The following is a 96,000-nucleotide window of genomic DNA, read 5'->3' as shown; positions in this document are numbered from 1 at the left end:
CACGGGCCTTCTCCGATGGTGCAAACGAACTAACGAAGGGTACGACAGTGGCCACGCCTCCTATGCCACCTGCTACGGACGTCGCTATCAGCCACGTACGGCGGCTGCTGTCGACGCGGTCATCTTCTTTGTCTCGCATCACATCGCCCCACTTCTGAGTTGGATTTTTTCCGTCACGCCGTTCTACCGCCGCTAGTGTGCTCGAATGGAGTCGCCATTTACAAGGCCCGGCCTCCAAAAAGCGTGCGAAGTGCTTGAAAAATCAGGGTTTTCCCGCACGCACAGCAAACTTTTTCTATCGTGCTTTTAAGCGCGTTCTGCGTTCCGGTAAATTTTTGCCAATCAGACGGGATTATGGATATCGATAAAGACATGCTCGATGTCGAAAGCCTCGGACAAATGCGCACCGAGCGCCTGTACGCCGAAGCGTTCGGTGGCGTGGTGCCCTGCGGCAACGAACGCGACGCCGCTTTCGGCCGAGGTATGGGTGGTCTGCTCCGAGATTTCGCCTGTCAGGTAGACGTCCGCGCCGGCCTCGATGGCGTCGTCGAAGTAGCCCTGCGCGCCGCCCGTGCACCACGCGATGCGCCGCAGTTCCCAGTCTGGGTCGCCCAGCACGAGTGGCGCCCGGCCCAGCGTGTGCTCGACCTGCGCCACGAAGTGAGCGAGGGTGACGGGCATGGGCAGAGTCGTCATCCAGCCGATACCGTTCTCGCCGAAACGCGTCTCGCCGATCAGGCCGAGCCGCGCGCCCAGTTGCGCGTTGTTGCCGTACTCGGGATGGTCGTCGAGCGGCAGGTGATAGGCGAACAGATTGAGGTCGTTGGCGAGTAGCGCGCGCAGGCGCCGGTATTTGCGGCCCGTGATTTGCGGCTGCTCATTGCGCCAGAAGTAGCCGTGATGGACGAGTAGCGCGTCAGCGCCCCACTCCAGCGCGGCTTCGACGAACGCGAGCGACGCGGTGACACCGGTGGCGATTTTCTCGATGCGGCGCCGGCCTTCCACCTGGAGCCCATTCGGGCAATAGTCCTTGAACCGCGCAATATCGAGAAGATTGTTCAGATACAATTCCAGTTCGATGCGATCCATATAATTCCTCTATCTTCAGATGCTTAGACGCTTTTGGCTGTTCTTCGCCCAGGCGGTGACGGTATTGCTCGCGCTGATGTTCATTATCGCGACGCTGAAACCGCAGTGGCTGCAGCGTCAGGGACAATTCGGCAAGCAACTCGCCGCGCCTATTGTCGCGTTGCGGGAAGTGGCGCCAGGCATCGGCAACGGCCCGGCACAGGGCTCTTATGCCGACGCGGCCCAGAAAGCGATGCCCGCGGTCGTCAACGTGTTTTCCAGCAAGGACGGCTCCCTGCCGCCGGACCCGCGCGCCAAAGACCCGCTGTTCCGCTACTTCTTCGGCGACCGCAACAACAGCCGCAAGCAACAGGACCAGCCGGCGGCGAATCTCGGTTCGGGCGTCATCGTGAGCCCGGAAGGTTACATTCTAACGAACCAGCACGTGGTGGACGGCGCCGACCAGATCGAGATCGCGCTCTCCGACGGACGCACCACTACCGCAAAAGTGATCGGCGTGGACCCCGAAACGGACCTCGCCGTGCTGAAGATCGATCTGCCGAATCTGCCGGTCATCACGCTTGGTCGCATGAACCAGACGCGTGTGGGCGACGTGGTGCTCGCCATCGGCAACCCGTTCGGCGTCGGCCAGACGGTGACGATGGGCATCATCAGCGCGCTCGGTCGCAATCACCTCGGCATCAACACATTCGAAAACTTTATCCAGACCGACGCGCCCATTAATCCGGGTAACTCGGGCGGCGCGCTTGTCGACGTGAACGGCAACCTGCTCGGCATCAACACGGCCATTTACTCGCGCTCGGGCGGCTCGCTCGGCATCGGCTTCGCCATTCCGGTTTCCACGGCGCGCAGCGTGCTGGAAAGCATCATCACGACGGGTACGGTGACGCGCGGCTGGATTGGCGTGGAGCCGCAGGACGTGACGCCGGAGATTGCGGAGTCGTTCGGTCTCGACCAGAAGTCCGGCGCGATTGTGGCCGGCGTGCTGCGCGACGGCCCCGCGGACAAGGCCGGCATCAAGCCCGGCGACATCCTGCTGAGCGTGAACGGGGAAGAGATCACGGACACCACGCGCCTGCTCAACGTGATCGCGCAGATCAAGCCGGGCACGGACGCGAAGGTGCACCTCGTGCGCAAGAACCGGCCGCTGGACCTCGACGTGATGATCGGCAAGCGGCCGCCGCCGCCGAAGCAGCAATCCGATCAGGACGACGGCTCGGACGACGGGGGCTGAGGAATTCGGATGAAAGGGCGGCCCGGGCGGGAGAACTAAGTGGGCGCCCTCCGCTTCAGTTGGCCGCTTCGCTGCTGTCGGCAGCCGGCGCGGGCTTCGAGACGAAGAGCCGCGCGGCAATAATCCCCGCCTCGTACAAAACGATGAGGGGCACCGCGAGAATCAGTTGGGAAAAGACGTCGGGCGGCGTCACGACCGCGGACACGACGAACGCGCCCACAATCACGTAAGGCCGGATCTCCTTCAGCTTCTTCACCGAAAGCACACCCATGCGCACCAGCAGCACCACGACGATGGGCACCTCGAACGTCACCCCGAACGCGAGGAACATGGTGAGCACGAAGCTCAGGTAGTTATCGATGTCGGTGGTCATCTCCGCGCCCAGCGGCGCGTTGTAGTGCGCCATCACGCGGAAGATGGTGGGAAACACCACGAAATACGCGAACGCCATGCCGCACAGGAAGAGCGAATAGCTGCTTACCACCAACGGTGCCACGAGCCGCTTTTCGTGCTGGTAGAGCCCGGGCGCGATGAACGCCCAGATCTGGTACAGCACCACAGGCAGCGCGATGACGAACGCGACCATCATCGTCACCTTCATGGGCACGAAGAACGAGCCGGTGACGTCGGTGACGATCATCTTTCCGTCTTTCGGCAGGTTCTGCATGAGCGGCCGCGCGAGCAGCTTGAAGATGTCCGGTGCCCAGTAGACAAGCCCCACGAACACGACAATGACGGCAATACCGGCCCGGATGATGCGGTCGCGCAGTTCGACGAGATGGGAGATGAAGGTCTCTTCAGTGCCTTCGTGCTGGTTATGCTGGGGGTCGCTCACACCGGCCCTCGGTTGGAGATGGTCGCTCGGGACATCAGAAGAAGAAGCGCGTAGGGCGGCGCAGGCTTTCGGGCGTGTGCCGTGCGACGCGCGCGGCACCCGACTGCACGCGCGTGCGGCGCAGCGTGGCGCGTTTGTACCATACCGGCGTGGCAGTCGTTTTGACGCGCCAACTCTTGCCGCCCCGGCTGCGCCTCGATCCGCCGGTGGATACCAGGCTGTTGTTCCAGAAGCTGCCGGTGCTGCCGCCCGTGGTACCGGAGGTGTCGCCACCCAGCGCGGCCGGATCTGCACCGCCCGCCACACTCGGCGAAACCGACGTCCCTGCGTTCCATGCCTCGTTCAACTCGGTTTCGTGCTTGCGCAGGTTGTCGTGGATGGTGGTCTCCACGTTCTGCGCCGCGTTTTCGAACTCAGTCTTCATGCGACGCAGTTCGTCGAGTTCGATTTCGCGCGTGACTTCCGCCTTCACGTCGTTGATGTAACGCTGCGCGCGACCGAACAGCGCACCTGCCGTGCGTGCGACACGCGGCAGCCGCTCTGGCCCGAGAACAACGAGCGCGACGACGCCGATCAGCGCCATCTTGGTGAGACCGAGGTCCAGCATGAATGGAAGCTTCCGTCAGTCCGGAACAGGAAAGGGAAAAGGCGTACGCCGTTAAGGCGGGCGCCGTGCGAAACCTTAGCGCGAGTCGCCCGAACGCGCTTTTTCCTTCGCGTCGACGTCCACCGTGTTCGATTCCGGCAGCTCGCGCTTTTGCGCATCCGACGGCGCGTCGGCGTCGCGCATGCCTTCCTTGAAGCCCTTCACCGCACCGCCCAGATCGCTGCCGATATTGCGCAGTTTCTTCGTGCCGAACACGAGCGCCACGATCAGCAGAACAATCAGCCAGTGCCAGATACTCAACGAACCCATGATCAAAACTCTCCTTAACCCCGCTGCCGCGCTTTGGCGCGGCGATTGACGATCCGGACGGTTGCCGGACCTGGAGCCTCAAAAGCTCCTTCAATGCTCTTCGTACTGAACGCAGCCATCATGCCTCGCGCACGTGTACCAACCGTGTCGTGCCGCGACCTTCAGCCCATGCGCTGCCACGGACGCGGCCCCGCCAGGATATGCGCGTGCAGATGGTATACCTCTTGCCCGCCACCGGGACCCACGTTGACCACCGTCCGGAAACCGGTTTCGCCGCCGGTGTAGGACACACCCAGCTCCTTTGCGATGCGCGCGACCAGCACAAACATTCTACCAAGCAGAGGGGCGTCGCTTTCGGTGCAATCGGAGAGCGTGGCGATGTGCTGGCGCGGGATCACGAGCACGTGCGTTTCGGCCGCCGGACGGATATCGCGAAAGGCGAGGAATTCGTCGTCCTCATAGACGCGGTTGCTGGGAATCGCGCCATCGGCGATCTTGCAGAAAAGACAGCTGCTGCGGTCGTGACTCATGGGTATTCCTGATGCGCTTTGGGGCACGCTGTGTGCAAATAGGGACGCAAGGTGGCTGGCAACGACCGGTCAGAACCACCCGCGCGGGTTCAGCAGGGGTTTGTTGTCGTACAGAAACAGCCAGCCCTTGATAATACGGTACAACGTCCAGATGGCAACAGCCCACAAAATCGGAATGCCGATCACGACGATGATGAGCGCGAGGCCGATCAAATGAGCGATCAGTCCCATCCAGAAGGTGCGGATCTGCCACTCGAAGTGCTGTTCGTACGGCGTGCCGGCCACGTCGCCGCGCTTCAGGTAATTGATGATGATCGCGACCAGCACCGAGATGCCGCCGGTGAGCCAATACACGGCGTAGAGCGCGTAGAGCACGTGCGTGAGCGTACGCAGGCCGCGCAGGCGATCCGCGTCCAGCGCGTTGTGGTACGAGGGAGGCGGATATCCGCCGGGCGATTGCTCCATCTTTGTCTCCCTGTTGCGATGGCAAGCTGGTATTGAAGATGGTAGCAGCCGCGCACCCGGCTGCATCCCGGCAGCGTCAAAACCGCGTGCGCTTGTGGTCCGCTAGCGGCGTGCTCGTGCAGAAGCCGGCTTCAGTCGCCGTTCTGCTCGCGCTCGCGGCTCTTGCGCAACGCCTTTTCCTCGAGCCCGGACAGCCCTTCCCGGCGCTCCAGCTCAGCCAGCACGTCGGCCGGACTCAGGTCGAAATGCGAAAGCATGACGAGGCAGTGGAACCACAAGTCCGCGACTTCACCCACGAGGCTTGTGGGCGCGCCGCCCTGACGCACGTCCTTGGCGGCGAGCACCACTTCGGTGGCCTCCTCGCCGATCTTCTTGAGCACTGCATCGTCGCCCTTGTGGAAAAGGCGCGACACGTACGAAACGTCGGGGTCGCCGCCCTTGCGGCTATCGATCACGGCCGCGAGGCGCAGCAGCGTGTCGGTGGTGGATTGCGTCATTTGTAGATGTGTTCGGGATCTTTCAGCACGGGATCGACCGCGACCCACTCGCCGTCGTCTGCCGTGCCTTCGAATTTCTGGAAAAAGCAGGAGTGGCGGCCGGTGTGGCAAGCGATGCCGGAGACCTGCTCGACCTTGAGCAGCACCACGTCCTCGTCGCAGTCGAGCCGTACTTCGTGCACGTGCTGTACGTGCCCCGACTCTTCGCCCTTGAACCACAGCCGCTGCCGCGAGCGCGAGAAGTACACCGCCCGGCCCGTTTCGACCGTCTTCGCGAGCGCCTCGCGGTTCATCCACGCGAACATCAACACGTCGCCCGTGGCAGCTTCCTGGGCGATCACGGGCACGAGTCCGTTCGCGTCCCAGTGAACCTTGTCGAGCCAGCTTGCCTCGCTCGCCTGCGTTGCCGGTGCGTTCGTCACGTCACAACCTCACCGAAATGCCGCGCTCGGCCATGAAGCGCTTGGCCTCGCCCACGGTGTGCTCGCCGTAGTGGAAGATGCTCGCGGCCAGCACGGCGTCCGCGTGACCTTCGGTGATGCCGTCGGCGAGGTCCTTGAGCGAACCGACCCCGCCCGACGCGATCACCGGCACCGGCACGGCGTCCGACACGGCGCGCGTGAGCGCGAGGTCGAAACCGCTCTTCGTGCCGTCGCGGTCCATGCTGGTGAGAAGAATTTCGCCCGCGCCGTGCTCGGCCATCTGCTGCGCCCACTGCACGGCGTCGAGGCCGGTCGGCTTGCGCCCACCGTGCGTGAACACCTCCCAGCGCGGCGTTTCGCCCTCGGCCGAGACACGTTTCGCGTCGATCGCCACGACGATGCACTGCGAGCCGTACTTGCCGGTGGCATCGCGCACGAGCTGCGGATTCGCAACCGCCGACGAGTTCATGCTGATCTTGTCCGCGCCCGCGTTCAGGAGGCGCCGCACGTCTTCCACGGTGCGCACGCCGCCGCCCACGGTGAGCGGAATGAACACCTGCGAGGCGACCGCTTCGATGATCGGCAGGATCAGATCGCGCTGGTCGGAGGTGGCGGTGATGTCGAGAAAGGTGAGCTCGTCGGCGCCCTGCTCGTCGTAGCGGCGGGCGATTTCGACCGGGTCGCCGGCGTCGCGCAGTTCGACAAAGTTGACGCCCTTGACCACGCGTCCAGCCGTGACGTCGAGACAGGGGATGATGCGTTTAGCCAGAGCCATGATCGATCGTGCCAGTGGTGAGCCGTGCGGCGCTGTGCCGCGTGATAAGGCGTTGTTTGAGACGGTTTTCGGTGCCTGTGCCGGGGCGCTTATCGCGTCGTTTCGCACCGTTTCGTGCCGTTTTCTCGCCGCCTGTAGACGACGTATCGAGCGTATCGTGTGCCGCTCGTGGGCAGCCTATGTGCAGCCCGCCGAATACCGCCGCCGCGGCGCGAGCCGCGCCTCAGGCGTCGTCTGATTCGCGCAGGCTGTCCGCGCGGGCCTGAGCTGCCGCGAAGTCCAGATCGCCGGAGTAAATCGCGCGGCCGCAGATCACGCCTTCAATGCCTTCGTCCTCGACTTCGCACAGCGCGTCGATGTCGCCCAGATTCGAAAGGCCGCCGCTCGCGATCACCGGAATCTTCACGGCGCGCGCGAGGCGCACGGTTGCTTCGATGTTGATGCCCTGGAGCATGCCGTCCCGGCCAATGTCCGTATAGACAATCGACTCGCAGCCGTAGTCTTCGAACTTGCGTGCGAGGTCGATCACTTCGTGGCCCGTGAGCTTGCTCCAGCCGTCCGTGGCAACCTTGCCGTCGCGCGCATCGAGCCCGACGATGATGTGGCCGCCAAACGCCGTGCACGCTTCCTGCAGGAAGCCCGGGTTCTTCACTGCGGCCGTACCGATGATCACGTACGAAAGGCCGTCGTCGAGATACCGCTCGATCGTGTCCAGATCGCGGATGCCGCCGCCCAGCTGCACCGGAATTTCGTCGCCCACTTCCGCGATGATCGCGCGGATGGCCTCCTCGTTCTTCGGCTTGCCGGCAAACGCGCCGTTCAGGTCCACGAGGTGGAGCCGCCGTGCGCCGCGGGAGACCCAATGCCGCGCCATGGCTGCCGGTTCCTCGGAAAAAATGGTCGCCTGGTCCATATCGCCCTGTTTGAGGCGCACACATTGACCGTCTTTGAGATCGATGGCCGGAATCAGCAGCATAGCAATCGGTGTTGTCTGGGAAGAATTTGGGTACCGCCGCCCTTGACGGGCACATACAGCCCGTCGGGACGACGTTTCGCTAGTTTAGTACAAGTCTTTCGGCGCCCTTGCAGGCGTCACGCCGGTTTGGACACGCGGCATTCCGGCAGAAACCGGTTGCCGCCACGGGTGGCCGAACGCGCTTATGGATTCCATTGCACGAAGTTGCGATACAGCCGCAATCCGGCCTCGGCGCTCTTTTCGGGGTGAAATTGGGTCGCAAAAATGTTATCCCGCGCCACCGCCGAGGTAAAGGTCACGCCGTACACCGTCTCGCCTACCGTGTGCGCCTCGTTGTCGGGCACCACGTAGTAGCTATGCACGAAGTAGAAGAAGCTGCCGTCGGGCACGCCGTCCCACATGGCATGCGGTTGCGTCTGACGCACGCGGTTCCAGCCCATCTGCGGCACCTTGAAGCGAGACCCGTCGTCCTGCAACTGGCCCTCCAGCTCGAAGCGCACCACCTTGCCGGGCAGCAGGCCGAGGCCAGGCGTGTCGCCCTCGGCGCTCCAGTCGAACAGCATCTGCTCGCCCACGCAAACGCCCATCAACGGCTTTTCACGCGACGCTGCGATCACGGCTTCCTGCAGCCCCGATTCGCCGAGGCAGCGCATGCAGTCAGGCATCGCACCCTGGCCGGGCAGCACGACGCGGTCTGCGGCGCGAATCGCCTCGGGCCGGTCGACGATAGCCACGTCGGCTTCCGGCGCCGCTTTCTTCAGCGCCTGGGCAACCGAGCGCAGGTTGCCCATTCCGTAATCCACAATCGCAATCGAAGTCTTCATGTCGAATCAGGCCGCGGCCTTGTCTGGCGACAGCATAGCTGGAAGCTGTGCCGGGAATGTCAATGTTTGCTGCTGACGGCGGATGGTGCAGCGCGCGTCTTGCTGGTCCAGGGCCACCTGCCGTCTGTACTGCTTTACGGTTATCCGGCCGGACGTCCAATCACAGCGCGCACGCAACGCCGAGTAAGTCCCAGCGCTACGGCGCCCCATTTCGGCGCACGCGCCTGGGACGCCGGCTCGCGCAATCCTAGAGGCTGCCCTTGGTGGACGGAATCTGCCCCGCTGCACGTTCGTCGATTTCGACGGCCATGCGCAGCGCGCGGCCAAACGCCTTGAACACGGTTTCCATCTGATGGTGGGCATTGAGCCCGCGCAGATTGTCGATATGAAGCGTCACGCCGGCATGATTCACGAAGCCGCGAAAGAATTCGATCGACAGGTCCACGTCGAACGTGCCGATGCGTGCGCGCGTGAACGGAACGTGAAATTCGAGGCCCGGACGGCCGGAAAAGTCGATCACCACACGCGAGAGCGCCTCGTCGAGCGGCACGTAGGCGTGGCCGTAACGGCGAATGCCCTTCCTGTCGCCCACGGCTTTCGCCACCGCCTGGCCCAGCGTGATGCCGACGTCTTCGACAGTATGGTGGTCGTCGATATGCAGGTCGCCATGCGCCTCGATGTCCAGATCAACCAGACCATGCCGCGCGATCTGGTCGAGCATGTGGTCGAGAAACGGCACGCCGGTGGCCAGCTTCTGCTGGCCCGTGCCGTCGAGGTCGATCTTCACACGGATCTGCGTTTCGCTGGTGTTGCGAACGACTTCCGCCACGCGCATGGTCATTTCTTCAGTCGAGCCAAATAGGGAGATGAGAGGCAAAACGGCGACCACTCGCTTCACGAGCGGTCAGCCAGTCAGTGCAATATGAGTTTCAGGGCTGCGAGAAGCTGCGCGTTTTCGTCGGGGGACCCCACCGTCAGGCGCACGCAATTTGCCAGCAATGGGTGCATTTTACTCACGTTTTTGATCAGCACCCGCGCGGTGAGGAGCGTCTCGAAGGTTGCCGCCGCATCGGGCACGCGCACCAGCAGGAAATTGCCCGCGCTCGGAAACACCTCCGCGCCGGGCAGCTGCGCGACGGCTGCCGCCAGCTTCGTGCGTTCGTCGCGCAATTGGGCCGCTTGAGCGTCGAGCACGTCCACGTGATCGAGCAGGAAGTCGGCCGCCGCCTGGGTCAGCACGTTCACGTTGTACGGGGGACGTACCTTGTCGAACTCGTTGAGCCACGCGGGCAGGCCCGCCAGATAGCCGAGCCGGATGCCGGCGAGGCCAAGCTTCGAAACCGTGCGCATCACGACGACGTTGTCGAACGCTGCGGCGCGCGGCATCCAGCTGTGCTGCGCAAACGGCTGGTAAGCCTCGTCGATCACGACGAGGCTCTTCGTCGCCGCCGCGATGATGCGTTCCATCTCGCCGTCGTTGAACAACGTGCCCGTGGGATTGTTCGGATAGGCGAGCCAGACCACGGCGGGTTGATGCTCCGCGATCGCGGCCAGCATCGCATCGACGTCGAGCGTGAAGTCGGCCTTGAGCGGCACGCCCACGAATTCCACGTTCGCGAGCTTCGCACTCACCTGATACATCACGAAGCCGGGCACCGGCGCGAGAATCTTCGCACCAGGCTTCGCGCACGCCGTGCTGATGATGCTGATGATCTCGTCCGACCCATTGCCGAGCAGCACGTCGCACTCGGCCGGAATGTTCATCGTGCGCTTGATCTTCGCGATCAGCGCTTCCGGGCGCGGCGCCGGATAGCGATTGAGCGCGACAGCGGCCAGGTGCTCGCCGAGCTTCGCCGCGAGCGCCTCGGGCAGCGCGAACGGGTTCTCCATCGCGTCTAGCTTCACGAAGCCGCTCGCGTCCGGTACCGGGTAGCTCGTCATGGCGAGCACGTCGCGGCGAATGATGTCTTGTGGTGTAGTCATGGTGGGGGACCGGTCCGTGGGAGGAAGCCGGTCTCACAGGGCGGCCGCACACGCTGCGCGCCGCCGGGGTTGCTGTCTCTGTCTGCGCGTCAGTTGTGCTTCATGCGGTATTCGGCACTGCGCGCGTGGGCCTGCAGCCCTTCGCCGTACGCGAGTTCCGCAGCGATCTCGCCGAGCGTCTGCGCGCCTTCGGCGCTCACCTCGATCAGGCTCGAACGCTTGATGAAATCATAGACGCCGAGCGGCGACGAAAAGCGCGCGGTGCGCGACGTAGGCAGCACGTGGTTCGGGCCGGCGCAGTAGTCGCCCAGGCTTTCGCTCGTGTAACGGCCAAGGAAAATGGCGCCCGCGTGACGGATCTCGTTGGCCCACTGCTGCGGTTCCAGCGCGGAGATTTCGAGGTGCTCCGGCGCGATCTCGTTGGCAATCGCGCACGCTTCTTCCATGTCGCGCACCTTGACGAGCGCGCCCCGCCCTTCGAGCGAGGCGCGGATCACGTCGGCCCGCGGCATGATGGGCAGCAGCTCCGTGATCGCATCTTCCACGCGACCGATGAACGCCTCGTCGGGACACAGCAGGATCGACTGCGCCAGCTCGTCGTGTTCGGCCTGCGAGAACAGGTCCATCGCGACCCAGCGCGGGTCCGTGGTGCCGTCGCAGAGCACGAGGATTTCGGAGGGGCCGGCGATCATGTCGATGCCCACCGTGCCGAACACGCGGCGCTTGGCCGAGGCCACATACGCATTGCCCGGCCCGCAAATCTTGTCCACCGCGGGCACCGACGCCGTGCCGTAGGCAAGCGCACCCACCGCCTGCGCGCCGCCGATCGTGAACACACGATCCACGCCGCCCAGCAGCGCCGCTGCCAGCACGAGCGGGTTCTTCACGCCGTCGGGCGTGGGCACGACCATCACGATTTCGCGCACGCCGGCCACGCGCGCCGGAATCGCGTTCATCAGCACCGACGACGGATACGCCGCCTTGCCGCCCGGCACATAAATGCCGACGCGATCGAGCGGCGTCACCTTCTGGCCGAGCACCGTGCCGTCGGCTTCGGTGTATTGCCAGCTATGGCTGCCGCATTCGATACGCTGCTTCTCGTGGTAAGCCCGCACGCGCGCCGCCGCGGCTTCGAGCGCCGCGCGCTGCTTGGGCTCCAGCCCTTCGAGCGCCGCCTCGAGCTCCACGAACGGCAGTTCGAGCGCAGCCACGCTCGACGCCGCGAGGCGGTCGAAGCGGTTGGTGTATTCGAGCACCGCCGCATCACCGCGCGACTTCACGTCCGCGAGAATCTGCGCAACGGAGCGCTCGATCGCTTCGTCTTCGCTCGCCTCGAACGCGAGCACCGCGTGCAGCGCGTCGCGAAACCCGTTGGCGCTGGAATCGAGTTTGCGAATGCTGATAGCCATGTTGATATCCGTCCGTTTCGGCCGCGTTCAGGCGGCGTCCGCTGCGCGCCGCGACGCGCGTTCGAACGCGTCGATGAACGGGCGCAGCGCCGCGCGCTTGAGCTTCAGCGCGGCCTGGTTCACCACGAGGCGCGAGGAGATATTCATGATCTCCTCGACCTCGACAAGATTGTTCGCGCGCAGCGTGCCGCCCGAGCTCACCAGATCGACGATCGCATCGGCAAGACCGACGAGCGGTGCCAGTTCCATCGAGCCGTAGAGCTTGATCAGATCGACGTGCACGCCCTTGGCCGCGAAGTGCTCGCGCGCGGTGTTCACGTATTTTGTCGCCACGCGCAGGCGTGCGCCCTGGCGAACCGCGCTCGCGTAGTCGAAGCCGGCCTTCACCGCCACCGACATGCGGCAGCGCGCAATGTCGAGGTCGATGGGCTGATACAGACCACTGCCGCCGTGTTCGAGCAGCACGTCCTTGCCGGCTACGCCGAAGTCGGCTGCGCCGTATTCGACGTAGGTCGGCACATCGGTTGCGCGCACGATGATGACGCGCACGTTGGCATCGCTCGTGGGCAGGATCAGCTTGCGCGAGGTTTCCGGGTCTTCCGTCACGTGTACACCGGCCGCGGCGAGGAGCGGCATCGTCTCTTCGAAGATGCGGCCCTTGGAAAGCGCGAGCGTCAGCGGCGCGCTCGCCGCACTCGACGACGACGTTTGCGGCACCGAACTCATGCCGCGCTCCCTTTGATACGTCTCACTTCGGCGCCCACCGCCGTGAGCTTCGCTTCCATACGGTCGTAGCCGCGGTCCAGATGGTAGATGCGATCGATCAGCGTCTCGCCTTCGGCCACGAGGCCCGCGATCACGAGGCTTGCCGATGCGCGCAGGTCGGTGGCCATCACCTTGGCGCCCGAAAGCTTGCCCACGCCGTTCACGAGCGCCGTATTGCCGTCGATGGTCACGTTCGCGCCCAGCCGGTTCAGTTCTTGAACGTGCATGAAGCGATTTTCGAAGATCGTCTCGACGACCTGCGACGTGCCGTCCGCAATCGCGTTGAGCGCCATGAACTGCGCCTGCATGTCGGTCGGGAACGCCGGATATTCGGAAGTGCGCACGTTGACGGCACGCGGACGCGCCTCCATGCGCACGCGCATCCAGTCGTCGCCTTCCTCGATGCTCACGCCCGCTTCGCGCAGCTTGTCGATCACGGCGTCCAGAATCCGCGGACGCACGCGGCGCAGCACGACGTCGCCGCCCGCGGCCGCGACCGCGCACAGGAACGTGCCGGCCTCGATGCGGTCCGGAATCACCTTGTGGTACGCGCCCGAGAGGCGTTCGACGCCCTGGATCACGAGGCGGTCCGTACCGATGCCCTCGATCTTCGCGCCCATCTGGACGAGCAGCGTGGCGAGGTCGCCCACTTCGGGCTCGCGCGCGGCGTTTTCGATCACCGTTTCGCCATCGGCCAGCACCGCGGCCATGAGCAGGTTTTCGGTGCCCGTCACGGTAATCATGTCCGTGATGATGCGCGCGCCCTTCAGACGCTTCGCGCGGGCTTCGATGAAGCCGTGCTCGATGTTGATCTCGGCACCCATCGCCTGCAGGCCCTTGATGTGCTGGTCCACCGGACGCGCACCGATCGCGCAGCCGCCCGGCAGCGACACCTTGGCCTCGCCGAAGCGCGCCACGAGCGGACCGAGCACGAGAATCGACGCGCGCATGGTCTTCACCAGCTCGTACGGCGCGACGAGGTTGTCGACCTTCGATGCATCCAGATGCACGCGGCCGTCCGCGTATTCGGTGCGCACGCCCATCTGGCCGAGCAGCTTGAGCGTGGTGCGCACGTCCTGCAGATTCGGCACGTTGTCGAGATCCACCGGATCCGCCGTGAGCAGGCTCGAGCACAGGATGGGCAGCGCCGCGTTCTTCGCGCCCGAAACGGTGATCTCACCTGCGAGCCTGCGGCCCCCGACTATCGCGAGTTTGTCCATACCTCTGGTTTCCTCTTCTGCCCGGCCCGCGGCCGGCGTCGAACGTTGTTCGTTCGCGGCGCCGCTCGCGGCGTCGCCTTGTTCCTGTGTGATTCGCACTGATGTTCCAGATTATGCGTTCTGCCATTCGGCAGGCGTCAGGGTTTTCATGCTGAGCGCGTGGATTTCCTCGCGCATGCGGTCGCCGAGGGCGGCATACACGAGTTGATGTCGCTGAATGAGGCGCTTGCCCTCGAAATTCGCCGAAACGATGGTCGCGAAGAAATGCTGACCGTCGCCCTCGACTTCGAGGTGCTGGCAGGCGAGGCCAGCCGCGATGTACTGCTTGATCTGCTCGGGAGTCGGCAACATGGAAGAGGCTCCTCGTCAGTGACGCAGCTTGTAGCCGGATGCGAGCATGCGCATCGCGAGCACGGCAAGCGCCACGAAGAAACCGGCGACGATCGCAAGGCTTGCGAGCGGGTCGATGTCCGACACGCCGAAAAAGCCATAGCGAAAGCCGTCGATCATGTAGAAAAACGGATTGAGCCGCGACACCTCGCGCCACACGGGCGGCAGCGTGTGCGTGGAGTAGAACACGCCCGAAAGGAACGTGAGCGGCATGATGAGAAAGTTCTGGAATGCGGCGAGCTGATCGAACTTCTCGGCCCAGATGCCCGCGATAAGCCCGAGCGTGCCGAGAATCGCCGAACCGAGCAGCGCGAACAGCACGATGTAGAGCGGCGCCGCGAAGCTCACCGGAATGAACCAGATCGTCACCACGAATACGCCTGCGCCCACCGCGAGGCCGCGCACGACGGAAGCCAGCACGTAAGCACCGAACATCTCCCAGTGCGACAGCGGCGGCAGCAGCACGAACACGAGGTTGCCCGTGATCTTCGACTGGATCAGCGACGACGAGCTATTGGCGAACGCATTCTGCAGCACGCTCATCATCACGAGGCCGGGTATCAGGAAGCTCGTGTACTCGACGCCCGCATACACCTGGACGTGGTCGCGCAGTGCGTGGCCGAAGATGGTGAGATAAAGCAGCGCGGTGATGACGGGTGCCAGCACGGTCTGGAACGACACCTTCCAGAAGCGCAGCACTTCCTTGTAGAAGAGGGTGCGAAATCCGCTCATGCCAGCCCCTCGACCACTTCGGGACCGTTCATGATCTGCACGAACACGTCTTCGAGATCGGCCTTGCGGACTTCGATTTCGTCGAACGTGCAGCCCGCCGCGCGGCACTGTGCGAGGATGCGTTCCACGTCGTCGTAGCTCGACAGACGCAGCAGATGCTGGTGTCCCTGTACGTTGGTGGGGTCCACTTCGAGCGCGCGCAGTTCGGCGGGTAGCACGCCGGTCGCAAAACGCACGAAGAGCTGCATGCCCGCGAAGCGCTGCAGCAAGGCGCTCGTACGGTCCAGGGCGACCACTTCACCGCGCCGCAGCATCGCAATGCGATCGCACAGCGCCTCGGCTTCTTCCAGATAGTGCGTCGTGAGCACGATGGTGTGTCCCTCGCGATTCAGGCGCGATACGAATTTCCAGAGTGTCTGACGCAGCTCGACGTCCACGCCCGCCGTGGGTTCGTCGAGCACGATGACGGGCGGCCGGTGCACCAGCGCCTGCGCTACGAGCACGCGGCGCTTCATGCCGCCCGAGAGAGCGCGCATGTTGACGTCCGCCTTCTCGGTGAGGTCGAGGTTAGCCATCACCTCGTCGATCCAGGCGTCGTTGTTGCGCAGGCCGTAGTAGCCAGACTGGATGCGCAGCGTTTCGCGAACCGTGAAGAACGGATCGAAGACGAGTTCCTGCGGAACGACCCCGAGCGCGCGCCGCGCGGCGCGAAAGTCGCTCACCACGTCGTGGCCCAGTACCTTCACCGTGCCTTCGTCGGCGCGCGAGAGCCCCGCGAGAATGCTGATGAGCGTGGTCTTGCCCGCGCCGTTCGGGCCGAGCAGCCCGAAGAATTCGCCTTCTTCTACCGTGAGACTGACGCCCTTGAGCGCCTGCAACTCCTTGAAGCGCTTCCTGACGTTGCGGATTTCTATGGCTGGCATGACTGGTGCGCCGCTTCGCAGGGCGGCGGCGCCTGATAGGTGCGATAGGTGTGGTGCAAAGGTCTGCTGTAACCGCATGCTTTTGGGGCCAGCTCACGCGGCCTGAAGCCCCAAAAAAACGCTTGATTATAGGGCAAAGTGGCATGCCCTCGCCCGCATGGGGAATCTGGAGAAGCAGCAGAGGAAGGAGGCGGCCCGGCCCGGCGTGCGCCGGTGCCGGGCATCAATGTCGGGCGGGTTGCGACGTGAGTAGCGTGTCGACGCCGTAGACCTGCGCGAGGCTGGCGAGCCCCGTGGGGAGATTGACGATTTCGAGCGCCGCGCCGCGCTTCGTCGCGGCGCGCTGCCATGCGAGCAACACGGCAAGCGCCGACGAATCGAACTGGGTAAGCGGCGTGCAGTCCACCACCGTGGCGCCGGCGGCAATGCGTTGGAGGCCAGCCGCAAGCGCGGCGTTCGCACTCGCGTGGATCAGCGCGCCGCCGGTTTCGAAGCGACTCACGACGAGACCTTGCCCGATGCCAGCTGCTGGTTACGCTGCGTGAGAAACTGGATCAGACCGTCCACGCCACCTTGCTGGATCTTCTCGTTGAACTGCTGCTGGTAGGCCTGGATCAGCCATGCGCCCAGCACGTTGATGTCATACACGCGCCAGCCTTGCGGCGTCTTGTACAGACGATAGTCGAGCTCGACCGGCGAGCCGTTGTTCATAACCACCGAGCGCACGACGACGTCCGTATCGTCAGGATTCGCACGGAACGGCTTGTACTGGATCTGCTGGTCGCGAACCTGGGCAAGCGCGCCGGCATAGGTGCGAATCAGCAGCATCTTGAACTGGTCGACGAGCTGGGCCTGCTGTTCCGGCGTGGCCGTGCGCCACGCGCGGCCCATGGCGAGCTGCGTGGTGCGGCGGAAATCCGTGTAGGGCAGGATCTTTTCGTTGACGAGCTTCGTGATCTCGCTGATATCGCCCTTCTGGATGGACTTGTCGCCGCGGATCGTATCCATGACCTGCGTGGTGACCGTCTTGATCAGGCCGTCAGGCGAGGTGGTGTCCGAACTCTGCGCGGACGCGACGCCAGTGAAAGAAAAGAACGCGAGAAGCAGCGGAATGAGGAAGAACTTTTTCATGTGGGTTCCTGCTGTTGGAAAAACGCAGTTATTGGAGCCGACGATAGCACGCAAGTTCTGGCCGGCTCCATACGCAAACTGCGACAGTCGTTTCCAGGTGTTACGGTGCCCGCTCAGTGCAGTTTGAGCGACGGATAGCCGAAACGGGCGGGCGGCACGATCTGGCCGGCCGGCACCGTCGTTTCGGTTCCGGGCACAAGACCCGGTACGGCCGTATCCGATGCGGGCGAAGCATTGGCCGCCGTACCGGAAGCGCCCGCAGGCGCAGCAGCACCGCTGGCGGCCGCCGCTGCGGCAGCACTGGATGCGCCTGCGGCCGGTGCGGCGCCGTCCTCGACGTTTTCGTACTTCGGCAGCGGTGCACCTTCGTCGTAGTTCGGCAACGCGGCGGAGGACCCGTCGGACAGCAGCGACTGGCGCCGCTGCAGATACGTGTTACGCACGAACGAATACTTGTCGATGGCGGCCGCTTCCAGCACGTCGCCCGCGCCCAGCAGGTTCGCGCGCGTATTCACGATGTTGAGACCGTAAAGACCCCAGCTGAGGCCGGGCGGATCGATGTAGCTGAGCGGGTTCACATAATAGTTGCCGATGGAACCCACGGCGTCGCGCACCGTGCTCGGCCCGAACAACGGCAGCACGAGGTACGGGCCCGCGGGCACGCCGTAATGGCCGAGCGTCAAGCCCAGATCCTGGTTGTGCTTGGGCAGCTTCGCGAGCGTGGCCACGTCGAACAGGCCGCCCACGCCGAACACCGTGTTGATCACGATGCGCATGATGTCTTCCACGCCGTCCGTGATCTTCAACTGCAGCAGGTTGTTGGCAGCGATATAGACGTCGCCGATGTTCGAAAAGAAATTCGTGACGCTGTCGCGCACGGGCTGCGGCGTGACTTTGACATAGCCGCGCGCCACGGGCTTGAGCGCGTACTGGTCTACCTTGTCGTTGAAGGTGAAGATCGTGCGGTTCAGGCCTTCGAGCGGGTCTTCCTTCGTCGGCGTCTGCACCGTCGAGCAGCCTGCCAGTGCGACCACCCCAAGAGCCAGCGCAGTGCGACGAATGGGTGCGTTTTTCATCGTTCTTGTTCTCCGTGTTCTTATTGGGTGCCGGAGGCAGGCGCCGCCACAGCGGGCGCCGCCGGGGCGGGTGGTGCTGCGCCTGCGGCGGGCTTCGCGGCCCCCGAGTCCGCCGCCTTGCTGTACAGGAACTGCCCGATCAGGTTCTCGAGCACGATGGCCGACTGCGTCATGGCGATCGTGTCGCCGGCCTTCAGCATTTCGCTGTCGCCGCCCGGCTCGAGCCCGATGTACTGCTCGCCCAGCAGACCCGAGGTGAGGATCTTGGCCGAGGTGTCCTTCGGGAACTGGTACTGCTTGTCCAGATCGATCGTGACGAGCGCCTGGTACGTATTCGTGTCGAAGTTGATCGACGCCACGCGGCCCACTGTCACGCCCGCGCTCTTCACCGGCGCACGCGGTTTCAGCCCGCCGATGTTGTCGAACTTGAGCTTGACCGGATAGGTCGCCTGAAACGACAGCGAGCTCATGTTGCCGACTTTCAGCGCAAGGAACAGCAGCGCAATGAAGCCCGCCACCACGAACAGGCCGACCCAGAAGTCGAGAGCAGTCTTTTTCATCGTCATCCCAATGAGAAACCGTTGCTGCGGCACAGCGCCGGGCGGCGGGGCGCGCTCAGGCGCTCCACAGGCCGCGCGGCGCATGCCGCGCTAGCTGAACATCAATGCGGTCAGCAGGAAATCGAGGCCGAGCACCGCGAGCGAGGCATACACCACTGTCTTCGTCGTGGCCCGCGATACGCCTTCAGGCGTCGGCTTTGCCTCGTAGCCCTGGAACAGCGCCACGAACGTGACGGCGAAACCGAACACGACACTCTTGATCACGCCGTTGCCCACGTCGCTCCAGACGTCTACGCCGCCCTGCATCTGCGACCAGAACGCACCGGAATCGACGCCGATCAGCAGCACGCCCACCACGTAGCCGCCCAGCACGCCAATGGCGCTGAAAATGGCCGCGAGGACGGGCATCGCAATGACGCCAGCCCACATGCGCGGCGCGATCACCACGCGAACCGGGTCGACGGCCATCATTTCCATCGCGGTAAGTTGCTCGCCTGCCTTCATCAGACCGATCTCGGCCGTGAGCGACGTGCCCGCGCGGCCCGCGAAGAGCAGCGCCGTGACCACCGGCCCGAGTTCACGCACGAGCGAAAGCGCGACGAGCAGACCGAGCGCCTGCTCGGAGCCGTAGCGATTCAACGTGTAGTAGCCCTGCAGACCGAGCACGAAGCCGACGAACAGGCCCGATACCGCAATGATCACGATCGAGTAGTTGCCGACGAAATGAATCTGCTTCGTCACGAGGCGCGGACGCCGCAGCAACGGGAAGAACTCGAGCAGCAGGCGCAGGAAGAGCCTCGTGCCGTAACCGGCGCGCACGAGCCCCGCGATGACGCGGCTTCCGATCAGACTGATCATGCGCTCCCCCCGCCCATGCCGAAATCCGCACCGAGGCTGGCGGCGGGGTAATGAAAGCGGAACGGGCCGTCCGGCGCGCCGTCGATGAACTGGCGAACGGTGGGGTCGCTCGATGCGCGCAGTTGATCAGGCGTGCCTTCCGCATGTACCCGGCCGTTCGCGAGAAAGTAGACGTAGTCGGCAATCGCGAACGATTCCGGCACGTCGTGCGTGACGAGAATCGAGGTCGCGCCGAGCGCGTGGTTGAGCGTGCGGATCAGATTCGCCGTGATGCCGAGCGAAATCGGGTCGAGGCCGGCGAACGGTTCGTCGTACATCATGAGTTCAGGGTCGAGCGCGATGGCGCGGGCAAGCGCCACGCGCCGCGCCATGCCGCCCGACACCTCGGACGGTGCGAGGTCGCGCGCGCCGCGCAGGCCCACTGCGTTCAGCTTCATCAGCACGAGGTCGCGGATCAGTTCTTCGGGCAGGTCGGTGTGCTCACGCAGCGCGAACGCGACGTTCTCGAACACCGACATATCGGTGAACAGCGCGCCGAACTGGAACAGCATGCCCATCTTGCGCCGCAAGGCGTAGAGGCCTTCGCGCGTCTGCGCGCCGACGTCCTCCCCGTGAAACAGCACCTGGCCGCGCTGGGCGCGCACGAGGCCGCCGATGAGCCGCAGCACCGTGGTCTTGCCGCCGCCCGAGCCGCCCATGACCGCTACCACCTGGCCACGCGCGAAGCGCATGTTCAGTCCGGAGAGGACGAGCCGGTCGCCGTAACCGAAATCGACGTCGCGAAGCTCGAGAAGGGTCTCAGAAGAAGAAGGCACGTGGGCTGACAATCCTTTTACACGAAGGCCGAATTATAGGGCCATCATGAAGTTGCTGCCGCGACGTGCCCCGCCCGCTTAACCAAATCTAAACATCGAGAGGTTAAGGCCAGATGTCTGGTCGGACGATTATTGCGTAAACTCCCGCTGCAATGCAGCAACAGCGGCCACAGGGTCGGCGGCCTCCGTCACGGCACGCACGACCGCCGCCGAGCCCACGCCCGTCGCAAGAACCTCAGGCAGCAAATCGCCGCTGATGCCGCCAATCGCCACGAGCGGCACCACTCCACCCAGCAACTGGACATAGCGCCCAAGCCGCACGAGCCCTTGCGGCGCCGTGGGCATGACCTTCGTGGTGGTGGGAAACACCGCACCGAGCGCGATGTAGCTGGGCCGGAAGTGCAGCGCCGTGAGCATCTCGTAATAGCTGTGCGTCGAGAGCCCAAGCCGCAGTCCAGCCGCGGCAATCGCATCGAAGTCGGCCACGCGCAGGTCTTCCTGGCCGAGATGCACGCCGTACGCGCCCGCCTCGATCGCTTCGCGCCAGTGATCGTTGATGAATACCTGCGCGTCGTGCCGGCGACCGGCCGCCACGCAGCGCGCAATCTCCGCCTTCAGCACGTCTGGCTCGGCCTGCTTGAGCCTCAGTTGCACGGTCTTCACACCGTAGTCGAGCACGCGCTCCACCCAGTCGGCCGTGGGCAGCACGGGATAGAGCCCCAGGCGCGCGGGACACGCGGGGAACGGTTGCGCCGGCGTAGCGGGCAACCCGGTCACGCGTGGAAAGCGCGCGAGGTCCTTCGGCCAGGCGTCGGCTGCGGTCCGTTCGTCGCCGTCGCGCCAGGCCATTGCAAGCGTCAGCGCATCGTGGGGATCGAAGCCGCAATCGAGGAACGCTGCGAGCGCGGGTATCCAGTCTTCGGCGAGGTGGCCTTCGAGCGCATAGCGTTCGCCGCCCAGATGCAACGTGGCGCGTCCTTCGGCTGCTTCGATCACGCCGGCGCCGCGCACGAGCCAGCTCGCGAGGTGTTCGCCCGCGTGCGATGCATTCGACACGACGATCAGGTCGCCGCCGTTCGGCTCGTCTGGAGCCGTCAGGCAGACGCGCCAGGGCGCATGCGTGGGCGGCCAGTCGCCAAGACGGGCGCGGATGCGCTCGACGGCCTCGGTCAATTCATCGGCGGGCGGCCAGAACAGCTCGCGCGCCGGCAAGGGCAATCTTTCGGTCATGCTGCACTCCCATCCTGATGCCAAAACGGCATGCCCACCACGGGCGTGCTCGCCTGCGCCGTCTGCCGTTCGGCCATCGGCCCGGCAAGGTAGGCCTCGCGCCCGGCTTCCACGCCGAGCGCGAAGGCGCGCGCCATCGCCTCCGGATGCGTCGCCTGCGACACGGCCGTGTTCAGCAGCACGCCGTCGAAGCCCCACTCCATCACCTGGCACGCGTGCGACGGCACGCCGAGCCCCGCATCGACGATGAGCGGTACATCGGGCAGCCGCTCGCGCAGCACGTGCATCGCGTACGGATTCATCACGCCTTTGCCGGTGCCGATGGGCGCGCCCCACGGCATCAGCGCCTCACAGCCCGCGTCGAGCAGACGCCGGCCGATCACGAGATCTTCGGTGCAGTACGGCAGCACCTTGAAGCCGTCCTTCACGAGCCGGGCGGCCGCTTCGATCAGCCCGACCGGGTCCGGCTGCAGCGTGTAGTCGTCGCCGATCAGTTCGAGCTTGATCCAGTCGGTATCGAACACCTCGCGCGCCATGTGCGCGGTCGTCACCGCCTCGGCCACCGTCTGGCAACCGGCCGTGTTCGGCAGAAGCGGCACGGCATGGCGCTTGAGCAAATCGAAGAAGCCGGCTTCCGCGCCGCCTTCGGTCATTTGCCGGCGCAGCGCGACGGTCACCATGCCGGGGCGCGCGGCCTCGATGGAGCGCGACAGCGATTGCAGCGACGGGTAACGCGACGTGCCGAGCAACACGCGGCTCGCGAGGGTTTCGCCGTAGAGCGTGAGCGCGTCGGCGGGAATGGAGGTGGTCATGGCAGACAATCCTTTGCAGATGACGGCGAAGGTGCGGCGCCGCTCAGCCGCCCGCGACAGGGGTAACGACATCCAGCCGGTCGCCGGGCTGGAGCACTCGCGCCGCATGCTGCGCGCGCGCGACGAAATCGCCGTTCAGCGCCACCGCAAACGGCGGATGCGCGCCGAACGCGGCGAGCGCGTCGGCGACGGTCGCGCCGTCGGGCAACGAAAACGGCTTCTGGTTCACGTGTATATCCATGGTTCGCTTTCTGTCGGTTCGCTCACGCGGGCTCGATCGCGTTCAGACCGGCTCCTCGGCGTGCTCGAGATGAAAAAGGCTGGACCAGCGGGCGTCGCTGCGCCACTGCGCGAACGCATCGGCATCCGCGATGCTGCCGTCAAGCAGCGTCTGTGCGAAGCGCGCTGCTGCGTTGGCCACTTCCGGCGCGATCATGTAGCCGTGCCGATACAGGCCGTTGACGCGCAAAGTGCGTGCGCCATCCCAAACGAGCGCGGGCCGGTGATCGGGCAAGGTCGGACGGCATTGCGAGTTCAGTTCCAGGATGCGCGCCTCGCCGAAGGCCGGATGCACCGAAAACGCCGCGCTCAGCAGTTCCAGCGCCGAGCGCACGCTGACGGGCGACATGTCTTCGCCTTCGATCTCCGTCGCGCCGATCACGTACACGTCGTCCTGCTTGGGAGCGATATAGATCGGATAGCGCGGATGCAGCAGCCGCACGGGGCGCATAAGCGAAATGCCCGGTGCGTGCACGCGCGCCACCTCGCCGCGAATGCCGCGCAGCGTGGGCCAGACCGGCTTGCCGCCCAACCCGCGGCAGTCGATCACGACACGCGCGTCGGGATACGCCGTGCCCTCGACCGCACTGTTCCAATGCGTATCGACCCCGCGCTGCGCAAGCCCGGCCGCGAGCGCGCGCAAGGCCTGGCGGTTGTCGAGCTGACCTTCGTTGGGCAGCAGCCATCCTTTCGCGAAACGACCAGCGAGCGCCGGTTCCGCGTCGCCTATCTCGGCGCCCGCCAGCGGGACGAACCCACCTTCGACGAGCCCCACCGGCGCATTGGCGCGAACGCGCCGCTCGAACAGCGGCGCCTCGGCGCGGTCGGCATGGTGCCAGACGACGAGCGTCCCGTTGCGCTGCAAGAAAACGGGTTCGGGCAATTCGGCCAGGATGCGCGGCCAGCTTTCCAGCGAAGCCACGCCGAGTTCGGTAATGAGCACTTCGGCGACGGCGGCCTCCGCAAGCGGCGCGAGCATGGCGGCAGCCACCCACGCGGCCGAGCTGCTGCCGTCGGCGTCACCGCGATCGTAAAGCGCCACGCGATGTCCCGCGCCGGCAAGCTGCCACGCGACGAGGCGGCCACAGAGCCCGCCGCCGACCACGGCGAAATCCGGTCGGACAGCGGCGCTCATGAGCCCGCTCCAAACGACCCGCGTTGCGTGACCATACGCGCGACAGCGCGACAAACGCGCCGGTGAAAGCAAAGAACTGGAGAATGAGCGGTCATCGTATCCTTTCCGTACGGCAGGCTGCACACGTACACAAGGACGAAACCGGCTGGCGAGGCCGGCCGGACGTACTCCGATATGTGATGAAGGAGCGCCGCCCGGCGGGAGACTGGACGCATGGGCATCCAGCGGGACTTTCCCGAAACTTCCCGCGCCGGTATTACCCGGATCGGGTGCGAAGGGTCTCTCTCAGCCTCGTCGCTGACCGCCGCGTGCTGCCGGCCGACGCGAAGCACCCCTGTTTCGTCAGCGGCCATTAGACCATAAAAGACAGAACCGCCGCAAACGAGGCAGGACGCCGCAGGGCGCGCGGCAGGGCCGCCGAATATGGAGCGGGGGGCGGGCTCTGGCACAATGGCACGCGCTGTTGCTGTTAGATGCCATACGCGATGCAGCCCTCGCCGCACCGGCAGCGTCTTAAGTTGCGTTTAACGCAAGCTGCGCACAATCCCGCACTCGAGGTGCGTGCGCGCAGGCAGCATTCGTTACACGCCCGCGACGCATACGCTCGCAGAGCCATTCCGTTTCAAAGGGACGCGTATGACTGCAAAACCGGCAGAATCCGCCGATATCACCGCCTGGCAGCTCATCAAACCATACTGGGTCTCGGAAGACCGATGGCGAGCCCGAGGTCTGCTCGTGCTCGTGATCGCAATGAACATGACCATGGTGGCCGCCAACGTGTGGTTCAACAGTTGGCAGCGCACGTTCTTCGACGCCATCCAGCAGTACAACTACCCAGTCTTCATCAAGGCGCTACTGCAGTTTACGGTGATCGCGCTCGCCCTGATCCTGCTTGGCTCATATCGGACGTATTTTCAGCAAATGCTCGAGTTTCGCTGGCGGGCGTGGCTCACGACGAAGTATCAGCGGGAATGGCTTGGCGAGCGCACGTACTACCGGATCGAGCGCGACAATCTCGCCGACAACCCGGACCAACGCGTTTCGGTCGACTTGCAGGACCTCGCGAGCACAACGCTGCAATTGTCCCTCGGATTGCTCTCGACGACGGTGACCCTGTTCTCGTTCGTCGTCATCCTGTGGAATATCTCGGGCCCTCTCTCCTTCGCCGTCTTCGGCGCCACCATATCGATTCCAGGCTACATGGTCTGGGCGGCACTGATTTACGCGATGGTGGGATCGTATGTCACCCACAAGGTGAACCACCCACTCGTCTCGATCAACTACCAGCGACAACGCGTAGAAGCCGACTACCGCTTCACGCTCATCAGAATCCGGGAAAATGCAGAACCGATCGCGCTATACCAAGGCGAAGAATCGGAAGAGAAGGCGTTGAAGGGCGTGTTCGACCATATCCGCGACAACTGGCGTCTCATCATGCGATACACGAGGCGCCTGAACATCGTGACCATCACCTATGGGCAATTGGCAGTGGTGTTTCCTTATATCGCCGCCGCACCCAAGTATTTTTCGCACGCCATTTCGTTCGGCGTCTATCAGCAGGTGACCGGCGCGTTCGGTACCGTCAGCGATTCGTTCTCGTGGTTCATCAACAACTACGATTCGCTCGCTGCGTGGCGCGCAACCGTAAATCGTCTCCGGGAATTCCGGCGCGTCATGATCGAACAGCATCTGCGCGAGTCGGTGGTCGGCGGCACTGAGCATGGCGGCATTAACATCCGCATGACCGACGAGAAGTGCATCGACGTTCGGGACCTACGCCTGCTGTATCCCAATGGCGCTCCCCTCGCAAACATCGGCTCGTTCTCTATCGCGCCGAAATCGCGCTGGCTGGTGCGAGGGCCCTCCGGCTCGGGCAAGAGTACGTTGATGCGTGCACTTTCAGGGCTGTGGCCGTTTGGAGAGGGTGTAATCGAGACACCGGTGGGTGCGAAGCTGATGTTCCTCCCGCAACGTAGTTACATTCCGATCGGCACGTTGAAGGCAGCGCTGGCCTATCCGTCGAACGCTGATACTTTCACGGATGAGGCCTGCCGCGAAGCGCTCACGGCGTGCAATCTCGCCGCCCTCGCGCATCGGCTCGAAGAATCAGCGCATTGGGAACGCACGCTCTCACCCGGAGAACAGCAACGCCTCGCCGCAGTGCGTGCACTGCTGCATCGGCCAGACTTCCTGTTCCTCGATGAGGCAACGAGCTCGCTCGATCCCGACAACGAGGCGTCGATTTACACGTTGCTCAACCAGCGGCTACCTGACGTAGCGATCGTCAGCGTTGCTCACAGGAAGTCGCTGGAAGCGTTCCACGACCAGACGCTGTTCGTGGAACCCGCCATCGAGAGAGCGGCGGCCTGAAACTGCGGATATGCGCGCGCCGCGGCGACCGTACACCGGGACCGGCACGCGCAGCGAGGTTGACCAACCGCATCGAGCAAAAAAACTCACCCCACCGCCACGCTCGCCAGCGCCTGATACCGCGCCCCTTGCCGCGCGAGCGTGCTCGAATACAGCACTAGCGATTCGAAGCGCGCGAACGGCGGCAGGCGAGCGTCGGCGGGAATCGTCGCGGCAGTCGCACCCCGGGCGAAGCGCGCGAGCGTGATGTGCGGCCGAAAGGCCCGTGCATCCACGGGCAAGCCTAGTTCGATCATCAGCGAGCGCACGCGCCAGTCGAGCGCCACGAAGTCATCGGACATTGCCAGCGTAGCCACCAGCAATCGCGGATGCGCTGTGCCCGGCCAGCACTCGACGCGTTCGAACGCAGCCGGCGCAAGCGGCGCGGTGCTCGCGTGCAAGGCGGCGGCGAGCGCGTCGGCCGTGTCTGCCCGAAGCGCACCGATGAAGGTCACCGTGAGATGAAGCTGCCCGTCGGGCACGCGTCGCGAGTCCGGCGGTACGGACACCGCAGCCAGCGCCTCGCGCGTGGCCGCATCGGGCGAGAGCGCGATGAAGCAGCGTTGCCACCCTTCGGCGGCGCGGGTGTCGTGATCGAGCATTGTCGGCGACCGGCTGTCGTACACAGCGTGATCTTATCCGCAACGCCGTGTGCGAGGCTGGCGCGGAAAGAAGGCAATAAGCGGAAGGCAACAAACGAAAAAAAACCGGGTCGCCCTTTCGGGGCGCCCGGCTTTTCGTTACTGCATCGTCGTCTCCACCTGGTCCTGCGAATCTCCTCTCGCAGTCTGTTCGCAGGGCGCCTGCGCGAAGCGGGCGCCCTTGGCTCAGAGGCTTATCGCGGCAGGCTGGAGCTGCCCATCAGGTAGGCGTCCACCGAGCGCGCACACTGCCGGCCTTCGCGAATCGCCCACACGACGAGCGATTGTCCGCGCCGCATGTCGCCAGCGGTGAACACCTTGTCCACCGACGTGTAGTACGACTTGTCGCCTTCGGTCGCCGCGCGCACGTTGCCGCGCGGGTCCTTGTCCACGCCGAACGCTTCGAGCACCGGCGACACCGGCTGCGTGAAGCCCATCGCGAGCAGCACGAGGTCGGCCTTCATCTCGAACTCGGAACCCGGCACTTCCTGCATCTTGCCGTCCTTCCACTCCACGCGCGCGGCGATCAGCTTCTCCACCTTGCCGTTCTTGCCTTCGAAGCGCTTCGTGGCCACCGACCAGTCGCGCTCGCAGCCCTCTTCGTGCGACGACGACGTGCGCAGCTTGACCGGCCAGTACGGCCACACGAGCGGCTTGTTCTCTTCCTCGGGCGGCTGCGGCAGCAGTTCGAACTGCGCGACGCTCTTGGCCCCGTGACGGTTCGAGGTACCGACGCAGTCCGAGCCCGTATCGCCGCCACCGATCACCACGACGTGCTTGCCCTTCGCGAGCAGCTGGTCGGCCACCTTGTCGCCGGCATTGACCTTGTTTTGCTGCGGCAGGAATTCCATCGCGAAGTGAATGCCCGCGAGTTCGCGGCCCGGCACCGGCAGGTCGCGCGGCGTTTCGGAACCGCCGGCCAGCACGACGGCGTCGAACTGCTCCTTGAGGTCCTCGGGCGAAAGCGTTTCTTTCGCCGTGTTGCCGATGTGGGCCGGCAGCGCGTCTTTGCCGATGAACACGTTGGTGCGGAACGTCACGCCTTCGGCTTCCATCTGGCGCATGCGGCGGTCGATCAGCCACTTCTCCAGCTTGAAGTCGGGAATGCCGTAACGCAGCAGGCCGCCAACGCGGTCGTTCTTCTCGAACACGGTCACGTCGTGGCCCGCGCGCGCCAGTTGCTGTGCAGCGGCGAGACCCGCGGGGCCGGAGCCCACCACGGCCACCTTCTTGCCGGTCTTGTGCTTCGGCGGCTGCGGCGCCACCCAGCCTTCGGCCCATGCTTTGTCGATGATCGCGTGCTCGATCGACTTGATGCCGACCGGGTCGTTATTGATTCCGAGCGTGCACGCCGCTTCGCACGGCGCCGGGCAGATGCGGCCCGTGAACTCCGGGAAATTGTTCGTGGAATGGAGCACTTCGATCGCGCTCTTCCAGTCCTGGCGGAACACCAGGTCGTTGAAGTCCGGAATGATGTTGTTGACCGGGCAGCCGTTGTTGCAGAACGGAATGCCGCAGTCCATGCAGCGCGCACCCTGGACCTTCGCGTCCTCGTCGGTGAGGGCCGCGACAAATTCCTTGTAGTGCTTCACCCGCGTGAGCGGTGCTTCGTACGCCTCGTGACGGCGTTCGAATTCGAGAAAACCGGTTGCCTTACCCATGTGGCTCTCGTCTATCCATGTATTCGGTGGGGGATCGGCGTGTGCCGCGCACGCTCTCGCGTACGAGGCACACGCCTCGTCGATCGTGTCGGGCTAACGCTGCGAAGTTATGCGGCCAGAACTTCCTTGCTCGCCTTCTTCGCGCCGATCTCGCCCAGCGCGCGCCGGTATTCGGTCGGGAATACCTTCACGAACTGGCGCCGCGCCGCGTCCCAGTTTTCCAGCAGCGCCTTCGCACGCGGCGAGCCGGTGAACTGGAAGTGACGCTCGATCAGCCCCTTGAGCAGCGCCTCGTCCGTCTGGCCCGCGTGCCACAGCGCACGGTCCACGGTGTGCTCCTGCTCGGCTTGCTGCAGCACCGGTTCGAGCGCGACCATCGACTTGTTGCACTTCGGGCCGAAGGTGCCTTCGGGGTCGTAGACGTAGGCCACGCCGCCCGACATGCCGGCCGCGAAGTTACGGCCCGTCTCGCCGAGCACGACCACCGTGCCGCCCGTCATGTACTCGCAGCCGTGGTCGCCCGTGCCTTCCACCACCGCCGTGGCGCCGGAGTTACGCACGCAGAAGCGCTCGCCGGCCACGCCGCGGAAGAACGCTTCGCCTTCCAGTGCGCCGTACATCACCGTGTTGCCGCAGATGATGTTTTCTTCCGACTTGCCGCGGAAGTCGTTGGTCGGACGGATGATGATGCGTCCGCCGGAAAGCCCCTTGCCGACGTAGTCGTTGCCGTCGCCGACGAGGTCGAGCGTGACGCCCTTCGCGAGGAACGCGCCGAAGCTCTGGCCCGCCGTGCCCTTCAACTGGATGTGAATGGCGTCGTCGGGCAGGCCGTCGTGTCCGTACTTCTTCGCCACCACGCCCGAGAGCATGGCGCCCACCGTCCGGTTCACGTTACGCACCGGCTGGATGAACGAGACGTGCTCGCCGCGCTCGACAGCGGCCTTTGCCTTCTCGATCAACGTGTGGTCGAGCGCGCGGTCGAGGCCGTGATCCTGCGACTCCAGATGGCGACGTGCCACGTCTTCCGGCACGACTGGCTGATAGAACACGTTCGTGAAGTCGAGACCCTTCGCCTTCCAGTGCTCGATGCCCTTCTTCATGTCGAGCAGATCCGCGCGGCCGATCAGGTCGTCGAACTTGCGGATGCCGAGTTGCGCCATGATTTCGCGCACTTCCTCGGCCACGAAGAAGAAGTAGTTCACCACGTGTTCCGGCTGGCCCTGGAACTTCGCGCGCAGCACCGGGTCCTGCGTCGCCACGCCCACCGGGCAGGTGTTCAGGTGGCACTTGCGCATCATGATGCAGCCTTCCACGACGAGCGGCGCCGTGGCAAAGCCGAACTCGTCGGCACCCAGCAGCGCGCCGATCACCACGTCGCGGCCCGTCTTCATCTGGCCGTCGGCCTGCACGCGGATGCGGCCGCGCAGACGGTTGAGCACGAGCGTCTGTTGCGTTTCGGCAAGGCCCAGTTCCCACGGCGTGCCGGCGTGCTTGATCGACGAGAGCGGCGATGCGCCCGTGCCGCCGTCATGGCCCGCGATCACGACGTGATCGGACTTCGCCTTGGCGACGCCCGCGGCCACCGTGCCGACACCGCTTTCCGACACCAGCTTGACCGAAATGCTGGCCGACGGATTCACGTTCTTGAGGTCGTGAATCAGTTGCGCCAGGTCTTCGATTGAGTAGATGTCGTGGTGCGGCGGCGGCGAAATGAGACCGACGCCCGGCACCGAGTAACGCAGCTTGCCGATGTACTCGGAGACCTTGTGGCCCGGCAACTGACCGCCTTCGCCGGGCTTTGCGCCCTGCGCCATCTTGATCTGGATCTGGTCCGCCGAGACGAGGTACTCGGCCGTCACGCCGAAGCGGCCCGAGGCCACCTGCTTGATCTTCGAGCGCAGCGAGTCGCCGTCCTTGAGCGCAATGTCGCGCACGATTTCCTTGCCGATCACCGAAGCCAGCGTGTCGCCGTTCTTGATCGGAATGCCGCGCAGTTCGTTGCGATAGCGGTTTTCGTCCTCGCCGCCCTCGCCCGTGTTCGATTTGCCGCCAATGCGGTTCATCGCGACGGCGAGCGTGGCGTGCGCTTCGGTGCTGATCGAACCGAGCGACATCGCGCCCGTCGCAAAGCGCTTCACGATTTCCTTAGCGGACTCCACTTCGTCGAGCGAAATGGCGCGCGCCGGATGCACCTTGAACTCGAACAGGCCGCGGAACGTCATGTGACGGCGGGTCTGATCGTTGATCAGGTTCGCGTACTCCTTGTACGTCTGGTAGGAGTTGCTGCGCGTGGAATGCTGGAGCTTCGCGATGGCGTCCGGCGTCCACATGTGGTCTTCGCCGCGCACGCGATACGCGTACTCGCCGCCCGCGTCGAGCATGGTGGCGAGCACCTGGTTTTCACCGAAGGCGTCGCGATGCAGGCGAATGGCTTCTTCGGCCACTTCGAAGAGGCCGATGCCGTTCACCTTCGACGCCGTGCCCTTGAAGTACTTCTGCACGAGTTCTTCAGCGAGGCCCACGGCTTCGAAAATCTGCGCACCCGTGTACGACATGTACGTCGAGATGCCCATCTTCGACATGACCTTCTGCAGGCCCTTGCCGATCGCCTTCGTGAAGTTGTAGACCGCCTTTTCCGGCGACAGGTCGCCCTTGAAGCCCGAAGCGAGCTGCGCGAGCGTTTCCATCGCGAGGTACGGATGCACGGCTTCCGCGCCGTAGCCCGCGAGCAGCGCGAAGTGGTGCACCTCACGCGCAGAGCCCGTTTCGACCACGAGGCCCGTGCTCGTGCGCAGACCTTGCTGCACGAGGTGCGTGTGGATGGCCGACGTGGCGAGCAGCGCCGGAATGGCGACGTTGTCGCGGTCCGTCTTGCGGTCGGAGACGATCAGGATGTTGTAGCCCGAGCGCACCGCGTCCACGGCTTCGGCGCACAGCGACGCGAGCCGCGCCTCGATGCCTTCTTTGCCCCACGAAACCGGATAGCAGATGTTCAGTTCGTACGAGCTGAACTTGCCGCCCGTGTACTGATCGATGGCGCGGATCTTCGCGATGTCCTTGAAGTCGAGTACGGGCTGCGAGACTTCGAGACGCATCGGCGGGTTGATGTTGTTCGTGTCGAGCAGGTTCGGCTTCGGGCCGATGAACGAGACGAGCGACATCACCAGGTTTTCGCGGATCGGGTCGATCGGCGGGTTCGTCACCTGGGCGAACAACTGCTTGAAGTAGTGGTAGAGCGTCTTGTTCTTGTTCGACATCACCGCGAGCGGCGAGTCGTTGCCCATCGAGCCGATGGCTTCCTCGCCGGCCTGGGCCATGGGCGCCATCAGGAACTTGAGGTCTTCCTGCGTGTAGCCGAACGCCTGCTGGCGGTCCAGCAGCGCGGCGGCTTCGCGGCGTTCCGTGGCGACTTCCTCGGCCTTCGGCTCGATCTCGTCGAGCTTGATGCGCACGGCGTCGATCCAGCTCTTGTACGGCTTGGCGTTGGCGAGGTTGTCCTTGAGTTCCTTGTCGTCGATGATGCGGCCGTGTTCCATGTCGATCAGGAACATCTTGCCCGGCTGCAGGCGCCACTTCTTGACGATCTTCGATTCGGGAATGGGCAGCACGCCCGATTCGGACGCCATGATGACGAGGTCGTCGTCCGTGATGATGTAGCGGGCCGGACGCAGGCCGTTACGGTCGAGCGTCGCGCCGATCTGGCGGCCATCCGTGAACGCGATGGCGGCGGGGCCGTCCCACGGCTCCATCATGGCGGCGTGGTACTCGTAGAACGCGCGGCGGTTGTCGTCCATGAGCGTGTGCTGTTCCCACGCCTCCGGAATCATCATCATGACCGCGTGCACGAGCGGGTAGCCCGCCATCACGAGCAGCTCGAGGCAGTTGTCGAACGACGCCGTATCCGACTGACCGGGATAGATCAGCGGCCAGAGCTTCGGCAGGTCGTCGCCCAGCACGTGGCTGGCAATGGCGCCCGTGCGGGCGTTGAGCCAGTTGACGTTGCCCTTCACCGTGTTGATTTCGCCGTTGTGGGCAATCATGCGGTACGGGTGGGCGAGTTCCCAGGCGGGGAACGTGTTGGTCGAGAAGCGCTGGTGCACCAGTGCGAGCGCCGACACGACACGCTCGTCCTGCAGGTCGCGGTAGTACACGCCCACCTGGCCCGCGAGCAGCAGCCCCTTGTAGACCACCGTGCGCGCCGAGCACGACGGCACGAAATATTCCTTGCCGTGCTTGAGCTTGAGCGCCTGGATGCGGTGGCTCGCGGTCTTGCGGATGATGTACAGCTTCCGCTCGAGCGCGTCGGTGACCATGATGTCCTTGCCGCGGCCGATGAAGATCTGGCGGATCACCGGCTCGGTCGCCTTGACGTTCGGCGAGATGGGCATGGCGTGGTCGACCGGCACGTCGCGCCAGCCCAGCACCACCTGGCCTTCGGCCTTCACCGTGCGCTCCAGTTCCTGTTCGCAGGCGAGACGCGAAGCGTGCTCCTTCGGCAGGAAGATCATGCCGACGCCATACTCGCCGGCGGGCGGCAGCGTCACGCCCTGCTTCGCCATCTCTTCGCGATAGAAGCCATCCGGAATCTGGATCAGGATGCCGGCGCCGTCGCCCATCAGCGGGTCCGCGCCCACGGCGCCCCGGTGATCGAGGTTCTCGAGAATCTTCAGACCTTGCTGAATGATCTCGTGGCTTTTCTTGCCCTTGATGTGCGCAACAAAACCGACGCCGCACGCGTCGTGCTCGTTCTGCGGGTCGTACAGACCCTGGGCGGCGGGGCGCAGGGCACCCGGGTGCTCGTGGTGGTCGTTCATGGGGACACCGTCTGAAAGAGGGCCGGTACGCAGACGTACCAGCCGTTGAAACCATGTTCTTGTTCCCGCTGAACGCTGACGCCCGAGTGAGGGCCGCGCTGGGGAGCGGATTTCCCGCGTCGTGCGCCCAGGAATCGCCGGAATTCGGAATATACGCGACGAATCAATGAAATAGCAAACAAAATGTGATGATATGGAACCAATTATCGTATTGGTGCATTTTCCGTCGTTTTAATTGGTTCCATATCAAAACAGGGCAAAAGAAACGGCATCCTCCGATGCCGTCTTCCGGATGCGCGCCGGCCCGCCGCTATTGCGTCTGCGGCGTCTCCCGAACCTTGCGCGGACGCCCGCGCGGTAGCGGCGACACGCGCCGGTTCGCCGTACGCGACGCCCATTCGCGATACGACTCGCCGCCCAGCACCCAACCCTTCAGCGTGGCCTGAAGCAGTTGATTTGCTTCGCGTTCGTCGAGCGGCTGCTCGCACAGTTCGCGGTAGGCCCGCTGCCGTTCGAACGGCGTATTGCCAAGCGACCAGTAGAGCGGATGGTCGGTGATGAGGCTGTCGACCGTCAGCCCGATGTGATGGCGATAGCTCGACCAGCGGTAATCCTCGGGCGCTGCCACGAGCTTGTTACGCACCGGCGAGAGTTCCACCACGCGGCTCGCGAGCAGGAAGTACCGCTCGCCCTCGATCACCGTTGCGCGATAGCGGCCCTCCCACAACGTGCCACGCCGCGAGTAGCGGCGATTGAAGTGAGCCACGTAGCGGCGGCCCACGGCCTGCATCGCTTTGGGCAGGCTCGCTTCGTCGGACGGTGTCACAAGCAGTTGCACCGCACCCGGCATGAGCGCCCAGGCGTGCACGGCGAGATGATGATCGCGCGCCGCCGCCTTCAGGCAATCGATGAACAGCTCGTAGTCCTGGTCGTCGACGAAAGCGGGCTGCTGGTCGAGTCCGCGCAGGATCACGTGCTGAGGCTGGTCTGGGACATAAAGACGTGCAAGCCGTGCCATGCTGGATTTTCCAATAGTGGCGTTAGTAAATACCCGCGGGTCCGCGCAACGGCCGCCGCGCGGCCTTCGGCGTGGCGCGGCTCGCGCGGAAACCCCGCAGCGCTTAGGGAGAAAGCTCTAACCGTGCCATATGGTCTGTTTGAAACGTTCTGGTCATAATGAGCACGCCTTTTATGGAGGAGCACAAATGAAATTAAAACAGGCCTTGACGGGGATGGCGGCGCTCGCCTGCATGACCGCAGCGCACGCGCAGACGGCCAATACGTTTTACGTTACGACGGGGTGGTTTCATTTCATGCCCCAAGACAGCAGCGATCCACTCAAAGTCACCAACGTCGGCGGGTCACCCGTCAACATCACGATTCCGAACACCGGTGCCGGCATTGACGATTCCGACACGATCGGTTTGAGCTTCGGTTACTACATCACCGACCACATCTCGACGGAGTTAGAGCTCGGCATTCCGCCCAAATTCGACCTGAACGGCAAAGGCACCTTCGAACAGTTCGGCAAGCTCGGTTCGGCAAAACTGTGGAGCCCCGCCCTTCTCTTCAAATACAACTTCAACGACGCCCAGGCGAAGTTCCGGCCATATGTGGGTCTTGGCGTGACGCGCGTCTGGTTCACCGACGCCAAGATCACCAACGGCCAGTTCGAGCAGGGCGTACTGAACGGTCCGACCAGCGTGTCGACGGATCGTTCCTGGTCGCCGGTATTTAATCTCGGCTTCAACTACGCGTTCACCAAACACTGGTTCGCCGGCCTCTCCATCTCGTACATTCCGGTCAGCGTAAAGGCTACCCTCAACACGGCTCGCTCGACACCGGTGGGTACGCTCAACGCGACGTCCGAAACGAAGATCAAGCTGAACCCGATCGTTACTTACGTCAAGGTGGGCTACGCGTTCTAAAGTATCGGCACCGACGAAGGGACGCAATTCAGCGGCCCGCCCGGACCTTCGCACATTCTTCGCTTTTCACCTGAACGCCGCCACGGAACCTCGCCGGTTCCGTGGCGGCGTTTTTCGATTCTATGCCTGCCTGATCAAATGTGCTGACCCCGTAACGGGTTGTAATTCCGACAGTGCCCGCAATCGTCTCCACCCGCCCCGCAACGCCCTGATGGCAGGCGCGACGCGGCGTGTTGCGCTGCAGCGGTATCGCGGGCACCCAAGTTGCGTGATACTGGGCTTCCCGCGAATATTCCACGCAAGGCGCGCGGGACACCCCCTTCATTCTTCATCGACGGAGCGATCATGACTGCATTTCCCAACACTCGGGACGCCATCGGAGAATCCTGGAACACCACCGGCCGCCACGCGCGCCGTATCGCGCGGCACACGCGCCACGCGGCCGAAGACGTGGCCGGCGAACTGCGCGCGTTGCTCGCCGAACTGGAAACCACACTCGCCGACGGCACGCAGGCCGACGCCGTGACGCTGCGCGCCGACATGCGCAAGCGGCTGGACGCCGCGCGCTCCCGGCTCGACGAAACACGCGCCGCGGTGCGCGACCGCGCCGGCGACGCGCTTGAGCAGGCGCAGGACTACGTCCGCGAGAATCCGTGGCAGTCGATTGCGATCGTGGGCGGCGTGGCGCTGATCCTGGGCGCGGTCCTCGCCCGGTCGCGATAAGGCGGGACATGCCCGCCGGCGTGCGGGCCGAGGGGCGACCACACCTGGAGCGGCCGCGGTTCAGCCGCCCAGCGAGTCCGGCGCGATCAGGTCGATGCGGTCGGTACAGACCGTGTCCACGCCCCACACGACGAGTTCTCTCGCGCGCTGCAGGTCGTTGACCGTATAGGCCAACACGAAGAGGCCCGCCGCCTTGATTTGCGCGACGCGTTGCGCGTCGAGTTGCTCGTGGTCCACGTGCAGGGAGACGCAGCCGAGTGCGTCTGTCTGCGCGCGCCAGTCCGCGGGCAGCTGTTCAACGAGCAGGCCGCGCGGCAACGTGGGCGCGGCATCGCGAGCGGCGGCGAGCGCATCGAACGAGAAGGACGACAGGAGCGGCGCCGGTTCCGCGCCCGCCCAAAGCCGGGCCGTTTCGAACGCGACGAGGCGACCTGTGTCCTCGTCGCGGGTGGGACACGGCTTGATCTCGACATTCGCGGCGAGCCCCAACGCCTTGCAGCGCGCGGCCACCTGCTCGAGCGTCGGCATGCGTTCACCCACGAAAGCTGCGTCGTACCAGGCGCCGGCGTCCAGCGCCGCGAGCGCGTCGTAGCGCATGCGCGCGGCCGCGCCGCTGCCGTTCGACGTGCGATCGACCGTATCGTCATGCAGCAGGAAAACGACGTTATCGACGGAAAGCTTCGCGTCGAACTCGACCATTCGGTGTCCGAAGCGCGCCCCTGTCTCCAGCGCGACAAGCGTGTTCTCGGGAGCCAGCGTGCCGCCGCCGCGATGGGCAGCCACGTGCGGATACGGCCATGTTTTCATCGGATGAGCTTGCATGGGCAGACGTCCATGGGTGGATGCGGTATTGGAAAGACTGCGAATGCGAAACGGGCGCGAGGCGCTGGCGAGCTGGCGTGCAACCGCGCCCCTCGCTTAGTTGTCGGCGATCACGAAGAGCCGCTGATACTCCTTGAGCGCATAGCGGTCAGTCATCCCCGCGATGTAGTGCGCGACGAGGCGCGGCTGGACCGCCGGATCCTTCGACTGATACGCAGGCGGCAACAGCCGCGAGTCCTCGATGAACGCGTCGAAGAGCCCGACCACCACGCGCCGCGCCTTGTTCGCCATGCGCATCACGCGATAGTGACGGTAGAGATTCACGAACAGGAAGCGCTTCAATTGCGTGGCTTGTGCCGCGACGGTCTCGCTGTGCGCGACGAGCGGCGGCGCAGCGCGCACGTCGTCGAGCGACGCGGGTGCATGCTGGGCGAGATTGCGGCGCGTCGTGTCGATCAGATCGACGATCAGCGTATTGATGATCCGGCGCACGGTTTCATGAATCAGGCGACGTCCTTCGATCTGCGGGTAGTCGCGGCGCGCGGCCTCGTAATGCGTTTGCCAGAGTTCGACCTCGGCAAGCTGGTCGATGGAGAGCAGGCCGGAGCGCAGGCCATCGTCGACGTCGTGATTGTTGTAGGCGATCTCGTCCGCGACGTTGGCGATTTGCGCTTCGATGGAAGGCTGGCGACCCAGCAGGAAACGCTCGCCGAGCGCGCCGAGGCGCCGGGCGTTTTCACGCGAGCAATGCTTGAGAATGCCTTCGCGCGTTTCGAAGCACAGGTTCAGGCCATTGAATGCGCCGTAGTGCTCCTCGAGTTCGTCGACCACGATGAGGCTTTGCAGATTGTGTTCGAAGCCCCCATGCTCGCGCATGCATTCGTTGAGCGCGTCCTGGCCGGCGTGGCCAAACGGCGTGTGGCCGAGGTCGTGCGCGAGCGAGATGGCTTCGACGAGGTCTTCGTTGACGCGCAGATTGCGCGCCACGGACCGCGCAATCTGCGCGACTTCCAGGCTGTGCGTGAGCCGTGTACGAAACAGGTCGCCCTCGTGATTGACGAACACCTGCGTCTTGTATTCGAGGCGCCGAAACGCGGTGGAGTGAACGATGCGGTCCCGGTCGCGCTGAAACTCGGTGCGCGCGGAAGGGGGCGGCTCATCGAAATGACGTCCACGAGACTGCGATGAACGGGCAGCGTACGGCGCAAGATGCGCTTCGAGCGCGGCAACCGTGGGAGAGGCCACCGCAGCAGCCGTTGCGTGGCCGTGTTGTTCGCCCGGGATGTCGCTGCGCCTTTCGTTCACCGGCTCCTCCAGTTGTTGCGCCGTCGCGAACCTTGCGGTCCCGCCTTCGGCAGACCGCGCCCGTATCAGGCGGCTACCGTTGCGGCGAGCGTAGCGTGAACGGCCTCATCGGGCGCGCGGGTGATCAGCGTCTCACCGAAACGCTTCAACAGGATGAATTTGATCGCGCCGGCTTCGGCCTTCTTGTCGACCTGCATCAGTTGCATGTAGCGCGCTTCGCCGAGCGCGGGCGCCTGCGTGGGCAAATGCGCAGCCTCCACCACGCGAACGATGCGCTGACGCGACGCCTCGTCGAGATAGCCGAGACGTACCGAGAGATCAGCCGCCATCACCATGCCGCAACCCACGGCCTCGCCGTGCAGCCATTCGCCGTAGCCCAGACCTGCCTCGATCGCATGGCCGAACGTATGCCCGAAATTGAGGATGGCGCGCAGGCCACCTTCGCGCTCGTCCGCGGCGACCACGGACGCCTTGATTTCGCACGACCGCTTCACCGCATACGCAAGCGCTTCGGGCTCGCAACGATTGAGCGCTTCGACGTTGCTTTCGATCCACTCGAAGAACGCGGCATCTGCAATGGCACCAGTCTTGATGACCTCGGCCACGCCGGCGGCCAGTTCGCGTTGCGGCAGCGTGCGCAGCGTCCCGATATCCGCGATCACGGCCTGCGGCTGGTAGAACGCGCCGATCATGTTCTTGCCGAGCGGATGGTTGATGCCCGTCTTGCCGCCCACCGACGAATCCACCTGCGAAAGCAGGGTGGTCGGCACCTGGATGAACGGCACGCCACGCATGTAGCACGCGGCCGCGAAGCCGGTCATGTCGCCGGTCACGCCGCCGCCCAGCGCGATGAGCGTGGTCTTGCGGTCGGCCCGTGCGCCGAGCAGCGCGTCGAAGATCTGGTTCAGCGTTTCCCAGTTCTTGTGCGCCTCGCCGTCGGGCAGCACCACGGTGGAAACCTGCTTGCCGAGCGGGGCAAGTGCGCGCCGCAACGTCTCGCCGTAGAGCGGATCGACCGTCGTGTTGGTGACGATGGTGACGGCTGCGCCGGCGATGTGCGGAGCGAACAACTCGGTACGTCCGAGCAGATTGGCCCCGATATGGATGGGATAGGCGCGCTCGCCCAGGTCGACGTTAACTGTAATCATGCTGGCCATTATGGATGACGAGGGCTCATGACGCAGTGCTGCGGGCCACGCCCGCCATCTCCAGCTGCATCAGCACCATGTTGACGAGCCCGTTGACGGAAGGCCGCCCTGTCTCGATGACGAAATTGGCGCATTCGCGATAGAGCGGGTCGCGCACTTCGTACAGCGCTTCGAGACGTGCTTTCGGGTCTTCGGTCTGCAGCAGCGGACGGTTCTTGTCGCGGCGGGTACGCAACCACAGGTCGTGCGGATTCGCGCGCAGATAGACAACAATGCCGCGGCTCTTGAGCAATTCGCGATTCTCGGGACGCAACACGGCGCCACCGCCGGTGGCCAGCACGATGTTTTCGCGACTGGTGAGGTCTGCGATCACTTGCGCTTCGCGGTCGCGGAAGCCCGCTTCGCCTTCCAGTTCGAAGATCAGGGGAATGCGGGCGCCGGTGCGTGCCTCGATTTCATGATCCGAATCGAAGAAAGGCCGCTCCAGACGGCGCGCCACCGCCCGGCCCACGGTGGTCTTCCCCGCCCCCATGAGCCCTACGAAAAATACATTGGCGTGTGCGTCCCGCGGTTGCAACGGTTTCCTCTGGTCAATCCGGTATGGTTCGTGCCGCAGCTTACTGGCAAAGCGACTGCCTTGTCGAGCCTGCGGGCAAGGCCGGCAGGGCCGTCCCGCCCGTGCCGCAGGCGGCAGCCGGGTATGGGGTTTCGGCCGCAAATGCACGTCGCGCCGCCGCTCAATTCGTCTGCACAACATGCGGCGTAATGAAGACAACGAGTTCGCTGCGCTGATTGCGCTGCGCGCGGTGACGAAAAAGTGCGCCCAAAACCGGTATTTTGCCCAGGAGCGGCACGCGAGTCACATCGAGGCGCTCGTCGGTGGCGTCGATACCCCCAATGGTAACCGTGCCGCCGTCCTCCACTTCGACACGCGTCTGCACGTGCTTCGTGTTGATAGCGGGGCCCGATGTGGTCTGCTCGCCGACACTGTCCTTCGCCACGTCGAGGTCGAGAATCACCCGGCCGTCGGGCGTGATACGCGGTTCGACCTCCAGTTTCAGGCTCGCACGACGAAACTGGACGCCGGACACGCCCTGCCCCACCTTGGCCTGATAAGGCAGTTCCGTACCCTGCTCCACGATGGCCTTCATCCGGTCCGCGGTCACCACGCGCGGGCTGGACACCACGTGTCCGCGGCCCTCGGCCTCGAGCGCGCTCAACTCCACATCGAGCAGCCGCGTTGCACGCGCCGCGAGCAGCGTCATGCCGATATTCGCGGCGTCGAAGCCCGAAAGCGCCGAGGCGCCGAGATTCAGCAGCGTGCCCTCCGTGCCGCCATGCAGTCCCGTGGACGGCGCATCGTTTCTCGCCGACATCGCGAGCTTCACTCCGAGATTGCGCGACAGACCTTGTTCGCCTTCCACGATGCGCGCTTCGATCAGCACTTGCCGCGACGGCTGGTCAAGGCGCCGGACGAGTTCGGCAAGCTGATCGAGTCGCCCCTGCAGGTCCGTTACGAAGAGCAGGTTCGTGCGGGCGTCGGCCATGACGGTGCCGCGCTTCGAGAGCACGCGTTGGGCGCCTGAGCCGGTGAACAGGCGGCGAAGCTCGTCGGCGCGGGCGTAGTGCAATTCGAAGGTGCGGCTCACGAGCGGTTCGAGTTCCGCGGCGCGGGCATGGGCTTCGAAGCGCCGCCGCTCGCGCGCGGCGAGGTCCGCGGCCGGGACCACCCAGACGATGTTGCCGTGGCGCTCCATGGCGAGCCCCTGAAGGTCGAGCAGGGTATCGAACGCGGCCCGCCACGGGACATTGTCGAAGCGCAACGTCACTTCGCCGCGCACGCGGTCGGACGCCACGATGTTGAGTCCGGTGAACTTCGCGAACGCGTGTAGCACGGCGCCGAGTTCGGCATGACGGAAATCCAGCGTGATGGGGCGATCCGGCGGAAGGCCGGCGTCGCTGGAGGTCGGGCCGCCGGTCGATAGCCGCTGTTCGGCGGCCAGCGGAATCGGCGGTCCTTCCAGCATGCTGGTTTGCAGGCTTTCGCGGTCCGCAGGGCGTGATGCCGTGCCGGACCGTTGAGCACGTGCGTTGTCCCGGTCTGCGTCTGCGTCGAAGGGCGCTCCGTCTTCCGGCAGTTGCGGATCCGGAGAGGCGGAGAAGGCATAGGTCGCGTCGTCTTGTGTATCGGCACTGCCGGGCAAGCTGCCGGAGCCTTCGGAAACGAACGGATTCTTGAGCATGCGCGTCGCGGTGCGAGCCTCCCTGCCTCGCGCGCCGTAGACGTCATCCGCGAAGCTGGCAGGTAGCGGTGGGACGTCGTCGTACGTTGCGACGGGCCCGTCGCTTCGCGCCCATTGCGGTAGAGGTGGCAGCGCGGCGTGTGCAGCGCCTGCTGCAAGCCACGCACAGCAGACGCCAACGGTAATGCGATCGCGTAGCCTCATCGCGCCACCTCCTGCAATAAGAGTTCGCGCGTACCGCTGTCGCTCGCAAGCGTGAGGCCGGTGTCGCCCACGCCGACCACCTGCTCGCCGAGAAGACTTTCGCCCGCAGTCACGTCCAATGCGCCATTCGACGTTTCCACGAGTGCCAGTGCGCGCCTGCGATCGCGCAGCAGCCCGGTGAGACGCACCGCGTCGTCGGCAGCATCGGAACGATCCACGGCGAACGGGTCGGCGAGATAGCGCTGGAACGTTTCGTCGGGGTCGAGCGAAAGCAGGTCGGCGGCTCGGTCGCGAGTTGCCTCGCGCATCGCCTCCGGCGCACGCAAGCCATCGTAGACACGCAGCAGCGCCTCGATATGCAGTGAGTCGGCATTGCGCTTCACCGTCAATTCGATGGGCACGACGAGGGTTGGCAAGGTCTGGAGTGCTTGCAGGAAATCCATCAGCTGCGAAAAATCCGCCTGCGCGGAGAGCTTGATGGAACGCATTGCATCCGTCGCCGATCCGCTCTCCGCCCCCGGTTCGAGACCGAAGAGCACCATGCCCGCTGCCGCCGCGAGCGCCGAGACCGTGCGTGCGTCCGCCGCAAACGACCCACGCTTGCCGCCTTCATTCAAGTCGGGCAGGCCGTGCGCGAGGCTCCGCAGTTCGGTCAGATGCGCGACGCCGTCGCGGGCGTCGTCAAAGCGCGATTGCGCGTCGGCAAGCGCAGCGCGCGCCGCGTCGATGCCGGTCATGTCTTCGCTCGTCCACGCTCTCGCGCCGGCTACGAACGTCAATGCGGCAACCAGCACGGCCACGCCGAAGCGCTGCCATGCGCTCCAGGTCTCCAGCCGGGCCCACGCTCCCGTCCATGACGCATGGCCTGCGCGTGCTTCACCCAGACCGTACGGAAACCGCGTGCCGACGCCGCTCATATCCGCCCCCGCAATTCGTTCTCGTGGGAAGCGACTGGTCGCTGCGAACGTTGTGCCTCGCCCGGCGTGCCGGGCGCATCGTCCCATCGCACCGTGGCGGTGAACTGCACGGTCTCGCGCGGTTGCGTGCCGGCACGAGGCGTCGGCCCAGGCTCCGCGCGCTTCAACTCGCTCACCGATACCGAGCGCACGCCTTCCAGATCGCGTAGCCGCTCCAGCCATTCGGCTGATGCAGCGTGATCGCGCGCCTCACCGGTCACCACGATTTCGCCGTCGTGCTGCACGAGCCGCTGCACCGCGACTTCCGCTGAAGCTTCGCGGCTCAATGCGGCAAGAAAGTCCAACAGATGCGCGAGCGATGCGCCCATTGCGACTGCGCGTTCGTCGCGTTCGCGCTGCCCGGCAATACGCCGCGCCAGACGATCGTGCTCGGCAAGCGGTCCCGCCATCGCCGCAAGCGAGCGTTCCATTTCGGCCCGTTGCGCGTCCACACGCATCCGCTCGAAGACCTGCCAGCCGCCCAGCGCAATTACCCCTGCGCCGCCCAATGCCGCCGCGCATGCCCAGCCGAGCAGACAACGCCGGCGCGCACGACGCATCTGAGCTCGCCGCCAAGGCAGCAAATTGAAGCCGCCCATCCATGCGGTCCCGCGCTCGGCGCGCAGTTGGGCGCGCGTGATTGCATTCACGTTCATGGCGTCACTCCATGACGCCGCGCAAGGCAAGGCCGACTGCCACCGCGCATGCCGGCTCGTGCAGCAGTTCGGGAACAAGCGGCCGCGTGCCATCGGCCAAGGCCGAGCACTCGAACGGCAATACCGGGCAGCCCAGCACGTCGCCCACGTCGGCGAGTGAAAATCCCGCGCTCACAAGCAGTTGCAGATCGCCGGACAGCAGCGCGCATCGCACTGCCGCGCCCTTTGAAAGCTCGCGCAGAGCATCGACGAAGTCCGGGTATTCGAGCGCGGGATAGCGGATTTCGCAGGCCACGAGACCATCGACCACGCGCCATCCATAGACGCCGTCGCCGCCCACCCAGAGGGCCGCGTAGGGTTCATACGGCTGCAACTCGACTTTCGCGGCGTGCCGCATGGCGCGCAATGCCGCGTGCGGTTCGCCGTCCAGCGCGTGAAGCGTGAAACCCGCCGCGGCGGCACATTCCAGGCGCGCCTCGAGATGGTGGCGCGATGCCGCGGCAAGGGTCACGTAATGCCCGCCCGGCCCGCCGTCCGCAACGTGATGCAGCGATTCGTCGACGAACCAGTCCACCGCCAGTGCGTCGCGCTCGAGGCCGGCCACGCGCTCGGCCTCGGCCAGCACGGCGGGCTCGAACGCCGTCCACGCCGGCCCCATGGGAAGAAGGCCCGCCTCCTGCTCGCCATTTGCCGCGAGTTGCCCCATCGGCATGGACGCCGAGAACGTAGCCGAGGCCGGTATGGCCATCGCGCATCGCATGGCCTGGGCGGCGCACCAGGCCGGCATCTGGGCAAACGCCGCGCGCAGCACGGTGCTCACCGCGGTGCGATCAAAAATCTCGGCGCCCGCCACTGCGCCGGAGACCAACGGCCACGCGGCCAGCCATTCGATCCGCACCGGACCCGTGCTGCGCAGACGCCGGCTCAACACGGCGCACCTTACGCCCTGGGCATTGAGATCGATACCGGCGCCGAACCGGCGAACCGACAGTTGCCACGCATTCCTCAGCGACATTGCGCCTCCTCCTCGCCTGCACGTCGCCGCGAACCATTCGCGTGCGATCGTTGGAGGAGATTGTGCGAATCGCGAGCATGACCCGACATTCGGCCGGATGGCCAACGCGGCGTGCAACGCCTATCCGGGCACGCACAGGGACGCTACAGTGGTGCCGTTGTCCCGCGAAGAGCCGAACGGACGTAAGCGAGCCGAAAGGCGCCCTACCCCGGCGGCTATAATCGCGGGACTGTTTTTCTGGTGTCCCCATGCAATCCCCATCCCCTACGCCCGACAACGCCGCCCCACCGCCCACACAGAAAGCCCCTAAGCGCCCTCTTTGGGCAAGGTTGCTGCTCGGCTTCGTAGGGCTCGTCGCGGCCGGCATTGTGGGCGTGGCGCTCGTGATCGGCTACGGGCTCGTCGTGGCGGCACCCAACCTGCCCTCGCTCGAAGCGCTCACCGACTACCGGCCGAAGGTGCCGCTGCGCATCTACACCGCAGACCACGTGCTGATCGGCGAATTTGGTGAAGAACGGCGCGACATCGTGCGGATCCAGGACGTGCCCGACCACCTGAAGAAAGCGATTCTCGCCATCGAAGACGCGCGCTTCTACGAGCACGGCGGCGTGGACCTCACCGGCATTGCGCGGGCGGGCATCGTCGCCCTCACGAACGGTCATGCCACGCAGGGCGCGAGCACCATCACCATGCAGGTGGCGCGCAATTTCTTCCTCTCCAGCGAGAAGACCTACACGCGCAAGATCTACGAGATGATGCTTGCGTACAAGATCGAAACGAAGCTGACCAAGGACCAGATTCTGGAGGTCTACATGAACCAGATCTATCTGGGTCAGCGCGCTTACGGTTTTGCGAGTGCGGCGCACGTCTATTTCGGCAAGGACATGAAGGATCTCACGCTTGCCGAAGCGGCCATGCTGGCGGGCCTGCCGAAAGCGCCGTCTGCCTACAACCCGGTCGTGAATCCCAAGCGGGCGAAGGTGCGCCAGGAATACATCCTGCAGCGCATGCTCGAACTCAACTACATCACGCGGCAGCAGTACGACGACGCCGTGAAGCAACCGCTCGTGGTGAAGGGCGTGGCTCGCGAATTCAGCGTGCATGCCGAGTACGTCGCGGAAATGGTGCGGCAGATGATGTACGCGCAGTACCACGAAGAGGCCTATACGCGCGGCCTGAACGTCGTGACCACGATCGATTCCGCTGCACAGGACGCCGCGTATCGCGCCGTCCGTAAGGGATTGATGGACTACGAACGGCGTCACGGCTATCGCGGCCCCGAGGCGTTCGTCGATCTGCCTCAGGAGGCGAGCGAACGCGAACAGGAAATCGACGACGCGCTGCTCGAACATCCCGACAACGGCGAGATCATTGCCGCGGTGGTCACGTCGGCCAGCCCGAAGCAGGTGCAGGCAACGTTCATCGACGGCAACACGGCCACCATCGAAGGAGACGGCCTGCGCTTCGCGCAGTACGCACTCGGCCCGCGGGCACAACCCAATTCGCGCATCCGGCCGGGCGCCATCATCCGGCTCGTGCGTGACGACGGCGGCAAGTGGTCGATCACGCAGTTGCCGCAAGTGGAAGGCGCGCTCGTTTCTGTTGTGCCGCAGGACGGCGCGATTCGCGCGCTCGTGGGCGGGTTCGACTTCAACAAGAACAAGTTCAACCACGTGACGCAGGCCTGGCGCCAGCCCGGCTCCAGCTTCAAGCCGTTCATCTACTCGGCGTCGCTGGAAAAGGGATTGGGACCGGCCACCATCATCAACGACGCGCCGCTCTTCTTTCCCGCCACCACGCCGGGTGGCGAAGCGTGGGAGCCGAAGAACTACGGCGGCGGCTTCGACGGTCCCATGACGATGCGCACGGCGCTGCAGAAGTCGAAGAACCTCGTGTCCATCCGCATCCTCAACTACATCGGCACGAAGTACGCGCAGCAGTACATCACGCGCTTCGGCTTCGATGCCGAGCGCCATCCCGCGTACCTGCCCATGGCGCTGGGCGCGGGTCTCGTCACGCCGCTCCAGATGGCGAGCGGCATCTCGGTGTTCGCCAACGGCGGCTACCGCATCAATCCGTATCTGATCGCCGAGGTGACAGATCAACGCGGCGTGGTGGTCGCGCACGCACAACCGCTCATCGCCGAACAAAACGCGCCGCGCGCCATCGACGCGCGCAACGCATACGTGATGAACAGCCTCTTGCAGAGCGTGGCGCAGCACGGTACAGGCGCGAGATCGAACGTGTTGGGCCGCACGGACCTCGCCGGCAAGACAGGCACGACGAACGATTCGCGCGACGCCTGGTTCACGGGCTACCAGCACACGCTGGCGGCCGTGGCGTGGATCGGCTACGACAATCCACGCAGCCTGGGTGACCGCGAAACGGGTGGCGGCCTCGCGCTACCGGTCTGGATCGATTACATGAGCCGCATGCTGAAGGGCGTGCCGCCCTACAAGATGCCGATGCCGGACGGCGTCGTGACGCTGGGCGACGAACTGTATTTTGACGGATTCACGCCGGGACACGGCTTCATTTCCACGGTAGGCGTGAGCCAGGAAGCGCTCGACGCGCAAGCCAGCGCGGCGGCCGGCGCCGAGCCGCAACCCGCGCCCGAACACATCGACGAGAAAGAGAAACAGGACATCATGAACCTGTTCCGGGGGCATTGAACGCGCGAGGGCTCGCGCGTTCAGCGTAAAACCGCGACGTAAAGCTACGGCGTAAAAGTCACCGGCTCGCCGGCCTGCTGCGTCGCGTACCCCGAGAGCGCTTCGAAAAACTCCGTGTCGTTGCGCGTGTCGCGCCACGCGTCGTCGACGTAGCGGAAATGGAAACCGCCGGCCTTTGCGGCAATCCAGATCTCTTGCATGGGCGGCTGAAGATTGACGATGATCTTCGACCGGTTGGCGAATTCGAGCGTCAAAACATTGCCGCTGCGCTCCAGTTCGATGTCGGCGTCGATGTCGTCGATCGCCCGCTCCACCGCGTCCAGCACGGCTTCGGCACGGGTCAGGTAGTCACTGTCGGTCATGCTAAACTCCGTTGATTAAATTCTCTGGGACAGTCATGCGAGTCGTTTTCAGGATGAGCGCGATTGTAGCGGCTCTGGCCATTCTCGCAGGCGGCGCGCTCGCCGGTTGCGGCCAACGCGGCGCGCTCTATCTGCCCACGGTACCGCCCCTGCCGGCGAAGCCCAACGAACGAACCGAACCGCCTGGCGAAGACGTCAAGCCGGGCGCCGAAACCGCGTCTTCGGGCGCGTCGGGGGTATCGGCAGGCGAAGTGCCGGACACCTCGGGCACCGCACTGACGCTCTCGCCGGACACCCAACTCAACACCGCACCCGCAGCGCCCTCGCGTGCCGCATCGGATGCGGCGCAAACCCAATAAGACTTCACATGGTTCAACCCGCGTTCACACGCGTCGACGGCGTGCTGCATGTCGAAGGCGTTTCCGCCGTTTCGCTGGCCGAGCAGTTCGGCACGCCGCTTTACGTCTACTCGCGCGCCGCGCTTACTGCGGCGTGGTACGCCTATGCGGACGCATGCGCGGGCCGCCGCGCGTCGATCCACTACGCCGTGAAGGCGAACAGCAACCTCGCCGTGCTCAACCTCTTTGCGCGCATGGGCGCGGGGTTCGACATCGTCTCCGGCGGTGAACTCGCGCGCGTGCTCGCTGCGGGCGGCAAAGCGGAAAACAGCGTGTTCTCGGGCGTGGGCAAGAGTGCGGCTGAAATGCGGGAAGCGCTCGTGGCCGGCGTGAAATGCTTCAACGTGGAGTCGATACCGGAACTCGACCGGCTCAATGCCGTCGCCGGTGAGCTCGGCAAGAAGGCGCCGGTGTCGCTGCGCGTGAATCCGGACGTCGATGCGAAGACGCACCCGTATATCTCCACGGGTCTCAAGTCGAACAAGTTCGGCGTGGCGTTCGACGACGCCCGCGCCACCTATCGCGCGGCGGCGGCGATGCCGAATCTCGTGGTCGTTGGCATCGACTGCCATATCGGGTCGCAGATCACCGAAGTCGAACCGTACCTGGATGCCGTGGACAAGCTGCTGGAACTCGTCGAGCAGATCGAAGCCGACGGCATCGCGATTCGCCACATCGACGTGGGCGGCGGCCTCGGCATCCGCTACGACGACGAAACGCCGCCCGACATCGGCGCGTTCGTGCGCATGGTGCTCGACCGCATCGAAGCGCGCGGCCACGGCCATCGCGAGGTGTACTTCGAGCCGGGCCGCTCGCTCGTGGGCAACGCGGGCGTGCTGCTCACGCGCGTCGAATTCCTGAAGCCGGGCGCCGAAAAGAATTTCGCGATCGTGGACGCAGCGATGAACGATCTGGCCCGCCCGGCGATGTACGAAGCCTTTCACGCGATCGAACCGGTCGTCGAGCGAAAGACGCCGGCACAGGTCTATGACGTGGTGGGCCCGGTCTGCGAAAGCGGCGACTGGCTCGGCCGCGAGCGGTCGCTTGCGATCGAACCGGGCGATCTGCTCGCCATTCGCTCGGCCGGCGCCTATGGTTTTGTGATGAGCTCGAACTACAACACGCGTGGCCGCGCCGCCGAAGTCATGGTGGACGGCGAACACGCTCACGTCGTGCGCGAACGCGAAAGCGTGACGCAGCTGTTCGCGGGTGAAAGCGTCCTGCCAGCGTAACGCGCGGCCTGAAGCGGGCCCAGGATCCGCGCCAAACGTCAGGGCCCGACACTCGGCCCGGCTCGCAGCGGGCCGGGCTAACTCGAAAGCGGCACCCGCCGCCGACACGCCTCTCCGCCTGCTAACTCACCTCGCGCCGCCCGCCGTTCGAAAACGCTCACGCAGCCACACGGCGAGCCGCCATCCAAGCAGCACCACCACAATCGCGCCGTAGATCTTCGGCAACACCAGGTCGTGCTTGCCCGCCTTCAACCACCAGAAGTGAAGGATCGCGAGCGCGCCGATCGCGTAGATGGCACGATGCAGCGTCTGCCAGTGGCGGCCCAGCCGCCGCACCATCGCGCGTGGCGACGTTGCCGCAAGCGGAATCAGCAGCACGAACGCCGCAAACCCCACCGTGATGAACGGCCGCTTGGCAATGTCCTTGAACATATCGGCGACGTTGAACCATTTGTCGAGCCAGATGTAGGTCGTGAAATGCAGCGTCGCGTAAAAGAACGCAAAGAGACCAAGCATGCGGCGAAAACGCACGAGTGCGTTGAGTCCCGTGAGCCGGCGCAGCGGCGTGACTGCCAGCGTGATGCACAGGAATACAAGCGTCCATAGTCCCGTGGACCACGTGATGACCTCAATTGGGTTCGCGCCCAGGCCACCCGTGAATCCCAACAGCACGAGGCGCCCCAGCGGGTAAAGCGCCGCGAGGAACACGGCGACCTTCGCCGGCGCAACCCAGCGCGTGCCCGCAGCGGCACGCGGCCGGGCTCGGGAAGCACTCGCGGACGCAGCAGCCGCTTGTCCCTTCCCAGCCGTGCCCATCGTTTCAGAAACGCGTTGCATTGCTTGCTCCACCGCCCCAGCCGTTCGCGCGGGCGACTCAGAAGTTCTTTTTCAGATCCATGCCCTGATACATCGACGCGACCAGATCGCCGTAGCCGTTGAACATCAGGGTCTTGCGCTTCGGCGTGAAGAAGCCGTCTTCGCCGATGCGCCGCTCCGTTGCCTGGCTCCAGCGCGGATGGTCGACGTTCGGATTCACGTTCGAGTAGAAGCCGTATTCGTTCGCGGCATACGTGTTCCAGCTCGTCTTCGGCTGCTTTTCGACGAAGCGGATCTTCACGAGCGACTTCGCGCTTTTGAACCCGTACTTCCACGGCACGATGATGCGGATCGGCGCACCGTTCTGGTTCGGCAGCACCTGGCCATACAGCCCGACGGTGACAAGCGTGAGCGGATTCATCGCCTCGTCCATGCGCAGGCCCTCGGAATAGGGCCAGTCCAGAATCGGCTGCGCGAGGCCGGGCATCTGCGACGGGTCGGCCAGCGTAATGAACTGGACGTACTTTGCGTTCCCGGTGGGCTGAGCCCGACGAATCAACTCCGCGAGCGGAAAGCCGATCCACGGCATCACCATCGACCAGCCTTCCACGCAACGGTGCCGGTACACGCGCTCCTCGAGCGGCGCGAGCTTGAGCAACTCGTCGATGTCGTAGACCTTCGCGTTTTTCACCTCGCCCTCGACGCTCACGCGCCACGGACGCGGCCGCAACGTGCCCGCGTTGGCTGCGGGATCGCTCTTGTCGGTGCCGAATTCGTAGAAATTGTTGTACGTGGTGATGTCCTTGAAGGACGTGACCTTATCCAGGGCGACGAATTTAGGGTTCGTTTTCGCCGCCAGTTTCTGCGCCTTCGGGTCCGGCGATGCATATTCGGCCAACGCTGGCGCGCTGAGCCCGAACGGGCCCGCCAACGAGCCGATGGCCGCGGCGCCCGCCGCCTGCAGCACGCGCCGGCGGTTCCGGTACACCGATTCGGGCGTGATCTCGCTTCCCGCAATGTCGTCGCCGTTCAGCAGAATCCTGCTGGCTCGCTTGATCCACATGACTTCACTCCTCGCGGCGCAGCGGGTGTATCCCGTGCGAACCGCATCCACGTTCGTCCGACCCGCCCCGCGCAGGCCACACTCTGGCAAACACGCGCCGGGCAAAAAACTTCCACTGGAAACAAAAAACCGCCGGGGAAAACCATCCGGCGGTTGTTTGTCGTTCGAGCGCGGCGGATCTTACAGCTTGCCGTAGCTATGCAGTCCCGACAGGAACATGTTGACGCCCAGGAACGCGAAGGTGGTGACGAGCAGGCCGGTCAGCGCCCACCAGGCCGCCACCGAGCCGCGCAGGCCCTTCATGAGCCGCATGTGGAGCCACGCCGCGTAATTGAGCCAGACGATCAGCGCCCAGGTTTCCTTCGGATCCCAGCTCCAGTAGCCGCCCCACGCCTCGGCGGCCCACAGCGCACCGAGAATCGTGGCGATGGTGAAGAACGCAAAACCCACGGCAATCGACTTGTACATGACGTCGTCGAGCACCTCGAGCTCCGGCAGGCGGTCCGCCAGCACGCCGCGCTCCTTCATCAGGTAGGCCACACCCACCATGGCCGACAGCGCGAAGCTGCCGTAGCCGATGAAGTTCGCCGGCACGTGGATCTTCATCCACCAGCTTTGCAGCGCGGGCACGAGCGGCTGGATCTGCTGGGCGTCGCGGGCAATGGAGTACCACATCAGGAAGCCAACCGCCGCGCTGATCACCAGCAACACGAAAGCGCCCAGCGACCGCGTGTTGTAGTGCTTCTCGTAGAAGAGGTAGAAGAGCGCCGTGATCAGGCTGAACAGCACGAACACTTCGTAGAGGTTCGAGATGGGAATATGGCCGACGTCCGCGCCGATCAGGTACGACTCGTACCAGCGCACCATCAGTCCGACGAAGCCCATCAGCACCGCTGCCCAGGTCAGCTTCGAACCGATCGCACCGCCCACGGGCGAGCGCGAGAGCGTGCCGATCCAGTAGAACAAGGTGGCAAGCACGAACAGCGCGCTCATCCAGAGGATGGCCGACTGGCTGGAGAGGAAGTACTTCAGGAAGAAGGCGGTGTCGGCCCGCGCCAGATCGCCGTGGTAGAACTGGATGCCGGCCAGCGAGAGCACCGCGATGCCCGCCATGAGCAGACGCGCCGGCTTCCATCGCCAGCCCAGCACGACGAGCGCAGGCACGGTGCAGACCAGCACGAGCTTGTCGTAGTAGTTCATGTGCGCGTGGTAACGCGAGAGCGCGAAACCCGCGCCGGCCACGAGCGCAAGCGCGAACAGCCAGTCGAAGGCGCCGAGGCGCCGCAAGAAGGAACGCTCGTCGCCAAGCGCGCTGATCTCCGAAGCGGCGGGCGGCGTGGCGGGCACGCGCGGCGCGCCGGGGCGGGATGAGGAAACCTGAGTCAAATCCATGTTCTTACCGGGTCGAATCTGCAGCGTTCTCTGACGGCACAGCAGGGGCTGTGCCAGGAGCGTCGGGAGTCAGCGGTTTGACGCCCAGCGCCTGGCCGACGGCATCGCGGGTGCGGGCAAACTCTTTTTCGAAATCGAAGGTCCTGCGCGCCGTCGACATGGCCATGACGACGTTCACGCCCGAGCCGCTATCTTTGAGCCAGAACCACAGCCGGCGTTCGCGCACGTAGAACATCGAGAAGATGCCGAGCACGAGAAGGAGGCTGCCAAGATACACGACTTTCTTGCCAGGCGCCCGCGTGAGCTGGAACACCGATGCCTGCACCTGCTTGAACGAATCGAGCTGCAGGTAAACGGGCGCTCCATACAGAAAACTGTCGGACACCGCGTTGATCGAATCTTGCACAAAGCGCGTTGTCTGGGTATCGGGCTTTACATCAGGCTCGCCGGCCTGCTCGCGGGCAAGCTGCCATAAGTCCCACGTCGAGCCTTCCAGCATGCGCAGCAGGAGACCTGCGGCCTTTTCCTGCTCGCCCTTCGGCACCGACTTGTCGATGAACGCCGCAATGGCCTGGAAGCCGCCGATGGATTGCCCCGGCACCGGCTTGCCGGAGACGTCGTCGGCGCCGGCAAAGAGGGTCAGGACGCGCACCGCGCTTTCCTCGAGATGCTGCTGCAATTCGCGATTGGCTTCGGGCACGGACCGCATCGCAAACCGGTGCGCCGCCTGGGCGCGCAGCGCCGGATCTTCGAAGGCGGCGCGCAGGCGCATCCATTCGTTCACGGTGCCGCCGCTGTCAGCCGGGATGCGCAGGTAGCGGAACGGATCGTCCGGGTTCGTGCGCATGCCGGCGAGGAACATCCGCGCGCCACCCACGTCGACGGGCACCATGTAGTTGTTGTACTCGCGCGCCTGGCCGTCCTTGTCGCGCACCTTGTACTGCACCGAGGGGCCGACGTTGTGCAGATCGAGCGGCTTCGACGTTTTCGCGCCCGAACCGAGCCGCTCGTCGAACACCTCCTTGAGCGAGCGATGCGCCACGCCGCGCACGTCCGTCGAGCCGCTGCCGTTCGAGATGTTCTCGACGTTGATGGCCCGGAAATCCGTGAACTCGACGGTCTGACCGTCGGCACCCGGCGTGGACGCGGGCAGCGGCGCGGAATTGCCGATCGTGCCGCCAAACGGGAAGGTCTTCGTGCCGCCGCCCGTCATTGGCCAGGCGGTCATCTGCATCTGCGAGCCGCCGTCCTGGAAGCTCGATTGATAGATCGACACGCCGTCGTATTCGAACGGCTTGTTCACCTCGACGCGCGCCGGAACGCGTTGGCCGGTTTTGTGATCGATCACGACGATGTCGCTCGCGAAGAGCTTCGGCATGCCGGTCGAGTAGTAATCGACGATGAACTTGTTCAGCTGGATGGAAAACGGCAGGTCCTGGATCAGCGAGCCGTTCGGCTGATTGAGAATCGCCGTGGAAACGAACTGGCCTTCCGGCACCCACGCATAGCCGCGGAACGTCGGATTCGAGACCGAGAGACGGTGCTCGGGTGCGATCTGGCTGATGACGGTATTGCTACGGATCGGCGTCTTGTCGAAGAGCCACATCTGCAGCTTGATGGGCAGGTTGCTGTCGAGCAGCCCGCCGATACAGATCACGACAATGGCCAGATGGGCAAAGATGTAGCCGATGCGCGTGAGCGCGCCGCGCTTGGCCGCGATGAGCGTGGCGCCGTCGCTTTCGCGCGTCACGAACTTGTAGCCGAGCCGGCCGGTAAGATTCGTGAGCACCTGGGCCGTCTGCGCACGCGAGCCCAGCACCGCATACTCGCCCTTGTGGTGAAACGCGCGCAGGCTGCCTTCGCGGACTTTGTCCTTCCAGCTCTTCATGTCGGCGATCATCTTCGGCGCGTTGCGGATCACGCACAGCGAAATCGACACGACCAGAAAGCCGAGAATCAGCATGAACCACCACGCGCTGTACACGCTATAGAGGCCCAGCGAGCGGAAGATGTCGGCCCAGAACGGACCGAACTGATTGACGTAATTCGGATAAGGATCGTCCTGTGTCAGGACGGTGCCGATAATGCTCGCGATCGAAAGAACCACAAGCAGCGCGATGGCGAAACGCATCGAGCTGAGCAATTCGATCGCATTGCGCCATGCCCGCTTACGCGTATTCAACTGCAAACCCGACGTGGTGACGCTCATTCAAACTCCGACTCAACAGCAAAAAAGGGTGAAGGGCTGTCGTGCCATGACGACGCCCCCACCCTTTTCTTGTTTTCTTGCCGTCCCTGGCTGGGCCGGCTGGTTCTTACCCGACGCGAATCGCGCGGACTGTCAATGCAGCCCGGCGATGTAATCGGCGACGGCCTTGATCTCGCTATCGGACAGTCGCTGCGACACCGCATGCATCGGTTCGTTGTTATTGCGCGTGCCCTGCTGGAAAGCGGTGAGCTGCGCAACGATGTACTCGGACCACTGACCCGAGAGCCGCGGGTACTGGGTCGGAATACCCTGCCCCGTCGGCCCGTGACAGGCCGCACACGCCGGCACGCCCCGTTCTGCGTCGCCGCCGCGATAAATCTTCTGGCCTAGCGCGATGGTGCTCGCATTATGCGCGTAGCCGGGCTTTGGCGCTTGCGCTGCGAAGTAGGCCGCCACGTTCTGCATGTCCTGATCGGACAGCGCGCCCGCGAAACCGGCCATGATCGGATTGCTGCGCGCTGCCGGCTTGCCTTCCGCCGGCTTGAAGTCGTGAAGCTGCTTGACGAGATACTCGGGATGCTGGCCGGCGAGCTTTGGATACGCGCCGCCGGCGCTGTTGCCGTCCGCTCCGTGGCAGGCGGCGCAGACCTGTGTCGCGATTGTCTGCCCCCGGTTGAGATCGGGCTTTGTCTGATCCGCTGCCACTGCTTTTTGCACCGCTACTGCCGAAAGACCTGCCGCTACCGCAAATTCAAGCACCATCAAGGACTTGCACAGTCGATTCATTCGCACACCCTGTTTCGTCTTGTGGGATTAGGCTCTGCAAAATACGACGGCGACCGATCTACCGCGAAGGCCCGCACGCTCGTCCCCAAATTGTCTCCGTATCGAGGACTTCAGTAAGGTCTTCAGTAAACCGTCGTATTGTACAATAACGCGCTATACGCAATGGCGCCAGTCGGACCTCTCCCGGTGCCATCTCCGCCGCGTGGCGCCCTCCATCCCGGTGCCCGGCAATCGCCACGGCGTCTCACATTCTGGTTTTCCCCTCATGGCCTTCCTGCTCCATCAAGCCCGCTTCTTTACGACGGTCAATCATCTGCGCGACCTGCCGGCCACGACGCAGCCCGAGATCGCGTTCGCGGGACGCTCGAATGCCGGGAAGTCGACGGCCATCAACGTGCTGTGCAACCAGAAGCGGCTCGCCTTCGCCTCGAAGACGCCAGGGCGCACGCAGCACATCAACTACTTCTCGGTGGGGCCCGCCGCGGAGCCGGTGGCGCACATCGTGGACCTGCCCGGCTATGGATACGCCGATGTGCCGGAGGCCTCGAAGGCGCACTGGGAGGAACTGCTGTCGCGCTATCTGCAGACTCGCGCCCAGCTGCGCGGCCTGATTCTCATGATGGACGCCCGCCGTCCGCTCACCGAACTCGACCGCCGGATGATCGAATGGTTCGAGCCCACCGGGAAGCCGATCCATGCTCTGCTAACGAAGTGCGACAAATTGACACGCCAAGAGAGCATCAATGCACTGCGCATGACGAAGAAGGGTTTCGACGAATACCGGGCGGCCGGCCACGCGGGTGAGCTCAGCGCGCAGCTTTTCTCTTCGCTCAAGCGCGCCGGGCTGGACGAAGCGCACGAACTGATCGAAAGCTGGATTGCACCTGCGGAGCACGCCGGCGAGGCTGAGGCGGCGTCAGAATAATCGGCGGGCCAGCGTGGCATGGGAGCGGCGGCGCGTGAAGAAATCGACGCGGCGGCCAGCGTTGCCGCGGTCAATGGCGTGCGAGGCACAGAATTTTGAAGCGGCCTTCACGACCTGCACATGTGCGACATGTCGTCGCGGCGGCTGCGCCGGAAGTGCCTGCTTGTTGTGCAAAGCGAGGGGCGCTTCATCCCGGGCGCCCATAAAAAAACCCGCCGGTTCGCGGCGGGTTAACAGCCTAATCGAAAAACGACAGGCACCCGCTCAGGGAGGAGAAGCGGGGAGTCCGGCGCAGGGCGCCTCGCTCGATCGGTATGATATACCATTGGCCTGAAAAGTTTCTGCCACGCGGGAGCCGCTGCATCCCGCCCTTCTGTCGTCCTCTCCCACGATATCCGACATGAGCTTCTATCCCCATCTCCGTCCGCGCCGTATGCGACGCGACGACTTTTCGCGCCGCCTCATGCGCGAAACCATTCTCACCACCAACGACCTGATTTACCCCGTCTTCGTCGTAGAAGGCCAAAATGTGCGGCAAGCCGTGCCGTCGATGCCGGGCGTCGAACGCGTTTCCGTCGACCTGCTGATGGGCGTGGCCGAGCAATGCGTCGAGCTCGGCGTGCCCGTCATTTCGCTCTTTCCGGCCATCGAGCCGTCCATCAAGACGCCCGACGGCCGCGAAGCCGCCAATGAAGCCGGGCTGATTCCGCGCGCCGTACGCGAACTGAAAAAGCACTTCCCGGAGCTGGGCGTGCTGACCGACGTCGCGCTCGATCCGTACACCAGCCACGGGCAGGACGGCGTACTGGACGAGGCCGGGTATGTCATGAATGACGAGACAGTCGAAATCCTCGTTCAGCAGGCGCAGGCGCAGGCCGAAGCGGGCGTCGATATCGTCGCGCCCTCAGACATGATGGACGGGCGCATCGGCGCGATCCGCGAGATGCTCGAAAGCGAAGGCCATATCCATACACGCATCATGGCGTATTCGGCAAAATACGCGTCGGCGTTCTACGGTCCGTTCCGCGATGCAGTGGGTTCCGCTTCGAACCTGGGCAAGAGCAACAAGATGACCTACCAGATGGACCCGGCAAATAGCGACGAAGCGCTGCGCGAAGTGCGCCTCGACATCGAGGAAGGCGCCGACATGGTGATGGTGAAGCCGGGCATGCCGTATCTGGACATCGTGCGCCGCGTGAAGGACGAGTTCCGCTACCCGACCTACGTGTATCAAGTGAGCGGCGAATACGCGATGCTCAAGGCGGCCGCGCAGAACGGCTGGCTCGATCACGACAAAGTGATGATGGAATCGCTGCTGGCGTTCAAGCGCGCTGGCGCGGACGGCGTGCTCACCTATTTCGCGCTCGACGCGGCGAGGATCCTGCGTACCCAGCGATAACGCAGACAACGTGGCGGTGCGGCTGCCACCTCAGACGCAAACGCAAAAGAGGCACATCGGATAAGAACCGATGTGCCTCTTTTTTTGTGCTGCCCCGCGCCGGCGTTCCTTCGCAGTAACGAGCGTCGATGCAAAGGCCACGTGCGTTGCTACGACTGCGGTGGCGCCGCGCGGTCCAGACTGCGCAGAAAGCGGTCCGCGGATTCGTAGCCGACTACGCGCAGGACCTCTCTGCCAGTCTGGTCGAAGAAAATGATGCCCGGCGGCCCGAACAGGTCGAAGCGCTTGAGCAGAACCTGGTCGTCGGTGTTGTTCGCAGTCACATCGGCGCGCAGGAGGTTGAGCTGTTTGAGACGGAGCTGCACGCGCGGGTCGCTGAAGGTGAACTTCTCCATCTCCTTACAGCTGACGCACCAGTCCGCATAGAAGTCCAGCATGGCCGGCTTCAGTGCGGTCTTCACCGCATCATCGAGTTGCGTCGACGAGCGCACCGGCGCAAACGCGAGTTGGTTCGGCGACAGGCCATTGCCCGCGCCACCTTCGCTGCCCCTGGCGGCCAAAACAGCGAGCGGGCGAAGTGGGTCTGACGACCCCGCAGCCAGTCCCACAAGCAACGTCGCGCCCCAGATAGCCAGTGCTGCCCCAATACCACGGCCAAGGCGCCGCCACGGCGTCGGACCACCGGAGTTCGGCGTGAAAAGGCCAAGCGCCGCAGCGGCAATCAGCAGCCAGACGGCCGCAAGCAGCATCCTCACCCCGCCACCCAACACTGGCCAGACGATCCACAAGGCGGCTGCGAGCAGGATCACGCCGAAGAATACCTTCACGCCATCCATCCAGGCGCCCGCACGCGGCAAGAGCACGCCAGCGCCCAGACCCAGAATCAGCAACGGCACACCGAGACCCAATCCCATCGCAAACAGCGCCGCGCCGCCGAGCAAGGCGTTGCCGGTATGCGCGATAAACGCCAACACCGCAAAGAGCGGCGCCGTCATGCACGCGCCGACCACGAGCGCCGACAGCGCCCCAAGCGACGCAACGGCCGCGTACTTGCCCGTGGGACGGCCTTGCGTCGCGCGCGACACCCCGTCCTGCCAGCGACGCGGCAGCGCGATGTCCATACCGCCGATTAGCGCGAATGCGAACACCGCCAACAGAACCGCGAAGGCACCCAGCACCCACGGGTTCTGCAACCATCCGCCCAGGCTTTGCCCAACGAAACCGGCCACGATGCCGAGCACTGTATAGACCAGTGCCATGCCCAACACGTACGCAAGCGACAGCGCAAACCCACGCGCCCGCGTCACGCTGGTCCCCTCGCCGATGATGATGGCAGACAGGATGGGGAACATCGGGTACGAGCAGGGCAGCAGGCTGAGCACGACGCCGGCGACGAAGTACAGCGCGACGATGGCGAGGAAACCGCCCTTCGTCAGCAGCTGCTGTGCATAGTCGGCGCTCGTGATGCGGTCGTACCAGGGGCCGCTCGAATCGGTACCCACGGCGGCGGCAGCGGCAGTATCGGGTGCGGCGCCTGCGGAGGTCGCGGCCTGCAGCGCGGCGCCGCTCACGCGATACGTCCGAACCATGGGCGGATAACAGATTCCCGCGTCCGCGCAACCCTGTGACGTGACAGCAAGGTCGAATCCCGCGGACGCCTGTTTCACCGGGACGCGGATCGTCAACTCGTTGCGGTACGTCTCCACGTTTTTCTGGAACGTCGTATCAAACTTGACGTGGCCAGGTGGCAACTGCGGATCGCCGAGCGTCGCACTGCCCTTTTGTACCGCGAACGAGAACCGCTCGCGGTACATGTAGTAGCCGTCGGCGATACGGTAGTGAACCTCGACTTCGCCCGGCTGCTCGGTGGCGCTGAAGCGGAACGCGGCATCGGGATCAAGGAAGTCGTCGCCAGCTTGCGCGAGGCCGGCCCCGAGCAGCATCGCGAAGAGACTGCAGAGCAGTAGAACAATTGCGCGCATCATGCGAGCCGCGGGCCGATGGGAACGATTAAACATGAAGCGGGCGTTGAGTTTCGGCAATGATCCATTGGCCATAGGCCTGCGTAGCGGTGGCCTGCCACGAGAGCACTTCCGGTGTTTCGTAGGGGTGATGGCTCTGAATGAACTGTTCGAGCTCCAGTGACCGGGCGACACTCGTCTTGAAGAGCAACTGGATCTCGTCGGCGGATTCGACCTTGCCCTGCCAGTGGTAGTTCGAATGCACGGCACCCAGTTGCGTCACGCAAGCGGCAAGACGTGCATCGAGTGCGCCGGACGCGAGCTTCTGGGCAGTCTGCGCGTCGGGCACAGCGGTCAGAATCAGGGTCACGTTGACGCTCACGGCCACTCCAAAAACATCGAGAACTCGGGTGCAGCTATCGTACCACCTGACGCGCGGGCACTTCGGCGGCCACCCGCACGGATAACCAATCGGCCAGAAATCGGCGCGCAGACGCAAAAAAGCCAGGCAGAAGCCTGGCTTTTTTATGCATCAAGAGAACGAGGAATGCTTATTCGGCTTCCTGGACCTCTTCTGCCTCCACCACTTCCGGGCGGTCGAGCAGTTCGACGAGCGCCATGGGAGCGTTATCGCCCACGCGGAAGCCGAATTTCAGGATGCGGAGGTAGCCGCCCGGACGGTTCGCGAAGCGCGGACCCAGCACATCGAACAGCTTGGTGACCGAGTCGCGGTCGCGCAGGCGGTTGAACGCGAGGCGGCGGTTCGCCAGCGACGGCTTCTTGCCGAGCGTGATGAGGGGCTCGACAACCTTGCGAAGTTCCTTCGCCTTCGGCAGCGTGGTCTTGATGACTTCGTGCTCGATCAGCGAGTTGGACATGTTACGGAGCATTGCCAGACGGTGGCTGCTCGTGCGGTTCAGTTTCCGCAGACCATGACGGTGACGCATTTCAGTTTCCTTGAATCAAAGTTTTGATCCAGCTCTTCTATCGCCCAGGACAAGCCTTAGGCACGGGCCGGTAGTGAAAAAAGCAAGACGCGGATTTTAAAGGAAAATCCGCGCTCTTACCAGCGGCGGGACGAGCCCGCCATGCTTGCGGCAATTACTTGTCGAGACCAGCCGGCGGCCAGTTTTCGAGCTTCATGCCCAAGGTGAGGCCGCGCGAGGCGAGCACTTCCTTGATTTCGTTCAGCGACTTGCGGCCCAGGTTCGGCGTCTTGAGCAACTCGTTTTCCGTGCGCTGGATCAGGTCGCCGATGTAGTAGATGTTCTCGGCCTTCAGGCAGTTCGCGGAACGAACCGTGAGTTCGAGATCGTCCACCGGACGCAGCAGGATCGGGTCGATCTGCGGAGCACGCGACGGCGCTTCGGCAGCGGCCTCGGTCCCTTCCAGTGCAGCGAACACCGACAGCTGATCGACCAGAATGCGAGCTGACTGACGGATCGCTTCTTCAGGCGAGATCACACCGTTGGTTTCGATGTTCATCACGAGCTTGTCGAGGTCGGTACGCTGTTCGACACGCGCGCTTTCCACCGAATAGCTCACGCGACGCACCGGCGAGAACGACGCGTCCAGCACGATGCGGCCGATGATCTTCGCCGTTTCGTCGCCGTAGCGGCGCACGTTGCCCGGGACATAGCCGCGGCCCTTTTCGATCTTGATCTGCACGTCGAGCTTGCCGCCCTTCGAGAGGTGCGCGATCACGTGATCGGGGTTGATCACTTCGCAGTCGTGCGCGAGTTCGATATCGCCCGCCGTCACCACGCCTTCGCCTTCCTTGCGCAGCGTCACCGTCACTTCGTCACGGTTATGCAGCTTGAACACCACGCCCTTCAGGTTCAACAACAGGTTGACCACGTCCTCCTGCACACCATCGAGCGTCGAGTATTCGTGCACGACGCCTGCGATCGTCACCTCGGTCGGCGCGTAGCCCACCATCGACGACAGCAGTACGCGCCGAAGCGCGTTGCCCAAGGTGTGGCCATAACCGCGTTCAAACGGCTCCATGACCACTTTCGCGTGGTTGTCGCCGAGCGATTCCACTGCGATGATCTTGGGTTTCAACAAACTGGTTTGCATAGGTTTTCCTTTTCAATACCCTCGGCTCGTTACACCGATAAGGCTGACCGGTAACAACCTGAAAATAAACAGCCGAGGCCACCCCTTGCGCAACGCAATACGGGTACCCCGGCCGTCAATCCGATTACCGCGAATACAATTCGACGATCAGGCTTTCGTTGATGTCGCCAGCGATATCGCTGCGCTCCGGCATGCCCTTGAAGACGCCTTCGAACTTCTTGGCGTCGACCGACACCCAGCTCGGCATCCCGCCTTGCTCGGCGAGCGACAGAGCCTCGACGATACGAGCCTGCTTCTTTGCCTGTTCACGCACTGCCACCACGTCGCCCGACTTGACCTGCAGCGACGGGATGTTGGCGACCTGACCGTTCACGAGGATCGCCTTGTGGCTCACCAGCTGACGCGCTTCGGCGCGCGTCGAGCCGAAACCCATGCGATACACGACGTTGTCGAGGCGCGACTCAAGCAGCTTGAGCAGGTTTTCGCCGGTGTTGCCCTTGCGGCGGTCAGCTTCAGCGAAGTAACGGCGGAACTGACGTTCGAGAACGCCGTAGATGCGCTTCACTTTTTGCTTTTCGCGCAACTGCGTGCCGTAGTCCGACGTACGGGCGCCGGAGGTGCGACCATGCTGACCCGGCTTGCTATCGAGCTTGCACTTGTCGGCGAGCGAGCGGCGTGCGCTCTTCAGGAACAGATCGGTGCCTTCACGGCGGGACAGCTTGGCCTTCGGGCCGATATAACGTGCCACGTTGTATTCCTTTGAGATTGATCACGCGAACGTACTGCCTTCGCGCTAGTCCGTACCCTTTGGGCCGAACAGTGGGCTTAGTCGATTCAATAACGCAAGCAACCCGTCGACGCACAAGGCGGCAACAGGCGCTGGCAAAAAGCGACGTCTTAGATGCGGCGGCGCTTCGGCGGACGGCAACCGTTGTGCGGCACCGGAGTCACGTCGGAGATCGCGGTGATCTTGATGCCAAGACCATGCAGCGCGCGCACCGCCGACTCACGGCCAGGGCCCGGGCCCTTGATCCGCACTTCGAGGTTCTTCACGCCGTATTCCATCGCGACACGGCCAGCCGATTCGGCTGCGACCTGAGCTGCAAACGGCGTCGACTTGCGCGAACCCTTGAAGCCCTGACCGCCCGACGTTGCCCAGGCAAGCGCGTTGCCTTGACGGTCGGTGATCGTGATGATGGTGTTGTTGAACGACGCGTGAACGTGAACCACGCCCTCGGCGACGTTCTTCTTAACCTTCTTGCGAACGCGTTGCGCCGCGGTGTTGTTCGAAGCCTTAGCCATTACGTTTCCCTGTAACTGTCAGTTCCGCTTACTTCTTCAGCGCCTGAGCTGCACGACGCGGGCCCTTGCGGGTGCGGGCGTTCGTGCGCGTGCGCTGGCCGCGCAGGGGCAGGCCCTTGCGATGGCGTACGCCGCGATAGCAGCCGAGGTCCATCAGGCGCTTGATGTTCATCGTCACTTCACGGCGAAGATCGCCTTCGACGACAAACTTGCCGACTTCCTCACGCAGCTTTTCGAGGTCTGCGTCGGTCAGATCTTTGACCTTCTTGTTGAACGGGACACCAGCTGCGGCGCAGATATTGCGCGAACGCGTGCGGCCGACGCCATAGATCGCGGTCAGACCGATTTCGGTGTGCTGGTGGTTCGGGATGTTAACCCCTGCGATACGAGCCATTGTTTTTCCTCAAACAAAAAGCGCAGGCAAAAGTGCGCCTGTCTCAATCAGCCTTGACGCTGCTTGTGGCGCGGATCCGAGCTGCAAATCACGCGCACGACGCCGTTGCGCTTGATGATCTTGCAATTGCGGCACATCCGCTTAACCGATGCCATCACTTTCATGATATTACCCTTTTTTCAAATCACTTCGCCCGGAATACGATCCGCGCACGCGATAGATCGTAAGGCGTCAGTTCAACCGTCACCTTGTCGCCAGGCAGAATACGGATGTAGTGCATCCGCATCTTTCCGGAAATATGTCCCAGCACGACATGGCCGTTTTCCAGCTTCACCCGGAAGGTCGCGTTCGGGAGGTTTTCGATGACCTCACCTTGCATCTGGATTACATCGTCTTTGGCCATAGTCCTTTCAACGCATCGGGACGCCGCCACCCTTGAAGTTGGCCTTCTTGAGCAGCGATTCATATTGTTGCGACATCACGTACGACTGCACTTGCGCCATGAAGTCCATCGTGACGACGACGATGATCAGCAGCGACGTTCCGCCAAAATAAAACGGCACGTTCCAGCGCAGCACCAGAAACTCCGGCAGCAGGCACACGAACACGATATAGATCGCACCAGCCAGCGTCAGACGCGTCAGGATACGGTCGATATAGCGTGCCGTCTGATCGCCCGGGCGGATGCCCGGTACGAATGCGCCGCTCTTCTTCAGGTTGTCCGCGGTTTCCCTGCTGTTGAACACCAACGCGGTGTAGAAGAAGCAGAAAAACACGATTGCCAACGCGTACAACAGCACATAGACGGGTTGGCCCGGCTTCAGTGCTTCGGCAACGTTGTGCAGCGTGTCGGCAAACCAACTGTTGCGCGACCCGGAGCTGAACCAGTTCAGGATCGTTGCCGGGAACAGGATGATCGACGACGCGAAGATCGGCGGAATCACGCCCGACATATTCAGCTTCAGCGGCAGATGCGACGACTGGCCACCGTAAATCTTGTTGCCCACCTGGCGCTTCGCATAATTCACGAGAATCTTGCGCTGGCCGCGTTCGATGAACACCACCAGATACGTCACAGCGGCAATAAGCGCCACGATGAAGATCGCCGACACCGGCCCCATCGAACCCGTTTGCACGAGCGACACGAGACCGCCGATCGCGTTCGGGAAGCCCGCTGCGATTCCGCCGAAGATGATGATCGAAATGCCGTTGCCGAGGCCGCGTTCCGTGATCTGCTCACCCAGCCACATCAGGAACATCGTACCGGTCACGAGCGTAACGACCGTCGTCAGGCGAAACACCATACCCGGATCGATCACGAGGCCCGGCTGGTTTTCCAGTGCTACCGCAATACCGAACGCCTGGAAGGTCGCCAAAACTACGGTGAAGATTCGCGTGTACTGCGTGATCTTGCGTTGACCGGCCTGCCCTTCCTTCTTCAACGCCTCGAGCTGCGGCGAAACGATCGCGAGCAGCTGCATGATGATCGACGAGGAGATGTACGGCATGATCCCCAAGGCGAAAATCGTGAAGCGCGACAGCGCGCCACCCGAGAACATGTTGAACATGCCAAGGATGCCGCCAGACTGGCTCTGGAACAGCTTCGCCAGCTGATCCGGGTCGATGCCCGGCACCGGAATGTGCGCACCGATCCGATAGACGACCAGCGCCAGCAGCAGGAAGACTGCTCGCCGACGCAGATCGCCAAACTTCGGCGCGCTCCGACCGGTTTTTGCGAAACTCGGGCTGTTAGCCAAGTAGCTTCTCCGATGCAAATGCTAGTGACGGCAGGCGAACCTGCACGTTACTCGGCAAAAGAACCGCCCGCCGCTTCGATTGCGGCGCGCGCATTCTTCGTCGCACCCAGACCCTTCACAACGACCTTGCGCTTCAGCTCGCCCGTCGCGATGATCTTCACGCTCTTCGTCAGCTCGCCAACGAGGCCAGCCTGCTTGAGCGCCAACAAATCGATTTCGTCGACCGGCAGCTTTTCGAGATCAGCCAGGCGCACTTCACCGACGAATTCCTTCGTCAGCGAGGTAAAACCGCGCTTCGGCAGACGACGTTGCAGCGGCATCTGACCGCCTTCGAAGCCCACCTTGTGGAAGCCGCCCGAACGCGACTTCTGACCCTTGTGACCACGACCAGCGGTCTTGCCGAGACCGGAGCCGATACCGCGGCCCACGCGACGCTTGGCGTGCTTCGAGCCCGCTGCCGGCTTCAGGTTATTCAATTCCATAATCAACTCCTTGAGTCCCTGGTCAGCCACTTAGCCGATGACCTTAACGAGGTACGAGACCTTGTTGATCATGCCACGCACAGCCGGCGTGTCCTGCAGCTCGGAAACCGAGTTGAGGCGGCGCAGGCCGAGGCCGCGCACGGTGGCGCGGTGCGATTCGCGGGTACCGATCAGGCTCTTGACGAGCTGGACCTTGACAGTTTTTTCAGACATGGTGCCCACCTTAGCCCAGAATTTCTTCGACGGACTTACCACGCTTGGCCGCGATGTCAGCCGGCGTGGACTGCTTGCGCAGGCCGTCGAGCGTCGCGCGAACGAGGTTGTACGGGTTCGTCGAACCGTGGCTCTTCGCCACGACGTTCTGCACGCCCATCACGTCGAACACGGCGCGCATCGGGCCGCCCGCGATCACGCCCGTACCGTCCTTCGCCGGAGCGAGGAGAACCGTCGACGCGCCGTGCTTGCCATGCACTTCGTGCTGCAACGTGCCGTTCTTCAGCGGCACCTTGAACATGTTGCGACGAGCCTGCTCCATTGCCTTCTGGACAGCGACCGGCACTTCCTTCGCCTTGCCCTTGCCCATACCGACGCGGCCGTCACCGTCGCCAACCACGGTCAGTGCGGCGAAGCCGAGAATACGGCCACCCTTCACGACCTTGGTCACGCGGTTGACCGAAATCATCTTTTCACGAAGGCCGTCGTCGCGCTCGTCAGCCTGAACTTTCGCTTGCATCTTTGCCATGACGAATTCCTTCCTTAGAACTTGAGCCCGGCTTCGCGCGCAGCATCAGCCAGCGCCTTCACGCGGCCGTGGTAGCGGAAACCCGAGCGGTCGAAGGCGACGGATTCGATGCCGGCAGCCTTGGCCTTTTCTGCAATACGCTTGCCGATCAGGGTCGCGGCAGCGACGTTGCCGCCCTTGCCCGACTGGTCGGCGAGTTGCGCACGCACTTCGGCTTCGAGCGTCGACGCACTGGCGAGCACCTTGGTGCCGCAGGGCGAAAACACTTGCGCATAGATGTGCATGTTCGTGCGATGCACGGCCAGACGCGCGACCTGCAGCTCAGCGATCTTGATACGCGTCTGACGAGCGCGGCGCAGGCGAGATTGAGTCTTATCCATGATTGCGCACCCTTACTTCTTCTTCGTTTCTTTGAGGATCACAACCTCGTCGGCGTAGCGCACACCCTTGCCCTTGTAGGGCTCAGGCGGGCGGTAACCGCGGACTTCCGCAGCTACCTGGCCGACTTTCTGCTTGTCGATCCCCTTGATCACGATTTCCGTTTGCGACGGGGTCTCAGCCTTGACGCCTTCCGGCATCTGGTGCACCACGGGGTGCGAGAAACCCAGCGACAGGTTCAGCTTGTCGCCTTGCGCCTGAGCACGATAACCAACGCCAACCAGCGTCAGCTTGCGCTCGAAACCCTTCGTCACGCCTTGCACCATGTTCGCAATCAGCGCGCGCATCGTGCCCGACATCGCATTTGCTTCGCGGCTTTCGTCCGCCGGCTCCAGCTTCAGCGTGCCATTGTCGTTTACCACCTTCACCAGGCTGTTCGCAGCTTGCGAGATCGTGCCCAACGGACCCTTGACGATAATGCGGTCGTCGCTGATCGTCGCCTCTGCGCCTTGCAGCGTGATCGGGCTCTTACCTACTCGAGACATGTTTCCTCTCCTTCGGCGTTAAGCGACGTAGCAGATGACTTCGCCGCCCACGCCAGTGGCGCGCGCTTTGCGATCGGTCATCACACCCTTGGGCGTCGAAACGATCGCCACGCCGAGGCCGTTCATGACCTGGGGGATATCGTTACGACCACGGTACACGCGCAGACCGGGCTTCGAAACGCGCTCGAGGCGCTCGATGACCGGACGGCCAGCGTAGTACTTCAACGCGATATTCAGCTCCGACTTCGCACCTTCGGTCTTCACCGCGAAATCTTCGATATAGCCTTCGTCCTTCAGGACCTGCGCAATCGCAACCTTGACTTTCGACGAGGGCATCGTCACCGAAACCTTCTCGACCATCTGCGCATTGCGGATGCGAGTCAGCATATCGGCGATAGGATCACTCATGCTCATTTATGTTTCTCCTATTACCAGCTCGCCTTGGTCAGGCCAGGGATCTCGCCACGGAATGCGATTTCGCGAATCTTGTTACGTGCGAGCCCGAACTTGCGGAACGTGCCACGCGGACGGCCCGTGATCGCACAGCGGTTACGCTTGCGAGTCGGGTTCGAGTTGCGGGGCAGTTGTTGCAGTTCGAGACGGGCTGCGTAGCGCTCTTCTTCCGACTTCGTTTGGTCGTCGATGATCGCCTTCAACGCCGCGCGCTTCGGCGCGTACTTGGCCGCAAGGCGGGCGCGCTTCTTTTCACGTTCGATCAGTGCCAGTTTAGCCACAGTAACCTCAGTTTCTGAACGGGAACTTGAAGCTGGCGAGCAGTGCCTTTGCTTCGTCGTCGGTCTTCGCGGTCGTCGTGATGCTGATGTTCAGCCCACGCAGCGCGTCGATCTTGTCGTAGTCGATTTCGGGGAAAATGATCTGCTCTTTCACACCGATGTTGTAGTTGCCGCGACCGTCGAATGCACGGCCGGACACGCCACGGAAGTCACGCACACGCGGCAGCGCCACGGTCACGAAACGATCGAGAAATTCGTACATTGCCTGGCCACGCAGCGTGACCATCGCGCCGATCGGATAACCCTGGCGAATCTTGAAGCCGGCGATTGCCTTACGGGCCTTCGTCACGACAGGCTTCTGACCAGCGATCTTCGTCAGGTCGCCCACGGCGTTCTCGATCACCTTCTTGTCCGCAACAGCTTCGCCAAGACCCATATTCAGGGTGATCTTGGTGATGCGCGGCACTTCCATGATCGACTTGTAACCGAACTTCTCGATCAGGCCGGGAACAACCTTCTCTTTATAGAATTCTTGCAAACGTGCCATTTTTTACTCCGCAGCGTCAGGCGCTCAGGACAGCACCGGTCGTCTTCAGGAAACGAACCTTCTTGTCCCCTTCGACCTTGATGCCGACACGCGACGGCTTGCCATTGGCATCCACCAGCGCGACGTTCGAAATATGCAGCGGCATCGCCTTCGCTTCCACGCCACCGGTCGTACCCTTCATGGGGTTCGGCTTCACATGCTTCTTCGCGATGTTGATGCCCTCGACGGTGACACGATCTTCGCCAATAGCCAGCACGACGCCGCGCTTGCCCTTGTCCTTGCCGGTAATGACGACGACTTCGTCACCCTTGCGAATCTTGTTCATCGCGACTCCTTACAGCACTTCCGGCGCCAGCGAAACGATCTTCATGAACCGTTCGCTACGCAGCTCACGCGTCACCGGCCCGAAGATGCGGGTGCCGATAGGCTCAAGCTTGTTATTCAAAAGCACGGCGGCGTTGCCATCGAACTTGATCAGCGAGCCGTCCTGACGGCGCACGCCCTTGGCGGTGCGAACCACCACGGCGTTGTAGATTTCGCCTTTCTTCACGCGCCCACGCGGCGTTGCCTCTTTGACGCTCACCTTGATGATGTCGCCGATGCTGGCATAACGACGCTTCGAGCCGCCGAGCACCTTGATGCACATGACTTCACGCGCACCCGTGTTGTCGGCCACTTCAAGCCGAGATTCGGTCTGGATCATGGTTTATCTTTCCCAACTTAATCCGACTGCACCACCATGGCGCACCCGGTCAGTCTTGGTCCCGTCAGCCGTACTGCATTGCTCAGCTGCTTGGGGTAGAACAGCAGCGACGGCATAACGAAACCCGCCATCGCATTCCGGTGAAACCTGACAGCCACGGACTGACGCCGAGCCGCCTCCCTCCACCAATTTCGCCCGCGACGGGCTCCCATAAAGAGGGAAGACCGAGATTATAACAAACAATCTCGGTCTTGCAAGCGAAATCTACTGCGATTTCAAGTACTTCTACTGCTCAGTCCGGCTCGTGCTTAGATGACGCGGGCCGCTTCGACGAGGCGCGACACGGCCCAGGCCTTCGTCTTCGACACCGGACGGGTTTCCTGGATTTCTACGAGGTCGCCCTCGTTGTACGTGTTCGCTTCGTCGTGCGCGTGGTACTTCTTCGAGCGCACAACGTACTTGCCGTAGATCGGGTGCTTCACACGATGCTCGACGAGCACGGTGACGGTCTTGTCCATCTTGTTGCTGACGACCTTGCCGACCAGCGTCCGCTTGAGCGAGGTTTTTACGCTATCGTTCATTTCTGGTTCGCCTTCTGGGTCAGAACGGTCCGCACGCGCGCGATGTCGCGACGAACCTTCTTCAGCTGGCTCGTGTTCGTGAGCTGCTGGGTCGCGAGCTGCATGCGCAGACCGAATTGCGCCTTCAACAGGTCCGACAGCTCCTTGTTGAGCGCGGCCTGGTCTTTTTCCCGGAGTTCGGAAGCTTTCATCTTTTGCTCCTTAGGCGCCGAGCTGACGCACGGTGAAGGTCGTCTTCAGCGGCAGCTTCGCTGCAGCCAGACGGAACGCTTCGCGTGCCAGTTCTTCGGTTACGCCGTCCATTTCATAGAGCATCTTGCCCGGCTGGATCTCGGCGACGTAGTACTCCGGGTTACCCTTACCGTTACCCATACGTACTTCGGCCGGCTTTTGCGAGATCGGCTTGTCCGGGAAAATGCGAATCCAGATGCGGCCACCGCGCTTGATGTGACGCGTCATGGCACGACGCGCCGCCTCAATCTGACGCGCGGTCAGACGGCCGCGACCGACAGCCTTCAGGCCAAACTCACCAAACGAAACGGCGTTGCCGCGCGTCGCGATACCGGTGTTACGGCCCTTCTGCTCTTTGCGATACTTCCTGCGTTTCGGTTGCAGCATCGTTATTCTCCAGTCTTGCCGTCGCCTTCAGGCTTGCCGGCACCACGACGCGGCGCGCCACGGCGTGCACCCGGGGCACCTTCGCCATCACGGCGGCCACGGCGGTCGCCCGGACGTGCGTTGCGGCGCGGACGCTTCTCTTCGGCAACTTCCTCCACGACCGGCGCGTCGTTGCGGCCAAGCGTGTCGCCCTTGTAGACCCACACCTTGACGCCGATCACGCCGTACGTCGTCTTCGCTTCCGAAGTCGCGTAGTCGATGTCCGCACGCAGCGTGTGCAGAGGCACGCGGCCTTCGCGATACCACTCGGTACGGGCGATTTCGATACCGTTCAGACGGCCCGCGCTCATGATCTTGATGCCCTGGGCACCCAGACGCATGGCGTTTTGCATCGCACGCTTCATCGCGCGGCGGAACATGATCCGGCGCTCGAGCTGTTGCGTGATCGAGTCGGCGATCAGTTGCGCATCGGTTTCCGGCTTGCGGATTTCCTCGATGTTGACGTGCACGGGCACGCCCATACGCTTCTGCAGCTCCGACTTGAGCAGTTCGATGTCTTCGCCCTTCTTGCCGATGACGACGCCAGGACGCGAGCTGTAAATCGTGATGCGCGCGTTCTTCGCCGGACGCTCGATGACCACGCGGCCCACCGAAGCGTTCTTCAGCTTCTTCTTCAGGTATTCACGAACACCGATGTCTTCCTTCAACATCGCCGCGAAATTGTTGTTGTTCGCGTACCAGCGCGAAGCCCAATTGCGGCTGACGGCCAAACGGAAGCCAGTCGGATGAATTTTCTGTCCCATCGTGTGACCCCTTAATTCCCGACCGTCACAGTGATGTGACAGGATTGCTTCTCAATGCGGTTGCCGCGGCCCTTTGCGCGCGCGGTGAACCGCTTGAGCGACGCTGCCTTGTCGACGTAGATGCTCTTGATCTTGAGCTCGTCGATATCGGCGCCCTCGTTGTGCTCTGCATTCGCGATCGCCGACAGCACGACCTTCTTCACGATGCCAGCCGCCTTCTTCGGCGAGAACGTCAGAACGTTCAGCGCCTTGTCGACCGGCAAACCGCGGATCTGGTCAGCCACAAGGCGCGTTTTCTGCGCCGAGATGCGGGCACCGCGATGAATTGCTTTCACTTCCATCTTGATTGCCCCTTATTTCTTGGCCTTCTTGTCGGCCGCGTGACCCTTGAACGTCCGGGTCAGTGCGAACTCGCCAAGCTTGTGGCCGACCATGTTTTCCGAGATGTACACCGGAACGTGTTGACGGCCGTTGTGCACGGCGATCGTCAGGCCGATGAAGTCCGGCAGGATCGTCGAACGACGCGACCAGGTCTTGATCGGTTTCTTGTCACGCGAAGCTGCAGCCGCCTCAACCTTCTTCAGCAAATGGGCGTCGCAGAACGGACCTTTTTTAACAGAACGTGCCATTGCTGCTCCTTAACGCTTGTGACGGCGCTGGACGATCATCGTCGTCGTGCGCTTGTTGCTGCGGGTGCGGTAACCCTTCGTCGGCGTGCCCCACGGGCTTACCGGGTCGCGGCCTGCAGCCGTCTTGCCCTCACCACCACCGTGCGGGTGATCGACCGGGTTCATTGCAACGCCACGCACCGTCGGGCGGATACCGCGCCAGCGGTTTGCGCCGGCCTTACCGATCTGGCGCAGGCTGTGCTCTTCGTTGCCCACTTCACCGATCGTCGCGCGGCACTCCACGTGCACGCGGCGGATTTCACCCGAGCGCAGACGAACCTGCGCGTAGATGCCTTCGCGAGCCAGCAACATGGCCGATGCGCCAGCCGAACGCGCCATTTGCGCGCCCTTGCCGGGGAACATCTCGATGCAGTGAATCGTCGTACCGACCGGGATGTTGCGGATCGGCAGTGCGTTACCCGCGCGGATCGGAGCTTCCGAGCCCGACATGATCTGCTGGCCGACCGTCACACCCTTCGGCGCGATGATGTAGCGACGCTCGCCGTCTGCGTACAGAACCAGCGCGATGTTCGCGCTACGGTTCGGGTCGTACTCGAGACGTTCGACCTTCGCCGGAATGCCATCCTTCGTACGACGGAAGTCGATCACACGATAGTGCTGCTTGTGACCACCACCCTTGTGGCGCGTCGTGATGTGGCCGTTGTTATTACGGCCGGCGGTCGAGCTCTGCTTCGAGACGAGCGGTGCGAACGGCTTGCCCTTGTGCAGTTCCTTGTTGACCACCTTGACCATCGCGCGGCGGCCCGGCGAGGTCGGCTTAACTTTAACGAGTGCCATGATTACTTGGCCTCCGCTTCAAAGTTGATTTCCTGGCCGGGCTTCAGGCAGACGTAGGCCTTCTTCACGTCCTTGCGGCGACCCACGAAACGGCCAAAGCGCTTGCTCTTGCCTTTCGTGACCAGCACGTTGACGGATTTGACTTCCACCTTGAACAGCAGCTCGACAGCAGCCTTGATTTCCTGCTTGTTCGCGTCCGGCGCAACTTCGAACACAACCTGTTCGTTCTTGTCGGCAACCAGCGTCGCCTTTTCGGAGATCACCGGCGCGAGCAGAACCTGCATCAAACGATGATCGTTCTTGCGAATCTCGCTCATGACAGCAACTCCTCGATCTGGGCGACCGCAGCCTTCGTGATCAGTACTTTCTTGAAGTAGATCAGCGACAGCGGGTCGGCGTAACGCGGCTCGACAACCGCCACGTGGGCGAGGTTGCGCGACGCGAGGTACAGGTTTTCGTCGACCGTGTCAGTAATGACGAGCACGGACTCGAGACCCATAGCCTTGAACTTTTCGGCCAGCAGCTTCGTCTTCGGCGCTTCGAGCGTGAGGTCCTCGACCACCGAGATGCGGCCTTCGCGGGCCAGCTGCGAGAAGATGGAGCACAGACCTGCGCGGTGCATCTTCTTGTTGACCTTGTGCGAGAAGTTTTCTTCCGGCGAGTTCGGGAAGATGCGACCACCGCCGCGCCACAGCGGGCTCGACGACATACCGGCACGAGCGCGGCCCGTACCCTTCTGACGCCACGGCTTCTTGGTGGTGTGCTTGACGTCCGTGCGATCCTTCTGGGCGCGGTTACCGCTGCGCGCGTTCGCCTGGTACGCAATGACGATCTGGTGAATCAGGGCTTCGTTGTAGTCACGGCCGAACACGACGTCCGACGCGTTGACCGCGGCGCCTTCCTGACCATTGGCATTCAGGAGCTTAAGTTCCATTATTTCGCTCCTTTCTCGGCACGCGCTTTCACGGCCGGCGTCACGAAAACCTTGCCGCCCTTCGCACCCGGAACGGCACCCTTCACGAGCAGCAGCTTGCGGTCTGCGTCGATGCGAGCGATCTCGAGGTTCTGGACCGTCACGGTCTCGTCACCCATGTGACCAGTCATGCGCTTGCCCGGGAACACGCGACCCGGATCCTGCGCCATACCGATCGAGCCCGGCACGTTGTGCGAGCGCGAGTTACCGTGCGATGCACGGCCCGAACTGAAGTTGTAACGCTTGATGGTACCGGCGTAGCCCTTACCGATCGACACGCCCTGCACGTCGACCTTCTGGCCCACTTCGAACAGATCGGTGCCAACCACAGCGCCGGCGGACAACTCGGCAGCCTTGGTGGCATCAATGCGGAATTCCTTGAGGATTTCACCGGCCTGAACACCGGCTTTGGCGAGATGACCTGCGAGCGGCTTCGTCACGCGCGATGCACGGCGCGTACCGAACGCAACCTGAACAGCCGTGTAGCCGTCGGTTTCAACAGTCTTGATCTGCGTCACGCGGTTGTCGGACACGTCCAGCACGGTGACGGGAATCGAATCCCCTTCAGCCGTGAAGATACGGGTCATGCCAACCTTGCGACCTACGAGTCCAAGGCTCATCGTTTTCTCCATTCCCGACTGCGATTGGTCGGGGCTAATTTACAAAGTGCCAGCTGATTACCGGGACTTGACGGACGCTTTCAGCGCCTTCAGGCCCACAGCAAAACACTGGCTTTTTGCGCAAATGCGCGAAAAGCCTAGCATTATAGCGAGGCCTTTCGTTTTTCGCAAGCAATCAATGACTTAGCGCCGCCCGTGTGAGCGGCAGCGCCTGAAACCCTTACTGCAGCTTGATTTCGACGTCCACGCCTGCCGGCAGATCGAGCTTCATCAGCGCGTCGACAGTCTTGTCCGTCGGGTCGACGATGTCCATCAGACGCAGGTGAGTACGGATCTCGAGCTGGTCGCGCGACGTCTTGTTGACGTGCGGCGAACGCAGGATGTCGAAACGCTGGATACGCGTCGGCAGCGGCACCGGGCCGCGGACGATTGCACCAGTCCGCTTGGCCGTGTCGACAATCTCGGCGGCCGACTGGTCGATCAGGCGGTAGTCGAAAGCCTTCAGGCGGATGCGGATTTTCTGGTTTTGCATGACGATTCCTTGAAAAAGAGCGAGGCGATATTGCACCGCCGGATTAAGAAAGAACGTAGGACCGGACGCCTGCCGGGGAGGCAGGTGCCCGGCCCCGGGCACTTACTGCTGTTACTGCAAACCAGCGATTTTACTCGATGATCTTGGCGACGACACCGGCGCCGACGGTGCGGCCACCTTCACGGATGGCGAAGCGCAGGCCTTCTTCCATCGCGATCGGTGCAATCAGCTTCACCGTGATCGACACGTTGTCGCCCGGCATCACCATTTCCTTGTCCTTCGGCAGCTCGATCGAGCCCGTCACGTCCGTCGTACGGAAGTAGAACTGCGGACGGTAGTTGTTGAAGAACGGCGTGTGACGGCCGCCTTCGTCCTTGCTCAGCACGTACACCTCAGCCGTGAAGTGCGTGTGCGGCGTGATCGAACCCGGCTTGGCCAGCACCTGGCCACGCTCCACTTCCTCACGCTTCGTGCCGCGCAGCAGGATACCGACGTTGTCGCCCGCCTGGCCCTGGTCCAGCAGCTTGCGGAACATTTCCACGCCCGTGCAGGTCGTCTTCACCGTCGGCTTGATACCGACAATCTCGATTTCCTCGCCAACCTTGACCACGCCACGCTCGACGCGACCCGTCACCACCGTACCGCGGCCCGAGATCGAGAACACGTCTTCCACCGGCATCAGGAACGCGCCATCCACCGCGCGCTCCGGCGTCGGGATGTACGTGTCCAGCGCGTCGGCCAGGTTCATGATCGCCACTTCACCCAGCTCGCCCTTGTCGCCTTCCAGCGCCAGCTTGGCCGAACCCTTGATGATCGGCGTGTCGTCGCCCGGGAAGTCGTACTTCGACAGCAGCTCGCGCACTTCCATTTCCACCAGCTCGAGCAGCTCGGCGTCGTCCACCATGTCGCACTTGTTCAGGAACACGATGATGTACGGCACGCCCACCTGGCGCGCCAGCAGGATGTGCTCGCGCGTCTGCGGCATCGGACCGTCCGCGGCCGAGCACACCAGGATCGCGCCGTCCATCTGCGCTGCACCCGTGATCATGTTCTTCACGTAGTCCGCGTGACCCGGGCAGTCAACGTGTGCGTAGTGGCGGTTGGCCGTTTCGTACTCGATGTGCGCCGTGTTGATCGTGATGCCGCGGGCCTTTTCTTCCGGCGCCGCGTCGATCTCGTCGTACTTCTTCGCCTCACCGCCGAACTTCGCCGACAGAACCGTCGCAATCGCCGCCGTCAGCGTGGTCTTGCCGTGGTCAACGTGACCGATCGTGCCCACGTTCACGTGCGGCTTGGTCCGCTCAAATTTACCTTTAGCCATGTTTCTCTTCTTTCAAAAAAAGTGAATCGGTGACAGGACGCCGACGATTACTTCGCCTTCGCGTTGATGATCGCGTCGGCCACGTTACGCGGGGCTTCTGCGTAGTGCTTGAATTCCATCGTGTACGTTGCGCGGCCTTGCGTGAGCGAACGCAGCGACGTGGAGTAGCCGAACATTTCCGACAGCGGAACTTCGGCGCGCACGATCTTGCCGCCGCCCACCATGTCCTCCATGCCCTGCACGATGCCGCGGCGGCCCGACAGGTCGCCCATCACGTTGCCCATGTAGTCTTCCGGCGTCTCGACTTCGACAGCCATCATCGGCTCGAGCAGCACCGGCGTTGCGCGGCGCATAGCTTCCTTGAACGCCATGGAGCCAGCCATGCGGAACGCGTTTTCGTTCGAGTCCACGTCGTGGTACGAACCGAACGTCAGGTGAACCTTCACGTCCACGACCGGGAAGCCAGCCAGCACGCCGTTCTTCAGCGTTTCGACGATACCCTTGTCGACAGCCGGAATGAATTCACGCGGAATCACGCCACCCTTGATCTCGTCGAGGAACTCGTAGCCCTTGCCCTGCTCGTTCGGCTCCAGCGTGATGACGGCGTGACCGTACTGGCCGCGACCGCCCGACTGCTTGACGAACTTGCCTTCCACGTCCTTCGCCGTGCTACGGATCGTTTCGCGGTACGCCACCTGCGGCTTGCCGACAGTCGCTTCCACGCCGAATTCACGCTTCATGCGGTCGACGAGAATTTCGAGGTGCAACTCGCCCATGCCCGAGATGATCGTCTGGCCCGATTCCTCGTCCGTTTGCACGCGGAACGAAGGATCTTCCTGCGCGAGACGGTTCAGCGCGAGACCCATCTTTTCCTGGTCGGCCTTCGTCTTCGGCTCGACGGCCTGCGAGATCACCGGCTCCGGGAACACCATGCGCTCGAGCACGATCGGGTGGGCGGGATCGCACAGCGTGTCGCCAGTGGTCGCTTCCTTCAGGCCCACAGCCGCGGCGATGTCGCCCGCGCGCACTTCCTTGATTTCTTCGCGCTGGTTGGCGTGCATCTGCAGAATACGGCCAAGGCGTTCCTTCTTGTCCTTGGTCGAGTTCAGCACCGTGTCGCCCGAATTCACCACACCCGAGTAGACGCGGAAGAAGATCAGCTGGCCGACGAACGGATCCGTCATGATCTTGAACGCGAGCGCCGAGAACTTCTCGTCGTCCGACGCCTTGCGCTCCGCCGTTTCGCCGCTTTCGAGTTCGCCCTTCACCGGCGGGATGTCGACCGGCGACGGCAGGAAGTCGATCACAGCGTCGAGCATGCGCTGCACGCCCTTGTTCTTGAACGCGGTGCCGCACAGCATCGGCTGGATTTCACAGGCGATCGTGCGATCACGCAGCGCCTTGACGATTTCCGCTTCGCTCAGCTCTTCGCCGCCGAGGTACTTTTCCATCAGCTCTTCGCTGGCTTCGGCGGCGGATTCGATCATCTTCTCGCGCCACTCGTTGCACGTATCGACGAGTTCAGCCGGGACGTCGACGTAGTCGAACTTCGTGCCTTGCGACGCTTCGTCCCAAATGATCGCCTTCATCTTCAGGAGGTCGACGACGCCCTTGAAGTTTTCTTCCGAGCCGATCGGCACCACGACGGGAACCGGGTTCGCCTTCAGGCGGGTCTTCAGCTGGTCGTAGACCTTGAAGAAGTTCGCGCCGGTACGGTCCATCTTGTTGACGAACGCGAGACGGGGCACCTTGTACTTGTTCGCCTGGCGCCACACCGTTTCCGACTGCGGCTGCACGCCGCCCACGGCACAGTAGACCATGCACGCGCCGTCGAGCACGCGCATCGAACGCTCCACTTCGATCGTGAAGTCGACGTGGCCCGGGGTGTCGATGATGTTGATCCGGTGTTCCGGATAGTTGTTGCCCATGCCCTTCCAGAAGGCAGTCGTAGCAGCGGACGTAATCGTGATGCCCCGCTCCTGTTCCTGCTCCATCCAGTCCATGGTTGCAGCGCCGTCGTGCACTTCACCGATCTTGTGGTTCACGCCGGTGTAAAACAGGATGCGCTCGGTCGTCGTCGTTTTGCCGGCGTCGATGTGAGCGCTAATACCGATATTGCGGTAGCGCTCGATGGGAGTCTTGCGAGCCACTTTGTTCCTCTATGGGGTTGGCAAACCGGGAATCCGTCTGCGGATATATAGGCCCGATGCGCCTTAACACAAACGGGCGAGGCGCTTTTCAAGCGCACCCGCCCGGAATTTCTTTCCGTTAGACCCGAAGTCGGGACGCTTAGAAACGGAAATGCGAGAACGCCTTGTTGGCTTCCGCCATCCGGTGAACTTCGTCGCGCTTCTTCATTGCGCCACCACGCCCTTCGGACGCTTCCAGCAGTTCACCAGCAAGACGCAGTGCCATCGACTTCTCGCTGCGCTTCTTCGCGGCCTCGCGCAACCAACGCATCGCCAATGCCATACGACGCGACGGACGCACTTCGACCGGAACCTGATAGTTCGCACCACCCACGCGGCGGCTCTTCACTTCCACCACCGGCTTCACGTTGTTGAGTGCGACAGTGAACACTTCCAGCGGGTCCTTGCCACCCTTGGTCTGGATCTGCTCGAAAGCGCCGTACACGATACGCTCGGCAACCGACTTCTTGCCCGAGAGCATCAGCACGTTCATGAACTTTGCTACTTCGACGTTACCGAACTTCGGATCCGGCAACACTTCCCGCTTGGGGACTTCGCGACGACGCGGCATGTTTCTTCCTTTACTTTTTCAGTTGGAGCGGCGATTTGCGCCTGCCCCGCGGCCACCAACTAACCCGATTCATCCATGACGACTTACCAGCCTGGTCGGGTGACCACTTACTCGACAGCACCGGCGAATCCGGCACCACCGCCTTCTATCGCCCGTGAAGGCGACATCCCGACTGCTTACTTCGCAGCCTTGGCGCGCTTCGCGCCGTACTTCGAACGAGCCTGCTTACGATCCTTGACGCCCTGGGTATCCAGCGAGCCGCGAACCATGTGGTAACGCACACCCGGCAAGTCCTTGACACGGCCGCCGCGGATCAGCACAACCGAGTGTTCCTGCAGGTTGTGGCCTTCACCACCGATGTACGAGATCACTTCGAAACCGTTCGTGAGGCGAACCTTGGCGACCTTACGGAGTGCCGAGTTCGGCTTCTTCGGCGTCGTGGTGTACACACGGGTGCACACGCCGCGACGCTGCGGGCAGTCCTGCAAGGCCGGGCTCTTGCTCTTCGCGACTTCCGAAGTGCGGCCTTTGCGAACCAGTTGATTGATGGTTGGCATTGTTTATTCCTGAAATTGAACAAAATCGACGCATCCATTTCCGGGCAAAGCGAAAATCGATACGTTTCGAATCTCCGAACGGGAAAACCACCGGCGGCGTGACCAATAGGAACGAACGCACGCCGACATCCCAAGAACCGGAACCCAGCATCATATTCGGGAAATGCCAAGCGCGTCAATAGCTTGCAGCATTTCTGATGTTGTGACGGACGGCCTCCGGCGTCGCCGCAATTAGTCCGCGCTCACGACCTCGAGAAGTTCGTCGCCGAACCGTTCCAGCTTACGGGCCCCAATGCCAGGAATATGGCGCAGGTCGTTAATGGTGTCGGGATGCACGCGGGCGATTTCCGCCAGGGTTGCGTCGTGAAATATGACGTAGGCCGGTACGCCCTCGCTCTTCGCCGTAGCGGTTCGCCACGCACGCAGCCTGTCCCAGCGCGCACGCTCGTGTGCGCTCATGCCGAGCGTCGGGTCGGCGCGCTCGCTGGTGCGGCCGGACGCTTGCCGTGCGCGGGCCGGCTTGACGTAGCGCCGCATCGTCACGGTCTCCTCGCCCTTGAGCACCCGCTTGCTCGCCTCCGTGAGCACGAGCGAGCCAAAGCCGTCATGGTCGACCGCCAGGTAGCCAAAGGCGACGAGTTGCCGGAAGATGGCGCGCCATTCCGCTTCGGAAAGCGCTGCACCGATGCCGAAGGTACTGAGCTGCTCGTGCCCGCGCTGAAGAATCTTTTCGTTGCGGTTGCCGCGCAGAATGTCGATGAGATGCCCGGCGCCGAAGTGGAAGCCGCTCGCACGCTGCGCGCGGAAGACGCATGAGAGCGCCATTTGCGACTCGCGCGTCGCGTCCCATGTGGCCGGAGGCTCGAGGCAGGTGTCGCAGTTGCCGCACGGCCCCGACTCTTCGCCGAAGTAGGCGAGCAGCCGCACGCGCCGGCACGCAGCGGTTTCGCACAGGCCGAGCAGCGCGTCGAGCTTGCTTGTCTGCACGCGCTTGTGCGCGTCGTCGGCGTCGGACTCGTCGATCATCTTGCGCTGCTGCACGACATCGCCCAGCCCATAGGCCATCCACGCGTTTGCAGGCAGACCGTCGCGACCTGCGCGTCCGGTTTCCTGGTAGTAGCCCTCCACGCTCTTTGGCAAATCCAGGTGCGCGACGAAGCGAACGTCGGGCTTGTCGATGCCCATGCCAAAGGCGATCGTCGCGCACATCACGATGCCCTCTTCGCGCTGGAATATCTCCTGGTGTTCCTGCCGCACGGCGAATTCCATGCCGGCGTGGTACGGCAGCGCGCGGATGCCTTGCCCTTTCAGCCACTCCGCCGTTTCTTCGACCTTGCGGCGGGACAGGCAATACACGACGCCGGCGTCGGTGGTGCCGTCCGCACGCGTGTGTTCGGCCCGAATGAAGTCGAGCAACTGGGTGCGCGCATTGTCCTTTTCGACAATGCGGTAGCGGATGTTGGGCCGGTCGAAACTCGAGACGAAAATGCGCGCTTCGTCGAGCGCGAGACGATGCACGATCTCGTCGCGCGTGATGGCGTCCGCAGTAGCCGTTAGCGCGATGCGCGGCACCGCCGGAAAGCGCTCGTGCAGCACAGATAGCTGGATGTATTCGGGCCGGAAGTCGTGCCCCCACTGCGACACGCAATGCGCTTCGTCGATGGCAAAGAGGCCGATGCGCGCGCGCTCGAGCAGTTCGAGAAAGCGCGGCGTCATCAAGCGTTCCGGCGCGACATAGAGAAGGTCGATGTCGCCCTCTCGCAGCGCACGCTCCGTGGCAGCGGCCTCCGCGCCCGACAGCGTCGAGTTCAGGTAAGCGGCACGCACACCCACCTCGGTGAGCGCCGCGACCTGGTCTTGCATGAGCGCAATGAGCGGGGAGACCACGATGCCCGCGCCCTGCCCCGCCTCCCGCCGCACGAGCGACGGAATCTGATAGCAAAGTGATTTGCCGCCGCCCGTGGGCATCAACACGAGGGCGTCGCCGCCACTCGCCACATGTTCGACGATTTCGCCCTGTTGCCCCCGGAACGCGGGATAACCAAAAACTTCGTTGAGAATTTCGAGCGAACGGGACATGTAGGCGGAAGAGAACGGGCAATGCGGATTAGCCGGAATTCTACCAACGCGAGGCGCCGGTCATGCAGGCCATCGGACTGCGTTGGCCATGCGGACGATGCCATACGTCGGCAAAGACAAGCCGGCGTCGCATGCGAGACACCGGCGAGCGAATGCGAGGTAAGAAACAAAAAAGCCGCCCAGTCGAAACTGGACGGCTTCTGCGAAGCGGTCATCCGAAGCGGCTCGCGCCGCTTGCGGATTACTCGCCCGTGTGAGGCTGCTGCTCGGCGGCCGGGGCTTCCGGCGTACCGAAGTCGAACGCCTCTTCGGCTGCGATCTGGTCGAAGCGCTCGCGATCGGCCATCTCCTTGCTCTTGCGTGCCTTGTGGAACGCAAGGCCCGTACCGGCAGGAATCAGGCGACCGACGATCACGTTTTCCTTCAGGCCACGCAGATCGTCGCGCTTGCCCATGATTGCCGCCTCGGTCAGCACGCGGGTCGTTTCCTGGAACGACGCAGCGGAGATGAACGAGTCGGTGGACAGCGACGCCTTCGTGATACCCAGCAGCACGTTCTCGTACGTGGCCGGACGCTTGTCGTCCGCGACCATCCGGTCGTTCTCGTCGAGCATGTCGGAACGCTCGACCTGTTCGCCCGGGATGAAGCGCGTATCGCCGTTGTCGACGATCTGCACGCGGCGCAGCATCTGACGCACGATCACTTCAATGTGCTTGTCGTTGATCTTCACGCCTTGCAGACGGTACACGTCCTGCACTTCGTCCACGATGTAGCGCGACAGCGCCTCGACGCCCTGCAGACGCAGGATGTCGTGCGGATCCGCCGGTCCGTCCACGATCATCTCGCCCTTGTTGACGACCTGACCATCGTGCACCAGAACCTGCTTTTCCTTCGCGATCAGGAACTCGTGCTGGTTGCCCTCGAGGTCCGTGATAACGAGACGCTGCTTGCCCTTCGTGTCCTTACCGAACGACACCGTACCGGTGACTTCCGCCAGGATACCCGCGTCCTTCGGCGAACGGGCTTCGAAGAGTTCGGCCACACGCGGCAGACCGCCGGTAATGTCACGCGTCTTCTGCGATTCCGTCGGAATACGCGCGAGCACTTCACCGACCTGCACCTGCTGGCCGTCCTTCACCGTGATCAGTGCGCCGACCTGAAAGCCGATCTGCACCGAGTGCTCGGTACCCGGAATCTTCACTTCTTCGCCGCTGGCGTCGAGCAGTTTCACCTGCGGACGCACGCTCTTCGAGGCCTGCGAACCGCGGCGCTTCACGTCGATCACGACGAGCGTCGAAAGCCCCGTCACGTCGTCGATCTGCTTGGCCACCGTCACGCCTTCCTCGACGTTCTCGAACTTCACCGTACCGCTGTACTCGGTGATGATCGGGCGCGTCATCGGGTCCCACGTGGCGAGCTGCGTGCCGGCCTTGATCTGCGCACCGTCGAGCTGGAGCAGCGTGGCGCCGTAAGGCACCTTGTGACGCTCGCGCTCGCGGCCGTGATCGTCGGCGATGATCGCTTCGCCCGAACGCGAGATGACGATCTGCTCGCCCTTCGCGTTGGTGACGTAGCGCATCGAGGCAGTGAAACGCACCGTACCGTTGCTCTTCGCTTCGACCGACGAGGCGACTGCCGCACGCGAAGCCGCGCCACCGATGTGGAACGTACGCATCGTGAGCTGCGTGCCCGGTTCGCCGATCGACTGCGCCGCAATCACGCCAACCGCTTCGCCGACGTTCACGAGCGAGCCGCGGCCGAGGTCGCGGCCGTAGCAGGCCGCGCACAGGCCGTAACGCGTTTCGCAGGTGAGCGGCGTACGCACGCGCACTTCGTCGATGCCGAGGCGTTCGATTTCCTCGACCGCAACTTCGTCGAGCAGCGTGCCCGATTCGTACAGCGTTTCCTGCGATTCGGGATTGACGACGTCCGCCACCGCCACGCGGCCGAGAATCCGGTCACGCAGCGCTTCGACCACTTCACCGCCTTCCACCAGCGCCTTCATCGCCACGCCGTTCGAGGTGCCGCAATCGTCCTCGACCACCACGAGGTCCTGCGTCACGTCGACGAGACGACGCGTCAGGTAACCCGAGTTCGCGGTCTTCAGTGCGGTATCAGCCAGACCCTTACGTGCACCGTGGGTCGAGATGAAGTACTGCAACACGTTCAGACCTTCGCGGAAGTTCGCGGTAATCGGCGTCTCGATAATCGAGCCGTCCGGCTTCGCCATCAGGCCGCGCATACCGGCCAGCTGACGAATCTGCACCGCCGAACCCCGGGCGCCCGAGTCGGCCATCATGTAGATCGAGTTGAACGACTCCTGGCGCGTCTCGTTGCCGTCGCGGTCCGTTACCGGCTCCGTCGACAGCTGCTCCATCATCGCCTTGCCGACCGCTTCCGACGTCGCCGACCAGATGTCGACCACGTTGTTGTAGCGTTCCTGCGCGGTGACGAGACCCGACATGTACTGACGGTCGTACTCCTTCACCTTCTTCGCGGCGTCGCCGACGATGGTTTCCTTCTGCGGCGGCACGAGCATGTCGTCCACGCAGATCGAAATACCGGCACGCGTCGCGAGACGGAAACCCGACTGCATCAACTGGTCGGCGAACACCACCGTCGCGCGCAGACCGCACTTGCGGAACGCCGTGTTGATGAGGCGCGAGATTTCCTTCTTCTTGAGCGGCTTGTTCAGCACCGAGAACGGCAGGCCGTGCGGCAGGATTTCCGAGAGGATCGCGCGGCCGACGGTCGTCGCATACAGCGAGATCTTCGGCACGAACTGCGGCGCACCTTCCGACGTGTCTTCGTTGCGGACCATTTCGGTAATCCGCACGTTGACGCGCGATGCGAGCTCGACTTCCTTGTTCTCGTACGCGCGCAGCGCTTCCGACACGCCCGTGAACGTCATGCCTTCGCCCTTCGCGTTGATCGCCTCGCGCGTCGCGTAGTACAGACCCAGCACGATATCCTGCGACGGCACGATCGACGGATCGCCGTTGGCCGGGAACAGCACGTTGTTCGACGCGAGCATCAGCGTGCGCGCTTCCATCTGCGCTTCGAGCGACAGCGGCACGTGAACGGCCATCTGGTCGCCGTCGAAGTCGGCGTTGAACGCCGCGCAGACGAGCGGGTGCAGCTGAATGGCCTTACCTTCGATCAGCACCGGCTCGAAAGCCTGAATGCCGAGACGGTGCAGCGTCGGCGCACGGTTGAGCATCACCGGGTGCTCGCGGATCACCTCTTCGAGGATGTCCCACACCACCGCCGTCTGGTTTTCGACTTCCTTCTTCGCCGCCTTGATGGTCGTTGCCACGCCCATCACTTCGAGCTTGTTGAAGATGAACGGCTTGAAGAGTTCGAGCGCCATCAGCTTCGGCAGACCGCACTGGTGCAGCTTCAGCGTCGGGCCCACCACGATGACCGAACGGCCCGAGTAGTCCACGCGCTTGCCCAGCAGGTTCTGACGGAAGCGACCGCCCTTACCCTTGATCATGTCGGCGAGCGACTTCAGCGGACGCTTGTTCGCACCCGTCATCGCCTTGCCGCGACGACCGTTGTCGAGCAGCGAGTCGACGGCTTCCTGCAGCATGCGCTTTTCGTTGCGCACGATGATTTCAGGTGCCTTCAGCTCGAGCAGACGCTTCAACCGGTTGTTACGGTTGATCACGCGGCGATACAGGTCGTTCAGGTCCGACGTCGCGAAACGGCCGCCGTCGAGCGGCACGAGCGGACGCAGTTCCGGCGGCAGCACCGGCAGCACTTCGAGAATCATCCACTCGGGCTTGATGCCCGAACGCTGGAAGGCCTCGAGCACCTTCAGGCGCTTCGCGTACTTCTTGATCTTCGCTTCGGAACCCGTGTTCTTGAGTTCCGTGCGCAGCGTCTCGACCTGCTCGTCGATGTTGATCGAACGCAGCAGTTCGCGCACGCCTTCCGCGCCCATTTCGGCACGGAATTCGTCGCCGTATTCCTCGACCTTGTTGTAGTAATCCTCTTCGGTCATGATCTGCCGCGCCTTCAGCGGCGTCATGCCCGGATCGATCACCACGTACGCTTCGAAGTACAGCACGCGCTCAATGTCGCGCAGTGTCATGTCGAGCACCATGCCCAGACGCGACGGCAGCGACTTCAGGAACCAGATGTGCGCAACGGGCGAGGCCAGTTCGATGTGGCCCATGCGTTCGCGACGCACCTTGGCGAGCGTCACTTCGACGCCGCACTTCTCGCAGATCACGCCGCGGTGCTTGAGGCGCTTGTACTTGCCGCACAGGCACTCGTAGTCCTTGATCGGGCCAAAGATCTTGGCGCAGAACAGGCCATCGCGTTCCGGCTTGAACGTACGGTAGTTGATGGTCTCCGGCTTCTTGACTTCACCGAACGACCACGACCGGATCTTGTCGGGCGAGGCCAGACCGATCTTGATCGCATCAAAAACTTCTTCTTGTTGGACTTGCTTGAATAGATCGAGCAAAGCTTTCATCGCTTCTCTCCAGTAGTCCGATTAGTTCCGGTCCAGGTCGATGTCGATACCCAGCGACCGGATTTCCTTCACCAGCACGTTGAACGACTCAGGCATACCGGCGTCGATCACGTGGTCGCCCTTCACGAGGTTCTCATAGACCTTGGTACGGCCGGTCACGTCGTCCGACTTCACCGTCAGCATTTCCTGCAGCACGTACGATGCGCCATACGCTTCGAGCGCCCACACTTCCATTTCACCGAAGCGCTGACCACCGAACTGCGCCTTGCCGCCCAGCGGCTGCTGCGTCACGAGCGAGTACGGACCCGTGGAGCGCGCGTGCATCTTGTCGTCGACCAGGTGGTGCAGCTTCAGGTAGTGCATGTAGCCGACCGTCACCGTACGCTCGAATGCTTCGCCCGTGCGGCCGTCGTAGAGGCGGACCTGGTTCTTCGACTTCGTCATGCCCAGCTGCTCGGCGATCTCGTCCGGGAACGCCAGGTCGAGCATCTTCGACATTTCCTCTTCGGTCGCACCGTCGAACACCGGCGTGGCGAACGGCACGCCTTCGCGCAGGTTCTTCGCGAGTTCGATGATCTCGTCGTCCGAGAAGCTGTCCAGCTCTTCTGCACGGCCCGACTCGTTGTAGATCTTCGTCAGGAACACACGCAGTTCTTCGACCTTCGTCTGACGCTGCAGCATTTCGCCGATACGCCAGCCCAGACCCTTCGCCGCCCAGCCCAGGTGCACTTCCAGCACCTGACCCACGTTCATCCGCGACGGCACGCCGAGCGGGTTCAGCACGACGTCGGCCGGACGGCCGTCGGCCATGTACGGCATGTCTTCGACCGGAACGATCTTCGACACCACGCCCTTGTTACCGTGACGGCCGGCCATCTTGTCGCCAGGCTGCAGACGGCGCTTCACCGCGAGGTACACCTTGACCATCTTCAGCACGCCCGGCGGCAGTTCGTCGCCTTGCGTGAGCTTCTTGCGCTTCTCTTCGAACGCGAGGTCGAACTGGTGACGCTTCTGTTCGATCGAGTCCTTGATGGCTTCGAGCTGCGCCGCTGCGTCTTCGTCCGCGAGGCGGATGTCGAACCAGTGGTAGTGGTCGAGGTCTTCCAGGTACGCCTGGTCGATCTTCGTGCCCTTCGCGAGCTTCTTCGGACCACCGTTCGCAACCTTGCCCACGAGCATGCGTGCGAGACGCTGGAACGCGTCGCCTTCCACGATACGCAGCTGGTCGTTCAGGTCGAGGCGATAGCGCTTCAGCTCGTCGTCGATGATCTGCTGGGCGCGCTTGTCGCGCTGGATGCCTTCACGCGTGAACACCTGCACGTCGATCACCGTGCCGCTCATGCCCGACGGCACGCGCAGCGAGGTGTCCTTCACGTCCGATGCCTTCTCGCCGAAGATCGCGCGCAGCAGCTTTTCTTCCGGCGTGAGCTGCGTTTCGCCCTTCGGCGTCACCTTGCCCACCAGCACGTCGCCCGCTTCGACTTCCGCGCCGATGTACACGATGCCCGACTCGTCGAGACGGCTCAGCTGCACTTCCGCGAGATTCGAAATGTCGCGCGTGATTTCTTCCGGTCCGAGCTTCGTGTCGCGAGCAACAACGTTCAACTCTTCGATGTGGATCGACGTGTAACGGTCGTCGGCCACCACCTTTTCGGAGATCAGGATCGAGTCTTCGAAGTTGTAGCCGTTCCACGGCATGAACGCGACCAGCATGTTCTGGCCGAGCGCGAGCTCGCCCAGGTCCGTGGAGGCGCCGTCGGCCAGCACGTCGCCGCGCGAGACGATGTCGCCCACCTTCACGATGGGACGCTGGTTGATGTTCGTGTTCTGGTTCGAACGCGTGTACTTGATGAGGTTGTAGATGTCGACACCCACCTCACCGGCCACGGCTTCGTCGTCGTTCACGCGAATCACGATACGGCCCGCGTCGACGTAATCGACCACGCCACCGCGGAACGCCTGAACCGTCGTGCCCGAGTCGACCGCCACCGTGCGCTCGATGCCCGTACCCACCACGGCCTTCTCAGGACGCAGACACGGCACAGCCTGACGCTGCATGTTCGAACCCATCAACGCGCGGTTCGCGTCGTCGTGCTCGAGGAACGGAATCAGCGAAGCCGCCACCGACACGATCTGCGACGGCGCCACGTCCATGTACTGGATGCGGTCCGGCGTGACCATCAGCGTTTCGCCGGCTTCACGCGACGACACCAGTTCGTCGGTGAGCGTGCCGTCGTCGGCCACTGCCGCGTTCGCCTGCGCGATCACGTAACGGCCTTCTTCGATCGCCGACAGGTAATCGATCTGGTCCGTGACCTTACCGTCTTCGACCTTGCGGTACGGCGTTTCGAGGAAGCCGTACTCGTTCAGGTGCGCGTACAGCGCGAGCGAGTTGATCAGGCCGATGTTCGGACCTTCCGGCGTTTCGATCGGGCACACGCGGCCATAGTGGGTCGGGTGCACGTCACGCACTTCGAAGCCTGCGCGCTCACGCGTCAGACCGCCCGGGCCCAGTGCGGAAACACGACGCTTGTGCGTGATTTCCGACAGCGGGTTGGTCTGGTCCATGAACTGCGACAGCTGCGACGAACCGAAGAACTCGCGAATCGCCGACGAAATCGGCTTCGAGTTGATCAGGTCGTGCGGCATCAGGTTTTCGCTTTCGGCCTGACCCAAGCGTTCCTTCACCGCGCGCTCGACGCGCACGAGACCGGCACGGAACTGGTTCTCCGCCAGTTCGCCAACGCAACGCACGCGACGATTGCCGAGGTGGTCGATATCGTCCACTTCGCCCTTGCCGTTACGCAGCTCGACGAGGATCTTGATGGTCGCGAGGATGTCGTCGTCCTGCAGCGTCATCGGGCCCGTGATTTCATCGCGGCCCACGCGGCGGTTAAACTTCATACGGCCGACCTTCGAGAGATCGTACGCGTCTTCGCTGTAGAAGAGACGGTTGAACAGTGCCTCGACCGCTTCTTCGGTGGGCGGCTCACCCGGACGCATCATGCGGTAGATCGCGATGCGTGCGGCCATGCGGTCGGCCGTTTCGTCAACCCGCAGCGTCGACGAGATGTACGGACCCTGGTCCAGATCGTTCGTATAGAGCGTCTGGAAGTCCTTGATGCCCGCTTCGCGCAGCTTCTCGAGCACGCTTTCCGTGACTTCGTCGTTCGCGTTGGCGATCACTTCGCCCGTTTCGCTGTCGACGATGTTCTTGGCCAGCACGCGGCCGAGCAGATAGTCCTCGGGCACCGAGATGAACTTCGTCTTGGCGTTGTCGAGGTCGCGAATGTGCTTCGCGTTGATGCGCTTGTCCTTCTGGACGATCACGTTGCCATCACGGTCCGTGATGTCGAAACGCGCGACTTCACCCCGCAGACGCTCGGGCACGAACTCCATCTGCGCGCCTTCCGGCATCAGCGTGAAGTTGTCGAACACGAAGAAGTTCGCGAGGATCTGTTCCGGCGTGAGGCCAATGGCCTTCAGCAGGATCGTGACCGGCATCTTGCGGCGACGGTCCACGCGGAAGTACAGCACGTCCTTCGGATCGAATTCGAAGTCGAGCCACGAGCCGCGGTAAGGAATGATGCGCGCGGAGAACAGCAGCTTGCCGGAGCTGTGCGTCTTGCCCTTGTCGTGTTCGAAGAACACACCAGGCGAGCGGTGCAGCTGCGACACGATCACACGTTCCGTGCCGTTGATCACGAACGAGCCGGTCGGCGTCATGAGCGGAATTTCGCCCATGTACACTTCCTGCTCCTTCACTTCCTTGACGACCGGCTTGCTCGGAGACTCCTTGTCGAGCAATACCAGACGCACCTTCGCGCGCAGCGCGGAGCAATACGTCAGGCCGCGCTGCTGGCATTCCTTGATGTTGAATGCGGGTGGTGAAAGCGCGTAGCTGACGAACTCGAGGCGAGCAAACCCGTTGTGCGAAACAATGGGGAACACGGACGAGAACGCCGCTTGCAGGCCTTCAGGCTTGCGCTGCGGCGTGGGCACATCTGCTTGCAGAAATGTGCTGAATGATTCAAGCTGGGTGGCCAGCAGGAAAGGAACCTGGTGAACGATGGGGCGCTTCGCGAAACTCTTGCGAATACGCTTCTTCTCGGTGAAGGAATATTGCATACGATCTCCGAATCACGGCGGGGTTGCCGGGGGCAGGATTGCCCGACAGGTACGACCCGAGTGTTCACCGACTGAGACCCGATGGCCGTCCGATGGCTTGAACGAGCCTTAGAAGCTTGGTGGTTGGCCGCTACCAACCGCTGGCTGACGGCAGCGGATGCCAGTGTTGCCCGCTGCCCGACCAAACTTGCCTTCTGCAGTCGCTTCAGAAGACAAAGAGAAGCGCCGTTCAATCGTGACCCGAAGGCCTGGAAAGGCGATTTTCTTTGGCTTCTGGGGCCCGAACTTCCGCACCCGACAGGTGCAAAAACACGGTCCCCACAAAGCACAAAAAGGCCGGCGGTGTGAAAACCGCCAGCCTTCGCACAGCGCGCCGGAACTTACTTGATTTCAGCCTTCGCGCCTGCGTCTTCCAGCTTCTTCTTCGCTTCGTCAGCAGCAGCCTTGGGCACCGCTTCCTTAACGGGCTTCGGTGCACCGTCGACCAGGTCCTTCGCTTCCTTCAGGCCCAGGCCCGTCAGTTCGCGAACAGCCTTAATCACGGCAACCTTGTTGCCACCGGTTTCGGTCAGCACGACCGTGAATTCGGTCTGCTCTTCAGCGGCTGCAGCTGCACCGCCGCCACCGGCCGGGCCTGCCACTGCCACTGCAGCAGCCGACACGCCAAACTTCTCTTCGAACGCCTTGACCAGTTCGTTCAGTTCCAGAACCGACATCGCGCCAACGGCTTCGAGGATGTCTTCTTTTGCGATTGCCATTTGAAATACTCCTAGATTGAATTCGGATACAGCCAGCGATCCTGTCCGCAGATCTCGCCAGACTGAAGTTCGTTACGCAGCTTCGCCCTGCTTCTTCTCCGCCAGCGCAGCCAATGCGCGCGCGAAGCCAGAAACCGGGGCCTGCATGACAAACAACAGCTTCGAGAGCAGTTCCTCGCGACTCGGGATGTTGGCAAGCGCTTGCACGCCAGCCTTGTCCATCACCTTGCCTTCGTAGGCACCGGCCTTGATGATCAGCTTGTCATTGCCCTTGCTGAAGTCGTTGACGACCTTCGCGGCGGCAATGGCATCTTCCGAGATGCCGTAGATCAGGGGGCCAGTCATCTGCTCTGCCAGCGGAGCAAACGGGGTACCTTCAACTGCACGACGTGCCAACGTATTCTTCAGCACGCGCAGGTACACCTGCTGCTCGCGCGCTTTCGCGCGCAGCTTGGTCAGATCGCCAACCGCAATCCCACGATACTCAGCAAGAACCATCGTCTGGGCTTTCGCAACTTGCGCGGAAACCTCAGCTACGACGGCCTGCTTGTCTTCCTTGTTGAGTGGCACGGTTAGCCTCCAGATTCGATACACGCGGCACGAGCCTTGTGCATCGGGTTCAACAACGGCGTCCGACCAGTCCGGAGTATTTCAGCCGGTTCCCGCCCGCATTGCTGCGCACGACAACCTGCTTCAGCACTTCAAAACCTTTTCGGGTTCGCCATCTGCGTTGGTTTGCATTAAGGAGACGTCCAACTACTACGCTCCACCAACGGTCTTTGACAACCGGCCGCGTGATGCACCCTGCCATCTCGCGACCGCCCAAAGCCCTTAAACGCTCCGCCCTGTCCAGCAGCGAAGCGACAAAACGATTACTGCGCGGCGAGCGTTGCCTGATCGACGCGCACGCCCACACCCATCGTGCTCGACACGGCGATCTTGCGCAGGTACACGCCCTTGCTCGTTGCCGGCTTCGCCTTGTTCAGCGCGTCGACGAGTGCGTCGAGGTTGCTGCGCAGCGCTGCGGGTTCGAACGAGGCACGACCGATGGTCGCGTGGATAATGCCGGCCTTGTCGACGCGGAATTGCACCTGACCGGCCTTCGCGTTCTTGACTGCGGTAGCCACGTCCGGCGTCACGGTGCCAACCTTGGGGTTCGGCATCAGGCCGCGCGGGCCGAGAATCTGGCCCAGCGTACCGACCACACGCATCGTGTCCGGCGAGGCGATCACGACGTCGAAGTTCAGATTGCCAGCCTTGATCTGCTCGGCGAGATCTTCCATCCCGACGATTTCCGCACCTGCGGCGCGAGCCTGCTCGGCCTTGTCGCCTTGCGCGAACACGGCCACGCGAACCGACTTGCCGGTACCAGCGGGCAGCACGACGGAGCCACGAACGACCTGGTCTGACTTCTTCGCATCGATGCCGAGTTGCACGGCCACGTCGATCGATTCGTCGAACTTCGCCGTTGCGCATTCCTTCACGAGCGCGAGCGCGTCGTTGATCGGATACAGCTTCTGACGGTCGACCTTGTTCGCGTATGCCTGCAGACGCTTAGAAAGCTTGGCCATTTACACGCCCTCCACGGTGATGCCCATCGAGCGGGCGCTGCCAGCGATCGTGCGAACCGCTGCGTCCATATCAGCTGCCGTAAGATCCGGCATCTTCGTCTTGGCGATCTCTTCGGCCTGAGCGCGCGTGATCGAGCCGACCTTGTCGGTGTGCGGCTTGCTCGAACCCTTGTCGATCTTCGCGGCCTTCTTGATCAGAACCGTTGCCGGCGGCGTCTTCAGAACAAACGTGAAGCTCTTGTCGGCGAAAGCGGTGATGACCACCGGAACGGGCAGGCCCGGTTCCATGGCTTGAGTCTGCGCGTTGAACGCCTTGCAGAACTCCATGATGTTCAGACCGCGCTGACCCAGCGCCGGACCGACGGGGGGCGACGGATTGGCTTTACCCGCAGGAATCTGCAGCTTGATAAAGCCGATAATTTTCTTTGCCATTTGAAAACCTCAGTGGAACGCGTGAGCGTTCGGTGAGTAGTAACGCGCGTTCGCCGATGAACTGACTACTGACGCTCCTCAACGGCCATTGCGCGGACCGTAAGCGCGAAAGGCGGATCGCGCCTTACCGGCGCGATCCGCGAAATCGGGATCAAAGCTTCTCGACCTGGCCGAACTCGAGTTCAACCGGCGTTGCGCGACCAAAAATAGTGACAGAAACGCGGACGCGCGACTTTTCGTAATTGACTTCTTCGACGCTACCGTTGAAGTCCGTAAACGGACCATCCTTCACCCGGACCATCTCGCCAACTTCGAACAGGGTTTTCGGACGCGGCTTCTCCACGCCTTCCTGCATCTGCGACATGATCTTTTCGACTTCGCGCGGCGAGATCGGACTGGGTCGGTTACGCGCACCGCCCACAAATCCCGTCACCTTGGCAGTGTTCTTCACGAGATGCCACGTCTCGTCGGTCATTTCCATCTCGACAAGCACGTAGCCTGGGAAGAAACGACGCTCGGTCACAGACTTGTGACCACCCTTCACTTCAACCACTTCTTCGGTCGGAACGAGAATCTGACCGAACTTGTCTTGCATGCCGGCGCGCTCAATGCGCTCCTGAAGCGCACGTTGCACGCTCTTCTCCATGCCGGAGTAGGCGTGCACGACGTACCAACGTTTTCCGCTCGGGGATGCCGGAGTATCGCTCATATCATTTCCAACCCAGAATCACCGAGAAAATCACCCATTCGATGGACTTATCGCTGATCCAGAGGAGCACGGCCATGACCAGCACGAAGCCGAAAACCACTAGCGTGGTCTGCGTGGCTTCCTTGCGGGTAGGCCAGACAACCTTGCGAACTTCCCGGTACGAGTCCTTGGCGAACGCGATAAAGCCTTTGCCGGGCGCCGAGAGCAAACCGACCACCACACCCGCGACCACGCCAACGGCTAGCGCGGCACCGCGGACGTACCATTCCTGGCTACCGAGCCAGAAAAAGCCTACGAACCCGGCCACCACCAACAATACGCCCGCGACGAGCAGAAGCTTGTCACCGGAAGTATTTACAGTTTCGACGGAGGAAGGATTCGCCATAACACCTTAACGAACATCGCGACGAGCGCGAGAATTTGGCAGGGGCAGAGGGAATCGAACCCCCAACCTTCGGTTTTGGAGACCGACGCTCTGCCAGTTGAGCTATACCCCTAAACCATTTGGGGTTGACGATGTCGCCAACCCCGAAACAACCGATCAACGAGAACTAGCTGGCTTACTCGATGATCTTGGCGACGACACCGGCGCCGACGGTACGGCCACCTTCACGGATGGCGAAGCGCAGGCCTTCTTCCATCGCGATCGGTGCAATCAGCTTCACCGTGATCGACACGTTGTCGCCCGGCATCACCATTTCCTTGTCCTTCGGCAGCTCGATCGAGCCCGTCACGTCCGTCGTACGGAAGTAGAACTGCGGACGGTAGTTGTTGAAGAACGGCGTGTGACGGCCGCCTTCGTCCTTGCTCAGCACGTACACCTCAGCCGTGAAGTGCGTGTGCGGCGTGATCGAACCCGGCTTGGCCAGCACCTGGCCACGCTCCACTTCCTCACGCTTCGTGCCGCGCAGCAGGATACCGACGTTGTCGCCCGCCTGGCCCTGGTCCAGCAGCTTGCGGAACATTTCCACGCCCGTGCAGGTCGTCTTCACCGTCGGCTTGATACCGACAATCTCGATTTCCTCGCCAACCTTGACCACGCCACGCTCGACGCGACCCGTCACCACTGTACCGCGGCCCGAGATCGAGAACACGTCTTCCACCGGCATCAGGAACGCGCCATCCACTGCGCGCTCCGGCGTCGGGATGTACGTGTCCAGCGCGTCGGCCAGGTTCATGATCGCCACTTCACCCAGCTCGCCCTTGTCGCCTTCCAGCGCCAGCTTGGCCGAACCCTTGATGATCGGCGTGTCGTCGCCCGGGAAGTCGTACTTCGACAGCAGCTCGCGCACTTCCATTTCCACCAGCTCGAGCAGCTCGGCGTCGTCCACCATGTCGCACTTGTTCAGGAACACGATGATGTACGGCACGCCCACCTGGCGCGCCAGCAGGATGTGCTCGCGCGTCTGCGGCATCGGACCGTCCGCGGCCGAGCACACCAGGATCGCGCCGTCCATCTGCGCTGCACCCGTGATCATGTTCTTCACGTAGTCCGCGTGACCCGGGCAGTCAACGTGTGCGTAGTGGCGGTTGGCCGTTTCGTACTCGATGTGCGCCGTGTTGATCGTGATGCCGCGGGCCTTTTCTTCCGGCGCCGCGTCGATCTCGTCGTACTTCTTCGCCTCACCGCCGAACTTCGCCGACAGAACCGTCGCAATCGCCGCCGTCAGCGTGGTCTTGCCGTGGTCAACGTGACCGATCGTGCCCACGTTCACGTGCGGCTTGGTCCGCTCAAATTTACCCTTAGCCATTTTCGACTCCTAAGAGGATTTTTCCGTACGTTGCGCTGGGCGCAAACTATCACTGACACTCGCTGGTGCCCATGGGCAGGATCGAACTGCCGACCTCTCCCTTACCAAGGGAGTGCTCTACCACTGAGCCACATGGGCGATACTTTTTGTGCGCTGGAGCGGGTGAAGGGAATCGAACCCTCGTCGTAAGCTTGGAAGGCTTCTGCTCTACCATTGAGCTACACCCGCAAGGGCCTTCGATTTCCTGCCGCGACCTCAGCTTAGCAATTCTGGTGGAGGAGGTTGGATTCGAACCAACGTAGGCGTAAGCCAACAGATTTACAGTCTGCCCCCTTTAGCCACTCGGGCACCCCTCCGCAGAGAACTGATGATTATGGGGGAGTAACCGATTGATGTCAAGCATCAACTACGGGAATCCCCCCAAGGCGTTCTCACTTATAAGCACGCGCCCAAAGCAGAAGACCCCGCCATATGGGTGGCGGGGTCTTTGCGGGGTAAGGAGCCTGACGATTACCTACTTTCACACGGGCAATCCGCACTATCATCGGCGTGGAGTCGTTTCACGGTCCTGTTC

At 63.2% G+C, this 96,000-nt stretch carries 103 protein-coding genes, 4 tRNA genes and 1 riboswitch; of the genes, 10 read left to right on the top strand and 97 right to left on the bottom strand.

Going from position 1 to position 96,000, the window contains the following annotated elements; genetic code table 11:
* Together PKKP23_RS28685 and PKKP23_RS28680 are read right to left on the bottom strand one after the other, a co-directional pair.
* Positions 1–139: ubiquinol-cytochrome c reductase iron-sulfur subunit N-terminal domain-containing protein (locus tag PKKP23_RS28685; protein ID WP_275094587.1), on the bottom strand; the 139-nt coding region annotated here is incomplete at its 3' end.
* Between the two features lie 203 nt (positions 140–342).
* Entirely contained in the window at positions 343–1,089 is a 747-nt protein-coding gene (locus tag PKKP23_RS28680) for a Nif3-like dinuclear metal center hexameric protein (RefSeq protein ID WP_126879354.1), read from the bottom strand.
* 19 nt (positions 1,090–1,108) lie between these two features.
* Here PKKP23_RS28680 and PKKP23_RS28675 point away from each other — a divergent pair, with 19 nt between their 5' ends.
* Complete coding sequence (locus PKKP23_RS28675; RefSeq protein WP_017777233.1) at positions 1,109–2,323, top strand: Do family serine endopeptidase; 1,215 nt, start codon at positions 1,109–1,111, stop codon at positions 2,321–2,323.
* 55 nt (positions 2,324–2,378) lie between these two features.
* Here PKKP23_RS28675 and tatC read toward each other — a convergent pair whose 3' ends face one another.
* From tatC to hisF, 8 genes are all read right to left on the bottom strand, one after another.
* Entirely contained in the window at positions 2,379–3,158 is a 780-nt protein-coding gene (gene tatC, locus PKKP23_RS28670; protein WP_017777232.1) for a twin-arginine translocase subunit TatC, read from the bottom strand.
* A 34-nt stretch (positions 3,159–3,192) separates the two neighbouring features.
* Entirely contained in the window at positions 3,193–3,765 is a 573-nt protein-coding gene (gene tatB / locus PKKP23_RS28665) for a Sec-independent protein translocase protein TatB (protein WP_017777231.1), read from the bottom strand.
* A gap of 75 nt (positions 3,766–3,840) precedes the next feature.
* Complete coding sequence (tatA, locus tag PKKP23_RS28660) at positions 3,841–4,074, bottom strand: Sec-independent protein translocase subunit TatA (RefSeq protein ID WP_114814038.1); 234 nt, start codon at positions 4,072–4,074, stop codon at positions 3,841–3,843.
* A gap of 161 nt (positions 4,075–4,235) precedes the next feature.
* The gene (locus PKKP23_RS28655; protein ID WP_017777229.1) at positions 4,236–4,604 is read right to left on the bottom strand and encodes a histidine triad nucleotide-binding protein; all 369 of its coding nucleotides are present in this window, start codon (positions 4,602–4,604) and stop codon (positions 4,236–4,238) included.
* Positions 4,605–4,673: 69 nt separating this feature from the next.
* Entirely contained in the window at positions 4,674–5,069 is a 396-nt protein-coding gene (locus PKKP23_RS28650) for a DUF4870 family protein (protein WP_017777228.1), read from the bottom strand.
* A gap of 131 nt (positions 5,070–5,200) precedes the next feature.
* The gene (locus tag PKKP23_RS28645) at positions 5,201–5,566 is read right to left on the bottom strand and encodes a phosphoribosyl-ATP diphosphatase (RefSeq protein ID WP_017777227.1); all 366 of its coding nucleotides are present in this window, start codon (positions 5,564–5,566) and stop codon (positions 5,201–5,203) included.
* Positions 5,563–5,988: a phosphoribosyl-AMP cyclohydrolase gene (hisI, locus tag PKKP23_RS28640; protein ID WP_017777226.1), complete on the bottom strand. Its 426-nt coding sequence runs from the start codon at positions 5,986–5,988 to the stop codon at positions 5,563–5,565. Before hisI ends, PKKP23_RS28645 begins: the two co-directional genes overlap by 4 nt.
* Before the next feature lies 1 nt (position 5,989).
* Positions 5,990–6,763: an imidazole glycerol phosphate synthase subunit HisF gene (hisF, locus tag PKKP23_RS28635; protein WP_026121935.1), complete on the bottom strand. Its 774-nt coding sequence runs from the start codon at positions 6,761–6,763 to the stop codon at positions 5,990–5,992.
* On the opposite strand from hisF, the gene PKKP23_RS28630 reads away from it, so the two are divergent.
* Positions 6,762–7,001 (top strand): hypothetical protein, encoded by a 240-nt coding sequence (locus PKKP23_RS28630; RefSeq protein WP_126879353.1) that lies wholly within the window; start codon positions 6,762–6,764, stop codon positions 6,999–7,001. The genes hisF and PKKP23_RS28630 overlap by 2 nt on opposite strands.
* Here PKKP23_RS28630 and hisA read toward each other — a convergent pair.
* The 20 genes from hisA to PKKP23_RS28530 all read right to left on the bottom strand — a co-directional run bounded on the left by hisA (position 6,987) and on the right by PKKP23_RS28530 (position 23,881).
* Positions 6,987–7,739: a 1-(5-phosphoribosyl)-5-[(5-phosphoribosylamino)methylideneamino]imidazole-4-carboxamide isomerase gene (gene hisA, locus PKKP23_RS28625; protein WP_017777224.1), complete on the bottom strand. Its 753-nt coding sequence runs from the start codon at positions 7,737–7,739 to the stop codon at positions 6,987–6,989. The genes PKKP23_RS28630 and hisA overlap by 15 nt on opposite strands.
* Positions 7,740–7,921: 182 nt before the next feature.
* On the bottom strand, positions 7,922–8,563 hold the full coding sequence (hisH, locus tag PKKP23_RS28620; RefSeq protein ID WP_017777223.1) for an imidazole glycerol phosphate synthase subunit HisH: 642 nt from the start codon (positions 8,561–8,563) through the stop codon (positions 7,922–7,924).
* A gap of 247 nt (positions 8,564–8,810) precedes the next feature.
* Positions 8,811–9,398, bottom strand: coding sequence for an imidazoleglycerol-phosphate dehydratase HisB (gene hisB, locus PKKP23_RS28615; RefSeq protein WP_026121934.1), 588 nt, complete (start codon positions 9,396–9,398; stop codon positions 8,811–8,813).
* 77 nt (positions 9,399–9,475) lie between these two features.
* Positions 9,476–10,546, bottom strand: a complete 1,071-nt coding sequence (gene hisC / locus PKKP23_RS28610) for a histidinol-phosphate transaminase (RefSeq protein ID WP_126879352.1) — start codon at positions 10,544–10,546, stop codon at positions 9,476–9,478.
* 89 nt (positions 10,547–10,635) lie between these two features.
* Positions 10,636–11,955: a histidinol dehydrogenase gene (gene hisD, locus PKKP23_RS28605; RefSeq protein ID WP_126879351.1), complete on the bottom strand. Its 1,320-nt coding sequence runs from the start codon at positions 11,953–11,955 to the stop codon at positions 10,636–10,638.
* A gap of 27 nt (positions 11,956–11,982) precedes the next feature.
* Complete coding sequence (gene hisG / locus PKKP23_RS28600; RefSeq protein WP_017777219.1) at positions 11,983–12,681, bottom strand: ATP phosphoribosyltransferase; 699 nt, start codon at positions 12,679–12,681, stop codon at positions 11,983–11,985.
* A complete protein-coding gene (gene murA / locus PKKP23_RS28595; RefSeq protein ID WP_126879350.1) occupies positions 12,678–13,940 on the bottom strand; it encodes a UDP-N-acetylglucosamine 1-carboxyvinyltransferase in 1,263 nt (420 codons plus the stop codon). The genes hisG and murA overlap by 4 nt, the downstream gene beginning before the upstream one ends.
* A 111-nt stretch (positions 13,941–14,051) precedes the next feature.
* Positions 14,052–14,291, bottom strand: a complete 240-nt coding sequence (locus PKKP23_RS28590; protein WP_114814027.1) for a BolA family protein — start codon at positions 14,289–14,291, stop codon at positions 14,052–14,054.
* 15 nt (positions 14,292–14,306) lie between these two features.
* The gene (locus PKKP23_RS28585; protein WP_126879349.1) at positions 14,307–15,062 is read right to left on the bottom strand and encodes an ABC transporter permease; all 756 of its coding nucleotides are present in this window, start codon (positions 15,060–15,062) and stop codon (positions 14,307–14,309) included.
* Positions 15,059–15,985 carry an ABC transporter ATP-binding protein gene (locus PKKP23_RS28580; RefSeq protein WP_126879348.1) on the bottom strand — a complete coding sequence of 309 codons (927 nt, stop codon included), beginning with the start codon at positions 15,983–15,985 and terminating at the stop codon, positions 15,059–15,061. Before PKKP23_RS28580 ends, PKKP23_RS28585 begins: the two co-directional genes overlap by 4 nt.
* Positions 15,986–16,208: 223 nt before the next feature.
* Entirely contained in the window at positions 16,209–16,487 is a 279-nt protein-coding gene (locus tag PKKP23_RS28575; protein WP_240659169.1) for an STAS domain-containing protein, read from the bottom strand.
* Positions 16,484–17,116 (bottom strand): MlaC/ttg2D family ABC transporter substrate-binding protein, encoded by a 633-nt coding sequence (locus tag PKKP23_RS28570; protein ID WP_126879346.1) that lies wholly within the window; start codon positions 17,114–17,116, stop codon positions 16,484–16,486. The genes PKKP23_RS28575 and PKKP23_RS28570 overlap by 4 nt, the downstream gene beginning before the upstream one ends.
* 113 nt (positions 17,117–17,229) lie before the next feature.
* Positions 17,230–18,192, bottom strand: a complete 963-nt coding sequence (locus PKKP23_RS28565) for an MlaA family lipoprotein (protein WP_026121931.1) — start codon at positions 18,190–18,192, stop codon at positions 17,230–17,232.
* Positions 18,193–18,212: 20 nt separating this feature from the next.
* Positions 18,213–18,752, bottom strand: a complete 540-nt coding sequence (gene mlaD / locus PKKP23_RS28560; RefSeq protein ID WP_026121930.1) for an outer membrane lipid asymmetry maintenance protein MlaD — start codon at positions 18,750–18,752, stop codon at positions 18,213–18,215.
* Positions 18,753–18,842: 90 nt separating this feature from the next.
* The gene (gene mlaE / locus PKKP23_RS28555; protein WP_017777210.1) at positions 18,843–19,610 is read right to left on the bottom strand and encodes a lipid asymmetry maintenance ABC transporter permease subunit MlaE; all 768 of its coding nucleotides are present in this window, start codon (positions 19,608–19,610) and stop codon (positions 18,843–18,845) included.
* On the bottom strand, positions 19,607–20,425 hold the full coding sequence (locus PKKP23_RS28550; RefSeq protein WP_017777209.1) for an ABC transporter ATP-binding protein: 819 nt from the start codon (positions 20,423–20,425) through the stop codon (positions 19,607–19,609). Before PKKP23_RS28550 ends, mlaE begins: the two co-directional genes overlap by 4 nt.
* 129 nt (positions 20,426–20,554) lie before the next feature.
* Entirely contained in the window at positions 20,555–21,655 is a 1,101-nt protein-coding gene (gene thiE / locus PKKP23_RS28545) for a thiamine phosphate synthase (RefSeq protein ID WP_126879345.1), read from the bottom strand.
* Positions 21,652–22,467, bottom strand: a complete 816-nt coding sequence (locus PKKP23_RS28540; RefSeq protein WP_126879344.1) for a thiazole synthase — start codon at positions 22,465–22,467, stop codon at positions 21,652–21,654. The genes thiE and PKKP23_RS28540 overlap by 4 nt, the downstream gene beginning before the upstream one ends.
* A 43-nt stretch (positions 22,468–22,510) precedes the next feature.
* Entirely contained in the window at positions 22,511–22,708 is a 198-nt protein-coding gene (gene thiS / locus PKKP23_RS28535; RefSeq protein ID WP_126879343.1) for a sulfur carrier protein ThiS, read from the bottom strand.
* 42 nt (positions 22,709–22,750) lie between these two features.
* Complete coding sequence (locus PKKP23_RS28530; RefSeq protein WP_126879342.1) at positions 22,751–23,881, bottom strand: FAD-dependent oxidoreductase; 1,131 nt, start codon at positions 23,879–23,881, stop codon at positions 22,751–22,753.
* Positions 23,882–24,106: 225 nt separating this feature from the next.
* Positions 24,107–24,227, bottom strand: a riboswitch (TPP riboswitch).
* A 290-nt stretch (positions 24,228–24,517) separates the two neighbouring features.
* Between PKKP23_RS28530 and PKKP23_RS28525 the strand changes: the two genes are divergently transcribed.
* Entirely contained in the window at positions 24,518–26,251 is a 1,734-nt protein-coding gene (locus PKKP23_RS28525; RefSeq protein WP_126879341.1) for an ABC transporter ATP-binding protein/permease, read from the top strand.
* Between the two features lie 86 nt (positions 26,252–26,337).
* On the opposite strand, the gene thpR is transcribed toward PKKP23_RS28525, so the two are convergent.
* The 4 genes from thpR to PKKP23_RS28505 form a co-directional block, all read right to left on the bottom strand.
* Complete coding sequence (thpR, locus tag PKKP23_RS28520) at positions 26,338–26,892, bottom strand: RNA 2',3'-cyclic phosphodiesterase (RefSeq protein WP_126879340.1); 555 nt, start codon at positions 26,890–26,892, stop codon at positions 26,338–26,340.
* 233 nt (positions 26,893–27,125) lie between these two features.
* Entirely contained in the window at positions 27,126–28,592 is a 1,467-nt protein-coding gene (locus tag PKKP23_RS28515; RefSeq protein ID WP_017777202.1) for a glutamate synthase subunit beta, read from the bottom strand.
* A gap of 107 nt (positions 28,593–28,699) precedes the next feature.
* Entirely contained in the window at positions 28,700–33,406 is a 4,707-nt protein-coding gene (locus PKKP23_RS28510; protein WP_126879339.1) for a glutamate synthase-related protein, read from the bottom strand.
* A 310-nt stretch (positions 33,407–33,716) separates the two neighbouring features.
* The gene (locus tag PKKP23_RS28505) at positions 33,717–34,424 is read right to left on the bottom strand and encodes a transposase (protein ID WP_026121928.1); all 708 of its coding nucleotides are present in this window, start codon (positions 34,422–34,424) and stop codon (positions 33,717–33,719) included.
* Between the two features lie 187 nt (positions 34,425–34,611).
* Between PKKP23_RS28505 and PKKP23_RS28500 the strand changes: the two genes are divergently transcribed.
* Both PKKP23_RS28500 and PKKP23_RS28495 read left to right on the top strand, forming a co-directional pair.
* Positions 34,612–35,334, top strand: coding sequence for an OmpW/AlkL family protein (locus tag PKKP23_RS28500; protein ID WP_126879338.1), 723 nt, complete (start codon positions 34,612–34,614; stop codon positions 35,332–35,334).
* A gap of 345 nt (positions 35,335–35,679) precedes the next feature.
* Positions 35,680–36,057 carry an ElaB/YgaM/YqjD family protein gene (locus tag PKKP23_RS28495; RefSeq protein WP_126879337.1) on the top strand — a complete coding sequence of 126 codons (378 nt, stop codon included), beginning with the start codon at positions 35,680–35,682 and terminating at the stop codon, positions 36,055–36,057.
* Between the two features lie 60 nt (positions 36,058–36,117).
* Here PKKP23_RS28495 and ugpQ read toward each other — a convergent pair whose 3' ends face one another.
* The 8 genes from ugpQ to pilM all read right to left on the bottom strand — a co-directional run bounded on the left by ugpQ (position 36,118) and on the right by pilM (position 44,406).
* Entirely contained in the window at positions 36,118–36,879 is a 762-nt protein-coding gene (gene ugpQ / locus PKKP23_RS28490) for a glycerophosphodiester phosphodiesterase (protein ID WP_240659168.1), read from the bottom strand.
* A 96-nt stretch (positions 36,880–36,975) separates the two neighbouring features.
* Positions 36,976–38,184 (bottom strand): deoxyguanosinetriphosphate triphosphohydrolase, encoded by a 1,209-nt coding sequence (locus tag PKKP23_RS28485; protein WP_126879336.1) that lies wholly within the window; start codon positions 38,182–38,184, stop codon positions 36,976–36,978.
* 65 nt (positions 38,185–38,249) lie between these two features.
* A complete protein-coding gene (gene aroB / locus PKKP23_RS28480) occupies positions 38,250–39,332 on the bottom strand; it encodes a 3-dehydroquinate synthase (RefSeq protein ID WP_126879335.1) in 1,083 nt (360 codons plus the stop codon).
* 25 nt (positions 39,333–39,357) lie between these two features.
* On the bottom strand, positions 39,358–39,909 hold the full coding sequence (gene aroK, locus PKKP23_RS28475; RefSeq protein ID WP_026121925.1) for a shikimate kinase AroK: 552 nt from the start codon (positions 39,907–39,909) through the stop codon (positions 39,358–39,360).
* A gap of 160 nt (positions 39,910–40,069) precedes the next feature.
* Positions 40,070–41,779 carry a type IV pilus secretin PilQ gene (locus PKKP23_RS28470; RefSeq protein ID WP_240659167.1) on the bottom strand — a complete coding sequence of 570 codons (1,710 nt, stop codon included), beginning with the start codon at positions 41,777–41,779 and terminating at the stop codon, positions 40,070–40,072.
* Positions 41,776–42,696, bottom strand: coding sequence for a hypothetical protein (locus tag PKKP23_RS28465; RefSeq protein WP_126879334.1), 921 nt, complete (start codon positions 42,694–42,696; stop codon positions 41,776–41,778). The genes PKKP23_RS28470 and PKKP23_RS28465 overlap by 4 nt, the downstream gene beginning before the upstream one ends.
* A complete protein-coding gene (locus PKKP23_RS28460) occupies positions 42,693–43,391 on the bottom strand; it encodes a PilN domain-containing protein (RefSeq protein WP_161978156.1) in 699 nt (232 codons plus the stop codon). The genes PKKP23_RS28465 and PKKP23_RS28460 overlap by 4 nt, the downstream gene beginning before the upstream one ends.
* Positions 43,392–43,395: 4 nt before the next feature.
* Positions 43,396–44,406 carry a pilus assembly protein PilM gene (gene pilM / locus PKKP23_RS28455; protein WP_017777190.1) on the bottom strand — a complete coding sequence of 337 codons (1,011 nt, stop codon included), beginning with the start codon at positions 44,404–44,406 and terminating at the stop codon, positions 43,396–43,398.
* 248 nt (positions 44,407–44,654) lie between these two features.
* Between pilM and PKKP23_RS28450 the strand changes: the two genes are divergently transcribed.
* The gene (locus tag PKKP23_RS28450; protein ID WP_126879332.1) at positions 44,655–47,078 is read left to right on the top strand and encodes a penicillin-binding protein 1A; all 2,424 of its coding nucleotides are present in this window, start codon (positions 44,655–44,657) and stop codon (positions 47,076–47,078) included.
* 44 nt (positions 47,079–47,122) lie between these two features.
* Here the strand turns inward: PKKP23_RS28450 and cyaY are convergent, their stop codons facing one another.
* Positions 47,123–47,440 carry an iron donor protein CyaY gene (cyaY, locus tag PKKP23_RS28445; RefSeq protein WP_042302601.1) on the bottom strand — a complete coding sequence of 106 codons (318 nt, stop codon included), beginning with the start codon at positions 47,438–47,440 and terminating at the stop codon, positions 47,123–47,125.
* Positions 47,441–47,475: 35 nt separating this feature from the next.
* Between cyaY and lptM the strand changes: the two genes are divergently transcribed.
* Together lptM and lysA are read left to right on the top strand one after the other, a co-directional pair.
* On the top strand, positions 47,476–47,799 hold the full coding sequence (lptM, locus tag PKKP23_RS28440; RefSeq protein WP_126879331.1) for an LPS translocon maturation chaperone LptM: 324 nt from the start codon (positions 47,476–47,478) through the stop codon (positions 47,797–47,799).
* A gap of 8 nt (positions 47,800–47,807) precedes the next feature.
* Positions 47,808–49,070 (top strand): diaminopimelate decarboxylase, encoded by a 1,263-nt coding sequence (gene lysA / locus PKKP23_RS28435; RefSeq protein ID WP_126879330.1) that lies wholly within the window; start codon positions 47,808–47,810, stop codon positions 49,068–49,070.
* Between the two features lie 126 nt (positions 49,071–49,196).
* On the opposite strand, the gene msrQ is transcribed toward lysA, so the two are convergent.
* The 5 genes from msrQ to PKKP23_RS28410 form a co-directional block, all read right to left on the bottom strand.
* Complete coding sequence (msrQ, locus tag PKKP23_RS28430) at positions 49,197–49,907, bottom strand: protein-methionine-sulfoxide reductase heme-binding subunit MsrQ (RefSeq protein WP_126879329.1); 711 nt, start codon at positions 49,905–49,907, stop codon at positions 49,197–49,199.
* Between the two features lie 37 nt (positions 49,908–49,944).
* Entirely contained in the window at positions 49,945–50,949 is a 1,005-nt protein-coding gene (gene msrP / locus PKKP23_RS28425) for a protein-methionine-sulfoxide reductase catalytic subunit MsrP (RefSeq protein WP_017777184.1), read from the bottom strand.
* A gap of 180 nt (positions 50,950–51,129) precedes the next feature.
* On the bottom strand, positions 51,130–52,341 hold the full coding sequence (gene ccsB / locus PKKP23_RS28420; protein WP_126879328.1) for a c-type cytochrome biogenesis protein CcsB: 1,212 nt from the start codon (positions 52,339–52,341) through the stop codon (positions 51,130–51,132).
* A gap of 4 nt (positions 52,342–52,345) precedes the next feature.
* Positions 52,346–54,550, bottom strand: a complete 2,205-nt coding sequence (locus tag PKKP23_RS28415) for a cytochrome c biogenesis protein ResB (protein ID WP_126879327.1) — start codon at positions 54,548–54,550, stop codon at positions 52,346–52,348.
* A gap of 132 nt (positions 54,551–54,682) precedes the next feature.
* Positions 54,683–55,336: a c-type cytochrome gene (locus PKKP23_RS28410; RefSeq protein WP_126879326.1), complete on the bottom strand. Its 654-nt coding sequence runs from the start codon at positions 55,334–55,336 to the stop codon at positions 54,683–54,685.
* Positions 55,337–55,601: 265 nt separating this feature from the next.
* Here PKKP23_RS28410 and yihA point away from each other — a divergent pair, with 265 nt between their 5' ends.
* Both yihA and hemB read left to right on the top strand, forming a co-directional pair.
* Entirely contained in the window at positions 55,602–56,261 is a 660-nt protein-coding gene (gene yihA, locus PKKP23_RS28405; RefSeq protein WP_126879325.1) for a ribosome biogenesis GTP-binding protein YihA/YsxC, read from the top strand.
* Positions 56,262–56,661: 400 nt separating this feature from the next.
* Positions 56,662–57,660: a porphobilinogen synthase gene (gene hemB / locus PKKP23_RS28400; RefSeq protein WP_017777179.1), complete on the top strand. Its 999-nt coding sequence runs from the start codon at positions 56,662–56,664 to the stop codon at positions 57,658–57,660.
* Positions 57,661–57,809: 149 nt separating this feature from the next.
* Here hemB and dsbD read toward each other — a convergent pair whose 3' ends face one another.
* The 49 genes from dsbD to PKKP23_RS28155 form a co-directional block, all read right to left on the bottom strand.
* Positions 57,810–59,678, bottom strand: a complete 1,869-nt coding sequence (gene dsbD / locus PKKP23_RS28395) for a protein-disulfide reductase DsbD (protein ID WP_168724606.1) — start codon at positions 59,676–59,678, stop codon at positions 57,810–57,812.
* Positions 59,671–60,003 carry a divalent-cation tolerance protein CutA gene (gene cutA / locus PKKP23_RS28390; RefSeq protein ID WP_026121919.1) on the bottom strand — a complete coding sequence of 111 codons (333 nt, stop codon included), beginning with the start codon at positions 60,001–60,003 and terminating at the stop codon, positions 59,671–59,673. Before cutA ends, dsbD begins: the two co-directional genes overlap by 8 nt.
* A 169-nt stretch (positions 60,004–60,172) precedes the next feature.
* Positions 60,173–60,568 carry a 50S ribosomal protein L17 gene (rplQ, locus tag PKKP23_RS28385; RefSeq protein WP_017777176.1) on the bottom strand — a complete coding sequence of 132 codons (396 nt, stop codon included), beginning with the start codon at positions 60,566–60,568 and terminating at the stop codon, positions 60,173–60,175.
* Between the two features lie 154 nt (positions 60,569–60,722).
* Positions 60,723–61,700: a DNA-directed RNA polymerase subunit alpha gene (locus PKKP23_RS28380; protein WP_017777175.1), complete on the bottom strand. Its 978-nt coding sequence runs from the start codon at positions 61,698–61,700 to the stop codon at positions 60,723–60,725.
* Between the two features lie 124 nt (positions 61,701–61,824).
* Positions 61,825–62,448, bottom strand: coding sequence for a 30S ribosomal protein S4 (rpsD, locus tag PKKP23_RS28375; RefSeq protein ID WP_017777174.1), 624 nt, complete (start codon positions 62,446–62,448; stop codon positions 61,825–61,827).
* 149 nt (positions 62,449–62,597) lie between these two features.
* The gene (gene rpsK, locus PKKP23_RS28370; protein ID WP_017777173.1) at positions 62,598–63,002 is read right to left on the bottom strand and encodes a 30S ribosomal protein S11; all 405 of its coding nucleotides are present in this window, start codon (positions 63,000–63,002) and stop codon (positions 62,598–62,600) included.
* 28 nt (positions 63,003–63,030) lie between these two features.
* Positions 63,031–63,396, bottom strand: a complete 366-nt coding sequence (gene rpsM / locus PKKP23_RS28365) for a 30S ribosomal protein S13 (protein ID WP_017777172.1) — start codon at positions 63,394–63,396, stop codon at positions 63,031–63,033.
* Between the two features lie 47 nt (positions 63,397–63,443).
* Positions 63,444–63,560, bottom strand: coding sequence for a 50S ribosomal protein L36 (gene rpmJ, locus PKKP23_RS28360; RefSeq protein ID WP_026121918.1), 117 nt, complete (start codon positions 63,558–63,560; stop codon positions 63,444–63,446).
* 20 nt (positions 63,561–63,580) lie between these two features.
* Positions 63,581–63,799 (bottom strand): translation initiation factor IF-1, encoded by a 219-nt coding sequence (gene infA, locus PKKP23_RS28355; RefSeq protein ID WP_004521905.1) that lies wholly within the window; start codon positions 63,797–63,799, stop codon positions 63,581–63,583.
* 7 nt (positions 63,800–63,806) lie between these two features.
* A complete protein-coding gene (gene secY, locus PKKP23_RS28350) occupies positions 63,807–65,153 on the bottom strand; it encodes a preprotein translocase subunit SecY (protein ID WP_017777170.1) in 1,347 nt (448 codons plus the stop codon).
* Between the two features lie 47 nt (positions 65,154–65,200).
* Positions 65,201–65,635, bottom strand: coding sequence for a 50S ribosomal protein L15 (gene rplO, locus PKKP23_RS28345; protein WP_017777169.1), 435 nt, complete (start codon positions 65,633–65,635; stop codon positions 65,201–65,203).
* 30 nt (positions 65,636–65,665) lie between these two features.
* Positions 65,666–65,848 (bottom strand): 50S ribosomal protein L30, encoded by a 183-nt coding sequence (gene rpmD, locus PKKP23_RS28340; protein WP_004202755.1) that lies wholly within the window; start codon positions 65,846–65,848, stop codon positions 65,666–65,668.
* 10 nt (positions 65,849–65,858) lie between these two features.
* Positions 65,859–66,377 carry a 30S ribosomal protein S5 gene (rpsE, locus tag PKKP23_RS28335; protein ID WP_004197945.1) on the bottom strand — a complete coding sequence of 173 codons (519 nt, stop codon included), beginning with the start codon at positions 66,375–66,377 and terminating at the stop codon, positions 65,859–65,861.
* Positions 66,378–66,391: 14 nt separating this feature from the next.
* On the bottom strand, positions 66,392–66,757 hold the full coding sequence (gene rplR / locus PKKP23_RS28330; RefSeq protein ID WP_017777168.1) for a 50S ribosomal protein L18: 366 nt from the start codon (positions 66,755–66,757) through the stop codon (positions 66,392–66,394).
* Positions 66,758–66,769: 12 nt separating this feature from the next.
* Positions 66,770–67,300, bottom strand: coding sequence for a 50S ribosomal protein L6 (gene rplF, locus PKKP23_RS28325; RefSeq protein WP_017777167.1), 531 nt, complete (start codon positions 67,298–67,300; stop codon positions 66,770–66,772).
* An 18-nt stretch (positions 67,301–67,318) separates the two neighbouring features.
* The gene (rpsH, locus tag PKKP23_RS28320) at positions 67,319–67,714 is read right to left on the bottom strand and encodes a 30S ribosomal protein S8 (RefSeq protein WP_017777166.1); all 396 of its coding nucleotides are present in this window, start codon (positions 67,712–67,714) and stop codon (positions 67,319–67,321) included.
* A gap of 14 nt (positions 67,715–67,728) precedes the next feature.
* Positions 67,729–68,034 (bottom strand): 30S ribosomal protein S14, encoded by a 306-nt coding sequence (gene rpsN, locus PKKP23_RS28315; protein WP_017777165.1) that lies wholly within the window; start codon positions 68,032–68,034, stop codon positions 67,729–67,731.
* 7 nt (positions 68,035–68,041) lie between these two features.
* Complete coding sequence (rplE, locus tag PKKP23_RS28310) at positions 68,042–68,581, bottom strand: 50S ribosomal protein L5 (protein ID WP_017777164.1); 540 nt, start codon at positions 68,579–68,581, stop codon at positions 68,042–68,044.
* A gap of 16 nt (positions 68,582–68,597) precedes the next feature.
* A complete protein-coding gene (gene rplX, locus PKKP23_RS28305; protein ID WP_017777163.1) occupies positions 68,598–68,906 on the bottom strand; it encodes a 50S ribosomal protein L24 in 309 nt (102 codons plus the stop codon).
* Between the two features lie 9 nt (positions 68,907–68,915).
* The gene (gene rplN / locus PKKP23_RS28300; RefSeq protein ID WP_004197951.1) at positions 68,916–69,284 is read right to left on the bottom strand and encodes a 50S ribosomal protein L14; all 369 of its coding nucleotides are present in this window, start codon (positions 69,282–69,284) and stop codon (positions 68,916–68,918) included.
* A 308-nt stretch (positions 69,285–69,592) separates the two neighbouring features.
* On the bottom strand, positions 69,593–69,865 hold the full coding sequence (rpsQ, locus tag PKKP23_RS28295; RefSeq protein ID WP_004201274.1) for a 30S ribosomal protein S17: 273 nt from the start codon (positions 69,863–69,865) through the stop codon (positions 69,593–69,595).
* Positions 69,862–70,056, bottom strand: a complete 195-nt coding sequence (gene rpmC / locus PKKP23_RS28290; RefSeq protein WP_017777161.1) for a 50S ribosomal protein L29 — start codon at positions 70,054–70,056, stop codon at positions 69,862–69,864. The genes rpsQ and rpmC overlap by 4 nt, the downstream gene beginning before the upstream one ends.
* A gap of 10 nt (positions 70,057–70,066) precedes the next feature.
* Positions 70,067–70,483, bottom strand: a complete 417-nt coding sequence (gene rplP, locus PKKP23_RS28285) for a 50S ribosomal protein L16 (protein ID WP_017777160.1) — start codon at positions 70,481–70,483, stop codon at positions 70,067–70,069.
* Between the two features lie 2 nt (positions 70,484–70,485).
* Entirely contained in the window at positions 70,486–71,286 is an 801-nt protein-coding gene (gene rpsC / locus PKKP23_RS28280; protein ID WP_017777159.1) for a 30S ribosomal protein S3, read from the bottom strand.
* 11 nt (positions 71,287–71,297) lie between these two features.
* Entirely contained in the window at positions 71,298–71,627 is a 330-nt protein-coding gene (rplV, locus tag PKKP23_RS28275; protein ID WP_004199272.1) for a 50S ribosomal protein L22, read from the bottom strand.
* 12 nt (positions 71,628–71,639) lie between these two features.
* The gene (gene rpsS / locus PKKP23_RS28270) at positions 71,640–71,915 is read right to left on the bottom strand and encodes a 30S ribosomal protein S19 (RefSeq protein WP_004199273.1); all 276 of its coding nucleotides are present in this window, start codon (positions 71,913–71,915) and stop codon (positions 71,640–71,642) included.
* 9 nt (positions 71,916–71,924) lie between these two features.
* Positions 71,925–72,752 carry a 50S ribosomal protein L2 gene (gene rplB / locus PKKP23_RS28265; RefSeq protein ID WP_017777158.1) on the bottom strand — a complete coding sequence of 276 codons (828 nt, stop codon included), beginning with the start codon at positions 72,750–72,752 and terminating at the stop codon, positions 71,925–71,927.
* Between the two features lie 2 nt (positions 72,753–72,754).
* Positions 72,755–73,069 carry a 50S ribosomal protein L23 gene (gene rplW / locus PKKP23_RS28260; protein WP_017777157.1) on the bottom strand — a complete coding sequence of 105 codons (315 nt, stop codon included), beginning with the start codon at positions 73,067–73,069 and terminating at the stop codon, positions 72,755–72,757.
* Positions 73,066–73,686 (bottom strand): 50S ribosomal protein L4, encoded by a 621-nt coding sequence (gene rplD / locus PKKP23_RS28255; protein ID WP_017777156.1) that lies wholly within the window; start codon positions 73,684–73,686, stop codon positions 73,066–73,068. Before rplD ends, rplW begins: the two co-directional genes overlap by 4 nt.
* Positions 73,686–74,345 (bottom strand): 50S ribosomal protein L3, encoded by a 660-nt coding sequence (rplC, locus tag PKKP23_RS28250; RefSeq protein WP_026121917.1) that lies wholly within the window; start codon positions 74,343–74,345, stop codon positions 73,686–73,688. The genes rplD and rplC overlap by 1 nt, the downstream gene beginning before the upstream one ends.
* 220 nt (positions 74,346–74,565) lie before the next feature.
* Positions 74,566–74,877 (bottom strand): 30S ribosomal protein S10, encoded by a 312-nt coding sequence (gene rpsJ / locus PKKP23_RS28245; RefSeq protein WP_017777154.1) that lies wholly within the window; start codon positions 74,875–74,877, stop codon positions 74,566–74,568.
* 130 nt (positions 74,878–75,007) lie between these two features.
* Entirely contained in the window at positions 75,008–76,198 is a 1,191-nt protein-coding gene (gene tuf / locus PKKP23_RS28240; protein ID WP_017777140.1) for an elongation factor Tu, read from the bottom strand.
* A gap of 47 nt (positions 76,199–76,245) precedes the next feature.
* Positions 76,246–78,348, bottom strand: a complete 2,103-nt coding sequence (gene fusA, locus PKKP23_RS28235) for an elongation factor G (protein WP_017777152.1) — start codon at positions 78,346–78,348, stop codon at positions 76,246–76,248.
* Positions 78,349–78,487: 139 nt separating this feature from the next.
* Entirely contained in the window at positions 78,488–78,958 is a 471-nt protein-coding gene (gene rpsG / locus PKKP23_RS28230; RefSeq protein ID WP_017777151.1) for a 30S ribosomal protein S7, read from the bottom strand.
* A gap of 176 nt (positions 78,959–79,134) precedes the next feature.
* Positions 79,135–79,515, bottom strand: a complete 381-nt coding sequence (rpsL, locus tag PKKP23_RS28225) for a 30S ribosomal protein S12 (RefSeq protein WP_017777150.1) — start codon at positions 79,513–79,515, stop codon at positions 79,135–79,137.
* A 231-nt stretch (positions 79,516–79,746) separates the two neighbouring features.
* Complete coding sequence (gene recQ / locus PKKP23_RS28220) at positions 79,747–81,594, bottom strand: DNA helicase RecQ (RefSeq protein ID WP_126879323.1); 1,848 nt, start codon at positions 81,592–81,594, stop codon at positions 79,747–79,749.
* Between the two features lie 241 nt (positions 81,595–81,835).
* Positions 81,836–86,077: a DNA-directed RNA polymerase subunit beta' gene (rpoC, locus tag PKKP23_RS28215; protein ID WP_017777148.1), complete on the bottom strand. Its 4,242-nt coding sequence runs from the start codon at positions 86,075–86,077 to the stop codon at positions 81,836–81,838.
* Between the two features lie 21 nt (positions 86,078–86,098).
* Positions 86,099–90,205 carry a DNA-directed RNA polymerase subunit beta gene (gene rpoB, locus PKKP23_RS28210; protein WP_017777147.1) on the bottom strand — a complete coding sequence of 1,369 codons (4,107 nt, stop codon included), beginning with the start codon at positions 90,203–90,205 and terminating at the stop codon, positions 86,099–86,101.
* Between the two features lie 380 nt (positions 90,206–90,585).
* Positions 90,586–90,963, bottom strand: a complete 378-nt coding sequence (gene rplL / locus PKKP23_RS28205; RefSeq protein WP_017777146.1) for a 50S ribosomal protein L7/L12 — start codon at positions 90,961–90,963, stop codon at positions 90,586–90,588.
* A gap of 72 nt (positions 90,964–91,035) precedes the next feature.
* Positions 91,036–91,533, bottom strand: a complete 498-nt coding sequence (rplJ, locus tag PKKP23_RS28200; protein WP_114815399.1) for a 50S ribosomal protein L10 — start codon at positions 91,531–91,533, stop codon at positions 91,036–91,038.
* Positions 91,534–91,835: 302 nt separating this feature from the next.
* Complete coding sequence (gene rplA / locus PKKP23_RS28195; protein WP_017777144.1) at positions 91,836–92,534, bottom strand: 50S ribosomal protein L1; 699 nt, start codon at positions 92,532–92,534, stop codon at positions 91,836–91,838.
* Complete coding sequence (rplK, locus tag PKKP23_RS28190) at positions 92,535–92,966, bottom strand: 50S ribosomal protein L11 (protein WP_017777143.1); 432 nt, start codon at positions 92,964–92,966, stop codon at positions 92,535–92,537. It lies immediately after the preceding gene.
* 151 nt (positions 92,967–93,117) lie between these two features.
* The gene (gene nusG, locus PKKP23_RS28185) at positions 93,118–93,675 is read right to left on the bottom strand and encodes a transcription termination/antitermination protein NusG (protein ID WP_026121916.1); all 558 of its coding nucleotides are present in this window, start codon (positions 93,673–93,675) and stop codon (positions 93,118–93,120) included.
* A gap of 1 nt (position 93,676) precedes the next feature.
* A complete protein-coding gene (gene secE, locus PKKP23_RS28180) occupies positions 93,677–94,060 on the bottom strand; it encodes a preprotein translocase subunit SecE (protein WP_017777141.1) in 384 nt (127 codons plus the stop codon).
* Positions 94,061–94,096: 36 nt separating this feature from the next.
* Positions 94,097–94,172: transfer RNA gene (locus tag PKKP23_RS28175), tRNA-Trp, on the bottom strand.
* 63 nt (positions 94,173–94,235) lie between these two features.
* A complete protein-coding gene (gene tuf / locus PKKP23_RS28170) occupies positions 94,236–95,426 on the bottom strand; it encodes an elongation factor Tu (protein ID WP_017777140.1) in 1,191 nt (396 codons plus the stop codon).
* Positions 95,427–95,489: 63 nt separating this feature from the next.
* Positions 95,490–95,564, bottom strand: a tRNA-Thr gene (locus PKKP23_RS28165).
* Between the two features lie 16 nt (positions 95,565–95,580).
* Positions 95,581–95,654 (bottom strand) — tRNA-Gly (locus tag PKKP23_RS28160).
* A gap of 42 nt (positions 95,655–95,696) precedes the next feature.
* Positions 95,697–95,782, bottom strand: a tRNA-Tyr gene (locus tag PKKP23_RS28155).
* Positions 95,783–96,000 lie beyond the last annotated feature (218 nt).

Source organism: Paraburkholderia kururiensis JCM 10599 = LMG 19447 (assembly GCF_003986935.1).
Lineage (GTDB): Bacteria > Pseudomonadota > Gammaproteobacteria > Burkholderiales > Burkholderiaceae > Paraburkholderia > Paraburkholderia kururiensis.
Note: the sequence above shows the minus strand (reverse complement) of the source record. Positions and strands in the feature narration are given on the sequence as shown.

Bases quoted from the DNA above. Each gene is read 5' to 3' on its own strand.
- PKKP23_RS28680 (WP_126879354.1), bottom strand. From the start codon at position 1,089: ATGGATCGCATCGAACTGGAATTGTATCTGAACAATCTTCTCGATATT.
- PKKP23_RS28675 (WP_017777233.1), top strand. From the start codon at position 1,109: ATGCTTAGACGCTTTTGGCTGTTCTTCGCCCAGGCGGTGACGGTATTG.
- tatB (WP_017777231.1), bottom strand. From the start codon at position 3,765: ATGCTGGACCTCGGTCTCACCAAGATGGCGCTGATCGGCGTCGTCGCG.
- tatA (WP_114814038.1), bottom strand. From the start codon at position 4,074: ATGGGTTCGTTGAGTATCTGGCACTGGCTGATTGTTCTGCTGATCGTG.
- PKKP23_RS28655 (WP_017777229.1), bottom strand. From the start codon at position 4,604: ATGAGTCACGACCGCAGCAGCTGTCTTTTCTGCAAGATCGCCGATGGC.
- PKKP23_RS28650 (WP_017777228.1), bottom strand. From the start codon at position 5,069: ATGGAGCAATCGCCCGGCGGATATCCGCCTCCCTCGTACCACAACGCG.
- PKKP23_RS28645 (WP_017777227.1), bottom strand. From the start codon at position 5,566: ATGACGCAATCCACCACCGACACGCTGCTGCGCCTCGCGGCCGTGATC.
- PKKP23_RS28630 (WP_126879353.1), top strand. From the start codon at position 6,762: ATGATCGATCGTGCCAGTGGTGAGCCGTGCGGCGCTGTGCCGCGTGAT.
- hisF (WP_026121935.1), bottom strand. From the start codon at position 6,763: ATGGCTCTGGCTAAACGCATCATCCCCTGTCTCGACGTCACGGCTGGA.
- hisA (WP_017777224.1), bottom strand. From the start codon at position 7,739: ATGCTGCTGATTCCGGCCATCGATCTCAAAGACGGTCAATGTGTGCGC.
- hisH (WP_017777223.1), bottom strand. From the start codon at position 8,563: ATGAAGACTTCGATTGCGATTGTGGATTACGGAATGGGCAACCTGCGC.
- hisB (WP_026121934.1), bottom strand. From the start codon at position 9,398: ATGCGCGTGGCGGAAGTCGTTCGCAACACCAGCGAAACGCAGATCCGT.
- hisC (WP_126879352.1), bottom strand. From the start codon at position 10,546: ATGACTACACCACAAGACATCATTCGCCGCGACGTGCTCGCCATGACG.
- hisD (WP_126879351.1), bottom strand. From the start codon at position 11,955: ATGGCTATCAGCATTCGCAAACTCGATTCCAGCGCCAACGGGTTTCGC.
- hisG (WP_017777219.1), bottom strand. From the start codon at position 12,681: ATGAGTTCGGTGCCGCAAACGTCGTCGTCGAGTGCGGCGAGCGCGCCG.
- murA (WP_126879350.1), bottom strand. From the start codon at position 13,940: ATGGACAAACTCGCGATAGTCGGGGGCCGCAGGCTCGCAGGTGAGATC.
- PKKP23_RS28590 (WP_114814027.1), bottom strand. From the start codon at position 14,291: ATGTTGCCGACTCCCGAGCAGATCAAGCAGTACATCGCGGCTGGCCTC.
- PKKP23_RS28585 (WP_126879349.1), bottom strand. From the start codon at position 15,062: ATGAGCGGATTTCGCACCCTCTTCTACAAGGAAGTGCTGCGCTTCTGG.
- PKKP23_RS28580 (WP_126879348.1), bottom strand. From the start codon at position 15,985: ATGCCAGCCATAGAAATCCGCAACGTCAGGAAGCGCTTCAAGGAGTTG.
- PKKP23_RS28570 (WP_126879346.1), bottom strand. From the start codon at position 17,116: ATGAAAAAGTTCTTCCTCATTCCGCTGCTTCTCGCGTTCTTTTCTTTC.
- PKKP23_RS28565 (WP_026121931.1), bottom strand. From the start codon at position 18,192: ATGAAAAACGCACCCATTCGTCGCACTGCGCTGGCTCTTGGGGTGGTC.
- mlaD (WP_026121930.1), bottom strand. From the start codon at position 18,752: ATGAAAAAGACTGCTCTCGACTTCTGGGTCGGCCTGTTCGTGGTGGCG.
- mlaE (WP_017777210.1), bottom strand. From the start codon at position 19,610: ATGATCAGTCTGATCGGAAGCCGCGTCATCGCGGGGCTCGTGCGCGCC.
- thiE (WP_126879345.1), bottom strand. From the start codon at position 21,655: ATGACCGAAAGATTGCCCTTGCCGGCGCGCGAGCTGTTCTGGCCGCCC.
- PKKP23_RS28540 (WP_126879344.1), bottom strand. From the start codon at position 22,467: ATGACCACCTCCATTCCCGCCGACGCGCTCACGCTCTACGGCGAAACC.
- thiS (WP_126879343.1), bottom strand. From the start codon at position 22,708: ATGGATATACACGTGAACCAGAAGCCGTTTTCGTTGCCCGACGGCGCG.
- PKKP23_RS28530 (WP_126879342.1), bottom strand. From the start codon at position 23,881: ATGAGCGCCGCTGTCCGACCGGATTTCGCCGTGGTCGGCGGCGGGCTC.
- PKKP23_RS28525 (WP_126879341.1), top strand. From the start codon at position 24,518: ATGACTGCAAAACCGGCAGAATCCGCCGATATCACCGCCTGGCAGCTC.
- thpR (WP_126879340.1), bottom strand. From the start codon at position 26,892: ATGCTCGATCACGACACCCGCGCCGCCGAAGGGTGGCAACGCTGCTTC.
- PKKP23_RS28515 (WP_017777202.1), bottom strand. From the start codon at position 28,592: ATGGGTAAGGCAACCGGTTTTCTCGAATTCGAACGCCGTCACGAGGCG.
- PKKP23_RS28510 (WP_126879339.1), bottom strand. From the start codon at position 33,406: ATGAACGACCACCACGAGCACCCGGGTGCCCTGCGCCCCGCCGCCCAG.
- PKKP23_RS28505 (WP_026121928.1), bottom strand. From the start codon at position 34,424: ATGGCACGGCTTGCACGTCTTTATGTCCCAGACCAGCCTCAGCACGTG.
- PKKP23_RS28500 (WP_126879338.1), top strand. From the start codon at position 34,612: ATGAAATTAAAACAGGCCTTGACGGGGATGGCGGCGCTCGCCTGCATG.
- PKKP23_RS28495 (WP_126879337.1), top strand. From the start codon at position 35,680: ATGACTGCATTTCCCAACACTCGGGACGCCATCGGAGAATCCTGGAAC.
- ugpQ (WP_240659168.1), bottom strand. From the start codon at position 36,879: ATGCAAGCTCATCCGATGAAAACATGGCCGTATCCGCACGTGGCTGCC.
- aroB (WP_126879335.1), bottom strand. From the start codon at position 39,332: ATGATTACAGTTAACGTCGACCTGGGCGAGCGCGCCTATCCCATCCAT.
- PKKP23_RS28470 (WP_240659167.1), bottom strand. From the start codon at position 41,779: ATGAGGCTACGCGATCGCATTACCGTTGGCGTCTGCTGTGCGTGGCTT.
- PKKP23_RS28465 (WP_126879334.1), bottom strand. From the start codon at position 42,696: ATGAGCGGCGTCGGCACGCGGTTTCCGTACGGTCTGGGTGAAGCACGC.
- PKKP23_RS28460 (WP_161978156.1), bottom strand. From the start codon at position 43,391: ATGAACGTGAATGCAATCACGCGCGCCCAACTGCGCGCCGAGCGCGGG.
- pilM (WP_017777190.1), bottom strand. From the start codon at position 44,406: ATGTCGCTGAGGAATGCGTGGCAACTGTCGGTTCGCCGGTTCGGCGCC.
- PKKP23_RS28450 (WP_126879332.1), top strand. From the start codon at position 44,655: ATGCAATCCCCATCCCCTACGCCCGACAACGCCGCCCCACCGCCCACA.
- cyaY (WP_042302601.1), bottom strand. From the start codon at position 47,440: ATGACCGACAGTGACTACCTGACCCGTGCCGAAGCCGTGCTGGACGCG.
- lptM (WP_126879331.1), top strand. From the start codon at position 47,476: ATGCGAGTCGTTTTCAGGATGAGCGCGATTGTAGCGGCTCTGGCCATT.
- lysA (WP_126879330.1), top strand. From the start codon at position 47,808: ATGGTTCAACCCGCGTTCACACGCGTCGACGGCGTGCTGCATGTCGAA.
- msrQ (WP_126879329.1), bottom strand. From the start codon at position 49,907: ATGCAACGCGTTTCTGAAACGATGGGCACGGCTGGGAAGGGACAAGCG.
- msrP (WP_017777184.1), bottom strand. From the start codon at position 50,949: ATGTGGATCAAGCGAGCCAGCAGGATTCTGCTGAACGGCGACGACATT.
- ccsB (WP_126879328.1), bottom strand. From the start codon at position 52,341: ATGGATTTGACTCAGGTTTCCTCATCCCGCCCCGGCGCGCCGCGCGTG.
- PKKP23_RS28415 (WP_126879327.1), bottom strand. From the start codon at position 54,550: ATGAGCGTCACCACGTCGGGTTTGCAGTTGAATACGCGTAAGCGGGCA.
- PKKP23_RS28410 (WP_126879326.1), bottom strand. From the start codon at position 55,336: ATGAATCGACTGTGCAAGTCCTTGATGGTGCTTGAATTTGCGGTAGCG.
- yihA (WP_126879325.1), top strand. From the start codon at position 55,602: ATGGCCTTCCTGCTCCATCAAGCCCGCTTCTTTACGACGGTCAATCAT.
- hemB (WP_017777179.1), top strand. From the start codon at position 56,662: ATGAGCTTCTATCCCCATCTCCGTCCGCGCCGTATGCGACGCGACGAC.
- dsbD (WP_168724606.1), bottom strand. From the start codon at position 59,678: ATGTTTAATCGTTCCCATCGGCCCGCGGCTCGCATGATGCGCGCAATT.
- rplQ (WP_017777176.1), bottom strand. From the start codon at position 60,568: ATGCGTCACCGTCATGGTCTGCGGAAACTGAACCGCACGAGCAGCCAC.
- PKKP23_RS28380 (WP_017777175.1), bottom strand. From the start codon at position 61,700: ATGCAAACCAGTTTGTTGAAACCCAAGATCATCGCAGTGGAATCGCTC.
- rpsK (WP_017777173.1), bottom strand. From the start codon at position 63,002: ATGGCTAAGGCTTCGAACAACACCGCGGCGCAACGCGTTCGCAAGAAG.
- rpsM (WP_017777172.1), bottom strand. From the start codon at position 63,396: ATGGCTCGTATCGCAGGGGTTAACATCCCGAACCACCAGCACACCGAA.
- rpmJ (WP_026121918.1), bottom strand. From the start codon at position 63,560: ATGAAAGTGATGGCATCGGTTAAGCGGATGTGCCGCAATTGCAAGATC.
- infA (WP_004521905.1), bottom strand. From the start codon at position 63,799: ATGGCCAAAGACGATGTAATCCAGATGCAAGGTGAGGTCATCGAAAAC.
- rplO (WP_017777169.1), bottom strand. From the start codon at position 65,635: ATGGAATTGAATAACCTGAAGCCGGCAGCGGGCTCGAAGCACGCCAAG.
- rpmD (WP_004202755.1), bottom strand. From the start codon at position 65,848: ATGTCTGAAAAAACTGTCAAGGTCCAGCTCGTCAAGAGCCTGATCGGT.
- rpsE (WP_004197945.1), bottom strand. From the start codon at position 66,377: ATGGCAAAGATGCAAGCGAAAGTTCAGGCTGACGAGCGCGACGACGGC.
- rplR (WP_017777168.1), bottom strand. From the start codon at position 66,757: ATGGATAAGACTCAATCTCGCCTGCGCCGCGCTCGTCAGACGCGTATC.
- rplF (WP_017777167.1), bottom strand. From the start codon at position 67,300: ATGTCTCGAGTAGGTAAGAGCCCGATCACGCTGCAAGGCGCAGAGGCG.
- rpsH (WP_017777166.1), bottom strand. From the start codon at position 67,714: ATGAGCATGAGTGATCCTATCGCCGATATGCTGACTCGCATCCGCAAT.
- rplE (WP_017777164.1), bottom strand. From the start codon at position 68,581: ATGGCACGTTTGCAAGAATTCTATAAAGAGAAGGTTGTTCCCGGCCTG.
- rplX (WP_017777163.1), bottom strand. From the start codon at position 68,906: ATGAACAAGATTCGCAAGGGTGACGAAGTCGTCGTCATTACCGGCAAG.
- rplN (WP_004197951.1), bottom strand. From the start codon at position 69,284: ATGATCCAGACCGAATCTCGGCTTGAAGTGGCCGACAACACGGGTGCG.
- rpsQ (WP_004201274.1), bottom strand. From the start codon at position 69,865: ATGAACGATAGCGTAAAAACCTCGCTCAAGCGGACGCTGGTCGGCAAG.
- rpmC (WP_017777161.1), bottom strand. From the start codon at position 70,056: ATGAAAGCTTCCGAACTCCGGGAAAAAGACCAGGCCGCGCTCAACAAG.
- rplP (WP_017777160.1), bottom strand. From the start codon at position 70,483: ATGCTGCAACCGAAACGCAGGAAGTATCGCAAAGAGCAGAAGGGCCGT.
- rpsC (WP_017777159.1), bottom strand. From the start codon at position 71,286: ATGGGACAGAAAATTCATCCGACTGGCTTCCGTTTGGCCGTCAGCCGC.
- rplV (WP_004199272.1), bottom strand. From the start codon at position 71,627: ATGGAAGTGAAAGCAATTCATCGCGGTGCCCGCATCTCGGCGCAGAAA.
- rpsS (WP_004199273.1), bottom strand. From the start codon at position 71,915: ATGGCACGTTCTGTTAAAAAAGGTCCGTTCTGCGACGCCCATTTGCTG.
- rplB (WP_017777158.1), bottom strand. From the start codon at position 72,752: ATGGCACTCGTTAAAGTTAAGCCGACCTCGCCGGGCCGCCGCGCGATG.
- rplW (WP_017777157.1), bottom strand. From the start codon at position 73,069: ATGAGCGAGATTCGCAAGAACGATCATCGTTTGATGCAGGTTCTGCTC.
- rplD (WP_017777156.1), bottom strand. From the start codon at position 73,686: ATGGAACTTAAGCTCCTGAATGCCAATGGTCAGGAAGGCGCCGCGGTC.
- rplC (WP_026121917.1), bottom strand. From the start codon at position 74,345: ATGAGCCTTGGACTCGTAGGTCGCAAGGTTGGCATGACCCGTATCTTC.
- rpsJ (WP_017777154.1), bottom strand. From the start codon at position 74,877: ATGCAAAACCAGAAAATCCGCATCCGCCTGAAGGCTTTCGACTACCGC.
- tuf (WP_017777140.1), bottom strand. From the start codon at position 76,198: ATGGCTAAAGGTAAATTTGAGCGGACCAAGCCGCACGTGAACGTGGGC.
- rpsG (WP_017777151.1), bottom strand. From the start codon at position 78,958: ATGCCGCGTCGTCGCGAAGTCCCCAAGCGGGAAGTGTTGCCGGATCCG.
- rpsL (WP_017777150.1), bottom strand. From the start codon at position 79,515: ATGCCAACCATCAATCAACTGGTTCGCAAAGGCCGCACTTCGGAAGTC.
- recQ (WP_126879323.1), bottom strand. From the start codon at position 81,594: ATGTCCCGTTCGCTCGAAATTCTCAACGAAGTTTTTGGTTATCCCGCG.
- rpoC (WP_017777148.1), bottom strand. From the start codon at position 86,077: ATGAAAGCTTTGCTCGATCTATTCAAGCAAGTCCAACAAGAAGAAGTT.
- rpoB (WP_017777147.1), bottom strand. From the start codon at position 90,205: ATGCAATATTCCTTCACCGAGAAGAAGCGTATTCGCAAGAGTTTCGCG.
- rplL (WP_017777146.1), bottom strand. From the start codon at position 90,963: ATGGCAATCGCAAAAGAAGACATCCTCGAAGCCGTTGGCGCGATGTCG.
- rplA (WP_017777144.1), bottom strand. From the start codon at position 92,534: ATGGCCAAGCTTTCTAAGCGTCTGCAGGCATACGCGAACAAGGTCGAC.
- rplK (WP_017777143.1), bottom strand. From the start codon at position 92,966: ATGGCAAAGAAAATTATCGGCTTTATCAAGCTGCAGATTCCTGCGGGT.
- nusG (WP_026121916.1), bottom strand. From the start codon at position 93,675: ATGAGCGATACTCCGGCATCCCCGAGCGGAAAACGTTGGTACGTCGTG.
- secE (WP_017777141.1), bottom strand. From the start codon at position 94,060: ATGGCGAATCCTTCCTCCGTCGAAACTGTAAATACTTCCGGTGACAAG.
- tuf (WP_017777140.1), bottom strand. From the start codon at position 95,426: ATGGCTAAGGGTAAATTTGAGCGGACCAAGCCGCACGTGAACGTGGGC.